113 protein-coding genes, 1 tRNA gene and 7 pseudogenes (1 of these 121 only partly in view) are annotated in these 111,591 nt (G+C 69.4%); 58 read left to right on the top strand and 63 right to left on the bottom strand.

All coding sequences use genetic code 11. The features are described 5' to 3' along the window. Both DIZ27_RS05375 and DIZ27_RS05370 read right to left on the bottom strand, forming a co-directional pair. Positions 1–784, bottom strand: the start of a protein-coding gene (locus DIZ27_RS05375; RefSeq protein ID WP_109377122.1) for a DUF11 domain-containing protein. The gene continues 2,489 nt to the left of window position 1, outside the view; the window shows 784 of its 3,273 coding nt (coding positions 1–784); it begins with the start codon at positions 782–784; its stop codon lies off the left edge, out of view. Between the two features lie 146 nt (positions 785–930). Beyond that, a complete protein-coding gene (locus DIZ27_RS05370; RefSeq protein ID WP_258308267.1) occupies positions 931–1,605 on the bottom strand; it encodes a LuxR C-terminal-related transcriptional regulator in 675 nt (224 codons plus the stop codon). A 243-nt stretch (positions 1,606–1,848) separates the two neighbouring features. Here DIZ27_RS05370 and DIZ27_RS05365 point away from each other — a divergent pair, with 243 nt between their 5' ends. Beyond that, positions 1,849–3,195: a hydrolytic protein gene (locus tag DIZ27_RS05365; RefSeq protein WP_109377120.1), complete on the top strand. Its 1,347-nt coding sequence runs from the start codon at positions 1,849–1,851 to the stop codon at positions 3,193–3,195. Positions 3,196–3,653: 458 nt separating this feature from the next. Here DIZ27_RS05365 and DIZ27_RS05360 read toward each other — a convergent pair. Next, positions 3,654–4,472, bottom strand: a pseudogene (locus DIZ27_RS05360) (tyrosine-type recombinase/integrase); the annotation flags it as partial. A 72-nt stretch (positions 4,473–4,544) separates the two neighbouring features. Between DIZ27_RS05360 and DIZ27_RS05355 the strand changes: the two are divergent. Further along, positions 4,545–5,777 carry a threonine/serine exporter family protein gene (locus DIZ27_RS05355; protein ID WP_109377119.1) on the top strand — a complete coding sequence of 411 codons (1,233 nt, stop codon included), beginning with the start codon at positions 4,545–4,547 and terminating at the stop codon, positions 5,775–5,777. A gap of 844 nt (positions 5,778–6,621) precedes the next feature. Here the strand turns inward: DIZ27_RS05355 and DIZ27_RS05350 are convergent. The 4 genes from DIZ27_RS05350 to DIZ27_RS05335 all read right to left on the bottom strand — a co-directional run bounded on the left by DIZ27_RS05350 (position 6,622) and on the right by DIZ27_RS05335 (position 8,974). Beyond that, a complete protein-coding gene (locus tag DIZ27_RS05350; RefSeq protein ID WP_109377330.1) occupies positions 6,622–6,972 on the bottom strand; it encodes a helix-turn-helix transcriptional regulator in 351 nt (116 codons plus the stop codon). Between the two features lie 9 nt (positions 6,973–6,981). Beyond that, a complete protein-coding gene (locus DIZ27_RS05345) occupies positions 6,982–7,368 on the bottom strand; it encodes a type II toxin-antitoxin system RelE/ParE family toxin (protein ID WP_109377118.1) in 387 nt (128 codons plus the stop codon). Between the two features lie 972 nt (positions 7,369–8,340). Beyond that, positions 8,341–8,469: a hypothetical protein gene (locus DIZ27_RS46860; RefSeq protein WP_258308248.1), complete on the bottom strand. Its 129-nt coding sequence runs from the start codon at positions 8,467–8,469 to the stop codon at positions 8,341–8,343. Between the two features lie 211 nt (positions 8,470–8,680). Further along, positions 8,681–8,974, bottom strand: a complete 294-nt coding sequence (locus DIZ27_RS05335; protein WP_109377328.1) for an AbrB/MazE/SpoVT family DNA-binding domain-containing protein — start codon at positions 8,972–8,974, stop codon at positions 8,681–8,683. Positions 8,975–9,516: 542 nt separating this feature from the next. Between DIZ27_RS05335 and DIZ27_RS05325 the strand changes: the two genes are divergently transcribed. Further along, positions 9,517–10,173 (top strand): DUF6461 domain-containing protein, encoded by a 657-nt coding sequence (locus tag DIZ27_RS05325; protein WP_109377116.1) that lies wholly within the window; start codon positions 9,517–9,519, stop codon positions 10,171–10,173. Between the two features lie 430 nt (positions 10,174–10,603). Here DIZ27_RS05325 and DIZ27_RS05315 read toward each other — a convergent pair whose 3' ends face one another. After that, on the bottom strand, positions 10,604–11,212 hold the full coding sequence (locus DIZ27_RS05315) for a peroxiredoxin-like family protein (RefSeq protein ID WP_109377115.1): 609 nt from the start codon (positions 11,210–11,212) through the stop codon (positions 10,604–10,606). A gap of 70 nt (positions 11,213–11,282) precedes the next feature. On the opposite strand from DIZ27_RS05315, the gene DIZ27_RS05310 reads away from it, so the two are divergent. Together DIZ27_RS05310 and DIZ27_RS46855 are read left to right on the top strand one after the other, a co-directional pair. Beyond that, on the top strand, positions 11,283–11,897 hold the full coding sequence (locus DIZ27_RS05310) for a TetR/AcrR family transcriptional regulator (protein ID WP_109377114.1): 615 nt from the start codon (positions 11,283–11,285) through the stop codon (positions 11,895–11,897). 506 nt (positions 11,898–12,403) lie between these two features. After that, positions 12,404–12,520 (top strand): annotated as a pseudogene (locus DIZ27_RS46855) (IS3 family transposase); the annotation flags it as partial. Between the two features lie 70 nt (positions 12,521–12,590). On the opposite strand, the gene DIZ27_RS45590 reads toward DIZ27_RS46855, so the two are convergent. From DIZ27_RS45590 to DIZ27_RS46850, 4 genes and pseudogenes are all read right to left on the bottom strand, one after another. Then, a complete protein-coding gene (locus DIZ27_RS45590) occupies positions 12,591–12,749 on the bottom strand; it encodes a hypothetical protein (protein ID WP_181383408.1) in 159 nt (52 codons plus the stop codon). A 43-nt stretch (positions 12,750–12,792) separates the two neighbouring features. Beyond that, positions 12,793–13,899, bottom strand: coding sequence for a glycosyltransferase family 2 protein (locus DIZ27_RS05305; protein ID WP_219933591.1), 1,107 nt, complete (start codon positions 13,897–13,899; stop codon positions 12,793–12,795). Between the two features lie 250 nt (positions 13,900–14,149). Then, a complete protein-coding gene (locus DIZ27_RS05300; protein WP_181383396.1) occupies positions 14,150–14,458 on the bottom strand; it encodes a transposase in 309 nt (102 codons plus the stop codon). A gap of 308 nt (positions 14,459–14,766) precedes the next feature. Beyond that, positions 14,767–14,909: pseudogene (locus DIZ27_RS46850) on the bottom strand (trehalase-like domain-containing protein); the annotation flags it as partial. Between the two features lie 334 nt (positions 14,910–15,243). On the opposite strand from DIZ27_RS46850, the gene DIZ27_RS05290 reads away from it, so the two are divergent. The 4 genes from DIZ27_RS05290 (at position 15,244) to DIZ27_RS05275 (ending at position 19,108) form a co-directional block, all read left to right on the top strand. Further along, positions 15,244–15,660 (top strand): hypothetical protein, encoded by a 417-nt coding sequence (locus tag DIZ27_RS05290; RefSeq protein ID WP_109377111.1) that lies wholly within the window; start codon positions 15,244–15,246, stop codon positions 15,658–15,660. Between the two features lie 5 nt (positions 15,661–15,665). Beyond that, positions 15,666–16,625: a polyphosphate kinase 2 family protein gene (locus tag DIZ27_RS05285; RefSeq protein ID WP_109377327.1), complete on the top strand. Its 960-nt coding sequence runs from the start codon at positions 15,666–15,668 to the stop codon at positions 16,623–16,625. Between the two features lie 188 nt (positions 16,626–16,813). Next, positions 16,814–17,275, top strand: a complete 462-nt coding sequence (locus DIZ27_RS05280) for a cation-translocating P-type ATPase C-terminal domain-containing protein (protein WP_309074843.1) — start codon at positions 16,814–16,816, stop codon at positions 17,273–17,275. Positions 17,276–17,308: 33 nt separating this feature from the next. Beyond that, positions 17,309–19,108: a SulP family inorganic anion transporter gene (locus DIZ27_RS05275; RefSeq protein WP_109377110.1), complete on the top strand. Its 1,800-nt coding sequence runs from the start codon at positions 17,309–17,311 to the stop codon at positions 19,106–19,108. Positions 19,109–19,600: 492 nt separating this feature from the next. Here the strand turns inward: DIZ27_RS05275 and DIZ27_RS05270 are convergent, their stop codons facing one another. The 3 genes from DIZ27_RS05270 to DIZ27_RS46845 all read right to left on the bottom strand — a co-directional run bounded on the left by DIZ27_RS05270 (position 19,601) and on the right by DIZ27_RS46845 (position 22,739). Next, positions 19,601–20,110 carry an inclusion body family protein gene (locus DIZ27_RS05270; protein WP_109377109.1) on the bottom strand — a complete coding sequence of 170 codons (510 nt, stop codon included), beginning with the start codon at positions 20,108–20,110 and terminating at the stop codon, positions 19,601–19,603. An 80-nt stretch (positions 20,111–20,190) separates the two neighbouring features. Beyond that, positions 20,191–22,071 (bottom strand): thiamine pyrophosphate-binding protein, encoded by a 1,881-nt coding sequence (locus DIZ27_RS05265; protein ID WP_109377108.1) that lies wholly within the window; start codon positions 22,069–22,071, stop codon positions 20,191–20,193. Then, entirely contained in the window at positions 22,068–22,739 is a 672-nt protein-coding gene (locus tag DIZ27_RS46845) for an FAD-dependent oxidoreductase (protein ID WP_258308247.1), read from the bottom strand. The genes DIZ27_RS05265 and DIZ27_RS46845 overlap by 4 nt, the downstream gene beginning before the upstream one ends. Positions 22,740–23,094: 355 nt before the next feature. Here DIZ27_RS46845 and DIZ27_RS05255 point away from each other — a divergent pair, with 355 nt between their 5' ends. The 3 genes from DIZ27_RS05255 (at position 23,095) to DIZ27_RS05245 (ending at position 25,610) form a co-directional block, all read left to right on the top strand. Further along, positions 23,095–24,096: an NAD(P)-dependent oxidoreductase gene (locus tag DIZ27_RS05255; RefSeq protein WP_109377107.1), complete on the top strand. Its 1,002-nt coding sequence runs from the start codon at positions 23,095–23,097 to the stop codon at positions 24,094–24,096. Between the two features lie 165 nt (positions 24,097–24,261). Continuing rightward, complete coding sequence (locus DIZ27_RS05250) at positions 24,262–24,957, top strand: glycosyltransferase family 2 protein (protein WP_109377106.1); 696 nt, start codon at positions 24,262–24,264, stop codon at positions 24,955–24,957. Continuing rightward, complete coding sequence (locus tag DIZ27_RS05245; protein WP_109377105.1) at positions 24,954–25,610, top strand: DUF2064 domain-containing protein; 657 nt, start codon at positions 24,954–24,956, stop codon at positions 25,608–25,610. Before DIZ27_RS05250 ends, DIZ27_RS05245 begins: the two co-directional genes overlap by 4 nt. Before the next feature lie 126 nt (positions 25,611–25,736). Here DIZ27_RS05245 and DIZ27_RS05240 read toward each other — a convergent pair whose 3' ends face one another. Then, positions 25,737–26,243: a hypothetical protein gene (locus DIZ27_RS05240; RefSeq protein WP_375231929.1), complete on the bottom strand. Its 507-nt coding sequence runs from the start codon at positions 26,241–26,243 to the stop codon at positions 25,737–25,739. After that, positions 26,210–27,445 (bottom strand): molybdopterin-dependent oxidoreductase, encoded by a 1,236-nt coding sequence (locus DIZ27_RS05235; protein WP_109377103.1) that lies wholly within the window; start codon positions 27,443–27,445, stop codon positions 26,210–26,212. The genes DIZ27_RS05240 and DIZ27_RS05235 overlap by 34 nt, the downstream gene beginning before the upstream one ends. 161 nt (positions 27,446–27,606) lie before the next feature. On the opposite strand from DIZ27_RS05235, the gene DIZ27_RS05230 reads away from it, so the two are divergent. Next, the gene (locus DIZ27_RS05230) at positions 27,607–29,025 is read left to right on the top strand and encodes a hypothetical protein (RefSeq protein ID WP_109377326.1); all 1,419 of its coding nucleotides are present in this window, start codon (positions 27,607–27,609) and stop codon (positions 29,023–29,025) included. Positions 29,026–29,419: 394 nt separating this feature from the next. Here DIZ27_RS05230 and DIZ27_RS05225 read toward each other — a convergent pair whose 3' ends face one another. Continuing rightward, positions 29,420–29,971 (bottom strand): hypothetical protein, encoded by a 552-nt coding sequence (locus tag DIZ27_RS05225; RefSeq protein ID WP_109377102.1) that lies wholly within the window; start codon positions 29,969–29,971, stop codon positions 29,420–29,422. A 175-nt stretch (positions 29,972–30,146) separates the two neighbouring features. Between DIZ27_RS05225 and DIZ27_RS05220 the strand changes: the two genes are divergently transcribed. The 3 genes from DIZ27_RS05220 (at position 30,147) to DIZ27_RS48690 (ending at position 33,127) form a co-directional block, all read left to right on the top strand. Then, positions 30,147–31,388 carry a Twin-arginine translocation pathway signal gene (locus DIZ27_RS05220; RefSeq protein ID WP_109377101.1) on the top strand — a complete coding sequence of 414 codons (1,242 nt, stop codon included), beginning with the start codon at positions 30,147–30,149 and terminating at the stop codon, positions 31,386–31,388. Between the two features lie 2 nt (positions 31,389–31,390). Beyond that, entirely contained in the window at positions 31,391–31,711 is a 321-nt protein-coding gene (locus DIZ27_RS05215; protein ID WP_109377100.1) for a 4a-hydroxytetrahydrobiopterin dehydratase, read from the top strand. Positions 31,712–32,758: 1,047 nt separating this feature from the next. Beyond that, positions 32,759–33,127, top strand: a complete 369-nt coding sequence (locus DIZ27_RS48690) for a peptidase inhibitor family I36 protein (protein WP_109377099.1) — start codon at positions 32,759–32,761, stop codon at positions 33,125–33,127. A 466-nt stretch (positions 33,128–33,593) separates the two neighbouring features. On the opposite strand, the gene DIZ27_RS05205 is transcribed toward DIZ27_RS48690, so the two are convergent. The 3 genes from DIZ27_RS05205 to DIZ27_RS05195 form a co-directional block, all read right to left on the bottom strand. Then, complete coding sequence (locus DIZ27_RS05205; protein WP_109377098.1) at positions 33,594–33,884, bottom strand: hypothetical protein; 291 nt, start codon at positions 33,882–33,884, stop codon at positions 33,594–33,596. Positions 33,885–35,539: 1,655 nt separating this feature from the next. Continuing rightward, positions 35,540–36,442, bottom strand: a complete 903-nt coding sequence (locus DIZ27_RS45070) for a hypothetical protein (protein ID WP_146228908.1) — start codon at positions 36,440–36,442, stop codon at positions 35,540–35,542. A gap of 81 nt (positions 36,443–36,523) precedes the next feature. After that, a complete protein-coding gene (locus DIZ27_RS05195; protein ID WP_109377096.1) occupies positions 36,524–37,294 on the bottom strand; it encodes a transposase in 771 nt (256 codons plus the stop codon). A gap of 877 nt (positions 37,295–38,171) precedes the next feature. On the opposite strand from DIZ27_RS05195, the gene DIZ27_RS05190 reads away from it, so the two are divergent. Next, a complete protein-coding gene (locus tag DIZ27_RS05190) occupies positions 38,172–38,636 on the top strand; it encodes a hypothetical protein (RefSeq protein ID WP_258308246.1) in 465 nt (154 codons plus the stop codon). Positions 38,637–39,034: 398 nt separating this feature from the next. Here the strand turns inward: DIZ27_RS05190 and DIZ27_RS05185 are convergent, their stop codons facing one another. After that, entirely contained in the window at positions 39,035–39,364 is a 330-nt protein-coding gene (locus tag DIZ27_RS05185) for a hypothetical protein (RefSeq protein WP_109377094.1), read from the bottom strand. Between the two features lie 271 nt (positions 39,365–39,635). Between DIZ27_RS05185 and DIZ27_RS05180 the strand changes: the two genes are divergently transcribed. After that, positions 39,636–40,037: a DUF6221 family protein gene (locus tag DIZ27_RS05180; RefSeq protein ID WP_109377093.1), complete on the top strand. Its 402-nt coding sequence runs from the start codon at positions 39,636–39,638 to the stop codon at positions 40,035–40,037. Between the two features lie 205 nt (positions 40,038–40,242). Then, entirely contained in the window at positions 40,243–40,575 is a 333-nt protein-coding gene (locus DIZ27_RS05175; RefSeq protein ID WP_109377092.1) for a hypothetical protein, read from the top strand. A gap of 97 nt (positions 40,576–40,672) precedes the next feature. Here DIZ27_RS05175 and DIZ27_RS05170 read toward each other — a convergent pair whose 3' ends face one another. Next, positions 40,673–40,987: a hypothetical protein gene (locus tag DIZ27_RS05170; RefSeq protein WP_109377091.1), complete on the bottom strand. Its 315-nt coding sequence runs from the start codon at positions 40,985–40,987 to the stop codon at positions 40,673–40,675. A 248-nt stretch (positions 40,988–41,235) separates the two neighbouring features. Beyond that, positions 41,236–41,727 (bottom strand): SRPBCC family protein, encoded by a 492-nt coding sequence (locus DIZ27_RS05165; RefSeq protein WP_258308245.1) that lies wholly within the window; start codon positions 41,725–41,727, stop codon positions 41,236–41,238. 195 nt (positions 41,728–41,922) lie between these two features. Here DIZ27_RS05165 and DIZ27_RS45585 point away from each other — a divergent pair. After that, a tRNA-Gly gene (locus tag DIZ27_RS45585) sits at positions 41,923–42,001 on the top strand. Between the two features lie 93 nt (positions 42,002–42,094). Here the strand turns inward: DIZ27_RS45585 and DIZ27_RS05160 are convergent. Beyond that, positions 42,095–43,216: a hypothetical protein gene (locus DIZ27_RS05160; protein WP_109377090.1), complete on the bottom strand. Its 1,122-nt coding sequence runs from the start codon at positions 43,214–43,216 to the stop codon at positions 42,095–42,097. A gap of 223 nt (positions 43,217–43,439) precedes the next feature. Between DIZ27_RS05160 and DIZ27_RS05155 the strand changes: the two genes are divergently transcribed. After that, positions 43,440–43,727 carry a DUF4190 domain-containing protein gene (locus DIZ27_RS05155; RefSeq protein ID WP_109377089.1) on the top strand — a complete coding sequence of 96 codons (288 nt, stop codon included), beginning with the start codon at positions 43,440–43,442 and terminating at the stop codon, positions 43,725–43,727. A gap of 149 nt (positions 43,728–43,876) precedes the next feature. Here DIZ27_RS05155 and ppk2 read toward each other — a convergent pair whose 3' ends face one another. From ppk2 to DIZ27_RS05140, 3 genes are all read right to left on the bottom strand, one after another. After that, positions 43,877–44,851, bottom strand: coding sequence for a polyphosphate kinase 2 (gene ppk2 / locus DIZ27_RS05150; protein WP_109377088.1), 975 nt, complete (start codon positions 44,849–44,851; stop codon positions 43,877–43,879). Positions 44,852–44,883: 32 nt separating this feature from the next. Then, complete coding sequence (locus DIZ27_RS05145) at positions 44,884–45,126, bottom strand: DUF6411 family protein (protein WP_109377087.1); 243 nt, start codon at positions 45,124–45,126, stop codon at positions 44,884–44,886. Between the two features lie 230 nt (positions 45,127–45,356). Continuing rightward, complete coding sequence (locus DIZ27_RS05140) at positions 45,357–46,784, bottom strand: transcriptional regulator (RefSeq protein WP_258308244.1); 1,428 nt, start codon at positions 46,782–46,784, stop codon at positions 45,357–45,359. Positions 46,785–47,109: 325 nt separating this feature from the next. Here DIZ27_RS05140 and DIZ27_RS05135 point away from each other — a divergent pair, with 325 nt between their 5' ends. Next, positions 47,110–47,655 (top strand): DUF4232 domain-containing protein, encoded by a 546-nt coding sequence (locus DIZ27_RS05135; protein WP_181383395.1) that lies wholly within the window; start codon positions 47,110–47,112, stop codon positions 47,653–47,655. A gap of 226 nt (positions 47,656–47,881) precedes the next feature. Here the strand turns inward: DIZ27_RS05135 and DIZ27_RS05130 are convergent, their stop codons facing one another. After that, the gene (locus DIZ27_RS05130) at positions 47,882–49,231 is read right to left on the bottom strand and encodes a phosphatase PAP2 family protein (protein WP_258308243.1); all 1,350 of its coding nucleotides are present in this window, start codon (positions 49,229–49,231) and stop codon (positions 47,882–47,884) included. A gap of 974 nt (positions 49,232–50,205) precedes the next feature. On the opposite strand from DIZ27_RS05130, the gene DIZ27_RS05125 reads away from it, so the two are divergent. From DIZ27_RS05125 to DIZ27_RS05100, 6 genes are all read left to right on the top strand, one after another. Continuing rightward, positions 50,206–51,762, top strand: a complete 1,557-nt coding sequence (locus DIZ27_RS05125; RefSeq protein ID WP_258308242.1) for an ATP-binding protein — start codon at positions 50,206–50,208, stop codon at positions 51,760–51,762. 2 nt (positions 51,763–51,764) lie between these two features. Further along, on the top strand, positions 51,765–52,172 hold the full coding sequence (locus tag DIZ27_RS05120; RefSeq protein ID WP_109377083.1) for a roadblock/LC7 domain-containing protein: 408 nt from the start codon (positions 51,765–51,767) through the stop codon (positions 52,170–52,172). Next, positions 52,169–52,534: a DUF742 domain-containing protein gene (locus DIZ27_RS05115; RefSeq protein WP_109377082.1), complete on the top strand. Its 366-nt coding sequence runs from the start codon at positions 52,169–52,171 to the stop codon at positions 52,532–52,534. The genes DIZ27_RS05120 and DIZ27_RS05115 overlap by 4 nt, the downstream gene beginning before the upstream one ends. Beyond that, positions 52,512–53,120, top strand: a complete 609-nt coding sequence (locus DIZ27_RS05110) for an ATP/GTP-binding protein (RefSeq protein ID WP_109377081.1) — start codon at positions 52,512–52,514, stop codon at positions 53,118–53,120. The genes DIZ27_RS05115 and DIZ27_RS05110 overlap by 23 nt, the downstream gene beginning before the upstream one ends. Before the next feature lie 2 nt (positions 53,121–53,122). Continuing rightward, a complete protein-coding gene (locus DIZ27_RS05105) occupies positions 53,123–54,388 on the top strand; it encodes a cytochrome P450 (protein WP_109377080.1) in 1,266 nt (421 codons plus the stop codon). Positions 54,389–54,503: 115 nt separating this feature from the next. Next, entirely contained in the window at positions 54,504–55,757 is a 1,254-nt protein-coding gene (locus DIZ27_RS05100) for a cytochrome P450 (RefSeq protein ID WP_109377079.1), read from the top strand. Between the two features lie 77 nt (positions 55,758–55,834). Here the strand turns inward: DIZ27_RS05100 and DIZ27_RS05095 are convergent, their stop codons facing one another. From DIZ27_RS05095 to DIZ27_RS05055, 8 genes and pseudogenes are all read right to left on the bottom strand, one after another. Beyond that, entirely contained in the window at positions 55,835–56,554 is a 720-nt protein-coding gene (locus DIZ27_RS05095; protein WP_109377078.1) for a peptidoglycan-binding protein, read from the bottom strand. 591 nt (positions 56,555–57,145) lie between these two features. Next, positions 57,146–57,277: pseudogene (locus DIZ27_RS46840) on the bottom strand (ATP-binding protein); the annotation flags it as partial. Positions 57,278–57,621: 344 nt separating this feature from the next. Continuing rightward, entirely contained in the window at positions 57,622–58,014 is a 393-nt protein-coding gene (locus DIZ27_RS05085; protein ID WP_109377077.1) for a hypothetical protein, read from the bottom strand. Further along, positions 58,011–58,994 carry a hypothetical protein gene (locus tag DIZ27_RS05080; RefSeq protein WP_181383394.1) on the bottom strand — a complete coding sequence of 328 codons (984 nt, stop codon included), beginning with the start codon at positions 58,992–58,994 and terminating at the stop codon, positions 58,011–58,013. Before DIZ27_RS05080 ends, DIZ27_RS05085 begins: the two co-directional genes overlap by 4 nt. Positions 58,995–59,718: 724 nt before the next feature. Next, on the bottom strand, positions 59,719–61,020 hold the full coding sequence (locus tag DIZ27_RS05070; protein WP_109377075.1) for a diaminopimelate decarboxylase: 1,302 nt from the start codon (positions 61,018–61,020) through the stop codon (positions 59,719–59,721). A 235-nt stretch (positions 61,021–61,255) separates the two neighbouring features. Beyond that, on the bottom strand, positions 61,256–62,899 hold the full coding sequence (locus tag DIZ27_RS05065; protein ID WP_146228907.1) for a CdaR family transcriptional regulator: 1,644 nt from the start codon (positions 62,897–62,899) through the stop codon (positions 61,256–61,258). A 110-nt stretch (positions 62,900–63,009) separates the two neighbouring features. Further along, entirely contained in the window at positions 63,010–64,113 is a 1,104-nt protein-coding gene (locus DIZ27_RS05060) for a sensor histidine kinase (RefSeq protein WP_109377073.1), read from the bottom strand. Further along, positions 64,110–64,775: a response regulator transcription factor gene (locus tag DIZ27_RS05055; RefSeq protein WP_109377072.1), complete on the bottom strand. Its 666-nt coding sequence runs from the start codon at positions 64,773–64,775 to the stop codon at positions 64,110–64,112. Before DIZ27_RS05055 ends, DIZ27_RS05060 begins: the two co-directional genes overlap by 4 nt. Before the next feature lie 252 nt (positions 64,776–65,027). Here DIZ27_RS05055 and DIZ27_RS05050 point away from each other — a divergent pair, with 252 nt between their 5' ends. The 4 genes from DIZ27_RS05050 (at position 65,028) to DIZ27_RS05035 (ending at position 67,028) form a co-directional block, all read left to right on the top strand. Beyond that, complete coding sequence (locus DIZ27_RS05050; RefSeq protein WP_109377071.1) at positions 65,028–65,747, top strand: histidine phosphatase family protein; 720 nt, start codon at positions 65,028–65,030, stop codon at positions 65,745–65,747. Positions 65,748–65,991: 244 nt separating this feature from the next. Continuing rightward, complete coding sequence (locus tag DIZ27_RS05045; protein WP_109377070.1) at positions 65,992–66,210, top strand: DUF6766 family protein; 219 nt, start codon at positions 65,992–65,994, stop codon at positions 66,208–66,210. A gap of 83 nt (positions 66,211–66,293) precedes the next feature. After that, positions 66,294–66,716 carry a CBS domain-containing protein gene (locus DIZ27_RS05040; RefSeq protein ID WP_109377069.1) on the top strand — a complete coding sequence of 141 codons (423 nt, stop codon included), beginning with the start codon at positions 66,294–66,296 and terminating at the stop codon, positions 66,714–66,716. 84 nt (positions 66,717–66,800) lie between these two features. Beyond that, positions 66,801–67,028, top strand: a complete 228-nt coding sequence (locus tag DIZ27_RS05035) for a DUF6480 family protein (protein ID WP_109377068.1) — start codon at positions 66,801–66,803, stop codon at positions 67,026–67,028. Between the two features lie 328 nt (positions 67,029–67,356). Here DIZ27_RS05035 and DIZ27_RS05030 read toward each other — a convergent pair whose 3' ends face one another. Together DIZ27_RS05030 and DIZ27_RS48685 are read right to left on the bottom strand one after the other, a co-directional pair. Continuing rightward, entirely contained in the window at positions 67,357–67,833 is a 477-nt protein-coding gene (locus DIZ27_RS05030) for an SRPBCC family protein (protein WP_109377067.1), read from the bottom strand. 198 nt (positions 67,834–68,031) lie between these two features. Further along, positions 68,032–68,229: a hypothetical protein gene (locus DIZ27_RS48685; RefSeq protein ID WP_181383393.1), complete on the bottom strand. Its 198-nt coding sequence runs from the start codon at positions 68,227–68,229 to the stop codon at positions 68,032–68,034. 68 nt (positions 68,230–68,297) lie between these two features. Between DIZ27_RS48685 and DIZ27_RS05020 the strand changes: the two genes are divergently transcribed. The 6 genes from DIZ27_RS05020 to DIZ27_RS04995 all read left to right on the top strand — a co-directional run bounded on the left by DIZ27_RS05020 (position 68,298) and on the right by DIZ27_RS04995 (position 71,675). After that, positions 68,298–68,849 (top strand): RNA polymerase sigma factor, encoded by a 552-nt coding sequence (locus DIZ27_RS05020; RefSeq protein ID WP_258308241.1) that lies wholly within the window; start codon positions 68,298–68,300, stop codon positions 68,847–68,849. Continuing rightward, complete coding sequence (locus tag DIZ27_RS05015; RefSeq protein ID WP_109377065.1) at positions 68,846–69,556, top strand: hypothetical protein; 711 nt, start codon at positions 68,846–68,848, stop codon at positions 69,554–69,556. Before DIZ27_RS05020 ends, DIZ27_RS05015 begins: the two co-directional genes overlap by 4 nt. A 250-nt stretch (positions 69,557–69,806) precedes the next feature. Then, positions 69,807–70,127: a GYD domain-containing protein gene (locus DIZ27_RS05010; protein ID WP_109377064.1), complete on the top strand. Its 321-nt coding sequence runs from the start codon at positions 69,807–69,809 to the stop codon at positions 70,125–70,127. 104 nt (positions 70,128–70,231) lie between these two features. Continuing rightward, positions 70,232–70,534 (top strand): DUF4291 family protein, encoded by a 303-nt coding sequence (locus tag DIZ27_RS48680; RefSeq protein ID WP_109377063.1) that lies wholly within the window; start codon positions 70,232–70,234, stop codon positions 70,532–70,534. Between the two features lie 89 nt (positions 70,535–70,623). After that, positions 70,624–70,908 carry a hypothetical protein gene (locus DIZ27_RS05000; RefSeq protein ID WP_109377062.1) on the top strand — a complete coding sequence of 95 codons (285 nt, stop codon included), beginning with the start codon at positions 70,624–70,626 and terminating at the stop codon, positions 70,906–70,908. Positions 70,909–71,342: 434 nt separating this feature from the next. Next, the gene (locus DIZ27_RS04995; protein ID WP_258308240.1) at positions 71,343–71,675 is read left to right on the top strand and encodes a hypothetical protein; all 333 of its coding nucleotides are present in this window, start codon (positions 71,343–71,345) and stop codon (positions 71,673–71,675) included. A gap of 78 nt (positions 71,676–71,753) precedes the next feature. Here the strand turns inward: DIZ27_RS04995 and DIZ27_RS04990 are convergent. Continuing rightward, positions 71,754–71,885, bottom strand: a pseudogene (locus DIZ27_RS04990) (IS5/IS1182 family transposase); the annotation flags it as partial. A 469-nt stretch (positions 71,886–72,354) separates the two neighbouring features. Here DIZ27_RS04990 and DIZ27_RS04980 point away from each other — a divergent pair. From DIZ27_RS04980 to DIZ27_RS04940, 10 genes are all read left to right on the top strand, one after another. Continuing rightward, the gene (locus DIZ27_RS04980) at positions 72,355–72,759 is read left to right on the top strand and encodes a hypothetical protein (RefSeq protein WP_109377061.1); all 405 of its coding nucleotides are present in this window, start codon (positions 72,355–72,357) and stop codon (positions 72,757–72,759) included. 190 nt (positions 72,760–72,949) lie between these two features. Then, positions 72,950–73,783 (top strand): hypothetical protein, encoded by an 834-nt coding sequence (locus tag DIZ27_RS04975; protein ID WP_146228906.1) that lies wholly within the window; start codon positions 72,950–72,952, stop codon positions 73,781–73,783. A 59-nt stretch (positions 73,784–73,842) separates the two neighbouring features. Next, positions 73,843–75,231 carry an IS1380 family transposase gene (locus DIZ27_RS04970; protein ID WP_109377059.1) on the top strand — a complete coding sequence of 463 codons (1,389 nt, stop codon included), beginning with the start codon at positions 73,843–73,845 and terminating at the stop codon, positions 75,229–75,231. A 166-nt stretch (positions 75,232–75,397) separates the two neighbouring features. Beyond that, positions 75,398–75,655, top strand: a complete 258-nt coding sequence (locus DIZ27_RS46820; protein ID WP_258308239.1) for a hypothetical protein — start codon at positions 75,398–75,400, stop codon at positions 75,653–75,655. Next, positions 75,652–76,410: a recombinase family protein gene (locus tag DIZ27_RS04965; protein WP_258308238.1), complete on the top strand. Its 759-nt coding sequence runs from the start codon at positions 75,652–75,654 to the stop codon at positions 76,408–76,410. The genes DIZ27_RS46820 and DIZ27_RS04965 overlap by 4 nt, the downstream gene beginning before the upstream one ends. After that, on the top strand, positions 76,403–76,729 hold the full coding sequence (locus DIZ27_RS04960; protein ID WP_109377322.1) for a hypothetical protein: 327 nt from the start codon (positions 76,403–76,405) through the stop codon (positions 76,727–76,729). Before DIZ27_RS04965 ends, DIZ27_RS04960 begins: the two co-directional genes overlap by 8 nt. A gap of 97 nt (positions 76,730–76,826) precedes the next feature. After that, the gene (gene mihF, locus DIZ27_RS04955) at positions 76,827–77,141 is read left to right on the top strand and encodes an integration host factor, actinobacterial type (RefSeq protein WP_109377058.1); all 315 of its coding nucleotides are present in this window, start codon (positions 76,827–76,829) and stop codon (positions 77,139–77,141) included. 340 nt (positions 77,142–77,481) lie between these two features. Then, positions 77,482–78,606, top strand: a complete 1,125-nt coding sequence (locus DIZ27_RS04950; RefSeq protein ID WP_219933589.1) for a site-specific integrase — start codon at positions 77,482–77,484, stop codon at positions 78,604–78,606. After that, positions 78,603–78,938, top strand: coding sequence for a helix-turn-helix transcriptional regulator (locus DIZ27_RS04945; RefSeq protein WP_109377056.1), 336 nt, complete (start codon positions 78,603–78,605; stop codon positions 78,936–78,938). The genes DIZ27_RS04950 and DIZ27_RS04945 overlap by 4 nt, the downstream gene beginning before the upstream one ends. Next, on the top strand, positions 78,935–80,476 hold the full coding sequence (locus DIZ27_RS04940; protein WP_109377055.1) for a hypothetical protein: 1,542 nt from the start codon (positions 78,935–78,937) through the stop codon (positions 80,474–80,476). The genes DIZ27_RS04945 and DIZ27_RS04940 overlap by 4 nt, the downstream gene beginning before the upstream one ends. Positions 80,477–80,495: 19 nt before the next feature. Here DIZ27_RS04940 and DIZ27_RS04935 read toward each other — a convergent pair whose 3' ends face one another. Then, positions 80,496–80,828: a hypothetical protein gene (locus tag DIZ27_RS04935; RefSeq protein ID WP_181383392.1), complete on the bottom strand. Its 333-nt coding sequence runs from the start codon at positions 80,826–80,828 to the stop codon at positions 80,496–80,498. Between the two features lie 310 nt (positions 80,829–81,138). On the opposite strand from DIZ27_RS04935, the gene galE reads away from it, so the two are divergent. Next, positions 81,139–82,134 carry a UDP-glucose 4-epimerase GalE gene (galE, locus tag DIZ27_RS04930; protein ID WP_109377053.1) on the top strand — a complete coding sequence of 332 codons (996 nt, stop codon included), beginning with the start codon at positions 81,139–81,141 and terminating at the stop codon, positions 82,132–82,134. Here galE and DIZ27_RS45570 read toward each other — a convergent pair. The 10 genes from DIZ27_RS45570 to DIZ27_RS04885 all read right to left on the bottom strand — a co-directional run bounded on the left by DIZ27_RS45570 (position 82,131) and on the right by DIZ27_RS04885 (position 92,686). Beyond that, complete coding sequence (locus DIZ27_RS45570) at positions 82,131–82,295, bottom strand: hypothetical protein (RefSeq protein WP_181383391.1); 165 nt, start codon at positions 82,293–82,295, stop codon at positions 82,131–82,133. The genes galE and DIZ27_RS45570 overlap by 4 nt on opposite strands. Beyond that, the gene (locus DIZ27_RS04925; protein WP_109377052.1) at positions 82,292–84,583 is read right to left on the bottom strand and encodes a (Fe-S)-binding protein; all 2,292 of its coding nucleotides are present in this window, start codon (positions 84,581–84,583) and stop codon (positions 82,292–82,294) included. The genes DIZ27_RS45570 and DIZ27_RS04925 overlap by 4 nt, the downstream gene beginning before the upstream one ends. Positions 84,584–84,611: 28 nt before the next feature. Beyond that, the gene (locus DIZ27_RS04920) at positions 84,612–85,574 is read right to left on the bottom strand and encodes an electron transfer flavoprotein subunit alpha/FixB family protein (RefSeq protein WP_109377051.1); all 963 of its coding nucleotides are present in this window, start codon (positions 85,572–85,574) and stop codon (positions 84,612–84,614) included. Between the two features lie 57 nt (positions 85,575–85,631). Beyond that, positions 85,632–86,426 carry an electron transfer flavoprotein subunit beta/FixA family protein gene (locus DIZ27_RS04915; RefSeq protein ID WP_109377050.1) on the bottom strand — a complete coding sequence of 265 codons (795 nt, stop codon included), beginning with the start codon at positions 86,424–86,426 and terminating at the stop codon, positions 85,632–85,634. 329 nt (positions 86,427–86,755) lie between these two features. Then, entirely contained in the window at positions 86,756–87,262 is a 507-nt protein-coding gene (locus DIZ27_RS04910) for a nuclear transport factor 2 family protein (protein ID WP_109377049.1), read from the bottom strand. Next, entirely contained in the window at positions 87,259–88,725 is a 1,467-nt protein-coding gene (locus DIZ27_RS04905) for an FAD-dependent oxidoreductase (protein ID WP_109377048.1), read from the bottom strand. The genes DIZ27_RS04910 and DIZ27_RS04905 overlap by 4 nt, the downstream gene beginning before the upstream one ends. After that, the gene (locus DIZ27_RS04900) at positions 88,718–89,551 is read right to left on the bottom strand and encodes an SDR family NAD(P)-dependent oxidoreductase (protein WP_109377047.1); all 834 of its coding nucleotides are present in this window, start codon (positions 89,549–89,551) and stop codon (positions 88,718–88,720) included. The genes DIZ27_RS04905 and DIZ27_RS04900 overlap by 8 nt, the downstream gene beginning before the upstream one ends. 265 nt (positions 89,552–89,816) lie before the next feature. Then, entirely contained in the window at positions 89,817–90,632 is an 816-nt protein-coding gene (locus DIZ27_RS04895) for an SDR family NAD(P)-dependent oxidoreductase (RefSeq protein ID WP_109377046.1), read from the bottom strand. After that, positions 90,629–91,972 carry an MFS transporter gene (locus DIZ27_RS04890; protein ID WP_109377045.1) on the bottom strand — a complete coding sequence of 448 codons (1,344 nt, stop codon included), beginning with the start codon at positions 91,970–91,972 and terminating at the stop codon, positions 90,629–90,631. Before DIZ27_RS04890 ends, DIZ27_RS04895 begins: the two co-directional genes overlap by 4 nt. Positions 91,973–92,230: 258 nt before the next feature. Continuing rightward, the gene (locus tag DIZ27_RS04885; protein ID WP_109377321.1) at positions 92,231–92,686 is read right to left on the bottom strand and encodes a nuclear transport factor 2 family protein; all 456 of its coding nucleotides are present in this window, start codon (positions 92,684–92,686) and stop codon (positions 92,231–92,233) included. Between the two features lie 203 nt (positions 92,687–92,889). On the opposite strand from DIZ27_RS04885, the gene DIZ27_RS04880 reads away from it, so the two are divergent. After that, complete coding sequence (locus tag DIZ27_RS04880; RefSeq protein ID WP_109377320.1) at positions 92,890–93,552, top strand: IclR family transcriptional regulator; 663 nt, start codon at positions 92,890–92,892, stop codon at positions 93,550–93,552. Between the two features lie 972 nt (positions 93,553–94,524). On the opposite strand, the pseudogene DIZ27_RS46815 reads toward DIZ27_RS04880, so the two are convergent. From DIZ27_RS46815 to DIZ27_RS04865, 4 genes and pseudogenes are all read right to left on the bottom strand, one after another. Further along, positions 94,525–94,704 (bottom strand): annotated as a pseudogene (locus DIZ27_RS46815) (helix-turn-helix domain-containing protein); the annotation flags it as partial. Between the two features lie 90 nt (positions 94,705–94,794). Continuing rightward, the gene (locus tag DIZ27_RS46810; protein WP_258308237.1) at positions 94,795–95,379 is read right to left on the bottom strand and encodes an AAA family ATPase; all 585 of its coding nucleotides are present in this window, start codon (positions 95,377–95,379) and stop codon (positions 94,795–94,797) included. Beyond that, positions 95,343–96,074: a hypothetical protein gene (locus tag DIZ27_RS46805; RefSeq protein WP_258308236.1), complete on the bottom strand. Its 732-nt coding sequence runs from the start codon at positions 96,072–96,074 to the stop codon at positions 95,343–95,345. The genes DIZ27_RS46810 and DIZ27_RS46805 overlap by 37 nt, the downstream gene beginning before the upstream one ends. 168 nt (positions 96,075–96,242) lie before the next feature. Then, positions 96,243–96,440, bottom strand: a complete 198-nt coding sequence (locus tag DIZ27_RS04865) for a hypothetical protein (protein WP_109377044.1) — start codon at positions 96,438–96,440, stop codon at positions 96,243–96,245. 258 nt (positions 96,441–96,698) lie between these two features. On the opposite strand from DIZ27_RS04865, the gene DIZ27_RS04860 reads away from it, so the two are divergent. Further along, complete coding sequence (locus DIZ27_RS04860; RefSeq protein ID WP_109377319.1) at positions 96,699–97,925, top strand: IS110 family transposase; 1,227 nt, start codon at positions 96,699–96,701, stop codon at positions 97,923–97,925. On the opposite strand, the gene DIZ27_RS04855 is transcribed toward DIZ27_RS04860, so the two are convergent. From DIZ27_RS04855 to DIZ27_RS04830, 6 genes are all read right to left on the bottom strand, one after another. Continuing rightward, complete coding sequence (locus DIZ27_RS04855; protein ID WP_258308265.1) at positions 97,858–98,148, bottom strand: LysR family transcriptional regulator; 291 nt, start codon at positions 98,146–98,148, stop codon at positions 97,858–97,860. The two genes, DIZ27_RS04860 and DIZ27_RS04855, sit on opposite strands and share 68 nt — an antisense overlap. Positions 98,149–98,296: 148 nt before the next feature. Then, positions 98,297–98,938, bottom strand: a complete 642-nt coding sequence (locus tag DIZ27_RS04850) for a CoA transferase subunit B (RefSeq protein WP_109377042.1) — start codon at positions 98,936–98,938, stop codon at positions 98,297–98,299. Beyond that, a complete protein-coding gene (locus DIZ27_RS04845; protein WP_109377041.1) occupies positions 98,938–99,717 on the bottom strand; it encodes a CoA transferase subunit A in 780 nt (259 codons plus the stop codon). Before DIZ27_RS04845 ends, DIZ27_RS04850 begins: the two co-directional genes overlap by 1 nt. Positions 99,718–99,719: 2 nt before the next feature. Then, a complete protein-coding gene (gene fahA, locus DIZ27_RS04840; protein ID WP_219933588.1) occupies positions 99,720–100,925 on the bottom strand; it encodes a fumarylacetoacetase in 1,206 nt (401 codons plus the stop codon). Further along, entirely contained in the window at positions 100,925–101,791 is an 867-nt protein-coding gene (locus DIZ27_RS04835) for a hypothetical protein (protein WP_109377040.1), read from the bottom strand. Before DIZ27_RS04835 ends, fahA begins: the two co-directional genes overlap by 1 nt. Beyond that, complete coding sequence (locus DIZ27_RS04830) at positions 101,788–102,987, bottom strand: homogentisate 1,2-dioxygenase (protein WP_109377039.1); 1,200 nt, start codon at positions 102,985–102,987, stop codon at positions 101,788–101,790. Before DIZ27_RS04830 ends, DIZ27_RS04835 begins: the two co-directional genes overlap by 4 nt. Before the next feature lie 454 nt (positions 102,988–103,441). Between DIZ27_RS04830 and DIZ27_RS04825 the strand changes: the two genes are divergently transcribed. Beyond that, positions 103,442–104,113: an IclR family transcriptional regulator gene (locus tag DIZ27_RS04825; RefSeq protein WP_109377038.1), complete on the top strand. Its 672-nt coding sequence runs from the start codon at positions 103,442–103,444 to the stop codon at positions 104,111–104,113. A 297-nt stretch (positions 104,114–104,410) separates the two neighbouring features. Continuing rightward, positions 104,411–104,629: pseudogene (locus DIZ27_RS04820) on the top strand (transposase); the annotation flags it as partial. Positions 104,630–104,808: 179 nt separating this feature from the next. Here the strand turns inward: DIZ27_RS04820 and DIZ27_RS04815 are convergent. Beyond that, positions 104,809–105,360, bottom strand: coding sequence for a MarR family winged helix-turn-helix transcriptional regulator (locus DIZ27_RS04815; protein ID WP_109377037.1), 552 nt, complete (start codon positions 105,358–105,360; stop codon positions 104,809–104,811). Positions 105,361–105,742: 382 nt separating this feature from the next. On the opposite strand from DIZ27_RS04815, the gene DIZ27_RS04810 reads away from it, so the two are divergent. From DIZ27_RS04810 to DIZ27_RS45065, 5 genes are all read left to right on the top strand, one after another. Further along, entirely contained in the window at positions 105,743–107,491 is a 1,749-nt protein-coding gene (locus DIZ27_RS04810; RefSeq protein WP_109377036.1) for an FAD-dependent oxidoreductase, read from the top strand. Next, entirely contained in the window at positions 107,488–109,107 is a 1,620-nt protein-coding gene (locus DIZ27_RS04805) for an AMP-binding protein (protein WP_109377035.1), read from the top strand. The genes DIZ27_RS04810 and DIZ27_RS04805 overlap by 4 nt, the downstream gene beginning before the upstream one ends. Further along, on the top strand, positions 109,104–109,547 hold the full coding sequence (locus tag DIZ27_RS04800; RefSeq protein ID WP_181383390.1) for a Zn-ribbon domain-containing OB-fold protein: 444 nt from the start codon (positions 109,104–109,106) through the stop codon (positions 109,545–109,547). The genes DIZ27_RS04805 and DIZ27_RS04800 overlap by 4 nt, the downstream gene beginning before the upstream one ends. Before the next feature lie 296 nt (positions 109,548–109,843). Next, positions 109,844–110,554, top strand: coding sequence for an IS6 family transposase (locus tag DIZ27_RS04795; RefSeq protein ID WP_181383406.1), 711 nt, complete (start codon positions 109,844–109,846; stop codon positions 110,552–110,554). 66 nt (positions 110,555–110,620) lie between these two features. Then, the gene (locus tag DIZ27_RS45065; protein ID WP_146228905.1) at positions 110,621–111,010 is read left to right on the top strand and encodes a hypothetical protein; all 390 of its coding nucleotides are present in this window, start codon (positions 110,621–110,623) and stop codon (positions 111,008–111,010) included. Positions 111,011–111,148: 138 nt separating this feature from the next. Here the strand turns inward: DIZ27_RS45065 and DIZ27_RS45565 are convergent. Further along, the coding region (locus tag DIZ27_RS45565) for a hypothetical protein (RefSeq protein WP_219933587.1) at positions 111,149–111,591 on the bottom strand (443 nt) is incomplete at its 5' end.

Below are 111,591 nucleotides of genomic sequence, written 5' to 3'. Positions count from 1 at the left end.
GCAGCGGCCGGTCGGTGCTGCCGTCGGTCACCCGCAGCTGGGGATCGCCCCCCTCCCGGGTGGTGGTGTACGCGATCCGGTCCCGGTGCGCGGGGTCGTCGACCGGGTTCCACACCGGTTCGGTGGCCGTGCCGTTCGCGGGGTCGGTGGCCCGGGTGGCGGTGCCGCCGGCCAGGGGACGCACGTGGATCTGCGGTCCGGCCGACGGGTCGGCGTCGCCGGAGTAGGCCAGGCGCTGCCCGTCCGGCGAGACCGTCGGCCACTCCTCGTCCGAGGGGGTGTCGGTGAGCCGCGTCAGGCCGGTGCCGTCGGTGCGCACCAGCCACAGGTCCCGCTGGTCACGGCCGCCCGGACCGCCGGGTTCGGCCGAGTCGAACACCACGGCCCGGCCGTCCGGCGTCAGCCGGGGGTGCGCCGCGTCCCGGCCGCTGGTGAGACGGCGGACCGAACCGTCGGCGGACCGCAGGTAGACCTGCGGGTCCTGCTCGTCGCGGCGGCTCGCGAAGACCAGCGTGTCGCCGAGGGCGGACGGCTGGACGTCGAAGTGGACCGGTCCCTCACCGAACAGCGGTGTACTGGAGGTCTTGGTGGCGACCTGGCCGAGGCTGCGGTGCCGGGTACCGGCGTAGGTGATCCGGGTCTCCGCGGTGTCGGCCGCCCGCGGCCCGGGCTCGGCGCTGCTCTGCCCGGAGGTCGCCGTCACCCCGAGCAGCGGGATCAACAGCAGCAACGACGTGCCGAGTCCGCCCAGACGGCGCCGCCCGCCGGGGCCGGCGGTTCTCATCACAGTCCCCCTACGCAGTCTGGTGCGGCATCCGGATGTGCCCCCGCCACCCTGCGCCGGCGGCAAGCGGCGCGGCAGGGCGGCGGGGCCGTACCCGGGGGAAACGTGAAGTGCTCTTTCGGGCAGTGCCGGGGTACCGGCCGTCGTCAGATCAGCCCGTTGCGCAGCGCGTAGCCGACCGCGTGGGCCCGGTTGCGCAGTTGCAGTCGCGTGTTGATCTCGTGCAGCACGTTCTTGACGGTCCGTTCGGAGTACGCGGTCTTGCGGGCGATCTCCGCGGTGTCCAGGCCCTCCGACACCAGACGCAGCATGTCCGCCTCGCGCGTGGTCAGCGTGGACAGACCCCGCGGGTCGATCGCCGAGCGCTGGAGGCCGCCCACGTGCGTGAGCAGCTTGCCGAGCAGGTCGCCGGGGAGCACGCCCTCTCCGTTGGCTATCGCCAGGACCAGGTGGAGGAGCCGGTCCTGGTCGGCCTCGGTGCGGCGCAGCACCGCCACCACACCGCACTCGATGACGCGTTGCAGCGCGCCGGTCCCGAGGGTGCCGACCACGAGGCCCGTGCGCGTGGTGGTGTTGTGCCGTAATCGGTGCAGCAGGGCGGCCACGTCGTCGTCGACGCTGTCCACGACCACCAGGGACGCCTGGGCCCGCTCCGCGTCGGCCTCGCCGAGCAGGTCGACCTCGGGACGCGAGCGCAACTGCTGGACGACGCCGACGCGCAGGACCGGATCGGCGGCGTAGACGGCCACGGTCGCCCGGCCCGGGCGATCGGAACGGGAAGTCCCGGCAGTGGACCGGACGTGGGCGGGCGCACGTGACATGGTGGCGGACATGGTCCGGTTTCTTTCTTCTGGGACGGACATAGGGAGCTACCTGTCTCATCAGTCCGTGGGGTGGCACAGGGGCGGCACGGCCGCCCCTGTACGACTCGCGTGGAACGACGGAATGCCGTCGTTCCGCACCCTCACGAAGGAGTCGGTCATTGCTTCCCGGGCACTACGACTGCCCGGATGTTGCCCGCGTGCTCCTCGTTGAGCCCCCGGGCACGGTTCTACCGTCGTGGTGTGACGCCTTCTGCAGCCTCTTCCGGTCCCGGTGCGCACGCTCCCGACATCCCGGCGGTGACGGTGGCGCCGGGCGGCACCGCCACCACCAGCGTGACCGTCCGCAACGACAGCGACGTCGTCGAGGCGTACAGCCTGGAGGTCATCGGGGACTGCGCCTCCTGGGCGACCGCGGAACCCCCGCGGGTATCCCTCTATCCCGGCACCTCGGAAACGGTGACGATCCGTCTGGATCCGCCGCGCTCCCCGGAGGCCCGGGCCGGTGAGATCCCCCTCGGCGTGCGGGTCCTGCCCTCCGAGCACCCCGAGTCGGTACGGGTCCTCGAAACCACGGTGCGCGTCGAGGAGTTCCGGGAGCTGCACACCGAGCTGGCTCCGCGGCGCCGGCGCGGCTGGCTGCGCGGCCGCTACCGGCTGGCGGTGCGCAACCAGGGCAACTCCCCGAGGCAGGTGGGTTTCTCCCCCGGTCAGGCGGGCGAGGAGCTGAAGTTCGTCTTCAGCCCGGCGGATCCCAAGCTGGAGCCCGGCGAGTCGGCCGAGGTCGGACTCCGGGTCCGTACGGGCAAACCCGTGTGGTTCGGCGCTCCGGTGGTGTGGCCGTTCACCGTGGACACCGCCGAAGCCGACGACCAGGAGGCGGCACGACGAGACGCGACCGCCGTCCGGGCTCCGCTGGACGCGGAGTTCGTCCAGATCCCGGTCTTTCCCAAGTGGCTGCTCGCGGTGCTCGCGGCACTGCTGGCACTGCTGCTCGCCTGGTTCGCCCTCGTTCGACCGACGGTGCGCAGTGCCGCCAAGGAAGCGGCCACCGAGGCGGTTCAGCCGCGTCCCACGCCCGCCGAGGGGTCGGACGGGCAGGCTCCGGGCACCGGTTCCGGCGATGGTTCGGGTGCCCTGCCCGGCGGCCGGGAGAACGGTCCCTCGGCCGGGCCGGGCGGTGGCGGCACCGCGCCCGGGCCGGGCGGTGGCGGCACCGCGACCGGCACCGGCCGGCAGAGCTCGGAGACCATCGACCTGCAGACGCCCGCCGGACAGACCGAGACCGGTGTCTACCGGGTGCCCGCGAACAGTGTCTTCGGTGTCACGGACATCGTCGTCGCCAACTTCCAGGGGGACGAGGGAGTGCTGACGATCTCCTTCGGGGAGCGCAAGATCACCACCATCGCGTTGGAGACCTTCCGCAACCAGGACTACCACTGGGTGACCCCCATCGAGATCCCTGCGAACGACACCGTGACCATCAAAGTGACCTGCGACAAGCCGGGAACACCGGCCAGCGGCCGCCGAGCGTCGACGTGCCACGAGGTCCTGAACGTGAGCGGCACGCTCGGCAGTACCACGCGATAACTCATACCTCAAGCCTCAAGGCATTGTTGATCGAAATCAGCGCCACCTGTAAGAGTGCGATCTTTTTCGTCCAGAAATCGACACTTGGGACTGAAAATCAGTCTGTCCCAGACATGACAGGAGCGCACATCACCGGAAGGCGGATGCACGCGCGAAGGCAACCCGAGCCGGACACCTCACCCACCGAGCCGAGCGCCGAACCTGTCCGCGCAGGCGCTCTGCCCGCCTTTCTTCGAAGCCGTGCCCAGAGCGTGCCCGTCTGAGCGGACGACCACGGTCACCAGCGGTGCCCCAGGCCGGTGCAACGGCGTCGGCACAACGAATCGACGCAGGTCAGCCCCATGCAGCTGCACAAGCGCCGTCGCTTCCCAAGCTGAGAGCGCGAGTTCGATTCTCGTCACCCGCTCCACGAAGAAGGCCCAGGTCGGAGACCCGGGCCTTTTTGCTGTCTTCGGCGATCACTCGTCGCGTGCCAGATTCGTGCCAGAAGGCTTCTCGGCTCTCTTCTTGGCGGCCTCGGCCCGAGCCTTCCGGACGGTTGCGTCGAGGCCGGCGGCAACCCCCTCCTGTCGCTCCTCGTCGGAGTGCTGACAGATCAGCGCAGTCTTCTCGGAGGACTGCCCGGCGCGCACCATCGTCTCCTTGAGGGTGGCACCGGACCGTGTGGACAGCGTGTGCCCCGTGTGGCGGAGATCGTAGAACCGGAAGCCCTCGGGCATGCCGACGATCTCACGCGCCCGTCGCCACTTCCGCCCGAAGGTGCTGCGCCGGAACGGTGCTCCCTTCTCGCCAACGAAGATCAGCCCATCCGGTCCCGGCTCGGCGTAGCTCTCCAGGTGCCACCGGAGCTCCCGGCAGAGGAACGCGGGAAGAATCACAGTCCGAGTTCCGGCTTCGGACTTGGTGTCGCCCCGGACGCGCCGACCGTCCATGCGCTCCGGCTCGGCGAGGCGGACCCGGATGCGCAGGTCGTCGACGTCGACGTCCCGGCGCCGGAGGCCGGCCAACTCTTCCGGTCGCATCGGCCCGTAAGCGCCGAGGTACACCATCAGCCGCCACCGCATTCCTACGGCATTGGCAAGAGCGTCGACCTGGGCGACGGTGGTGATACGCCGCTCGGCAGCCTTCTCCTTACCGGCGCCCTTGATCCGGAACGGGTTGCGCTGGATCAGCTCGTCATCGACGGCGGTTTCCGCGGTGGCTTTCGGGAGCCGGTACGCCTCGGCTGTGATCGTCTTGGCGCCCGTGATCCGCAGCCGCTCGGGGGACGGGGACCGTGCTGTCCGAGATGCCGGGAGCCAGCCGTCCACCCAGGCTGGAACTCCTGGTCCCGGAGTGAGGAGGCGGGCGTGGAGCAGCGATCGGTTGTGGACCTCGACGCCCTCACGGCGTTCCTGGCCCGGCTGACCGGCCTGCTGCTGCGCTCGTCCGGCGAAGGTGCCCATCTCGTCGAGCGAGCCGTGGCCGACAGTGCCCGTGCCTTCGGCGGTGCCGCGTCCCTGCTGCTGGTGCCGGAGGCGGCGGTGCTCACGGTCACCGCGGCGGACGGCGGTACCCGCGCCGTCATCGTGCACGGCTTCCCGGAGGTCTTCCGCCTCGACCAGGTGGCCGCGCTCAAGCCGTTCCTCGCCGACGTGCGGGCAGGCCGGACCGGGATCGCGGAGGCCGACCACAGGCTGAGGGAGATCGAGGCGGCGGTGCCGTACCCGTGGTGGCTGAAGTTCCTCGGCATCGTGCTGTTCGCGCTGGGTTTCGCGCCGTTGATGCAGCCCACCTGGTACGAGATCGCCACCACGGCCGTGCTGGGCGCGCTCGCCGCGACTCTCGCGGTCACCGCCGACCGCCTGCCCCGGCTGCACCGGTTCCTTCCGCTGGCGGTGTCGACGGCGGTCTCCGTGGTCACGATCGAGCTGTTCGCCAACAACCCTGCGCACGGCGGCCCCGTCCTGCTGATGCTCCCGGCGCTGTTCTACTTCGTCCCCGGCGACTACCTGAGCGCGGCGACCGCCGAGCTGGTCGCCGGTCTGATCACCACCGGTGCGATACGGCTCGTCTACTCCGTCTTCCTGCTGGTCCAGCTGTACGTCGGTGTCCTGCTCGGCGTCCTCTTCGCCGGCGCCTCCCCCCACGCCCTCTTCGACGTCGCCGCCCACTCCGACCTGCCCCGGTGGACGCTGTTCCTGGCCTGGATCGTCTTCACAGCGGGCACTCTGTTCGCCTTCGCGATCCCCCTGCGCTTCTTCTGGCCGCTGCTCCTGCTCGTCTACGTCACCGTCGGTGTGCAGTCGGCGTTCACGAAGCTCGCCGGGGAGACGGGCGGCACCTTCGTCGCCGCGGTCGTCCTCGCCGCCACGGCCACGCTGATCGCGCGCGGGCCGCACCGCCCACCCCGGCTGATCCTGATCCTGCCCGGCTTCTTCGCGCTCACCGTCGGCTCGCTCGGCATGCGCGGCCTGACCACTCTGGCCGGCGGCTATGTAGAGGGCTTCCAGGACCTGCTGAAGCTGGTCACCATCGTCACCGCCCTCGCCCTCGGCCTGGTGGTCGGCGAAGCACTCACGCAGGGGCACGGCGACACGTAGACGAAGCGGCACCACGACCCACGCACCGGCGCGGCCTGCGCCGAGCAGGACGACGCGGCCCGCATGAGCCGGGCCCCGCCCACGGCGCGGACCGCCGACCGCTCCGTGGCGAGAACCACGCTGGAACAGATCTGACCAAGTGCGACGGCGTCCCCGGACTCGTATCCCTGGCACGTTCCAGCGCCTCGTCATCGATGTCGATCTGGGTCACAGACATGCGGCACCTCCCACACAATGTTGGTGATGTATGGAGAAGAACACGTCACCAACATCTACGAGTCCACGCCTGACCGTCGGTCTACAGTCGCAACGGACACTTCAGGTAAGCGCGGCAGACGATGCCGGCCGGTCGGCGAGAAGCGCCACGTACACGTATTACTCAGCCGCTGGTGGTGCCCGTGCCCATAGCGTGCCCGTAAGAGCGGACAACCACGGTCAGCAGCGGTGTGCCAGACCCATGAAACAGCGTCAGCGCAGCGAATCGACGCAGGTCAGCAGCCATCCGGCCATGCGAGCGCCGTCGCTTCCCAAGCTGAGAGCGCGAGTTCGATTCTCGTCACCCGCTCCACAACGAATCCCCAGGTCAGCGGCCTGGGGTTTGTGTTTTGTCGCTGGCTCTTCGGTGCGTTTGCACCATCGTGCACTCGAAGATGGGGCACGCGGAGGGCACGGATGCTTAGTTGAGACCAGCCAACCACTGCTCCTCACGCCAGTGCGTGCCGCTGACCTGCGGTTTCACGTCAAGCTATGCAAGATCAAACAGGGAGAGCCCTCAGCCTGATGTTCCCCGAAAACGCTGCCGAACGGTGCGTCGCATGCACTGCGCGCAAAGCCTTCGGGCCGGCTACGCCGCCGCGCTGCCCTGATCGCCACTTGCCGGCATCCGCAACATGTGATCACCGAAGTCGGCAACCAGGTCCAACCTGCCGCCAAGCGCCTCGACGTAACGTGCGATGACATCGAGAGTGGCGGCCTCACCGTGCTCGATCTGGGATACACGAGCGATGCTCACACCCATACGGGCAGCCACGTCCCTCTGGGTCAGCCTGTACTGATTGCGCGCCTCGGCGAGTTGATGACCACGGGCTTCCGCCAGCAGACGACGCGAACCATCTTCCACCTCAGCGGGATCCACACCGGCCGAGTACAGCTCCTGCTCCAGGGTCTCCCAGTCCTGTGGGGCCTTCTTGGGCATGCTCACTCCTCAGTCCTCCGTGTCACCGGTGTAGTCGCGGTAGAGCTGTTCAGCCAGAGGAATGTTGTCGCGGTACCAACGATCCCAGTTTCCCGCCTTATCGCCGCCGAGGAGTAGCAGGGCCGAACGAGTCGGATCAAAGGCGAAGATGATCCGGATCTCGGACCGGCCACCCGATCCCGGCCTCAGCTCCTTGAGGTGATGCAGGTCCGATCCCTTCAGCCGGTCTACAAGAGGACGGCCCAGAGTGGGACCAGCGTCACGCAGTGCGGCAACGGCCTGGGCAACCTGAGAGGCAGAACCGAGATCCCCCTTGATCAGCTGCCGGAACCACTCCGCGTACTCATCGGTGACCTTGATCGCCCAGCTCAAGACGACTCCCCTCGACACCGGCATGAGCAGCTTAAGGTTTTCCTTAAACGACGGCAAGTCAACTGTTCCGGCACTGGCCCCGCTGGCAGGACTCCCTCATGAACCACCACTCCTGGTGGGAGGCCCCGCATCTCTCACCACGCTCAGAAGCTCACGCCACGCACGAATAACGGCGCCCACGTCCAGCAGGAGTTCTCGCACCTGGCGGAGCAGCACGCGCATCACGAACAGTCCTACGGCGGCGCCCCATCCCACGGTGATCCACCCCATCGGGCTGCCTCCTCGCCCCGGGCAGCAGGGTCCTCGCCATGAGGGCTGAGGTCTTTACCTGGAGAGGTAAATCTCTCGATCTTGAGTCGCGGTATCTCGCCGCGCCCACCGCCGTGGGCACCACGCTGCCCGTCATGGAGATCAAAGTCTGCAGGGTAGAACCGGCATTTTGTGATCTTGCGAACCAGGGCAGGGGACCGACATCCATGTACAGTCGCGACGCCCCCTCAGTCGACCTACGCGTCGACGAGCCCGAGCACGGAGGAGGCGACATAGGCACGGCACTCGTCCACCTCACAGCGTCGTGCCCATAGCGTGCCCCTCAGAGCGGAGAACCACGGTCAACAGCGGTGCCACCAAGCACTCACACCTGCAGTGGTACAACAAATCTGTGCAGGTCAGCAGCCATGCGGTTACCCAAGCGCCGTCGCTTCCCAAGCTGAGAGCGCGAGTTCGATTCTCGTCACCCGCTCCACACTGAAGGCCCAGGTCGAAGACCCGGGCCTTGCTTGCTGACCTCAAGTTTCCACGCCCGGCCGGCGAGTCATCCTTGAGTTCGCTTCCGTGGTCCACCGACTCGCGTACCGACATGATGGAGATACGCGATCACAGCCACACGGGTATCAACCCACGCAGCCACCGGGCCGGCCGAGTCGGACACGAACCTCAGTGGGATGACACGGGAGCGACCCACGCGTGCATCATCAGTGGGCCGCTCCCGGCTCCTCAGGCGGGCCCGGGATCGAAGATCTCGTGTCCACCGACCCGGCGCCAGATGACGTGCGGCTCACCTTCACGGAGTTCGTCTCCGTACTGCCAGGTGGCACGCCCGTCGGGGGCCCAGGTCATTTCCATGACCGGGCGCTCTCCGTCAGGGAGCCTGACTCCCTGAACCGGCTTGATCCGGAGGCCGGGCCGAAACTGCCCCGTCGCAACATCCGGTACGAACTTGTTCCGGACGATGTCCGCGAACCTCTCTCGCTCCCGCGGAAGGAGCTTCTTGAAGTCGCGGTCGAAGCGGGCAGTCGTCGTGAAAGTCGGCAATGGGCCTCCCAGGGGGTCGAGGTCAGCTCTCCTTGTTGAGGTGCGCGAACATGCCGTCCACGTCCTCGTGGCGGGTCGTGCGCCCAGCCGCGATGTCCTCGCTGGCCTCGCGCTCACCGGCCTGCCACCGCTCCGTCCAGAACCATGCCTGGTCGGTGCGGATCTTCCTCAGTCCGTGAACCTCGACGACGCCGGCATCGTTGATCTCGAACTCAATCTCGTCACCTGGGGAGACCCCCAGCGCCTCGCGCACGCCTGCGGGTAGCGTCAACTGCCCCTTGTCGCGCACGCTGGCCTGGAATGTAGCCGCAGCCATGGATGACCTCCCGCTCTCACCTTCCATGTCTCCTTCGCTACTCAGGCTACCCATGATTTAGCTAAATCACGACTCTCCGACTCTCCAACTTTCCCACAGTCCGCCATCGCCGATAGTAACCAGACAAACACGGCCTTCCCGTGGACTGGCTCCTGCTTCGAGGCTCGGCTCCGCCCCTGATGACGGTCCGCGCGCGCCGGCTGACGGTCCTGGGCGTGTTGTCCAGAGACATCGACAGGGAGATCGCCCAGCCAGGAGACACCAGCGCCAAGCTCCCCTGCCTGGTGCGCATCACCCCGGACCCTGAACTGACGAGCCACCACTTCGCGGACCGGCCGTGTGGACGCGTTCACAATCGGAAGAAGTAAGCGCCCACGAACAAACCCTCTACCTGCGGTTTCTCCGCCGGGAGGGGGCTTTTCGCTGCCTCAGGTCCACACGCCTGCCCGATCCGCGGGCCGGCGTGAGGGGCCGTGATCACTCGCGCCAAAGCAGCTCCCGGCCAAAGTCGCTACGCCGACCGCTCTGTAGGGTGCGGCACCATGACTCCTGACGCGCCTCGGAGCCCGAAGTCCAGCGGCGCTGCGAAGTGGGAGGGCCTTGTCGCCCGATACGCGTGGGCCGACGCCGACGAGCCTGATGCGTACACCTTCTCCGTGGTTGCGGGGAAGACGGAGGACGAGGTGATCCGGGCGTTCGGTGGCGATCCTGGAGCGTCACGGCTGATGACGTTCGCCGAGACCGTCGAAGAGCAGGCAGCTCACCTCTATGAGGACTACGAGCTGCTTCGTGTGCTCACCGCCGACCGACGCGTCATCGCCATCGAATGGGGTTACCACGGCAGCATCCCGGAGATCGCCGGACGAACGTCCGCTGACGGAGGCGAGTTCTTCAGCGTCCACCGGAGCGTCAATGCCAGGTACCAGGTCATGCACGCCCTCGACGGCCACGTGGACGGCATGTTCGACCCCTTCGAGCTGGAGGACGCGGCCTGGATGGATCCGGAGCCGGGCGTCCCCGCCTGGGCGGAAGGGGTCGTCTTCCACATGGAGTCCCTGTGCGCCGAGTCCTTCGCGCTCCTGGAGCGCACCATGGGCGTGGCCGTCGATCCCGAGTGGATGGGCATGGCGCTTCGTACCGTGCGGCTCACTTCACCCTCCGGGCTCTTCGGCCGATCGGAGGCGGCGTGGTTCCCATGAGCACGGCTGCGATGAGCTGAGTGTGCTCCGAGAAGCCGTGCCGCACTCGGCGCGTGCGGTGGCTGTCATCATCGTGGGGTGGCAGGCAGGCAGCTACCGGCGGGTTGGCCCCTGGAGGAGATCCGCAAGGTCTCGGGCGACGATGAGGCCACGCCTCTCGATACCGATCGCGTCGTGATGGGCCGGCCCGAGGCGAGCGGCTCCACCCCGAAATCGTCTTGGGGTTCCACGGACTCTGTCCGGTGAAAGCCGTCAACGACGATGACTGGTACATGGGCAGCCTGAACGATGACGGCAGCGTCACCTGCTGGAGTGCCTACGGCGACCTCCACGAGGCGCTTCGCGGCCTGTAGCCCGACGACACTTGTTATCGGCTGGACGGCAACGCCCGTTCGGCACCGAGCTCGACCGCTCCCGCGCCGACCGCCTCCTAGTGTTCGGCATCGGCCACCCGGTCGATCGTCTGTGCATCCCTGCGGGCCGCCAGTTCCAGCAGTTCGTCGACCGACCACTGGTCGTAGACGTGCTCGCCGTACTTGGCGGTGAGGACGCGGCCGTCAGGCGCGATGAGGAAGTCGGCAGGAAGGCCGAGTCGGCCGCCGTGCGGGCTGGTGGAGGGCAGGTGCTCCCGCCCGCGGACGACGTTCCCAACGCCGCTGAGGACCGCCCGGACGACCGGCCCCCAGGCTCGCGGGCTGAGCAGGGCCCGGGGCGACCGTTCCACGCCGAACTCCGCGTACAGCCGCCTGGCCGGGTCGGCGACGACGGCGAACGGGAGGTCGGCGGTGTGGGGCGCCAGTTCCTCGGCGGGTGAGTGGAAGACCACGACCTCGCGCACACCGGCGGCCTCTATCTCCCGGTGCCGCCGTACCACCGACCGCAGGTGCAGGTTGCAGACCGGGCATCCGGCGAAGCGCCGGAACTGGAGGTGGATCAGACGGTCGGGGTCGGGGACGGCGACCTGGTCGCCGGAGACGGCGGTGAGGCTGCGTTCGTCCACGGTGGAGCCGGGCTCGATCGGACTGCGGGACATGCGCATGAGCGTTCCCTCCGTAGGCGTATGCCGTACACCTACCAGCGTAGGCGTATGTCGTACGCTGTCAACCGTCATGCCACGCCCTCGCTCCCTCACCCCCGATCAGCTCGCCTCGGCCGCTCTCGCCGTCATCGACCGCGACGGGCTCGCCGGGCTGTCGATGCGCGCCGTCGCCCAGGAGCTGGGCATGAGCACCATGGGGCTCTACCGATACGTGCGCGACCGCGAGGAGCTCGAAAGGCTCGTCGTCGAACTCGTACTGAGCGCCGTGGACACCGAGCCGCCGGATCCCGGCGCGTCATGGCGCGAGCAGGTCGAGGTCTTGGTGCGGCGCCTGCGCGACACCGTGGGCGCCCATCCGGAGGTCGTCCCCCTCACCATCGCTCACCGGCACCACTCCCTTGGGGTGCTGCGCTGGGCGGAGACCGTGCTCGCGGTCCTCACCGAGGCAGGTGTCGAGGGCGAGCGGCGGGTCGTCGCTCTGCGCGGCCTGCTCAGTTATGCCATCGGAGCGATCCAGCTGGAACACCTCGGGGCCCTGTCCGGTCCGGGGACGACAGCCATCACCGAGCTGTCGCCCGCCGAGTTCCCGCACATGATCGAGACCGCCCGAGACGCCCGGAACGTCGGTGCCGACCAGGAGTTCCTGGGAGGACTCGCCCTACTGCTCGACGGTCTCGGCGTGTGAGACGGTCGATCCCGCACTCCCTCCGGAGCGATACCCGTCGACGACCGCGCCTGGCGGGTGCGGGCGCCCTCACCCAGCGCGGGCAGCACGCGGAGGCAGGCAAGTAAGCCGGGGCCGAGCACCGGCTGTTGGCAGGAAGCGCGAGCGTCGATCCCCTGGCAGGGGCGCACTTCACCAGAAGGGCCGTGCGCTCGCGAAGTCTCCCCGAGCCGGCCCTCCGAACCAGCCGGGCCAAGCGCAGAGCACGTTCGTACAGGCGCTCCGCCCGCCGTGCTTCGAGACCGTGCCCACAGCGTGCCCGTTGGAGCGGACAACCAGGGTCGACGGCGGTGCGGTCAGCCCCTTGCAACGGCGTCGGCATCACGAACCCACGCAGGTCAGCCCCGTGCAGGCGCCCAAGCACCGTCGCTTCCCGAGCTGAGGGCGCGAGTTCGATTCTCGTCACCCGCTCCACGAAGAAGGTCCAGGTCACCGACTTGGGCCTTAAGAAGCGGTCGCAGCACGGCAGGCGGTCCGGGCCGCCGGTGCACGGCGATCTCGTCCGGCGTGACGTCACCGCGAACGCGGTGAACGAGCTGTGGCTGGCGGACATCACCGAACATGCCACCGGAGAGGGCACGTTGCCGTGGCGGGCGGCCAGGGTGGCCGCTCCCAGGAGCAGGAGGGCCACCACGGTCGGCTTGCGGATCACGATCAGGAGCGGCTCCGGCCCCGGGGCACGATCCGCAGCACAGCGGTTCCCAGGGCCACCAGGGCGAAGGCCGCCAGGCTCAGCCACACGCTGGTCATCAGTCCGATACCGGTGGAGGCCAACGCCCCACCGCCCATGGTCGTTGCAGGGTTGTTGTACAAGGGTTCCTCCGAAATGATCTCTGACGGTTTCTGAAGCGACCTGCTACCAGGCGCGCTCACGGCGGAACACGGAGTCCAGGTACGCCTTGGTTTGGCAGGCCTGGAGCAGGAAGTCGAAGAGCAGCTCGTACATGGACGCGGCGAGCAGCATCCGCTTCCAGCCGCGCTCCCGTACGGTCACAACCCGCTCGATCACGAAGACGAGCGAGACCCAGAGCCAGAACTCGTGCACGTGGAACGAGTCCGAGGCCAGGGAGTAGGTGATGGTTGCCATGTACACGGCGGTCACGAGGAGGCCGGCCATGCTCAGGAGCTGACGGCCCCAGTAGCGCCACGTGATGCGCGTCAGGCCGTACTGGACGCAGTTCTCCACCGCTCCCCGCTTCCAGCGCAGTCGCTGGTCCCACAGGGCCTTCCAGGTCAGCATGACCTCGGTGGTGAGCGTGCAGTCCTCCGGCGAGAGCACCTGATGGCCCAGGTGCAGCACCGCGAAGGTCAGCTCGTTGTCCTCGGTGAGCACCGAGGTGTCGTAGATGCCCCCGAGCCCGTCCCCGGCCGGGAGACGGCCCTTCAGGCGGGCCTGGGAGATCTGCCGCAGCACCTGCACCCGGAACATGGCCGCCGTGCCGGTGAGCACCAGGCACTTGCCGCCCAGGCGCTTCACGTCCCGCGAGTAGCGGGCGTACTCGTTGCGCTGGAGGTGGCCCACGAAGCCCCCGCCGGGTCCTCCCCGGAAGGTGCCGCCCACTCCCCCGTAACCCTTCGCGAGGTGCTCCACCCCACAGGCCGCGAAGCCGGGATCCAGGGCGCTGTCCGCGTCCGTCACGAGGACCACGTCGTCGTCGTGCAGATCGGGCAGCAGGCCGGCCAGGGCCTGGTTCAGCCCTCCGGCCTTCTTGTGCCGGTTGCCCCGGGTCTCGAAGACCTCGGCCCCCAGGGAGTCCGCGATGGCCACGGTGGCGTCGGTGCAGTTGTCCGCGACCACGATGACCCGCTGCGGGGGCACGGTCTGCCCGTACAGCCCCTGGATGGAGTCCGCGATGGCGTCGGCCTCGTTGTGGGCCGGGATCAGGGCGATCACGTTGCGGATCTCGGCGGGCTCCAGGCCCGATCTTCGATGCTTCCCCATGGGTGCCTTCTGTGGAGTCATCCTGAGATGGAATCGGCGGGGGCCCGGAAAAGGACACGGTGGCCGGTTCATCCCTTTGGTCTCGTGCGGCTGCAGGACGGGCACGGAGGTGAGGTTGATGCCGTCGAGTTCGCTGCGGAGCCGGTCCTGGAGGCTGTTGCCGGCCGGCGCGACGACCGCAGTGGACCTTCCCTCCTATTGGGGGAGGGGATGTGCAGTTCCCGGGGTACGGGCTCGACCCCCAGACGCGGGTGCTCGTCGATGAGCACTCTCACCTGGGCCGGGTCGGGTCGATCCGTGCGGCGAAAAAAGCCGGTGCCGTCCGCAGGACCTCGTTCGCCCGGCGCAGTTCCCGCACTTCGCGCCGCAGCCGGGCCAGTTCCTCCTTCTCCTCGGTGGTGGGCAGGTCGCCCCACTCGCCGGCATCCGCCCCGGCCTGCCGGATCCAGCCGCGCAGGGCCTCGGGATGCGCCCCGAGTTCCTCGGCCATACGGCGGATCACGGGCTTCGGCTCGGCCGTGCGGTCCCTCCGCACCGCACGCTCGCGCAACTCCAGCGGGTATTTCCTCGGGGCAGGCATCGTCTGGGCTCCTTTCACGAGACCCATCTGACCCTCTGTCACGCAACTCCGCATCTCGGGGGAAACTCAGTCTGGACGGCGTCGTAACCGCGAACGACCTGCAGGCAGGCCGCCACCGTGAACGACACGCCCATGAGCAGCAGCCACTGGATGTTCTGGGTGACCAGTCCGAGGTCCGAGGTGCGGTGGTGGAACAGGCGCAGGGACAGCAGCGGCTCTTGGCCGGGCGCCTCCTTGGCGCGGGCCGAGCGGAAGAACCACCCGAGCACGAGGGCGCCGACGACCAGCAGGGCGACCGTGAGCCAGACGTTGTCCAGGAGCGAGGCGAAGACGCTGGGCGAGTCGAAGCGGGGCGTGCACCACCAGTCGATGGTTCCGCCGGACGACACCAGGGCGGCGGTTGAAGATCGCCGACCAAGCCGTGCTCCGCTGTGGGCGGGTACCGGTCCACGTGCTCTCCCTGCCCGGTCCGACGCACTGCGACAGCACAGGCAGGCACACGCCGGCGACCTGTCCGCGCCAAGCCTTCGACAGCGCCGCGACCGCCGCCCCACCCATCGCGGGTGAAACCGGAAGCGGACGCGGGGAACCGATGACGAGTTCCCTCGATCAGCCGCCCGGCCGCGGTGCCGGGGCCTCTTCCCCTCCACGGCTTCCCGTCCCCGGCCTCAGGGGGCGATCTTGTCCGGGCGCGCGGACAATGAGCGCGAGGGATCCTGGCGCGGCTGTGGCGGGATACGCGGTTCCGCGGTCCGGAGGTCGTGGGACATGGGACGAGTGCGGTCATGACGATCGAAGAGCAGACTCCTCACGTCGCATGCCTTCCCATCAAGGGCATGCGTCGCCGCCCCGAGCCGGTGGAGCGCGCTGATCCGGCAGCGTCGCCGCACCTCCCGTCACACGGCTCGCATGACGAACTCCTGTCCATCGGGAACACGGTGGCGCGGCTGAGCACCGCCCGTCCCTCGGTCGACGCGGTCACCGCCCGTCCCTCGGTCGACGCGGTCACCGTCGAGGCGACGGTCAGGGCCGCGTACGACTCGTTCCGGCAGGCCAGGGTCGGAGTCCGCGTCCCGATCCCGGTCGAACGCCGGTCCCGCAGGGTGCTCCGTGCCGCCGACCGCACCGCCTCGGGTCGGGCCATCGACGGCAGGGCGGCCTCCGAGACGCGCCGTGCTCACCCCGGACCAGCGAAGGACTGATCGTGATGTCGGACGAGAGAGTCGAACGCATCGCGGATTTCATCGGGCCACTCCGGGTGAAACCGGGGTCGAAGGTCCGCCTGGAGCGGGACTTCGATCCTCGCTACAAGGCCGGTCTGAAGAAGCGGGACGGGATCGAGCTGCTGCGGACCGGGGTGTCGCTGCTGGCCGAGTACCAGGAGCGGCTGGCCGCCCAGGGCACCTACGGCGTACTGCTCTGCCTCCAGGCACTCGACGCCGGAGGCAAGGACGGGACGATCCGCCATGTGATGAGCGGCGTCAATCCCCAGGGCGTACGGGTCAGCAGCTTCAAGGTGCCCTCCGCCGAGGAGCTCGACCACGACTACCTGTGGCGTTACGTCCAGCGGCTGCCCATGCGCGGCGAGATCGCCATCTTCAATCGCTCGCACTACGAGGAGGTTCTCGTCGTACGGGTCCACCCCGAGAACCTCGTCCGGCAGAAACTGCCGGACGACACGCGCGGACCGGACATATGGGAGCGGCGCTATCGGGAGATCAACCACTGGGAGCGCTACCTCACGGACAACGGGTTCAAGGTGGTGAAGGTCTTCCTGAACCTGTCCAAGGAGGAGCAGCGCACCCGTTTCCTGAAGCGGATCGACCGGCCGGAGAAGAACTGGAAGTTCTCCGCGGCCGATGTCCGGGAGCGGCGCCGGTGGGACGACTACCAGCACGCGTTCTCCGAGATGCTGTCGGCCACGAGTACGAAGTGGGCGCCGTGGTACGTCGTGCCGGCGGACCGGAAGTGGTTCGCACGGATCTGCGCGGCGGCGATCCTCGTGCACACCCTGATGGACATCGATCCTCAGTACCCCGATGTCGGGGAAGAGGCACGGAAGGAACTGCTCGTCACCAAACGGGAGTTGGAACGGGAAGCCCCCGCCGGGGCGTCGGCCGACCCGTACGCCGACCGGCATCCGTCGGCCAGGAAAAAGCGCGGCTAGGACCTGTCGGACCAGCGCGCGACCGGCCCGGACGCATCCGCGGCCGCGGATCGGGGCACGGATCGGGGCGCGGATCGGAGGAAGAACGATGACGGCGCGTTCGAGTTCCGTGGGGGAACAGCCTCGGGTTTCGGGGGACGGCTGGTACGCGCGCACTCCCGAGGAGGTCGTGGCGGCGTTCGGCGTCGATCCGGCGGTCGGTCTCTCCGCGGCACGGGCCGCGTCCGCGAGGGGAGTCGGTGCTCACCCGGCCCGTACTGCCCACGGTCGGAATCGGCGGGCTGGCGATCACCGTCGTCCTGCTCGGACTGATCAAGCTCGGTCAGACCCGCTCCGACAGCGTCGGGACCGGTCAGTCGATCGCGTTCACCGCCTTCGCCCTCTGTCTGATCGTGGCCGCCTTCGAGTGCCGCAGCGAAAGGGATTCGGTGCTGACGACGTCCACCTTCGACAGCAAGCAGATGAACTGGGTGGCGCTGACCCAGTTCGTGCTCGCGGTGCTGGTGACCCAGCTGGACGGCTTCCGCCGCATCCTCGGGACGACCCAGATCAACGCGCGGCAGTTCGGCTGGGCGCTGCTGGCCGCCCTCGCACTTCTGCTCCTGTGGGAACTGGGCAAACTCCTGGCCCGTAGGAGCCGCAGCGCCTGACGCGCGCGGCGGGGCAGACCGGAAGGACGATCCGTGACGACCCAGCGCAGGAACCGCAGGCTTCTCTCCCGGTTGCGGGCCGTTCCCGGGATCCGTGCGGTGTCGTCCTACCGACGCGAGTGGCTGGTCAAGGACCTGGTCGCGGGAGTCGTCCTGACCACGCTGCTGGTGCCGCAGGGCATGGCGTACGCCGAGTTGGCGGGCCTGCCGGCCATCACCGGCCTGTACACGACGATTCTCTGTCTGATCGGTTACGCGGTGTGCGGGCCGTCCCGGATCCTGGTGCTGGGGCCGGATTCCTCGTTGGGGCCGATGATCGCCGCGACCGTGCTGCCCCTGGTGGCGGCGGACGGGGACCCCGACCGGGCCGTCGCGCTGGCATCGATGCTCGCGATCATGGTGGCGGCCGTCATGATCCTCGCCTCGGTGGCGAAGCTCGGCTTCATCGCCGATCTGATCTCCAAACCCACGATGATCGGCTACATGAACGGCCTGGCCCTGACCATCCTGATCGGTCAGCTGCCCAAGCTGCTCGGCTTCAAGGTCGAGGCGGACAACCTGATCGGCGAGTGCGTCGGCTTCGTACAGAAACTCGCCGACGGGGCGACGGTGCCGGCCGCCGCCGCGGTCGGCTGCTCCGGGGTCGCGCTGATCCTGGTCCTGCAGCGCCTCCTGCCGAAGGTCCCCGCGGTGCTCGCGATGGTGGTCCTGGCGATCGCCGCGACCACCGTCTTCGACCTCGGCGGGCACGGCGTCAACCTGATCGGAGAGCTACCCGAGGGCTTCCCGCCGTTCACGATCCCCGATGTCCGACTCTCCGACCTCGCGCCGCTGTTCGGCGGTGCGCTGGGCATCGCCCTGGTGTCCCTGGCCGACACGATCTCCAACGCGTCGGCCTTCGCGGCCCGCACGGGGCAGGAGGTCCGCGGCAACCAGGAGATGGCCGGGGTCGGTGTCGCGAACCTGGCGGCCGGTCTCTTCCAGGGCTTCCCGGTCAGCACGAGCGGATCCCGTACGGCGGTGGCGGAGCGCGCGGGGGCCAGGAGTCAGCTCACCGGGGTCGTCGGGGCAGCGCTCATCGTCCTCATGCTCGTGCTGGCTCCGGGCCTGTTCCGCAACCTCCCCGAGCCGGCCCTTGCCGCCGTGGTCATCGCCGCGTCGCTCTCCCTGGCCGACATCCCGGGGGCGGTACGGCTGTGGCGGCAGCGCCGGGCGGAGTTCCTGCTGTGCCTCGCGGCCTTCGTCGGCGTGGCCCTGCTCGGCGTGCTGCCCGGGATCGCCATCGCCGTGGCCCTGTCCGCCCTCAACGTCTTCCGACGCGCCTGGTGGCCGTACAACACCGTGCTGGGGCGGGTACCGGGCCTGGAGGGCTACCACGATGTCCGCTCCTACCCGCAGGCCGGGCAGCTGCCGGGCCTGGTGATCTACCGGTTCGACGCCCCGCTCGTCTTCGCCAACGCCAAGGCTTTCCGAGACGAGATCAGGAGACTGGCCGACGCGGACCCGCGGCCGACCTGGATCGTGATCGCGGCGGAGCCCATGACCGACGTGGACACCACTGCCGCCGACGTCCTGGAGGAACTCGACGAGCACCTCAACGCCCAGGACGTACATCTGGTGTTCGCCGAGCTCAAGGACCCCGTGCGGCGCAAGATCGAACGGTACGGGCTCACTCGTACCATCGACCCGCGGCACTTCTTCCCCACCGTGGAGGCCGCCGTCGCCGCCTTCCGCCTGCGCACCGGGGCGGAGTGGACGCCCCTCACCACCACCGAGCCGCCCGCCGAGCTCCCACCCGACGCCGCTGCTCCTCCGCCCGCCGACGAGCAGTGATCGCCGTCCGGGTGGGAGGAATCCGGTTTCGAGAGGTTGCCGGTTGCCGGTCGCGCACGCAAGGTCAGCCGTACGGCTCCCGCCGACGTGTCATCCGGGAAAGCTCCCCCACGCGGCCTGTGGTGCCGCCGAACGACACGAGCCGAGGCCGTGCCCCATCCGCGCCCGTAAGACCCGTAAGACCCGTAAGACCCGTAAGAACGGACAAGCGCGGTCGACAGCGGTGCGACCAGGCCCGCGCAACGGCGTCGACGCCACGAATCCACGCAGGTCAGCAGCCCTACGGCCACGCAAGCGCCGTCGCTTCCCGAGCTGGGAGCGCGAGTTCGATCCTCGTCACCCGCTCCGTGATGAAACCCCCGGGTCAGTGGCCTGGAAGTTTCTCTCCTGTCTGCACCACTCCCCCGCTCGCGTGGGAGTGGTCGTCTCCGCACAGCGGCACCCTGACGGTGAGGGCGGTGGCCGGGCCGGCCGCCGCCCTCACCCGAGGCGTCAGGGGTTTTCGATGGTGATGAAGGGGTCCCACTGGAAGTACCCCTTCAACTGCCGGTGGCGGTCCAGGATCTGGAAGGAGAAGTGGTACACGACCTTGCCGGCCCTTTTGACGGTCGTCCGCCAGTAATGGTCCTGGTAATTCTGCGTCACGAATTCCGGCCTGCCCTCGGCCCCCTCCTGCGGCATCGGGTAGATGCCGTCGATCACCTCGATCTCCGGCGTCCTGATGAGCACGTGGCTGCTGTCGCTGCTCACGTACTTGTACAGCAGTGCCTTGTAGTCGCTGCTGAGCGACAGCGTCGTCTCGCGCCACCTGATGCTGTCCCCGGGTTCGGCCCGGAGGTTCAACTCGGCTCCCGACGTGCCGATGATGTGGTCCTGACGCGTCGTCATGTAGATGAGGCGGTGGTCGACGTACGTCGGCGCGTCGGGGTTCCTCGACGCGTTGGGGTTCTGCTCGACGATCGTGGCCGCGTCGAACGCGATCAGTACGTTGAGATCAGCCATTTCCTGCTCCTTCGAACACGAGGATTCCCTGGGACACGCCGTCTTGACGCGCCCTTTTTCCCTCCCGCATCTCCGGCCCGTCAGGCCGTCGAGGTGGGCTTCGGCACCTTGTACGCCATCGCTCGCGGGTAGTCGTGCCGGCGCAGACGGACGCGGACCAGCAGCGGTCCGGCGTTGACCGGGTCGGCCGGGTCGGCGAGACGGGCCAGCAGGGCGTCCAGCTCGGAGGTGTCCGCGACGACGACCCCGTTCGCCGGGGTGTCCTTGCCGGCGAAGACGGCCGCGAGGCGGTCGTAGTGCCACGGATGGAGGACGTTGTAGAAGTCCGGGCCGTCGGAGCCGGTGGAGTCGGTGGAACCGGTGGGGCCGTCCGAGCCGGTGGGGCCCGGCTCGGCGTAGTAGGACGGGTGGACCAGCATCTGCTCGATGCCGTAGAAGTGCCCGTTGTCCATGACGAACACCACCGACCGCAGCCCGAGCCGGGTGTGGGTGGAGATCTCCTGACAGGTCTCCTGGAAGGCGCCGTCGCCGACGAACACCATCGGGCGGGCGGGCGTGCGCTCGGGGGCGAGCGCGGCGCCGGTGGCCGCGCCGACCGACCAGCCGATGGACAGCCAGCTGACCTGCGACAGGAACCCGCCCGCGGGCAGGGACAGGTTCATCGAGCCGATGAGGGAGAAGGCGGCGTCGGAGACGACCGTCCAGTCCTCCCGGGTCTCGTGGCCCAGGAAGTGGTTGATCCGGTCGAACACGCCGTCGTAGCTGAGCCGTTCGACGTGCCGGAACGAGCCCGGGACGCGGAGCGAGGCTCGGTGGTGCTCCAGGCCGGCGGGGCGGTGGCCGGGTGCGCCGTGGTGGGCGTGGGCCTCGGCGTAGTAGTCGGCGGCCAGCCCCCCGGAGCCGTAGTCCTTCACCAGCGCGTCCTGAAGGGCGGGCAGCAGCTGTTCGAGCCGGACGTCGGGGAAGTAGGAGGTGCCGACGCTGACGCCGCCGTTCGCGGCCATCACCCAGTCGCCGCCGACGCACTGCTCACCGCCGAGGTTCTTCGAGGTGGACCAGGCTCCGAGCCCGATCCGGCAGGTGGCCCAGTCCTTGAAGACCCAGTGCACGTCCGGGTGGCTGGCGTGGCCGTTGTAGACGCCGTGGAACTGCGGGTGGTCCTCGTCGACGACGGCCTTGGCGCCGACGGTGGTGCAGAACGGCACTCCGGTGGCCTCCACCAGATCGGTGAGCCGCCCACCGAGGAAGAACCGGTCGATCTCCTCGCCGGCCCACACGATCGGGCGGGACCTGCCGTCCGGGCCGGGATGCTCCTCGATCAGGGTGAGGATCGCGTTCACGGCACCGTCCAGCATGGTCTGGTGGTGTGCGCCGAACGGCCGTTCACGGCGGAGGATCGGCCCTTCGGGCCTGGCGCAGGGCTCGTCCCACAGGTCCTCCATGACCTCCAGGTAGACCGGCCTGCGCTCGGAGAGGCACGCGGTGAGCGCGGCGTCGATCTGGCCGGGGGCGCGGCCCGGGTGGGAGATGACCTGGGCATCCACGGTGACCTGCCGGTAGACGTCCAGGTTGCTCTCCGGGCGGGGGCTCATGTGCGAGGTGAGCATGCCGAGGGCGCGGTAGTTCTGCCACTGCTCGTAGGGCGGGGAGGCGTTGACGGCGACGAGGGGGACCCGTTCGACGTAGGCGCCGCCGCAGGCGTTGAGCAGGTTGAACGCGCCGACGCCGTAGGTGACCGCGGCCGCGCCGATGCCGTGGAGGCGGGCGTAGGCGTCGGCGGCCTGGCCCGCGCCGCCCTCGGTGGGGGTGCCGACCCATTCGATGCCGCCCTCGGCCCGCAGGGCGGTCAGGAACGGACCGAGGTGGTTGCCGGGGACTCCGAACAGGTGGGTGATGCCCAGCTCGGCCAGGCGCAGGGCGAGGTAACGGGCGACCGTGCACCCGGGGGCGATCGCGGTCACGGGCGGTCCTCCTCGCTCGGGCCCGGCGTGGTCACCGGCGGGGCCTGGTGGACGGCGACGGCGGCGCGGACGGCGCTCTCCGGGGCGCCCTCGATCCAGGCGTGCTTGAGGGAGGTCTGCTCGCCGGCGAAGCGCACGGGGCCTTCGGGCCGGGAGACGTCCCAGTGGAAGTCGGTCGTCCGGTGCGCGGTGTAGACGGCGGCGTCGTCGGACCAGCAGTACGAGGCGAGCACCACGTCTCCGGTGCTGCCCTCGCCCCGGTGTGAGGGGTGGTACGTGAACCGGCGGGGGTTGTCGGTGGCGGAGCCCCCGCCGAAGCAGTGGGTGGCGGGGCGGACCGCGGGACCGCGCAACGGCATGGTGCTGTTGGGCCGCCGCATCTCCTCGGTGACGCCGCCGTCCTTGACCGCGGCACCGAGCAGGCCGGCGTCCGCCCCGGTGAGCGTGAGGGTGGGTTCGGTGTCCGCCTCGGTGCTCAGTCGGTGGAAGAGGATCTTCTTGCGCGGGTGGTGGGTGGGGCCGAGGTGGCCCGTGTCGATCAGGGTGTGGAGACAGCCGAGCTTGAGGTCCTCGTCGTCCGGCCCGACGAGGAGGAGTTCGCGGGCAAGCCCGGGACAGGTCTGCCGGCGCGCACGGGTGGCCGAGTTTTCCCGTGAAATGTCGGTCATGGCTTGCGATCGTAGAGATAGAGAAACGGTTTTCCGGTTCCCCCGGCAGACAAAGTCCAAAAAACGCCGATCGCATCGCTCGACGAGAATTCGACTTTCTCGGGTTCCCCTTGACGGACGACAGGTTCACCAGGGACGGATGAGGAAAGAGAAACGAAGCCGAATCGATAATCCACTCACGGAATGCGGAAATCCTGGTGCCTCACCGGTGGTGATCTCGTCGGCCGACCGGGCCGGAAAGGACGCCAGGACGGCGATTTTCCGCCCGGTCGACGCACCCACGTACGGCTTGCGGAGTCGTGGCATACGGGCGCGGTCCCGTGGTGCGGCGCCGGTGCGGACCTAACGTGACCGCATGCGCGTACTGGTCACCGGCGGTGCCGGGTTCATCGGGTCCCGTGTCGTCGCCGCGCTCCGGGAGCGCGGACACGAGCCGCTCGTGTTCGACGTGCGGGAGGATCCCGGCGCCGACGTGCGGGACCCGGCTGCCGTCGGCCGCGCCCTGTCCGGTGTGGACGCCGTGTGCCACCAGGCCGCGATGGTCGGGCTCGGCGACGGGGTCGCCGACGCGGCGGAGTACGTCTCGCGCAACGACCTGGGCACCGCCGTGCTGCTCGCCGCCATGGCGGAGGCCGACGTCGGGCGCCTCGTGCTGGCCGGGTCGATGGTCGTCTACGGGGAGGGGCGGTACGAGTGCCCGCGGCACGGGGTCGTACGGCCCGGGCCGCGTGCCGTCGCCGACCTCGACGCGGGCCGGTTCGATCCCGCCTGCCCGGTGTGCGGGCACGGCCTCTCCCCCGGCCCGGTCGGCGAGGACGCCCCGGCCGACCCCCGGAACGTGTACGCGGCGACCAAGCTCGCCCAGGAGCACCTGGCCGCCGCCTGGGCCCGCTGCACCGGCGGGTCGGCGGTGTCGCTGCGCTACCACAACGTGTACGGCCCCGGAATGCCCCGCGACACCCCGTACGCCGGTGTCGCCTCCTTCTTCCGCTCGGCGCTCGCCCGGGGTGAGGCACCGCGTGTGTTCGAGGACGGGCGGCAGCTGAGGGACTTCGTGCACGTCCGGGACGTGTCGGCGGCCAACGCGGTGGCACTGGAGGCAGAGGCCGCCCGGGGCGTGCTCACGGCGTACAACACCGGCAGCGGTGAACCGCACACCGTCGGCGAGATGGCACGGGCGCTGGCCGCCGCCTACGGCGGGCCCGAGCCGGTCGTCACCGGCGAGTACCGGCTCGGGGACGTACGGCACATCACCGCGGACTCGTCGCGGCTGCGGGCCGGGCTGGGGTGGAGGCCGGAGGTCGGTTTCGAGGAAGGCATGACGGAGTTCGCGCGGGCCGGAACGCGGGGGGCGTAGGACCGCGGCACCACCTCGAAGCGGCGACCGCCGGGAACGTCGCGTACGGCGGCCCGGCCCTGGTGCGCCTGCACGATCCCCCGAACGCCACCCTGGCTCCGAAGGCCCGCGTTTCACAAGGAGCGGAAGTCCGGTATGCCCGGTTCGCACCCGTAGGGTACGACCGTGACGACGGCTCCTTCGGACGTCGACGTGGTGCTGCCCTGCCTGAACGAGGCCGAGGCCCTTCCCTGGGTGCTCGAACGGATCCCGCCGGGCTGGCGCGCGCTCGTCGTCGACAACGGTTCCACCGACGGCTCGGCCGAGGTCGCCCGCGCGTGCGGCGCGACCGTCGTGCACGAGCCGCTCCGGGGCTTCGGCGCCGCCTGCCACTCCGGGCTGACCGCCGCCACCGCCGACGTGGTGTGCTTCTGCGACGGCGACGCCTCCCTCGACCCGTCGCTCCTCGTCCCCTTCGTCCGCGAGGTCCGGGACGGCGAGGCCGACCTGGTGCTCGGCCGCCGGCGTCCGCGGGGCCGGGGCGCGTGGCCCGCGCACGCCCGCGCCGGCAACCTCGCACTCGCGCGGATGCTGCGCCGCCGCACCGGGCTGCGCCTGCACGACCTCGGTCCCTTGCGCGCCGCCCGCCGCGAGCCCCTGCTCGCCCTCGGCCTCACCGACCGGCGCAGCGGCTATCCGCTCCAGATGGTCGTCCGCGCGGCCGACGCCGGCTGGCGGATCGCCGAGCACGACGTGCCGTACCTGCCGCGCACCGGTGCCTCGAAGGTGACGGGCACCTGGCGCGGCACCTGGCAGGCCGTACGGGACATGAGCCGCGTGTTGAACGAACCTCCCGTGCACGGAGGAGGAACCGTCCGTTGACCACGATCCTCGTCATCGCCAAGGAGCCGCGGCCGGGCCGGGTCAAGACCCGGCTCACCCCGCCGTTCACGCCTGGTCAGGCGGCGGAGCTGGCCGAGGCGGCCCTCGCGGACACCCTGCACGCCGTGGCGGCCGCACCTGCCTCCCGGCGCGTGCTCGTCCTCGACGGCACCCCCGGCCCCTGGCTGCCGCCCGGCTTCGACGTCGTACCGCAGTGTGCGGGCGGGCTGGACGAGCGGCTGGCGGACGCCTTCGCGTGCTGCGACGGCCCTGCCCTGCTCATCGGCATGGACACCCCGCAAGTGACGCCGAAGCTGCTCACCGTGGACTTCGCCGACTGCGACGCCCACTTCGGCCCGGCCGAGGACGGCGGCTTCTGGGCCCTCGGCCTGGCACGCCCCGACCCCGCCCTGCTGCGGGGCGTGCCCATGTCGACCCCGGTGACGGGAACGGCCCAACGGAACCGGCTCCTCACCGCCGGTCTGCGGGTGCGCGACCTGCCGCCCCTGCGCGACGTCGACACCGCCGCCGACGCCCACGCCGTCGCCGCCCTGGCCCCGCACGGCCGCTTCGCGGCACGGCTGGCCCGGTGCACGGCGGTCGCGGGGCCGGATGCGCGGCCGGTCACGGGGGCCGACCCACCGAACGACTGACCGGACTCCCCACCGAACGACCGGACTCCCCCTCGGCCCCGGCCCGTCGCGGGGCCGACTCCGCCCCGGCCACACCCCGATGAGCCCCCCGCCCACCACCGCCCTCGCCCTGGCGACTGCCGGCCCCTACGCCGCCGTCCTGCGCAGCCGCAGCAGCCGCAGCGTCAGCAGCAGCGCCGCGCCGCCGAAGAGGACGGCGGTGATCAGCAGCCAGCGAGCGAGGAACACGTCCGTCGACAGCCCGGTGCCGATTCGGTAGCGCTGCTCCACCCTCCCGCTGATCAACGGGAACCACACGAGGAGGAGCAGCCCGGAGAGGGCCGCCGGTACGCGCACGTACGGCACCCACTCCCGGCGCCGGACCGCACCGAGCCCCCGTACGACCGCCCGGTCCGCGACCGTGTACAGGGGCAGCAGCACGAGGTCGTGCAGCAGCGCCGCCCCCACGAACCACAGCGCCACGCCGAACCAGTCGTCCGCGAGCAGCCGCACCCCCGCGTAGGCGGCGAGCGCGAACGAGCAGGCGAGCAGCAGGAGTTGCAGGGGGCTGCCGACCGGAAAGCGCAAAAGCCGCGGAAGCCGAGGAAGCCGCAAACGCATCACAGGTCTCCGAACGTCATCCGGGCCACCCATTTGGTGTTGAGCACACCGGGCGCGGCGGGCACGATGATCCGCGCCGGGTGGCCGTGGTCGGGGGACAGCTCCTCGCCGTTGACGTACAGGGCGAGCAGGGAACGCGGGTCGGCGACCTGGTTGGCGCGCAGGGCGGCTTCCCGGAAGGCGCCGCTGCGCTGGAGGGACTCGACGAACACGTCCGGCGGGTCGTCGTACCCGACGAGCGCGGCGAGGTCGCGCAGCCGCACCCCGCGCCACCACTGGTCCGACGTCGACCAGCCCTCCACGCAGGCGATGGGCAACGCCGCGCTGTACTGGGGGAGCCGGAGCAGTTCGTCCCGGCGGAGGCGGACGGTGCCCGTACGTCCCGTGACGACGAGCCGCCACACGTCCCGGCCCGTCTCCGCCGCGTCGATCCCGGCGTACGCGGCGGTCTTGTTGATCTGGAAGCCGTTCGGGCCACTGCCGGGATCGGCGCCGCCGTGCGGTGCGAGGAGGGCGGTGCGCCGCAGCGGACCGTCGAAGTTCTGCCCCACCGTGGTGGCGAACAGCAGCAGCGAGCCTCCCCCGACGAACCACAGGGCGCCCCGCCGGGAGAAGGTCGGCTCGGCGGGGCGCGGGGACACCAGGTCGTCCTTCTCCTCCCGCAGGTGCCGCAGATTGCGCAGCGCCGTGGGCATCTTCAGCAACACGTGGACGACGAACGCGGCGAAGAACACCCACGCCCCGTAGAAGTGCAGCCGGTAGAAGGAGCCGGGGAAGACGTAGTCGAGCTGGATGTTGAGCACACCGGTCACGAACTGGAACAGCGCGCCGCCCACCAGGAGCAGCAGCGAGATCCGCTCCAGGGCGTGCGCGAGCGAGCGGGCCGGCGGCAGCGCGAACAGCCTCGGCACCACGGACCACAGCTTGGCGAGCAGGACGGGGATCAGGGTGATGCCGAGGGTGACGTGGACGCCCTGGTTGAGCCGGTACAGCCAGTGCGGGTCCGTCGGCCAGGCGAAGAGGTAGAAGCCGAGGATCCCCTTGTCCGGCGTCTTGTCGTTCACGGGCGACAGATCGGGGTTGTAAGCGGCGTACGAGACCAGGCCCGTCACGAACAGCACGGTGATGCCGGCGAGCAGGACGAGGCCCAGCACCGAGGTGAACCAGGGACCGCGCAGGGGGCTGCGCCAGAAACCGGGCGAGGAGGGAAGCCGTGGGGCGTCGGGGTCGCGCATGTCCCGACGGTAGGCCGCGACCACCCCGCGAAAGGGTGAGCGGCCCCTGACGAAACGCTGACACCTGGCCCGAACGGCGGTCCGGGACCGGCCGGGCGGCCTAGCGTTCCGGTGTGATCCGCCCCCTGCCCTCCACCGAGCCCGGCACCGAGCACTCCGGCGTGCCCCGTGGCCCGGGCCGTGACCTGTGCGCGGCCGGGGCCGCCGTGCTGCTCGTGACGACGGCCGTGCTGGTCGGCCGCCACATCCAGGGGACCAGCCGTACGCTGTTCGCCGACTGGCCGCCCCTGCTGGCGTCCTGGAACCCCCACCTCGGCCCCGGCACTCCGGCGGCCGTCCTGGTGGCGATCGCCACCGTGGCGTACGGCCCCGTCCTCGCGGCCCGTCTCCCCTGGCGGGCCCTGCTGCCCCTGACGTGGGGCACGGCCACGGCGTGGACCTGCTCCCTCGCCCTGGTCGACGGCTGGCAGCGGGGCATCGCCGGCCGGCTCACCACCCCCCACGAGTACCTCCAGGTCATCGACCGCTTCCACGACATCCCGGCGGCACTGCGGGGCTTCACCCGGCACATCCTGCTCGGCTCCCCCGACCACTGGCCCGCCCACATCGCCGGCCACCCGCCCGCGGCCACGCTCACCTTCGTCCTGCTCGACCGGATCGGGCTGCGGGGCGGGGGCTGGGCCGGGATGTGGTGCATCACCGTCGGGGCGACGGCCTGCGTGGCCGTGCTGGTCGCGGTCCGCGCCCTGGCCGGCGAGAGACTCGCGCGAGGGGCGGCGCCCTTCGTCGTCCTGGCCCCGGCCGCCGTGTGGATGGGCACCTCGGCCGACGCGTACTTCGCGGCGGTGGCCGCGTGGGCGGTGGCGCTGCTCGCCCTGGCGGTCACCGGGCGGTCCCCGTGGTGGGCGGGGGCGTCCGGGCTGCTGTTCGGCCTGGCCTGCTACCTGTCGTACGGCCTCACGCTCGTCGCGCTGATCGCGGCGGCGGTCATGGTGCTCGGCCGGCACGGGATCCGGGGGCGCCCCGCCCTGCTGGTGCCCCTGCTCGCCGGACTGGCGGTGGTCCCGACGGCGTTCACGCTCGCCGGGTTCGACTGGTGGGAGGCGTACCGCCTGCTGGTCACGCGCTACCACCAGGGCGTGGGCGGCATCCGCCCCTACGGCTACTGGGTGTGGGCCAACCTCGCCTGCACGGTGCTCGTCACGGGCCTGGCGACAGCGGCGGGCCTGCGGCGGACCGGTGCGGTGCTCCTCCGGCGCCGTCGCGGTGGCACCGGCCAGGCGGCCGAGGCCCGCCTCGCCCTCCTCGTGTCCGCCGCCCTCATCGCCCTGCTGATCGCCGACCTGTCCGGCATGAGCAAGGCGGAGACGGAACGCATCTGGCTGCCCTTCACCCTGTGGCTGCTCCCGGCGTGCGCGTTCCTCACCCTCCCCCGAGCTTCCGGCTCCTCCCCCAAGTTCTCGACTTTGCTCGAACAGGGGGGACCCCCACGAGCAGGAGGGCCCCCCGTCCGCGCTTGGCTCACCGCCCAGGCGCTGCTCGCCCTGCTCCTCAACCACCTGCTGCTCACCCGGTGGTGACCGCACCCGAGGATGCGGAAGCCTGAGGCCGTGACGATCGCCGTGACGGCCGGGGGCGACTGTCGACGTGCCGCCGGTACAGCTCTCCACCAGCAAGAGGGGAATGCCGAGCGGCACAGTTCGAGGCCGTGCCCCGTCCGTGCCCGTAAGGGCGGACAACCACGGTCAACAGCGGTGCGACCAGACCCATGAAACAGCGTCAGCGCAGCGAATCGACACAGGTCAGCGCCCATCTGGCCGCGCAAGCACCGTCGCTTCCCAAGCTGAGAGCGCGAGTTCGATTCTCGTCACCCGCTCCACGAAGAAGGCCCAGGTCAAAGACCCGGGCCTTTCTGCTGTCCGCTGATGATCGGGCGGGGCGTGTCAGAAGCGTGCCTCGCACTCCCCTCGCCACTCAGATCATCTCTGTGTCTTCGGTCATGCGATGCGCCCCGGCCGCGATCAGTCGTGCCACGCTCAGCGGCGGGCAGAGTGCGGTCGGCGACGGCATCGGGACAGACCAGTAGGAGGCGGCCCCGCGCTCCGGGAAGTCGACGAGGTCAGGACGCGGCACTCCGAGGTAGGTGCCCCGACCGAGGCAGTCCACGTCCTGCGTGTGCCAGTCGTCCACCGCCGCGCGCCACGTCCTGGGCATCCCGGCGGGAACGAGGGCGTAGTACCGGGGGCCGTGCGGGTCGCAGATGACCGGACCGCCCCGCAGTGCCTCGTCGAGGAAGGTGTCGACCTCTCCGGGATCGGCGGTCTCGGCCACCGCGTTCACGAGGCGTCCCGGAATCCGTACCGCCGAGAACAACGCGCCGAGGGGAAGCAGCGTGAGGCCCTGCTCCTGCCACTCCGCACGGGCCCGGCCGGGGGAAGGATGCGCGGACAGCAGCCAGTGCTCGGTGGCCAGTCGGCGGTCGGCAGCGCAGCACTCGATCACGCCGAGCCCCGTCTCGACCGGCATCAGATCATCTTGCGAGCTCACCCTGGGCGCTTGCGCCGCTTCTCCTGCACGTTCTGTAGTCACACCGCGATGATGAGTGAGCAGACAGGCAGGGACCCAGGCCGTGCCGTGGCCATGCGCGGCCACAGCGCGGCCATGGCCGGAGGTGAGCGTAATGACACCACAGACTGGGCGCATGGGTCGCAACGACGCACTGCGGGCGGCGAGGCTGCGGGTGGGCTGGCGCACCGTCGAGCAAGCCGCCACCCGAATCACTGAACATGGTCAACGGCTGCTGGACGACCGCCACTTCACGGTCTCGGCGCGTACGTGGCGGCGGTGGGAAGGTGAACGCCCCGGGTGGCCGCCCGAAGAGACCGCCATCGTCATCCACGATGCGCTCGGCCGCTGGCCGGAAGATCTGGGCTTCACCACACCGCCCGGGTGGATCCGGCCGGAACATCAGGAGGAGCAGGTGAAACGCCGCACGTTCGTCTCCGTCACCGCTGCCGCGCTCGTCCCCGGCCCGGTCGCCTCGCAGTACGTCGACCCGGCCCTGATCGACTACTTTCAGCAGCAACTCGAAGGGCACTACCGGGCCGACATGTTCCTCGGCCCCCACGACCTCATCGGCACCGTCTCCGCTCAATACCAGCTCATCGACAAGCTGGTCCGCTCGGCGAAGGGCGAGACCCGACGCGGCCTGCTTCGGGTCGGTGCCGCCTACGCGGCCCTGGTCGGGTGGCTGTACCAGGACGCCGGTGACATGCACGGCGCTGCCTTCTGGCGCGGCGTCACCCATGAGATCGCCGTACGCTCCCGGGAGCCACACCTCGTCGGCTACGCCCTGGTCAACCAGGCTCAGGTCCGAACCGATCTCGGAGACGGACACGCGGTGGCCGACCTGTGCGAAGCCGTACTCGAGGACTCGCACCTCCTGGTACCAAAGGTACGCATCATGGCCATGCAGCAGCAGGCCCACGGTGCCAGCCTCACCGGCGACCGCAACACCGTCGACCGGCTCATCGACCAGGCGGACGGCCTGCTCTCGCGCGTGGACGACGACCTTCCTTGGGGGAACGCCTGCCGCCGTACGCCGGGCTACCTGGAGGTGCAACGCGCAACCTGCTACGGGCGGCTGGGGCTCGGTCAGGAGGCAGTGGCACTCTGGGACCAGATCCTCACCCTGATCCCTGAGACGGCTCGGCGGGACCGAGGTGTGTACCTCGCGCGCCATGCCACGGCCGCGGCCCACGCCGGCGCTCCCGACCAGGCGTTGGAGATCGCGCAGGCCGCCATCGGCATCGCCGCGGAGACCGGATCCGCTCGGATGCGCAGAGAGCTGCTTACTCTCCAGCAGGCCATGCAGCCATGGCAGGATGCCCCCGTCGGCCGGGACCTTCGGGACGCCCTGGCGCCCGTGACCGAGGAGAGCTGAGCATGGCAGAGGCACCAGTGCCGCTGAGCGAGGACAAGATCGAGGCGGCCCTGCGGGACGCCCCCGGTTGGCGACGCGACGGCAACGAGATCACACGCACCTTCGGCATCCGCTACCACGGCGGCGTCGCAATGATCGTGCACGTCGCAGACATCGAACGCCTCATCGGCCACCACGCTGACATCGACCTGCGATGGGACCGGGTCAGATTCGGCATCACGACGCACGATGCCGGCCACAGGCTGACGGCCGCCGACTTCGACCTGGCCCACCGCATCGACGCCATCGCACAAGCACACGGCGCGGAACCACTCGACGCATGACAGCGAACGCCGCACAAGCCCCGCACCACAGACTGAGTTACAACTTTCTCTACGGGTTCAAGCCCCGGCTGCGCTCCGCTCCGCCGGGCGCGCTTCCCGGCTCCGCTCCGGGCGCCGCTCCTGCCTTCGGCCCGCTCCGCCCGCGCTGCGCCGACGCGCGCCCACATGTGGATAGGGCCGAGTGCCATGAGTCGATCACCGCACAGAGCGGCCCACGGTCAAAGACGATGCCTCCGGCGGGGGATCGGCCGGCACCGGGATGGAGGGGGCGCCGTCGCCGAGTGCGGGCCCGAAGTAGCGTGCGCGGGGTGCTCCCATCCCGTCCACCGTCGACCCAGGCAGAGCCGAGCAGACGCGGCCCAGGGCGTCCAGGTCGTTCGTACAGTGGCGCGCTCCACCTTGACGCCCTGGACCACGCCCGCTCCACGGTGTGTGGGTCGACGGCGGACGGGATGGGAACTGGGAGGGCGGTGGCGGCGGATCGCTTCCCCTCTCCATTGCCAGTGGGGCGCAGCATTCTGCTTGGTTTGACCCATAAGGACCAGTCACCACAACATGTGCAAGCCCACTTGCCCCCGCATTTAGCAGTCAAGGCGGCCCTCGCCGGTCGCACGCCTTCAGCGCCGCGCAGCGGGATGCTCGATAATCCGTGGCTGGGGCGGCCGGAGCTCCGAGGTTTTGGGCAGCCCACATAGGATTCTCCTACGTCAAGCCGCTGATACCGAGCTCTCAACATCGATGGCCGCTGCGTCCCGGATTCGCCCGTCAATTTAGGGTTCGGATCGTTCCTCCCTATACGGGTACCTGCGGCGTCGCTGCGCGATGGGCTACGCCCACCCTGGACTGCTCGTCCCGATTCAAGCGAGGGCTGACTGCCGGGTAAATCCGGAAAGGTGGCGCTCCGTAGTAGATCAGGGGGCTGGACTTCATCGGAGCTGATGAGTAGCTTCAGGACACGACATCAACTGACCTTCTGAGCACGCGCGTTACGAATAGCCACTCAAGTAGTCGCGCGGCACAGTGGATCGATCTGGAAAGAGGCGTTCCATGAATAGATGGCGGAAAGTCATATTGAGTGCATCGGCGCTCGCCTTGGCTGTCGGGGGCACGATGGCAACCTCTACGGCCGCGCACGCCGCCAGCACCGACGGCAGTTGCCCATCTGCAAATCTCTGCCTCTGGGACAACGCCAAATTCACTGGTGGGAGACTCATCAGCGCAAGCACCAACGCCTGCGTCTGGATTAAGCCCAGCCACCAATTTAAACGATCGTACATCAGTCATTTGCCGGTCACCGCAGTACTCTGGCATGAAAACGAACCACTGCGGACGCTCCCCTCTGGCGGGTTCAGTAGCGATTTCTCTTCACATATTTACTTCAATTACATCTGCACGAACGGAAACAGGCCTTATTGATCCGCTTTGACGGAAATCGGTCACGTTGCTCCGACAACAGGTGCGCGGGGGCGCCCGAGGCAGATGCCGAACCGGTGCGAGTAAGTGGCGGCTCGCGGGGTGGCCGTACGAGCGTGGCGTGCGTAATCGGCATCCTGTGTTCGGCTGCACAGCAGAGAAATACAGCAACCCCAGCAACCCCAGCAACCAGCAGCGTCCAACGCTGGCCCTCGCTGCTCTCCCGGCAGCCGGTGTGACCTCTGATGACCGATCTCTTCAGAGCTACGGATCAGAAGGTAGCCGTGCCCCACGCGTGCCCGGTCGAGCGGGAAACCACGGGGAACAACGGGCAGCGACGGTGGCCGGACATGAGAACGGCCCCTGACCGAGTCTCCCTGGTCAGGGGCCGTTTTCACTGCTCGTCGAGCGGAGGCGGTGGGATTTGAACCCACGGTGGTGTCGCTGCTACGACGGTTTTCAAGATCGCTCAGTCGCCGACGAACCAGAGATATCGGTGTGTTCCGCTCTGAACGACCTGGCACAACTCGCGGGCCTGATCTACCCAGGCACCGCCATAGGCTTCGGGAAGTCGATCAAGTTCCGCGAGCAGCAACGGCACCTGTCGCTCATTGAAGACGGCATCCCCGTAAGGACTCAAGGCCCACAGCATCGGGAAGGTCACCGGGTCCAGCGCAGGAAAAAGGTCCGTCCACTCCAGTCCACCCTGGGCACGAGCCACGGTCTTCCCCAGGTCCCCGCGCACCACCATGTTGATCATCCGCCGACCATACCGACAGTTGCCCCCGGGCCGACAAGACCACATATCTACACTGCTCGCTCGTCAGCCCGGGCCGTCCGAGCTCTCGGCACCAGGCTGGCCACAGCAGAACACGGAGGCCGGGCCGTCCCTGGGCCGTGCGGGGGTACTCAACGACGACCAACGCTGACAACTAGCGACAGCCAAGTCGCAGGTCGCAGCGTTGATCGATTGCACGGCCGCAGGTCAGAGACCCGGCCCTTCACTTCTTCGGCTACTGATCGCACTCGATGGAGCTTGACTCGCCCATTGAGACTCCACCGGCCGTGAGGTCATCCGCGCCGCGCTGATCCAGATGGCGACCCACCAAGGGCGTAGTCGTGGGGCTCGGGAATGCGGGGGCGGCCTCCTCCCCCTCTTTCACCCTCATGCTCCGGGCTGACCCTGCCGTGCGCCCCTCTGCGCTGGTAGAGCTTCGATGTGCAGCATTGCGTGCATCACGCATGCTCTGTACGCCTCTTGTGTACCGCGAGACCCAGAGAGACGTTTGGTGTGCCAGCGGTCGACAAGTGAGAGGAAACGCCGTGGGCCGGTGTGAGTCATGCAGGAAAAACAAGGGCAAGTGTCGCAAGTGCGAGGGCACCGGCCGAGTCGATGGCTTCTTCGACACCAGGTGCAAGCTGTGTGGAGGCGATGGCGAATGTAGCTCTTGCGGGGGCAAGGGGTACATCGGTTTCTTCGACGACCCGCCGAAGAAGAAGTAAGGGTTGGCTCTGAACCGACGGGCCGACTGAGCCAGCCGCATCAGGTCAGGCTGAGATCTGTCAAGAGGGCGCCGAGCGCCTGACATCAACGGCTGACACCAACAGACGCGGACACAGACGGTCGGCGTTGAACCTCACCGGACGATCAGCCGAGGACTTCGGCGGGTTGACCGATGTCGCCAACACCCCATGATCGACCTGATAAGGATGAGGCTCGAACCTGTCCCAGGTGGGGCGTCGCCCTCAAACGATGGGCGGCGCCCCGCCGGCTTGACTCGGCTATTGAGACTCCAGCCCAAAACCGCTCCGCCGACCTAACAGGCCCTGCGACTGCAACCTAGGGATCTCTGTTCCGAAACTGCAAGGCAGGCGACCTTTCTGGCTGCAGAGCATCTCGATCCGAGACGCTGATCAGCATGTTGAAGAGCCAAACGAGCCTAATTGACCTAGCCGCGCCAAGGACTAGTAGAAATTCTGTGACCCATGCGGTATGACCGGCGGATTTCGACCTGTCGAGCAACAGCAGGAGGAGACATCCCGAAGAAGTGATTAACATTCCCGTAAGGATGCTGGACCAGTTCCTTCTGAGGCTACTACCGAAGCGCCTGCGCAGCTCCCGCATGTCTCGACCGTGTGAACTTGCGTATTGCGCTATCGCGGCAGTACCGAAACCACCCACGAGGGCGGAAACTGAGGCGGCAGTCGTATATAAATCCTTCCGTCGATCAGCTGTTAAGCCATCCATGATTCCGGGCCATGAAGCCCAATGAGTGATACCAAAATGGACCCCCACGAGCAGCGCAGCCAGGGCCCAGTCAACGCTGGGCACCTCGCTCCATGCGTCCTTAAGTCGACGCAACGCAGACCTGACATCCGACACGGCATCACCCCCCAACGTGGAGGTGGCTGACTCTACTGGCCGACACCGACAGCAGTCTTGAGGTCGCGCCGCTTGTCCTCTGCTACCTGCATGATCGCAGCCACACTTGCTTCGTAGCGGGGGCGCCCGTCGGCTGCGTTGACCTCCACCCGGCACTTGGCCGTGATGTGGTGCTTGATGAAGTCCAAGGGCTCATCGCTTGTTTCCCCTTCCTCGCTGGGAAGGGTGACCTGTGCCTGCGCGCGGTCCACTCCGGTGGGGCCCTCAAGGTATCCCAACTCAGACATGAGCGACTGAATGTCGCTTTGCAGCCTGCGTTGTCCTCGGAGTCTTGCGACTGGACCCGGCCCTCCCTTTTTGGGAATCTCGATCTTCAGTGTGATCCGGTGGTCCGGGTAACGGGTGTCCCCAAAGCGAACGAAACTTGCTAGACCCTCTCCTTCCGGTGGGGCGATTGCCGGGCTTGGGCGATAGCTGAACTCAAAGTTATGCACGGCCTGTGCCTTCTCTAGCTTCTCCCACACATTGTTCGCTATGACTGGCCACAGGGCGATCTCGTCATTTGCTATCTGGCATGAATTGAGCCAGCGCTGAATAGCCGCCGCTCGAGGAGAGCCGGGCTTCCCTTGGAGTACTCCAATGATATTGCCGTACTCCAGGAATGACACCGTCGTCGTGTCAATCGTTCCCTTGTTCCCTTCGAGACGGATATCTTCGATATGTCCGTGGTCCAGATCTACTGTCTGGAGTTCGCCAGTTCCGATTCTGCCGACCAGCAGGTGTAAACGTCCTTCTACTCTCACGGCCTGGCCGATGAAGCTGTCACTGCGGTGCGTTGTGATGCGATCGACTGCCGGGGTCCTTCCCAAGTTCTCAAGGAATATTTGCCAGTTCGTCTCTTGCATTCGCGCATTTAAAGAATCCTTGGCGCGCACGATCTCGAAGAAAGCAACGGTCCCTAAGCGCTGTCCCGTAAATGATCTACGGCATGCTGGTTGACCAGCGTCGTTTCCCGGTCACCCGGCGAGGGTGAGGTTGTGGAGGCGGGCGATGCCGAGCATGGCGTGGTAGACACCGTCGCCTTTCAGGCGGCAGTCGCGGAGGATCTTCCAGGTCTTCATCCGGGCGAAGGTGTGCTCGACGCGGGCGCGGACCTTGCGGTGGGAGCGGTTGTGGTCTTCTTTCCAGGCCGGGAGCTCGGCCTGACCGGGTGCGCGGCGGTGCGGGATGACCAGGCCGGTGCCCCGGTAGCCGCCGTCGGCGATCACCGTGGTGCGGCCGACGGCGTCCTTCGCGCCGGACAGGTCCCACGCCGTGCAGTCGTTGCGGTTGCCGGGCAGTGGCCGGCCGACCGCGACGACGAGGCGGGTGTCGGCGTCGATGACGACCTGGTGGTTGGTGGAGTACCGGTAGTTCTTGGACTGTTCGGCGACCTGGTGGTCGCGGGTAGGGACCAGGGTGCCGTCCACGATCAGGACGGTGTCCTTGCGGAACCGCTTGCGTTGCTGGAGGGCGAGCGCCGGGCCGAGGTGGTCGATGATGCGGTCGGCCGCGGACTTGGACACCCCGAACAGCGGGGCCAGTTGGCGCAGAGTCAGGTTGGTCCGCCAGTACGCGGCGACCAGCAGGACCCGGTCCTCCAGCGGCAGGCTCCACGGCCGGCCCCTGCGGACCGGGTCGGCGCCCTCGCGCCGCAGTGCGGTGATCAGTTTGCCGAACTGCCGTGGGCTCAGCCCGGTGAACGGGGCTATCCAGGAGGGCTCCGACGCTGTGATCACACCAGACACAGCAAGACCATCTCACCGTGACCAGCAGTTACGGGACAGCCCTTAGACGGGTAGCCATGGTCCCCCCACGCCCGTATGTGTTGACTACATAGAAGAGCAAGGGTCCACACGGTGATCGCGATGCGCAAGGGGGCGGTGGGGGTCGTGAAGTGGCACGACAGGGACATGCCCCACTCCAAGGGGGCTCGTGACCGGGCGGTGGTGATCCATCCCTGGGCCGTCCCTGGGCCGTCCGACGCCCCCCGAGGCCGACCAACAGCGACCACCAACGACAGGTGTCCCGACCGGCAGCCCCAGGTCACCCGGTTGGATCTGCGACACTGGTACCGCCATGCCTAAGCCCGGAGAACTGGAGTGACGACGCCGGGCCGGCTGACTACGGTGGTCCCGTGTTGGAAGACGATGGTGGTCGGGCCGCCTGGCTGGAGTCGAAGCGGCTACTCGTCAGCCCTGAGCGTCACATCAACACGTTGCGATGCCTCCTCGCCGAGGACGACGACGCGCTCCTGATGCATGACTACGACCTAATCAGTGATCCGCAGACAGTCGCCATCGTGAGAGCTCAGCAGCGCGCAGCGGGACAGCGCCGCCGTAGGCTACGGCGACTGGCAAGGCGTCGACGCTCCGCGAGTTGACATCAGCAGATGACATCAACGTCCCCAGACAGCAACGGACCGGAACAGTCGCAGGAGCACCGGGGACTGTCAGCGTCATGCGCACAGAGCATGCCGCACGGCCCGGTGATCGAACTCCTAAAGCGGGTGTCGCAAGGCGCCCTCGACAGAAGGTCGGGACCTCGTCGACACTGATCGGCATGGGGGACAGCGCGGTGTGGGTCGCGGCCTTTACCGGCGGTACAGCCATGTTTGCGAGCTGGGTGACCAACCTAGGGAACGTGCGGGCCGCCCGGGTCCAGGCTGAGGCCTCGGCACAGGCCCAGCACCGGGGACAGGTGCGCGAGCTGCGACGGGCCGCATACCTGGAGCTGATGGGACACACTCACATCGTCGGTGAGTTGTACCGGAGGGTCCTGGACGCGTTCCACCAGATCACCGACCCGGACCAGCAGCTGACGCGCTTCGAGGAATTACGTTCGGAGCTGCGCGAGGCCTACGACCCTCTCATGCACAGCGTCCGTGTCGTCGTCCTGGAAGGGCCGTCCGCCACCGCCGAAGCGGCCCAAGCCGTCCTGAACGCAGCGCGGGAGACCAGCCGGTGCTTGTGGCCCATCACCTGCGATGACGCGGACGCGCGTGCCCGCTTCGACGAGGTGCAGGGGACGTACCTGCGGTGCCTGGGACGGTTCGTCGACGCGGCACGCGCGGCGATGGAAGCGTCCTGATTGGATGCCAGTGCCCGGTGGCATGGCTGGCACTCACATCTGTCGGCGGCCCTGCCGCCTGGGCAGGGGTGATCCCGTCCATGGTCGAGCGCACCACAAGCGCACCAGATCGAGCGGGGAACAGCGGGGAACCACGGTGAAAGCAGCCGAGCCCGCCGGGACCGTTCGCCCAGGTCAGTGCCCAATCCGGCCCCGAATGCTCGCAGCTTCCCAAGCTGATGGCTCAGGAGGTGTGCTCCCGGACTGGCCGCCGCGGCCTCTCTGGTCGACGGCCGGCAGCGTGGCTGGGGCTGGCGGGGGTGCAGCGAGGCACACACGCGCCCGATCGGTCGACGCGCCCGCCGTCGGGGCTGACTGTCGTCGGCTGATGCCCAGGCCCCGGCTCTTCCCTGCTGCGTTCAGAACCCGGGTGTGAAGCCGGCGGACTCGTCGATGTGGAACGCAGAGCCCGAAGTCGTCGGAGTCCACCCCTCACGCAGGGCCAGCCGAATGGCCGCAGCAACACCAGAGGGCAACACAGGCTCGGCCTCACGACCGATCCAGTTACTCGTATGCGGCTGGTTGGTCGTCACCACGAGGACCGCGCCCGGGGCGTCCGCACGCTCGACCGCGAACGTACACGGTGACCAGGCCATCCCCTGGAAGTACGTCGGTCTGCCTCGCAGCCGCCAGCGGTAGGCCGTGCCGTCGACAACGATCCGTCGTGATCCCTTGCGGACCAGCGCCATGGCTCCCCCTTCAACAGCGAGGATGCTAGCGAGCCCGGCTCCACCGTCCGTCTCAGTTTCCGTCTCATTCAGCGCCGTTCACGGCCGTTCAGACGAGACCGAGGACGGCAGTCGCTGCCACGGCCGATCGCTCATGAACGCAGGTGAACGGTCCCGTTCGCAGCCCCCGAGGCCACCAACAGACTTGGAAAGCGTGTTGGTCCAGGGCCCGAAGGCAAGCGACGGTTGCAAAACGAGTGCCAGCGCCCGGTCGATCGTCGAGGATGCCCGCATGAACAACGACCTGGTGGTGTTCCTCAATGCGCGCTTGGACGAGGAGGCCGATCTGGCCCGGCGCTGCGACGGGGCCGGGTGTTGCGGAGAGTGGACTGCCTCTGGGGGCACAGTCGACTTCTGCCAGGTGGACCTCGCCGGCTTCCATCCCACAATCGCGCAGCACGTGGCCCTGCACGACCCCGCCCGCGTGCTGCGCGAAGTCGAGGCCAAGCGACGTGTGCTGAGCCGTCACGCACTCAGTCCTGCCGAAGGCAACTCCGAGCGTCCCTGGGATAACCGTGATGACTGCCGGTTTGACGGCGGCCTCTGGCCGTGCGACGACCTACTCGACCTCACACTCCCTTACCAGGACCACCCCGACTTCCCCGAGCGATACAAGTCGAACCGAGGGACGTAGCGACCGCACCACGAGGGCACCAGATAGAGCGGGGAACCACGGTGAAAGCAGCCGGGGCCGACCGGCCCACGGATCGGCCGTTAGCCCAAGTCAGTGTCTGAACCAGCCGCAAATGATCTCAGCTTCCCAAGCTGAAGGCTCTCCTGGCGCCTACGCCAGCACCTCTGTACGCTGCGCTCCTTCGACCCGCAGGAGGGCATGGGCTATGAACGACAGGCTGTTGACCACGCTCGCTACCACGATGGCCCAGCTGATCACCAGCATCGACATGACGAGTGACGAAGATGTGGATCCGGATCTCGCTTCAGGATGGTTCGAGGATCTTGCCTACGCGTTCGACCAGCTTCCACCCGTCGACCGCCTGAGGCTGGCAGCACTCTTCAGAGATGCGGCGCAGCACGAGCCACAGCCCGACCGGCGGGCCTCCATGATGGACCTGCCCGAGAACTTCGGCCTGGAGGACGACGAGGACAGCCAGCCCGCCAGGCGTGCCACAGCCGTGCCAGATGCAGGGGTCAGCAGCGGTCAACGAAAGTGACTGGCGGGTGCATGCACGCCCGCTGGCTCGGCTGGCGAAGCCGCAGGTCACCGGCTCGATGTCCCAGCCTCTCTCCTAAAGTGGTTGCCCGGCCCGCTCACCGAGTCCACACCCGCTGGAACTCTTCGGCCGAGATGGTCTCCAGCAGGTTCTCTTCAGGGTCAATCGCTTGGTCTGTCAGGAATCCGTGCTCGTCCTCCAGGTACTCCCAGCTGTACCGGTGGAGTTGGCCGGCCGAAGTCAGCTCGGCTTGCTTGACGGCGATCAACTCGCCGCGGTCGGGTACGGCCTCGAAGTACCACAAGCCGCCCTCCTCGTCAGTGCCGCGGAAGTGGTGCCGCAGGGTGGCGTTCTCATCGAGTGCTCGGAAGTACGCCACGCTCTCTGCTTTGATGCGCTCCAGGTCAACCACGGGGTCATCGTGCCAGCGAGCACGTGCGGGTTGCTCCGCTCTGACATCTACGCGTGACATCAACGACGCCGGACGCCAGCACTCCTGGGCGGTCCGACACGGCCAGTGCGACCGGGTGGTTCCCCGGCGGTGCCGAGGAGCGATCGAACTCCTAAAGCGGGTGTCGCAGGACCGAATCCTGCCAAGCCAGGCCTTCAGGATCGACCCTGCGTACGGCCTTCGCCACCGGGCTGCCCGCGCGAAGGCCGTCAGACGGGCCGGGCCAGACGGTCCGTCAGAACACAGGCCCGGGCCCGCTGGACCGCTCCCGCCTGGGAAGCGGCGAACCGCAGCAGGCCTGGGGGCGTCCGCAGGTGCAGGGTGTCGGTGACGACGCTGCCGGCCTCGTGGCGGTCGATGGCGAAGCGGTAGCTCATGCGGACCCGGCCGGGGCTGCGGACCTCCCCGAAGATCTCGGCGGAGTGCGGAAGGCCGTCCGGGACGGCGGCGAGCGTGACGTCGATGATGTTGTCGCGCCGCAGGACGCCCAGGAACCGGAAACGCTCCACGGCCGTGTAGTTCACGGTGCCGCCGTTGCGCCGCACGTCACGGACGGCAACGACGAGCGGCGACAGGCCGACGTAGTGCAACGGTTCGGCCAGGTGCGCGAAGACCTCCTCCGGCGGCGCGGCGATCTGAAACGTGTGCTTCAGCTCGGTGGACAGCACCTCGGCCCCCTCCTCGATACGGCGCGCCGGCACGGTGATCCTCCCATCGCCGGGGCGGAAAGTTCCCGTACCCCGGTGGTAGGGCGGTCTGCGGGTCGGTACAGCTCATCGGAGCCCAGCCCCGGAGCCGACGAGAGGCGTGCCAGACGCGTGCCAGATCGTGCGGGGAACCACGGGGAAGACCGGGGAGCCAACCGACCGCCCACCGGGCACCGACACTGCTCCGCCGCAGGTCAGCTTCGGAGCAAGCCGCAGATGCCCTTAGCTTCCCAAGCTGAGAGCGCGAGTTCGATTCTCGTCACCTGCTCCGGAGAGAAGCCTCAGGTCGGCGGTCTGGGGTCGGTTTGTCGCTCGTCGGGAGAGAGTGAGGACCGTTGGGATGTCGGCTCTTCGAGGCAGGTCAGCCGTCGAAGCCGGACCAGGTGACGGGGACGTCCACAAGGGGGGCCAGAGCCTGGCGGTGAGTGGCGCCGACAGTGACGTCGAAGGTGCCGTTCTCCCAGCCGTCACCGATCGCCGCGACCAGGCCGGGAGCGACGAAGAAGCGGGTGCGCGTCCCGGGCCGGAAAGGGTGCAGCGGTACCTCCCGGAGGGGGGCAGTGAGCTGTGCGACTTCGGCCGCGGCCATGGGGTGTGCCCAACCACGGTATGCGGAGCACAGGGCCGCTTCGAAGAGGCAGAACTGGAGAAGGAATCCACTCAGGGGCTCCGCCTCCGGGACGAGGGTCTCGCCGTCCTCGTCGTACCAGACCGTCGGGTCGGGTTCGGAGTCGTCCAGGGTCCAGCGGAGGAGCCAGCGGAAACCTCCCTGGTTCTCGTGACCGAGGATGATCATTTCCCCGGCGTCGTCGACGCGGAGAATGCCGGCGGGCCGGATGTGGTTCTGCCGGCCGAGCACTTGGGGGCGACCGACCGCCAGGCGGTAGAAGTGCCGGAGGGCGGTCGGCAGGGAGGGAACGGACGCTTCCGGCCGTAGGGTCTCCTCCGGGTTTTCGACGGGGTGCCAGGCGGTGACGAAAAGCTCAAGGGCCTTCGCCCGGTCGCCGTTCACATGGTCGAGCCACGCCAGGCCGGGCAGTTCCACGGGCGGCAGGGGCGGGCGGGCACGGTCGAGGAGGACACGGGGCAGACTGGTGAGGGGGCGGATTCGGGCATCGATGAACGCGCTGTCAAGCCTTCCGTACTGACCCGCATACCCCTTGCCGAGGTACAAGGTGTCCTGCGGAGTGCGCACGGCGAAGTGCAGGGGAGGGTGTTCCCCGCGCCACGGGTTCCACCGGAGCAACGCGACGACCGGCTCCGACGCGGGGCCGACGAGCCGTATCTCGTCGGCGTTCCAGACCCCGCTCCGGCCCGGCTGATCCCCTGCCTCCACGGTGAACACCGCCCCCTCCGGGCCGGACAGCACTTCCGTGCCGGAGAGGACATGGCGCTCGACCGCCGTGGCATCCGCACCCGTCAGAGCGAGCACATCGGCTTCGGTGAGCGGAGCTCCGAGGAAGGGGTGTGTTTGTTCGGGCATGGGCTGCATTCTGACGGCACCCACTCCGTGTAAGTGGGCCGACCACTGGTCACAACGCCGACCACGGACCCTGTCCAGGGGGACACGGGAGTTCGCAGGACGGGCTTCGCACCTGACGGGGCGTCGACATGGAAACGTCTTGACGGGGCATCCGGACAAACAAGCCAAAAGTAAGGAGAGTGCGGCCCGTTCGGTCCGTGCAACCGACAACCGGGAGTATCCAATGACGAGTTATGGCAGTTCCTCTGCCGCGTCCTCCGGATCGCGCACCAACGGCCTGGCGATCGCGAGCCTCTGCTGCGGCGTCGTCGGCCTGTTCTTCCTGAACATCGTTCTGGGCCCCTTGGCCATCGTCTTCGGTGCCGTCGCCCGCCGCCAGGCGGCAGTCAGGAACGGCGCCGGAATGGCGAAGGCCGGCATCATCCTCGGCGTCGTCGACGTGGTCCTCTGGCTCGTGCTCCTGGCCGTCGCCACCAGCAACGGCGGATTCAGCTGGTACGTGGGCGGCTAGGTGTACTGACCCGCGGCGTTGTCGACGCGGCTGACGGGTGGGTGGCCGCCGAGGCCGGCGTGCCGGTCCGCGGAATGCGGGGAACCGGGCGATCCACCCCATCAGGCCGCCGCCTCCCCGCATCTCGGGGAATCTCACAGCCCGTGGCGTCAGTCGGCCTCGGGGTGCTTGCCGGGCCCCTCGGCGTCGGGGGACAACGGAGTGGGTGACAGGGCGGTGTCCTCCTCACCGGGCTCCAGAAGGGTGTCGGCGGCGCCGACGATGAGGCGGTCGGGTGTGCCGACCGCCTCGTCGTCCTTGCTGGCGTAGTCGATGCGCGACAGCAGACTGCGCATGGTCTCCAGCCGGGCGCGCCGCTTGTCGTTGCTCTTGACGACGGTCCAGGGGGCGTGGGCGGTGTCCGTGGCGCGGAACATGTCGACCTTCGCCTCGGTGTAGTCGTCCCAGAGGTCCAGCGACGCCAGGTCGGTGGGCGAGAGCTTCCACTGGCGCACCGGGTCGACCTGCCGGATCGCGAAGCGCGTGCGCTGCTCGGAGCGGGACACGGAGAACCAGAACTTCACCAGCAGGATGCCGTCGTCGACCAGCATCCGCTCGAAGGCCGGGCACTGGTCGAGGAACAGCTCGTACTCGTCCTTGGAGCAATATCCCATTACGCGTTCCACGCCGGCCCGGTTGTACCAGGAGCGGTCGAAGAAGACGATCTCCCCGGCCGTCGGCAGGTGCGCGACGTACCGCTGGAAGTACCACTGGCCCGTCTCGCGCTCGGTGGGTTTGTCCAGGGCGACCACGCGTGCGCCACGCGGGTTGAGCCGCTCGGTGAGCCGTTGGATCGTGCCGCCCTTGCCCGCCGCGTCACGCCCCTCGCACACGACGACCAGGCGTGCGCCGGTGTCCTTGACCCACCGCTGGAGCTTGAGCAGTTCGATCTGCAGGATGCGCTTGGTCCGCTCGTACTCCTTGCGGCTCACCTTGCGGTCGTACGGATGGTTCTCCCGCCATGTCCGGAGGGGACGCCCGTCCGCGTCCAGCACGATCGGCTGCTCTCGCCGACTGGCATCCACAGTCAGCCCGTCCAGCAGCCTGTCCCCGTCTTCGGCGTCTTCGGCGTCTTCGGCGTTCATCACCTGGCTCCCCGCTCGGTTCGCACAGCCGGTCAGAAGGGCATACGGCCACGGGAGCGGCGGCCTGCCGAACTGCTGCGGCTCACCGCACGCGAACTGGTGTGGAAGGGCTTGCTGAAGAGCCGGCCCAGGATGCCGGGCGCCTTGCCGCCGACCCGCGCCCCGGCACCGAGCGTGCGTTGCGTGCCGCGTTCGGGACGGCGGGAGAGACGGGGAACGAGGAAGGCCAGGACGGCCAGGACCACACACACGGCGATGACGGCGACGACTACCATGCTCGGCTCCCTTCGCTGGTGGACGGACATACAGATGCCCCGTCCCGCCCCGCCCATGTGAGCAGCGAGGGCCCCCGACCGGGGAACCGCTGCGCGCTCCCCGTCTGCGCCGCCCGGGTCAGCTCTCGGTCCCGGCGGGTTCCTCGCCGGGACGGTCGACGACCGCGTCCACGACCGTGTCCGGCAGGTGCGGGAGATCCTCACTCGGCTCGGGGCCGGGGTCCTGGGGATCAGTTCTCCGCCACGCTGAACCATTCGGTGCCGCCGACCAGGTGCTCGTAGACGGGACGGCCCTGGCTGCCGCTGGTGCGGAACGGTTTTCCGTGGTCGTCGATCCGTGTGGTTCCCTGACGGCCGCCGCTTGACCACTGCAGCTCCACGTACCAGTTCACATCGTGGGTCCGGGCACGGGCGGTGATGTACAGCACCTCGGGATCGGACCGGCTGACCTTGTAGGGGAAACCGCGCTGGCCGGCCTTCGGCACGACGACGGGGTGACCGGCGTCGAGGTCCGTGTCGAACGACCTCGTCTCCACGCCACCGCCGCAGCCCGACGACCCCAGGTACGCGTTCCAGGCCGGGGGCGCGCCCGAGCTGACCACGCGGACGTGCAGGGACTCGATGACGACGGTTTCGTCCCCGGTGCCCTGGACGGTCAGCGCCACCCGCTGCCGGTCGGCGGCGACGGCGCCGTGCGCCTTCACCCAGCCCGGCACGTCCTGCCCCATCACCGGCGGCGAGACTTCGTCGGCGGGCCGGTCGATCAGGTACTTCCCCTCGCACTGCGGGTCGTCCCAGGCATAGGTGCGGGTGCTCACCGTGAGCGGGACCTCGTCGCTGTCCTGGGCACGGCCCGTGTCGGTGCTGCGTGCCGACGGTTCGGTGTCGGGCGTTCCGGGGACCGGGGCCGGGGCCGGGGAGCGGCCGGGGTGCGCGGAGGGGGACGTGGGCCCCGACGGGCGCGGCATGGTGGCGGAGGAGGCCGGTTCCTCGGAGGAGGTCACGGTGTCGGCCGGCCGGCCGTTCTCCGCCGGCTCCGTCCCCCCGTCCTTCAGGCCGATCGTGAGCGCGGTGGACACGGCGGCGACGACGGCGGTGCCCGCCGCGATCAGGGCCCACCGCCTGCGGGCGGTCCGGAGGGGCGCCGGAGTGCGGCGAGTCGGGGCAGCCGCCTTTGGCGACGGTTCGGTGACGGACTCGGAAGGGCCCCCGGGATCGCTCATGGAAGTGGGCGCGGTTGCGGGTGGGGGTACGGGCGCGGGCGGGGTGCCCGGCACGGCCTCCGGCCGGGGTCGGTCCCCCGTGCGTGCCTGCGTGGAGCGGGGCTCCGGGCCCGGGCCGGACGCGGGCGCTCCGGACCGGTCCGCGGAGCCCGGTTCCGTGTCCGCCGTGGCCCGCCGGGCGCGTTCCCGTGCCGCGTCCGCCAGGACCCAGCGCCGGTGTAACTCGACCCGTTCCTCGGGAGTCGCCCGGCACACCTGGGCGAAGCGGGAGACGGCCGCGTTGTCGGCCGGCACGCTTTCCCCCTTGCAGTACCGGTGCAGCGTCGAGGTACTCATGTGCGCCCGCTTCGCCAGGGCCTCGTAACTCAGTCCGGATCGCTGTTTCAACTCGCGCAGCAGCGCCGCGAAATCAGCGATCTCCTCAGCCGCCCCCACCGGTCCCCCATTCCGTTCGACATCCCACGAAGGTCACGTTTCCCCAGGTCAGAGCCGGTCGCACATCCCAGCGTCCCAAAACTCCCGATGGAATGGCGAATGGGACGCCGTATGGCACAGCCTTGGGCCATCCAAGCACGGCGCTTCGCCGGACACAGTGATCCGCCCCGCTCAATTCCCCTTTCACGGGCCGCCCTTCCGGCGTGCCCACCCGCACTCCCGCCACGCGGCACGGCCAGGACAAAACCGGTCGGCCGGTCAGCCGACCGACACGGTTCACCACCAAAAAATCATCTTCCTGATGTTCAGAGAAAGCAGTCCACTCATGCGTATCGCCACTCGTTTCGCCTCTCGCACGACCGCCTCCATGGTCGTCGCCGCCACCCTCGCGCTCGTCGGCTTCCAGACCGCCGGGCAAGCGGCCTCCGCCGCCACGGCGAAGGCATCCTCGGCCGTCACCTGCACCACGGCGAACACCAAGCTGACCGTCACCGAGGCGCCCCGCCCGATCAACCACCTGCTGCTCAAGGCCACCAACACCGGCACCAAGCCCTGCTACGCCTACAGCGCCCCCTACCTGAGGGCCGGCACCGACGCCCAGGCCCCGCTGCCGTGGGCTCGGGAGACCACGCCGCAGTCCGTGGTGGTGCTCGAGCCCGGTCAGTCCGCTTACGCGGGCATCACGACGTTCTCCCCCGACGGCGAAGGGGGCAGCACCGCGAAGACCCTGGGCGTGTTCCTCGCCGACAAGAAGGGCAACGCGACCGACCAGGAGAAGACCTTGAAGCTGCCGAACGGCGGTGTCTTCTTCAACAGCGCCGCCACCGTCACCTACTGGCAGGACAACGCGGCGGACGCCCTCTCCTGGTAGCCGCCCTGACGTCCCACGACACAGCCGCCGTCCGGCCTCACCGCCGGGCGGCGCAGGTCGGCACGAGGAGGAGGCGCCCCCGGCCGGCCCTCACATCCTCGTGAACGGCAATCCGGCCTCGGCCGTCAGCGGCGCACCTCAGCCGGGTCCCGTGGACGAACCGACTGCCACCCGCGGCACCCCCGTCGACAAGGAGCGCACAGCCGGCGACCCGGTGCGACACGGTTCAGATCGGTTCCGGTTGCGGTTCCGGTCGTCGCGCCGGGGCGGCCCCCGGTTCCCACGCCTCGGTGGTCCGTACGTAGCCGTGGATCACGGAGGTCATCGCCAGCACGAGCAGGGGTCCGGACACCCACGGGTGCTCGGCCATCTGCGACGGCAGGAAGCGGTAGGACAGCAACAGCGCGGCGAAGACCGTCGCTCCGTGAGCGACCAGCCGGATCCCCGATCGGTCCCAGCCGCGGTCGAACGACCGCAGAGCCGCCTCGATCGTGAGCACGAACACCACGCCGGCGATGAGATCCACGCCGTAGTGGTAGCCGAAGCCCAGCGTCGCGGCGAGCGTGGCGATCAGCCAGAACGTTCCCGCGTACCGCAGGACGCGCGGGCCCTTCCGGGTGTGGATGAAGAGCGCGGCAGCCCACGCCGTGTGCAGGCTGGGCATGCAGTTCCGCGGGGTGATCCCGTCGAACGGCATGGGGTGCGGGGTGTTGATCGGCGGCGGCGTCCGCGGCCACAGGTCGGCCACCGCCCAGTGCTCGCTGGACGGAATGTCCGGCGCCCACAGGCTGACCGCCGCCCAGTACTCGGTGCCGGTGCCGTAGGCGAAGAGCGGTCCGACCACCGGGAAGACCATGTAGAAGGCCGGCCCGAGGAGGCCGATCACCAGAAAGGTGCGCACCAGGTGATGGCCCGGGAAGCGGCGCTCGACCGCCACGCCGCGCAGTTGGTACAGCGCGACGACGACCGCGGCCACCGCGAGCTGACCGTAGACGATGTCGAGGAGGTTGAAGCCGATGGGGCCGGTGGCGGTGACGATCCGGCCCACCAGCCATGACGGATCGCCCAGCGCGTGATCGGCTGTCGCCACGTACTGGTCGAGCACCGTCGGGCGGGTCTTCGAGGTGATGAGCAGCCAGGTGTCGCCGGTCTTGCGGCCGGCCACCAGCAGCAGGCCCAGCCCGACGCCCTTCAGCAGCAGGACGCGTTCCCGGCCGGTGCGGCGAGTGACCGCGATGACCGCGTGGCCCAGGATCACCCACAGCGCGCCGTTGCCGAAGGGGTGGCCGCCGCCCGTCCCGGCGTCCATCGTCCACCGGACCAGCCAGAAGGCGATGTCGATGCCGATCGCCGCACCCGCCGCGACGAACCGTTGCCGCCAGGTGAGGACCACCATCATCAACGCCATGGCGGCGTACAGCAGGCCGCCCGACTTGGGTGCGAACACCAGCTCTCGCACCTGGCCGGCGATCGGCCCCGGGAGGCCGTGGCGGCGCGCGGTGAACTCCAGCAGGACGAGGAGTCCGAGGGCCGCGGCACCCGCCACGGCCCAGAGTCTCGCCCGTGGTCGACGCATCGCAGAGAACGCGGTTCTCTGGTTTATTCGCGGAAAGTCCCGCGGTGGCATGTGTCTCACTTCTGGCTTCTCTGTCAGATGTTGGTCATGTCAGGGCTAGTTTCGCTTGTTTCCTTCTGGCCGGAACCGCTTTCCCTCCACGAAGAGCTGCCCGTCGAAGCAAGACGGAAAGACCACAGCCCGGGTTGCGACGGGTCCGTCGTCGTCGCGGGCGACGCCCGTGGAAACCCGCGGTGCAACAGCGGTGACGGTGATGTCAGGTGGGATCACCGGTGGTCGCAGGATCCGGGCATGCGGACGGCCCTCGACCGACTCCCGCGTCGAGGGCCGTTTTCACTCCTCCCGGAGCAGCGGCTGTGACATCGTCCCGGTCTCAGGGCAGCGCCTTGTACCCCTTCCAACCGGTTGCGATCTTCGTGCGCGATCCGAAGGACCCCTTGCCGTTGCCGCTGTTGCGCCACAGGTTGCCGGAGGTGTCACGGACAACCGCGGCCGACCACAGCGGCAACCGTCTCTGACGTTCAGTCAGCAAGCAGGACGGGGAGACATCGCACCGCCTGATGACCTGTCGGCCGGCCGCCCTTCACCGCACCCGTTCCCTTGCCTGCCCGCCCGACAGGGGTCCCGCATCCGGTGACCCGTGGGTCGGCGTACCCAAGTGGAAAGGAGGCAAAGAAAGTTCACGGAACGTCACTCTTCCGTTGCGGTGAATCGAAGATACGATCTTCAAACAACCTCTGGTGCAGAAGTGGTTCCTCCATGAAGACGATGACCGACCCGGGCCATGCCGACGGTGCGTCCGGGGCTTCACGCCCCCGTACCGCCGCTCCCCCGGTCCTCCCCCCGTCGCACAGCTCTTGACGTCCTACGCCTCGCGTCCACCGGACACCGACCCACCGCCGACTCAAAGGTTTTCCATGGCTCGTTCCCCCGCGTCCCCTCTCGAACCCCGAGGGAGCAGAGCCCTTTGGGCAGTGGCTCTCGTGCTCACGTTCCTCGCGTTCTCGGCGGCCGTGGTGCCCGTCGCCCGCATCGGCGTGGCTGCGGCCGTGGCCCATGCGGCCGTGTCCCTTCTGGCCCTCGGCTGCCTCGTCCGCCTGAGCGGGCAGCACCGGGCAAGCGCGGCGGAGGCGGCACGCCTGCACACCGAGATACGTGAGCGGGAGGCGGAGGCCGCGCGCCGCGATGCCCACTGGCACGCGTATGTGCGCAAGCAATCCGGTGCGGCCCTCCAGGAAGCGGAGTTCCTCGTGGCGAAGCGGCTTCCCGCCGCTCTTGCCAGGAACGAGGTCCCCTCGTCCCCGGAGAGCGAGGAGCCGCTGGTGGTGGAGCTCTCCCAGTGGTTCGACAAGCTGCTCTCGGATGTGTCCGAGGCGATCGACGACCGTGAGGAGTCGCAGCGCATCGCGCTGGTGGAGCTGGCGAGCCGGATTCAGACCTCGGCGCACCGGATCCAGGCCACGATCACGGGTGTGGCGGAGCGCCACCCCGGCGACTCGGGCCTGCTCGAGGCCACGATGCAGGTGGACCACGCGGCGACGCAGCAGGCCAGGCACGCCCAGAGTCTCAAGGTGCTGTGCGGGGAGTGGCCCGGCCAGCAGTGGCAGAAGCCGCTGGCGCTGGTCGACGTGGTGCGCGCCGCTTCGGGCCGGATCGTCTCGTTCAAGCGTGTCGAGGTGACCGGCGATCCCGATGTCGGCATCACCGCGTCGGTGGTCGAACCCCTGATCCACCTCGTCGCGGAACTGCTCGCCAACGCGACCGAGTACTCACCGCCGAGGACCAGCGTGTCGGTCACCGTGCGCACGGTGCAGCGCGGTGCGGTCATCGAGGTGGACGACGGCGGCCTGGGCCTGGACGAGCACCGGCTGACCGAGGCGCGCGAGATCGTCTCGGGCCGCCGCCTTCTGGGCGTCGGAGACGTCGGCGAGATCCCGCAGACCGGTTTCGCGGTGGTCGGCCGCTTCGCGCACCGTCACGGCTTCGGCGTCGACCTCGGTCCGTCACCGTACGGTGGCGTCCGTGCGGTGATCCTGGTGCCTCTCGAACTCCTGAAGGCCCTCGAACCCGTCGGGGCGCCCGGCGGGCGCGTGCTCCCCGCACAGCCCCCTGCTCCACCGGTGCCGACGCCTCCGGCCACCGCGCCCTCCCCCGAGTCCCCGCCGGCCGCCGCCGATCGCGCCGTTCCCGTACAGGCCCCGGAGTCCGCCGCCGAGCCCGCCCCGTCGGCCGAGCCGCCCCCGCCCGCCACGCGTGCTCCGGGCGCCCGTCACCGCCGGCTGCCCCAGCGCCGGTCGCGGCGTGACGGGTACGTCCCCGCGGTGGAGGAGGCACCGACCGCCGTCACTCCGCCGGGTTCGCCGGAGGACGCGGGCGACTGGATGGAGCAGTTCTTCGAGGGCGGCCGGACCGCGTCCCCCTCGACCGGATCCGCGCCCCCGCCGTCCGGAGCCGTGCCTCCGGACCCCACCTCGTACGACCCCCCGTACAGCACCTCCCCCGACCCCGATTCCCCGGAAGGACAGATGTGAGCATGAATTACGTGGAGAACCCCGAGCAGCGCGGCTGGATGATCTCCGAGGTCACCGCGGTGCCCGGCGTACGGCTGGCGATCGTCTTCAGTTCCGACGGTCTGCTGCTGGCCAACTCGGAGGGCGTGGACCGTGACCTGGCCGACCGGCTGTCGGCGAGCTGTTCGGGTCTTCAGTCGCTCGGCCGTGGTCTCGGACGGGAGTTCGGTGAGGACGGCGGCACCGTGCACCAGCAGATGGTGGAGTTCAACGGGGGTTTCCTGTTCATGCGCAGTGCCAGCGGCGCGCATCTCGCCGTGGTGACGGGACCGGTGGTCGACCCCAAGCTCGTCGCGCGGCAGATGCAGGCGCAGGTGATGAAGATCGGCGCGCAGAACCTCAGCAGCCCGCCGCGCCAGGGCTCCGCGTGAGCGGGTCGGGAGCGGGCTTCACGAACGGCGCATTACGCCCGTACGTGATCACCAAGGGACGCTCCCGGCCCTCCCGCAACACCATCGGCGTCGAAACGCTCCTGATCGCGGTCGACCCTCCCCGGGCCCTCCCCCTCTCCGCCACCAGGGAGGAGATCGCCCTCGTGCGGATGTGCGAGCGACTCCTGTCGCTGGTGGAGGCCGCCGCCCATCTCCAACTGCCCGTCAGTCTGGTGAAGGTGCTGGCGTCCGACCTCGTCGACAGCGGACACCTGTCCGCGCGCTCCGGTGTTCCACGGGCCGCACAGCCCGACAAGCAACTGCTACAGGAGGTACTGGATGGTCTCCGTCGACTCCGCTGACCGTTACTTGCCCGACACGGTGCAGCAGGCCGTCAAGATCCTCGTCGTGGGCGCGTTCGGCGTGGGCAAGACGACGTTCGTCGGGTCCGTCAGCGAGATCGAACCGCTGCGCACGGAGGAGGTCATGACGGAAGCGAGTGTGGGCGTCGACGAACTGGCCGGTCTGGAAGGCAAGACGACCACCACCGTCGCCATGGACTTCGGCCGTGTCACGCTCAGCTCCCGGCTGGTCATGTATCTGTTCGGAACCCCGGGGCAGCGGCGGTTCTGGGACCTGTGGGAGGGGCTGGCCGAGGGCGCGCTGGGGGTGCTCGTGCTGATCGACACCCGCAGACTGGAGGACAGCTTCGACGTCCTGGAGCAACTGGAGATCCGGGGACTGCCGTTCGCGGTGGCGGTCAATCAGTTCCCGGACAGTGAGCTGTACTCCGATGAGGAGCTGCGCGGCGCACTCGATCTGCTCCCGGAGACACCCATCGTGACCTGCGACGCCCGTCAGCAGACCTCATCGGTCGATGCCCTGATCACCCTGGTGCAACACGTGTCGGGCATGAGTGCGGCGGGGGCCGCGGGGGCCGCCTCGTGAGCATGCCGCCGCCGGGGTGCCCGGCGCACGCACACCACGGCACCGGCCCGGTTCCGCTCGCCGCCGTGGTCGGGTCCTCCGATCCGCGTGCGGTGTACCGCGACCTCCGCGAGAAGTGGGGCAGCGTCGCGAAGGTCGAGCTGGAGCCGGGTGTGCCCGCCTGGCTGGTGATGGGGTACCGGGAGATGCTGACCATCACCCGGCAGGAGCAGTTGTACTCCCGCGACGCCCGCAACTGGCGCGATCTCAACGAGGGGATCGTCCCGCCGCATTCGGGGCTCCTGCCGATGATGGGCTGGCGTGCCAACGTCATCGGGGCCGACGGCCCCGAGCACCGGCGCCTGCGCAAGCCCCTCGACGACGGCATCGCGCGGATGGACCAGCGCAGGGTACGTCGTGAGGTGGAGGCGCTGTGCACGGATCTGATCGCGGCGTTCTCCGAACGCGGCAGCGCCGATCTGGTCAACGAGTACGCCACGATCGTCCCGATGCTCTCCCTCGCCTCGCTGTTCGGCCTGGACAGTGTGGAGGGCCGCGAACTGCTCGACGCGCTCATCGCCCTGTTCGGCAGCGCGGACGACTCCCAGGCGGGTAACCGCACCTTCGAGCAGATCCTTCTCGACACGGTGCGCGAGCGTCGGCGGAATCCGGCCGACGACATGACGACGGTCTTCATCAACCACCCGAATCTGCGCAATGAGGCGGAGCGGCTGCAGTCGATCGTCGTGATGATCTCCGCGGGCAACGAGACGGTCACGGCGTGGATATCCCACACGCTCCGTCTCATGCTCACGGATCCGCGGTTCGCCGCCCGGCTGCACGGCGGACAGCTCGGCGTGGATGACGCCCTCGACGAGGCGCTGTGGCGCGATCCGCCCATGAACAACATGCCCGCCCGGTACGCGCTCCACGACACCGAGCTGGGAGGACGGCTCATCCGCCGCGGCGACTGCCTCATCCTCGGGCTCGCCGCCGCGAACGACGATCCGGAGGTCCGGCAGGACGGTCCGGACGACGGGTGGGGCAACCGCTCTCATCTGGCCTTCTCCGCGGGCCCGCACATGTGTCCCGCACAGGTGCCCGCACGGCTGATCACCCGTACCGCGGTGCAGACCGCTCTGCATCTGCTGCCGGACATGAGACTCGCCGTCTCCGCGGACGAGTTGGCCTGGCGCCCCTCTCCCTGGACCAGGGTGCCGGTGGCACTGCCCACGGCGTTCTCCGCGGCCCGCATATCGACCCGCGTGCCGACCGGCACGGGGCTGTGAATCCTCGAACCCCCACATCCGAGAAGACCCCCGCACGGCGACGGGTCCTCAACACCCTCAAGGCCCTCAAGGCCCTCAAGGCCCTCAAGGCCCTCAAAATAAGGAGCAGCCCAGCATGACGTCGCCCACGAACTCCTCCGCCGAGGGGCACGTACCCGTCATCACTCTGGATCCGCACGGAAAGGACCATCACGGCGAGGCCGCCAGGCTCCGCGAGCTGGGCCCCGTGGTCCGGGTCCGGCTGCCCGGAGAGGTGATGGCCTGGTCGGTGACCGACCACGCCCTGCTGAACGACATGGTCACCGACGCTCGTTTCAGCAAGGACTGGCGCAACTGGAACGCCATCATCCGGGGTGAGATAGCGGACGGCTGGCCGCTCATCGGCATGGTGAAGGTCACCAACATGGTGACCTCGGACGGCCAGGAGCACCGCCGCCTGCGCAAACTCGTCACCCAGACGTTCACCCCGCGCCGGGTGCAGGAGCTGCGTCCCCGTATCCAGCAGATCGTGGGGCAGTTGCTGGACGACCTGCCGTCGCACGCCGCGGCCGACGGCAGCGTCGACCTCCGCCGGCACTTCGCGCACCCCGTGCCCATGCAGGTCATCTGCGAACTGTTCGGGGTGCCGGCCGACGAGCGTCCTCGTCTGCAGGAGCTGATGGACAACATCTTCCGCTCCGATCTGCTGCCCGAGGAGGTCCAGGCGAGCCAGATCGAGCAGTACGAGCTGCTGGCGCGGGTGGTCGAGGGCCGTAGGCGTGAGCCGGGCGACGACCTCACCAGCGCGCTGATCGCGGCCCGTGCCGCCGACCCGGACGCGCTGAGCGAGGAGGAGCTGGTCGGCACGCTGCTGCTCATGCTCTCGGCAGGGCAGGAAACCACGCTGAGCCTGATCACCAACGCGGTCCGCGCGCTGCTGACCCATCCCGACCAGCGGGAGCTCGCCGTACGGGGGGACGCGGAAACCTGGGCGAACGTGGTGGAGGAGACGCTGCGCTGGGACGCTCCGATCGGCAACTTCCCGTTCCGCTATCCACTGGAGGATGTCGAGATCGCCGGAGTACGCATCCCGAAGGGCGAGGCGATCATGGCTCCGTTCAGCGCTGTCGGACGTGACACCGTCCAGCACGGCGAGGACGCCGACCGCTTCGACATCACCCGGGAGCAGCGCAGGCACCTGGCCTTCAGCAACGGTCCGCACTTCTGCCTCGGCGCACCACTGGCACGTCTGGAGGCGGCACTTGCCCTCCCCGCGGTGTTCGAGCGGTATCCGGATCTGTCGTTGGCCGTCGATCCGGACGACCTCGTGCCGGTGCCGTCCCTGTTCTCGAACAGTTCCTCGACGCTGCCGGTGCGGCTCGGGAGCTGAGCCACTGTGCGGCCCGGCGGACGGGGGGCTCCGCCGGGCCGTCCGTGGATCACGGGCGGCCACCGGCGCTCGGTCGGTCAGACCAGGGCGGCCCAGGTCCGGGGCCCGACCGAGCCGTCGACGGCGAGCTTCTCGCTGCTCTGGAAATCGGTGACGGCCTTCTCGGTCAACGGACCGAACTGGCCGTCGACCGTGAGCCTGTAACCGTGTGCCACCAGTTGGGTCTGCAGTGCCCGGACGGCGTCGCCCTGAGAACCGCTCTTGACGTCGACCACCAGGCGAGGCCAGCTCTCGGGCCCGATCTCGCCGTCCGCCACGAGCCCGTTGGCGTTCTGGAACGCCTTGGCCTGCGCAGCGGTCTTCGGACCGTAGGAGCCGTCCACGGCCGTGCTGTGGCCGCGGGCACGGAGCAGGTACTGCGCGGTGGTGACGTCCGTCCCCTGCGACCCGACCTTCAGCAGCGGCCAGTCCGCGGCCGGCGGTCCGGGGTCGGGCGGGGTCTCACCGGACAGGTTGACCGGACGGTACGGCTCGTACTCGCTGCCCGAGTCGAGCCCGTAGGTGCGCACCCGGTGATCCGTGCCGTGGCCGCCGCGCTGCTCGAAGGCCCAGTAGGCGGTGTGCGAGGAGTCGGTCCACTTCTCGAAGATGACCACATGCCGGGTCGTGTTGGAGCCGTCCGCGTCGATCAGCAGGTCGCCGGGCTTGAGGTCCCCGAGGGAGACCGGGGTGGTCAGGCTGCGGTTGCTCGCGAGTTCGACGGTGTTCGGACCGGACTTCCACAGGCCGAGCGTCATCGACACATAGCCGGAGCAGTCCTGCCGGTAGCCGCCGACCAGACCGAGTTCTGGCTGTAGGGCACCTGGGAGCCGTTGTCGGCGGTGAGCCAGGTGCCGGCCCGGCGAAGCATCTCGGCCGGGGTGACGGTGCCGGTCGCACTGCTCGGCGGGCGGGAGAGCGAGTGACGGTGCATCAGGCCTTGTCGAAGGCGGTCAGCTGCTCGTGCGGACGTTTTCCGCGACCGCCCGGCGGGTCGCGGCGGTCTCGACACGGGCGCTGCCCGGACGCTCGCCCACACCCCGGGGAGGACACACCGCCCGAAAACCGTGAGCACTTCGGCCACCACTGTCCTGACGCCGCTCGTTTGAGCACATAAGTGACACATGCCCGCCGACTGCTCACGGTTTTCCGCACGGCACCCGTCTCCGGCCCCGCAGCCCCGGGACCGCGGGGGATCCCCCACACCACATGGCGGGACACCATCCGGCACCTGGCGTCCAGGTCGTTCGCACAGTGGCGCGCTCCGTCTGACACCGTGGACCACGCCCGCTCACGGTGTGTGGGTCGACGGCGAACGGGACGGGAGCCGGGGTGACTGGTGGGTGGGAGCGGTAGGACTCGGCGCCGGTCTCGACGAGGGTGGCGTTGAAGGTGAGCCGGTCCACGATCACCGCGCAGAGCCGTGGGCCGGTGAAGGTCTTGCTCCAGCCGGTGAACGCCTCGTTGGAGACGATGGCGATGCGCACCGGGTCGAAAGCGAGGAGGATCCGGATCTCGCCGCTCCCGAACGAACCTGGTCTCAGCTCCTTCAAGTGATGGTTGTCGGCACCCTTGCTCCGGTCGACCAGCGGACGACCGGGCGTCGGGCCTGCGGCCGTCGGCGTGTGGAAAGGGCGGTAGGCCATGAGTCGAGCATGCGCACCGCACGGCCACGGTCAAGGACGATGCCTCCGGCAGGGGGTCAGCCGGCATCGGGACGGACGGGGCGCTGTTCCCGACCACGGGCCCATCGTGGCGTGCGTGCGGGGTCGGTGGGCTGTGGATCGATGCAGACCGCGGCAGGATGCCGAAGTCCTCGGACACATCACTCCGGCACCGTGTCCTCGCAGCTCTCCGAAACCTTCATCACGCCGAAGACCACCGGGTAATCGGTGATCTGCTGGTTCGGGCCCGGCTGGGAGTTGCAGATCTTCCACTCAGCCGGGTCGTCCACCGGACGGCCCTGTCCGCTCGCGTCCTCGAAGATCATGTCGAGTTCGGAGCTCATCTGCTCTTGCGCACGCCCGGCGTTGCCGCCGATGACATCGGGCACGCTGGCGGTGACCGGCTTGGGGTTTGCCGAGCGGTGCGTCTCGACGGCCCCCGAGCCGGTCGGGGTGGCCACCGGGACGTCCGGCACGGACGAGGCGCCGCAGGCGGTGACCGAGGCCAGGAACGCGGCGGCGAGGGCGGGTCTCAGAAGCTTGGTGACGGTCATTCTCTTCCCAGCTGTCGACAGTTCGGAACAGTGTTCACGGCGGGACAAACGGCCCCATCATGCCGGTGCTCACGTGCCCCCTGGCCCCTGACAGCGCCCCTCCGTAAGGGTGGCACAGTACAGCCACTGGTCCGGCCGGGCCGGTGATCAACGGTCGGCGTACTGATCGCGCCCGCCGCCCACGACCCGCTGTGGAAGAAGCCTGACTTCAGGTCCCCGATGACGGAGTCGAGTGGGTGCCCGCTGACGATCAACGGTCCGCTCCAGGGCGCGCTGAGTGCGAAGAGCAACGCCAGGCTCAGCCCGACCACACTCGCCACACCCGCGACGAGCAGTGACGTTCGCAGGCTGCTGCGGAAGACCAGTGCGCCGGAGTTCACGATCAGGGCCAGTCCGCTGACCACGAGCGTGACGACGTAGAGCGTGGGAACCTCGCGCGAGGCGGCCGCGATGCGGGCGCGACGACTGTTGGTGAGCTCGTCCAGGGAAACCACCAGCTCCGTGCCCGTCGTGCTTCCCACCGCGGGCCGGGCCGCCTCGGTGCGCACGGTCCGCTCCAGCCGTGCGATCGCGTGAGCGGTGGCCGGGTCGTCACCGGACGCCGCTGCCGGACTCTTCCACTCCTTGACACGCGTGGTCTGCAGGTAGTCCAGCAGCGCCGCATGGATCGGCTCCGACTGGACTCGCGGACTTGTCGCCGCCCATGCCAGGCGGGAGGCCGCGGCCGCCTCGTCGCTCACCAGCCCCTCTGCCGCGCGCAGGTAGCCGGCCTCGCTGGCCAGTGAGAGTGCCGCGAAGATCGCGAAGGCAGCGCCGAGTGTCGGCATCAGGGGTGTGACGATCTGCGGCACCCGGTCCCGTTCCTCGACCGGTACGAGCATCCGGACGCCGATCCGCGCCACGGCCGCGACCAGTAGGGCGAGCAAGAGCCCGCCCACCACCAGCACCGCCGGCGGCAGCGAGGTCAACCAGTCCACCACATCACCCACAGTGCGTTTGCACGAGCACCCCGCGGTGGCGACACATCGGCCCCGCGGCCTGGAGCTCCTCGCCGGTCACCTTCAAAGAACGCCCCATGGTCACAGGTCGGAGGCCTTCGACGCTCGCGACGCCCGGCACGGCATCTCGTTTCGTCGGCCGAACAGCCGAGTGCGGCCCCGTACGAGGCCGTACCGGCAACGACCGCCGCGCCCGTCTCACTTTCCGTCTCATCCGGCCTCGAGTCCGCCGCGGATGCCCGTAGCCTCCCGAGCCGGGAGCGCGAGTCCGGTTCTCGTCACCCGCTCCCCGAGAGACGAAGAGAGCCCCAGACCGTCGGCCCGGGGCTTCCTTGTCGTCAGCGGGTCCGCGCCCACACCGCCAGTAGACCCACCACGGCCGTGCCCGCCCCGTAGCACGCGCCCCGGAGGAACTGGTCGGCCGCGACGCGCCGGCGTCGTGAGATCCACCGCGCGACATCACACGTCACTCGGCCGCAGCGCACCCCCGTGGCGGACAGCCGTCGTCCGACGGCCCCCCGTCGGCCCGGGGGGCCCGCTTTCTCCGTGGGACACCCTGACCGGGCGCACCGTACTTTCATGGCGGTTGCACCGTCCTTTCCTGGCGTTGTGGTTCTCTCCGGGCAGCCGGGCGTGCTCGCTCGGGTCACGCCGGCTCGAGTGGCTGCGACCGGCGTTCCGGTGGGGTCACGCGGGAGAGCGAGTGTCACCGTCCGGCGAGGGCCGGGGCCGGGTGGACGGCCTGTGCGGGGCGGAGCTGCCGGAAGGTGACCCGGCCGTCGGCGTCGACGCGGGCTCCGTGCACGGCGGGTTCGGGCAGGCTGTTGTAGTGGAAGGGCGTGGAGAAGTAGTAGGCGCCGGTGTCCGGGACGACGACGAGGTCACCGACGTCGAGGAGGGGCAGCGCCCGGTCGCGTGCCAGCAGGTCGCCGGCGAAGCAGCACGGGCCGGCGATGTCCTGCGCCACGGGCCGCCCGTGCTTGGCCCGGCCGCGGGGATCGTGGGCCTCGATCCGCAGGGGCCATGCGTCGGGGGCGAACACCGTCCGGGTGGCCACCTGGGCGCCGGCGTGGGTGATCGCGATGGGACGTCCGCCGACGGTCTTGGTGTACTCGACGTACGCGGCGGTGAACCCGTTCTTGGCCAGCACGGAACGGCCGAACTCGGTGATGATCTCGTACTCGCCCGAGAAGAGGGCCGGTGCGTGCTCGCGCAGGTGGTCCACGTAGGTGTCGAAGCCGGGCGTCGTCTCGTCGCTGTCGAAATTGACCGGCAGTCCTCCCCCGATGTCGATGCCGGTGACCTGCCGGCGGCCGAGGTGGGCGTTGATCTCCTCGGCGAACTCCACCGCCTTCGCGACGCCCCGGGCGATCAGGTCCAGGGGACAGCCCTGCGAGCCGACGTGCGTGTGCACCCGGGTGAGCCAGGGACGGTCCCGGTACGTCCGGAGCAGTCGTCGCCGGTTGTCCTCGTCCTCCAGGGGGACACCGAACTTCGAGGTCGCGGTGGCCGTGCTCATGGCGGTGATCGAACCGGCGCCGACCTGGGGGTTGACGCGCACGCCGATGCGCGAGTCGGAACGGCGGGTCGCCAGGATCTCGTCCAGCCGCGAGAGTTCCTGGAAGCTGTCCGCGTTCACCGCGATCCCCAGGCTCAGTGCCCGGGCCAGTTCGGCCCGCGTCTTGGCGGGGGAGTCGAACACGATGTGTGCGGGTTCGAAGCCCGCCTCCAGCGCCTGGGCGAGTTCGCCTGCACTGGCGACCTCGCAGCCCATGCCGTTCAGACGCAGTTCCTCGAGTACGGGAACCAGGCAGTTCGCCTTGGCCGCGAACGCGTGCAGGACCCGGAGGGAGTCGGGGAACGCGCTCCGCAGGGACATGACGGTCTCGTTGACGCCGTCGAGGTCGACGAACCCGGCCAGTACGGCCGTCTCGGGTTCCAGGAGTCCCTGCTGTACGGCTGCCCGCAGAATCCGCTCGCGCCGGTCGGCCCTGTCGGAACCGCTCATCGTGCACCCTCCCTGAGCCGTGGTCTCCCCCACGGCTGCCGTGGGGCGGACCACCAGGCTTCCGTCGGAGCGGTGCGGGTGTCTTCGTCGGGAGTCCCGGTGTTCCGCCGCGCGGTTCTCACCACGGGGCGAAACCGCGGACGCGGCACGGCCGCCGTCGTGCTCGGGCACGGAGAAGCGGCCCTTCCTTCGTGGCGGTGTCCGAAGGCTCACTTCCTCGGCGGTGCCCGAAGGCTCACTCCTCCCGGCCGCCGCGCTCGAGAAGGCGCAGTTGCAGGTGGGCGAGGAGCCGGGCGTCCGGACTGCGGAGGTCGAGCCCGGACACCTCGGTGAGCCGGCTGATCCGGTGCCGCAGGCTGTTCGCGTGCACACCCAGCGCCCGGGCGGTGTCCGGCACGTGACCGAAGTGGTCGAGGTACGCCCGCAGGGTCTGCACCATGGTGCCGCCGCCGGGGCCGGCGTCGAACGCCACCAGGCGCGCCACCGGTGTCTCCGGTGCCGGGGCCGGCCCCGGCAGCGTGTCCAGCATCTGGTTCAGGGCGATCGTCTCGGCCACCTCGCTCGCGAAGGCGACGGTGCGGTGCTCTCCCGCCGAGAGCAGGGCTCTCAGTGCCAGGTCCGCCGACCGGCGGGACCCGGGCAGGTCCGCCAGGGCCTCGACCACCGTGCCCAGACCGATCCTCGCTTCCGGCCCGAACGCGTCGGCCACCTGCCGGACCAGTGACCTCCCCAGACGTGCGACCTGTTCGACGGCCCGCCGCACGTCCTCATGCAGTCCGCCCACCAGGACCAGGGCCCCCCGGCCCACCGGCACCACCACCGGCGTGAGGTCGTTCGCGCCGCAGTACACCGCCAGCAGGGCGCACAGCCTTCCGGTCTCCTCCCCCTTGCGGGAGGCTCCGGGGCATACCGCCAGGACGGCGCAGTGCCCGTGCGCCGGAAACCCGGTGCGTTCGGCCAGTACACCGGCGGATCCCCGTCCGTCGAGCAGCGCACGGGCCGCGTCCTCGACCAGCCGGGCGTGCGTGCGGTGCGACCGGTGGTGCAGCAGATGTGCGGCGGCCACCCGCGCCGCCGACCGCAGTGTGTCGGAGGCGTGTGGCGGGAGGTCGCCGCCCGCGGCCGCCACCCAGATCGACCCCAGGATCTCTCCGCCCGCCCGGACGGCCACCACCAGACGTTCGGGATTCTCCCCGTGCGCCGGCCGGTGGATGACGTCCCCCGAGCCCCACAACGCCCGGAAGAACCCGGCCTCCCGCATGGCGGCCACGCGCCACTCCGGCACCCGGCGGCCGAGGATCGTCAGTCGGCGCAACTCGTCCACGTCCTCCTTCGTGGACGAGTACGCCAGGACCCGGGACTCCACGTCCTCGATCGTCACCGCGCCGCCGACCAGGACCGCCACCGCGTCGGCCAGCCCGTTCAGGTCGCCCGGCGTCACGGCCGCCACAGCCGGATCGGCGGGGACTCCGGACAGGACCAGACCGGCCCGCAGCGCGCCGATCAACTCGGTCCAGCCGCACCACGCCGTCCGGAAGAGCACCGCCGTACCGGAGTCCTCGGCGGCCGTCCGCAGCGCGTCCGGGGGTCGCCCCGACCTGCCCGGCCCGAAGACCACCGCGGCCGCTCCCGAGCCGGCGGCATCGCGCACGATGTCGACGGCCGCGGCCGACTGCGGGTCGATGCCCACCGCCAGCAACATCTGCCCCCGCGGCAGCCCCGGCTCCAGCGGGTCCAGCACCGTGATCCCCTCGACCACGCCCCCCAGGCCACGTGGAGCCACGCACGGCTCCAGCGCACCGGCCCCCATGACCGACAGCAGTCTTTCCAGCGTCGGCCCCGCTGCGGCGTCCCCCTGCCCGGCCGTTCCGTTCAGCACCCTTCGGCCCCCCTCACGTCGGTGCGTCGTGTGACGGTGAGTGTAGGAGGAGTCACAGAAACGGCGCGAGGCGTGTGCACACGGGCCTGCTGAGCACCCGGCTCGCCTCGTCACCGGGTGCCGGTGGCCGGGAGGGTCAGGTTCAGTCGATAGCCGCCGTCCGTCGTGGGGCCGCAGGTGACGGTGCCGCCGAGAAGCTCGGCACGCTGGCGCAGGCCGACCAGGCCGTGGTTGGCGCCGGGGAGGGAGAGGGCGGACCGCGTCGGCGGTGAGTTGGTGACGGTGACGCGGACCGTCGCGTGCTCGTGGCGGATGCGTACGACCGCTGTCGCGCCGGGCGCGTGCTTCCGCACGTTGGTCAGCGCCTCCTGGACGGCGCGGTAGACGGCGCGCTGGACCGGCGGTGGCAGGCTGTCCGGCAGGTCCGTCCGCAGCTCGGTCTCGATACCGCTGTTGTCGACCAGCCGCCGGAGATCGGCGAGGGAGGGCTGCGGAACCAGTTCCACCGGATCGCCCCCGGCGGTGCGCAGGACGCTGACCATGTGCCGCAGCTCTTCCAGCGTCTGCACGCTCAGCTTCCGGATCGTGGCCGCGGCCTGCCGCACTTCGGCGTCGCGGCTGCCGACCTGGAGTGCCCCGGCCCGCACCGCGATGAGACTGACCTGGTGAGCGACGACGTCGTGCATTTCGCGGGCGAGCGTCGTGCGTTCCCTGGCCAGCACGGTCTGGGCGGTCAGCTGCCGCTCGTGGTCGCGTGCCCGGGAGATCTCCACGAGTCGCAACGACAGATCGCGCCGGGCCTGCACGAGCTGACCGAGGAAGACCGGCGCGGCCGCCGTCGCCGCCGTGTAGCCCAGGGCGATGAAGGTCGCCGGTGTCGAGAAGTCGAATCCCGGCGAGGGCAACGAGACCAGATCGCTGAGGGTGAACGTCACGGCGCAGACGACCAGCAGAGTGCGGCCACGGGTGAGCGAGGCGAGCGTGTACAGCGCGGCCAGGGCGGCGAAGACCGAGTCGGAGAGGATGACGGCGGGAAGGGTGAACAGGAACGTGAGCCTCGGCAGGCGCCGGCGCAGGAGGAGGGCGAACGCGGCGACCAGGGCGCAGGCCGTGCGCAGCGGCTCGGAGGCGTCGGCATGGGCCCAGACATCGAGCAATGCCGCCGCGACGAGGGCGGCGTCCAGCAGTGGGGCGGGCGGGCGGCGGGTGCTCATGGTTCCTCCTGGTCCCGCGGCGGTCTGAGGAAGCCGGCGCGTTCCGCGAGCAGGGCGGCCTGGACGCGGCTGCCCACCTCCAGCTTGGTGAGGACGGCGCTCACATGGTCCTTGACCGTGCCGGTGCTCAGGTGCATCCGGGCGGCGATGTCGGCGTTGGTCAGGCCCTCGGCGACGGCTGCGAGCACGGCACGCTCGCGGTCGGTGAGCCGGTCGAGGCTGCGGACGGCCTCCTGCTGCGGGCCGGCGCTCAGGTAGCCGTCCACGACGGTTCGGGTGACCTCCGACGACAGGACGGTGCCGCCCTCTGCCAGGGTCCGCACCAGGGAGGGCAGTTGCTCCGGGTCGGTGTCCTTGAGCAGGAAACCGGCGGCGCCCGAGCGAAGTGCCGCGGTGACGTACTCGTCCATGCCGAACGTCGTGAGCATGGCCACCACCGGTGGGTGCGGCAGTCCGCGGAGGCCGGCCAGGACGGTGAGGCCGTCCACGTCGGGCATGCGGATGTCCAGCAGTACGACGGCGGGGCGTCGTTCCTGTGCCGTTCGGACCGCCTGGCCGCCGGGGACCGCCGCCACGACCTCGATGTCGTCCGCCGCCTCGAGGATGTGCTGGAAACCGGTACGGATCAGCGCCTCGTCGTCGACCACCATCACCCGGATCATGCGTGCTCCACTCGCCATCGGGACCCACCGTCCGATGCGTACCCACCGCCGGGCGCGCTTCCCGGTGCGGAGACCGACAGCCGCCAGGTGGCGGGGCTGTTCCAGCCGGTCGGCGGGACGGCTCCGGACATGTGCCGGATGGGTTCATGAACGGCAGTGCCCGACTGTGGAGGCAGCAGTCGGTGCCTCGTCCCACCACCAGGACCACACGCTTGCTCCCAGGGACTTGATCACAGTAAGGAGAGCAGCCGGATGCCGATCACTCTGACGTTTCTCTGTTCGATCGCCGCGGACCACACGAGCAGACCGCTCTTCGACGACGTTGCGGTGCGCGGGCACGGCCCGGCCGGCGCAGACGTCATCGGAGCGGTCCTGCCCCGCCACTCGGCGGCCGTCCGGGCGCCTTCCCTCCGCTGCGCGCGGACCGCTCATGCTCTCGCCCTCACGACCGAGGTGGAGCCCGCGCTGCGCGACTTCGACTACGGCATGTGGCGCGGCCGTACCGCTGCCGAAGTCGCCGCCACCGATCCCTACGGGCTCTCCGCCTTGCTGACGGACCCGGATGCCGTACCCCACGGGGGCGAATCCGTGCGCCAGTTCTGCCGGCGAGTCGCGGACTGGCTCAACGGCCTGCCGCCGCACGCGGGGCACGTGGTGGCCGTCACCGAACCGGCCGTGGCCCGGGCCGCGCTGGTCCACGCCCTGTCGGAACCGGTGCGCGCGTTCTGGCACATCACGGTGCCGCCGGCCACGGTGTCCCTGTCCTCCCGGGACGGCCGTTGGCACGTGCGCCCCGGTACCGCGCCCCGGGTCGAGCCGGGCCGTCTTCCTGCTGCGGGCGTGGGGCTCCAGCGGGCGGGAAGCCGTGGTGCTGCCAGGTCGCGGCTGAACGCACCCGCCCTGTGCGGCCGCAACGGGCCGTCTCCGGGCAGTCCCTGCGACAAGGCGTCGGGCTCGCCGCACATCCGCTGAGCGCCGCTCTCGGCTCGGCGACTCCTGACGCACCCCGTAGCGCTCCCACAGCGTGCCTGTGCAGCAGTACTCGGCTCCCACCTGGCATATCCCGGGCAAGCTCCCTCTCGGGTCAGGGAGTACGCCAAGCCGACGCGCTGTCCTCGCCGGCCGACTGTGCGCGGGCGGCGGGTGACGATCCATGCGACGGCAACGGCGTCCAGGACGGCCGCCCCGACCGACTTGTACGGGGTGATCCGGTCGGGTGAGGTGCGCCGACGAACAGCGGCTACGGCAGCTGCAGGCCCCGCTGAGCCGGGCCGATCACCTCGGCGCGGCGGACTTCTGGAACCGCGCCCCGCAGAACCGGCGGTCCGCCCCGCCGGCCGTCGCCTCGATGGCGGTCTTCTCGATCCACCTGCGGCAACGGAGCTCCCCGGAGTCGAAGCCGGTGGGCGCGGCCCACCCCACATGCCCCTGGTGACAACGTGAGGACCGGTGGCCCACGGGTACTCGGGAGGCCCAGCGGCGGTGAACGCACCGCCCACTCCACGAAGGGATGGTCCCATGACTCAGCATGTCAGCGACGTCATGACGAGTGCCCCGGTGACCGTCGAGCCCCAGACCTCGGTGACGGCCGTGGCCCGGATGATGCGGGACGAGGACATCGGTGCCGTCCTGGTCACCGAGGGCGAGCGGCTGCGCGGCCTGGTCAGTGACCGCGACCTGGTGGTACGCGCCCTGGCCGCCGGCGGCGACCCCGACCGGACCACGGCGGCCGAGGCGTGCAGCGCCGACCTGGTCACCGTGGGCCCCGACGACGAACTGACCCTCGCGGTCCGGGTGATGCGCGAGCACGCGGTCCGCCGGGTGCCGGTCGTCGACGAAGGGCAGCACGTGGTGGGCATCGTCTCCCTCGGCGACCTGGCCATCGAACGCGACCCCGGATCGGCCCTCGGCGACATCAGCGCCGCCGAGCCCAACCAGTAGTGCGCCTCCATATGAGGGTGGTGCGATTTCCGCGGAACCGACCCATAGGCAGATGGCAGACGAGCGCCGAGAGGAGCGTGCGCCATGACGACTCCTGATCCCGATCCGAGGCGAACCCCGGGGATCGAACCGGGCGGCGGCGTGGCCCCCGGCGATACGCCACCCGCCGAAGGCGGCACTTACGGCATCTCGTACCCGGAGCCGCACGAACCGCGCAAAGGCTGGGGAACGATGGCGATCGTTCTGATCATGGTGGTGGTGGCGCTGGTGGCGATCGGACTGATCGCCATGGTGGTGGCCCTGGTCACGTGACGCTTCCCGCGATGCGCAGGGGCTCCGGAGCGCACCAAACGTCGCTCGGCGGTGACTTCCCGGCCGGTCGTCGGCGTGGCGACCTCGCCGGGAACGCCGGAGTCGACGGTGACCCCGTGCTCGGTCCGTGCCGGCGCCATGACCTGGGTGAGCAGCTCGAGCTCACCCTCACACAGCAAGAAGGAAGGGCGACAGGGGGCCGATCGACCCTGTCGGCCGAGCCGCTCGGCCGACAGGGTCGATGAATCAGGGAATCCGGCCGCTTCCGGAAGCCGAGTGAAGCCGAGCTGCTCGTTCGGCGCGACTTCCTGTCCCGCGTCCCGAGTCGTCAGACGGCCGAACCGGGCTCTTCGGGCCGGATGCGCCCTCGCCAGGCGCCCGTCTCCCCGCCGCGCTGTTCGATGTAGTCCTTGAAACGGTGCAGGTCTCCCTTGACCCGGCGGTCGATCACGCCCAGCACGTCCGCGCCCTTCTCGGCCATGCCGGTGGGTTCGACGTCCATCGTGAGCTCCACGCGGGTGTGGGTGTCGTCCAGCCGCTCGAACCTGACCGATCCCCGTTGCCGGGTCTCGCCGTCGACGACCCGCCAGGTGATCCGGTCGTCCGCCAACTGGTCGACGATCTCGGTGTCGAACTCGCGCCGCACCCCGCCAATACTGGTCTTCCAGTGGTTGTGCCGCTCGTCGAGCTGCCGCACCTCCTCGACGCCCTCCATGAACTTCGGGAATTCCTCGAACTGCGTCCACTGGTTGTAGGCGGTGTGGACGGGCACCTCGACGTCCACCGTCTCCTTCACCGTGCTCACTGACTCCTCCTTACTCGCTTACTCGCGGTCGTTGGGCACGACGCCGGGTACCCAGGTCCGGAGACATGAAGACCCGGATCAAGCCCGGTTCACGTTCGTCGGGCACGACGTACCGGCGCAGGCCGCCCGTGAGCGGGAGGCTCTCGCTGCGGCACGCGCCGCGGACGCGCACGACTTCGTCACCGCTCTGCCGGAGGGCTACGACACCGTCGTGGGCCGGCGCGGCAGGCTGCCGTCCGGAGGCCGGCGCCGGCGCCTGGCGATCGCCCGGGCCATGACCCGCGACGCGCCCGTGGGCACCCGGTGCCGCCTGCCGCGTGCGCTCGCCACCGCGATCGACGCGCTGCTGCCCTCCCGCCGCAGGGACGTGGAACCACCGGCGCCCGAGCCGACCATCGGACAATCCCTACGGAATGGTGCTACGTATGAGAAATATGCATCATTTTGGGCTTTCTCTGGAGCAGATGCCCGATGACGCGCTGCTGGCGGGGCTGACGACCGGCGACCCCGAGTTCGCGGTGGCGTTCGTCCGCCGGTTCCAGCACAAGGTCTTCGGGGTGGCCATGACGGTCACCGGCGACGCCCAGCTCGCGGAGGACGTGGCCCAGCAGACCTTCGAACAGGCCTGGCGCCACGCCCAGGTCTACGACTCGCGCCGCGGATCGGTCCGTACCTGGTTGGCGGCCATCGCCCACAACCTGGCGATCGACGCCGTGCGCTCCCGCAGGGCCGTCCCCGTGGACCCCACCCGGATGGCGCCGCTGCTGGAAGTGATCACCGACACCCCCGAGCGGCTGGCGGTGGCCGACGAGGAGTCGGCCGAGTTGCGGCGGGCCATCGCGGAGCTGCCGCCGGGCCAGGCCCGTGCCATCGTCATGGCCGGCATCTACGGCATGACCGCGCAGCAAGTGGCGGACCTGGAGCAGATCCCCCTCGGCACCGCCAAGACCCGGATCAGGACGGCGCTGGCCAAGCTGCGCGAGACCCTGACGCACAGGCAGGACACGACATCATGACCGGCGACGACACCTTCGCGTGCCGACGGCTGCGGGACAGCGCCGCCGAAGTGGCACTGGGAGTACTGCCCGCCCAGGAGCGCGCCGCTGCCCTGGCCCACCTGCAGCGTTGCCCCGCCTGCCGGGAGAACGTCCGGGAACTGGCGCGCACGGCCGACGAACTGCTCCACCTGATTCCCGGACTCGAGCCGCCGGAGGGGTTCGAAACCCGTGTGCTCCAGCGCATCGGACTGTCGCCCCGACGCCGTCGCCGGACACTGCGCCAACGGTTCGCCCTCGGCCTCGCAGCCGCTGTGGCAGCCGCGACGCTGGCCGTGGGCGGATGGGCGATCGGCGTCACCTCCGCGTCCCCACCGTCCGACACCGGCCCCGCCCGGCCCGACCGGCTGCTCAGCGCCGGCCTCACCTCCCACAGCCAGGACGTCGGACGCGTCTTCGCCTACACGGGTCGGCCGCACTGGCTGTACGTGTCGGTGGACGCCGACAACCTCCCCGCACGCGCCCGGGCGGCCCTTCACGGCACACTCACCTGCCAGATCGAACGGGCGGACGGTTCCACCACCACCATCGGCACCTTCTCCCTGGCCGCCGGCTACGCCCAGTGGGTCACCCCCTATCCCGCCGGCTCGTCGCCCGTGACCAAGGTGCACCTGCTCGCGGCCGACAGGTCGGTCGTGGCCGACGCCACCCTCCATCCGTCCGACTGAGCCGCACCGGCCAGGGCCCTGCCCCGGCCGGCCGCGTGACCCACCTCCGAGCGGGTTTCGGCGGAACCCCGGTCGGATCCCGGTGCTCCGATCGCGAAGAACGCGGGCGGGCCGTGTCCGCGCCTCCGTCGGCCCTACTCCACGGTGCAGCTTCCAACGGGTGAATCCGGCCGCCCGGTGGCCGACGGCCGACGTGACAGCGGGAAGGTCATTCCGCACACCGACAATCGATGAGCACGGAGCGTTCCCCATGCCGAAGTTCCTCATCCAGGCCACCTACACGTCCGAAGGCACGAAGGGCCTGCTCAAGGACGGCGCGAGCGGCCGCCGCGCCGCCGTCGACCAGGTCGTCACCGGCCTCGGCGGGAAGGTCGAGGCCATGTACTTCGCCTTCGGGGAGAACGACACCGTGATCATCGTCGACCTCCCCGACGCGGTCTCCATGGCCGCCGTCAGTCTCGCCGTCAAGGCCAGCGGAGCCCTCCAGACCCGGGCCACCCCGCTCCTCACCCTCGACGAGATCGACGAGGCCACCCGCCGAGAGGTCACCTTCCGCGCCCCCGGCAAGTAGCCGAAAGCCACGGGTGTTTCCGGTGGGACCCGATCTCTCCATCGGCGACCGAGTGCCCGGGTAATTCGACGGCGCGCGTCGCACGGGTTCCGCCCGCTGGCACCGTGGGAGAACTCAAGCACCGGATCCGCGCCCACTTCACCGACTCCACGGTCGTCGTCCACCAGGCGTACCCACCGGAGATCGGCCTGCCCGCAGCCCGGGATGGCCGCTTCCCGGCGGCCTGGAAGCGGGACCGGATGACGTGGGTCATCAAAACGCGTTCGCAGCCTCTTCCGTGCTGCGGGCAGCCGCCGGCCCAGGCTGCTCTGCTCCACGTCGAGGCTGTCCCGTGGCGCACCTGCGGAGGGCCGTGTGTCCGGGCCGACGGCCGCCGTTCGGATCACCCAAGGCTGTCCTTCAGGTGATGGCCGGACGCCTCATGGGCCAAGCAGCTGTCGCAGGGGTACGACGTCTCAGCAGAGGACGAACCCGGAATGCCGTGAGGAGCTTGGGAATGTACGCAGCGGTCCGGCGGTACGAAGGGGTGACCGATCCGGCCGAGGCGGTACGTCTCGTGAACGAGGGGTTCGTGCCGCTCCTGCGCCAGGTCTCCGGCTTCGTGGCCTACTACTGGATCGATGCCGGGAACGGGGTGGTGGTCTCGACCAGCGTCTTCCAGGACCGGGCCGGTGCCGAGGAATCGATCTCGAGGGCGGCGGACTTCGTGCGGGACAACCTCGCGTCAGTGCTTCCCAACCCTCCCCAGGTCATGGCCGGCGAAGTGGGGGCTTTCGCGTGACAGCGTTCGGACCAGCCACGTGAGAGCTCTCCGATGCTGTCCGGCCTGCCGTGCCCACAGAGTCGCCCTTCTCAGCGTTGATCCCGCGAGGGTTTTGGCCTCAGCCTCCACGAGGGTCGCCACCATCACGGAGAGCTAGGACCACCTTGTGGCAACGCGCGCTACCGAACGTGTAGCTCCGACCTGCTCGCCGACGGATTCGGGGCGCGGGAGTAGACCCGTATGCCCCAGTGCGCTCGCCGCGCGACTACTTCCGGGTGACGCTGTGACGGTGACGGATGCGCCCGCCTCCCGCCCGCGTCGTGAGGTGCGGTGACGACCGCGCCAGGACGAAGGGTCAACAGGTCATGGTGGACATGCCTCACGGAGCACGGCAGGAGACCAGAGGCGCCCGAAACGATGGCCAGCCAGCCGGACCGATGAGGTACTTCGGTGTGCTGCTCCTCCTCAGCGGAGTGCTGAGCATCCTTCAGGGCATCGCTGGCATTGCCAAGGATCATCTTTTTGGCGTGCCGCGGTACTACGAGTACCGGTTCGACCTCACTAGCTGGGGCTGGATCCACCTCGTCGTAGGCGTTGCGCTGGTAATTGTGGGCATGGGAGTGCTGCGGGCCATGAGCTGGGGCCGCGCGGCCGGGGTGACGACCGCCTCGATCAGTCTGGTGACCCAGTTCATGTTCATCCCTTACTACCCTCTGTGGTCGATCAGTGTGATGGCGCTCGATCTGATCATTTTGTGGGCTCTGGCACGGATCGCCATCGCCTGATTGGAACCGAAGCCGGCTCGCATGCTTCACGGAGTGTGACACTCCTCCGAACTGAGAGTTCACGGTGATCAAAGAGGGCTAGCACAATGCGCTGAGTTGTCGGTGGGTGATCAGGCAGCAGGCGAGTTCGAGGAAGGCTTCGTGGATGTCGGCTCGTCTCTTCCATCGGATGCGTAGCCGACGGAAGCCGTGGAGCCTCCTTCTACTGCGCGAAGTGCGGAGTCGAACTCACCCCGGACTTGGTGGAGCTGCCGCCGTGCCGGAAGTCTCGGACCGTGACAAGGATCGGGACAAGGAGACGGGTCTGGCCCCCTCCAGCGTGCCGCGAGGGCACCATGCCGTTGGTCCCGAGCCGTGGGACGCACCGTTCACCCCGCCAGCCGACGAACCTCGGCCGCACCATCCGCACCGACTGCTCATGCCACCCGAGCTGACCGACTGGATCCCGGCCGCCCGAGGAACAGCGTCGTCGTGCATCCTCAAGACGTACCCGCTCTGAGGCTGCTGCATCGGGGTGGCTCGCACTGGACTGCTGCGGTCCGCTCGGCACCGGGGGCCGCAACATGGCCTGTGGCTGCGGTGTCCTCGTCGCCACCCTCGCTGCCGACTGCATGGGCCCGTACGAACTCCACCTCGATCCCGTACGGGTGCGGGCGTTCGACACGAAGGAATCGAAGAGATGAACAGCCGTCCTGGGGCAGCGCATGCTGCCGAACTGGAACCGCTCAGGCGCCACCTCCGTGACCCCTCGTTCGAGTTCGATGTGGGGCCCGGGTGGTGGGCCCTTGTGCTGCGGTGCCATGAGGCGGTCGTCACGGCGTTTCCCGAGTACGAGCTTCTGGCGGTGAAGCAGAAGTGGGCGGTCCTGGCCTTCCAGGCGTTTCCTCGGCCGTGGAAGCAGGGTGGAAACTGGACGTCCGACGAGGCGGTCAGGCTCAACGCGCTGGTGGCCGAGTTCACGGCTGCCGGCGAGCACATCTGCGAGCGCTGCGGCAACCCTGGAACGCTGCGCGAGACCCGACCGATCGAGCTGGTTCTCTGTGGTGCGTGCGAGTCCTGCGTGGGACCGGACGGCCGTCTGTAGGCGCTTCTTGCTTCACGCCGCCACCAAAGGTTCGTGAGCGAGACTTGATGTGGGTCATCAAGCCGCGTTGACAGACTCCTGTCGGTCGCCTGCGTTCGAGGTCATGGACGCTCTTCGGAGGCGGGAGAACGCCTGAGCCCCACGGGTGGGGACACGTTCGATGTCAGTGGCCCTTTCTAGGCTGCCAGCCATGAGCAGATGGATGGGGAACACCCAGGTCCTGGCAGAACAGGCCGCTCAATACCAGGCCCTCGCGGAGCGCGGCGATCTGCCTGAGCTGTCTCGCGCCGTCATGCGGGCCGCCTGCAACAACGGCTCCATGACGGGTGTGGGGTTCGAGAACATGGAGCTCCTACGCGCACTGCCCGACAAGGACCGGCTGGAGCTCGCCGGCATATGGGCCCGTTGGTACGCCCACGTGGAAGACGACTGCTCGGCCGAAGAGTTCAGGCGGGATCCGGGGTACCTCCGCACCGAACTACTCATGGTCGCTTCCGGAGTCGTCCGTGGCCTCGACGGGGACCTGTTGGCTGCCGAACGCCAGGAACAGCTCTCCCGGTTGAAGGACCAATACCTCCTCTGGTCGACCCACCGGATCTGGGAACTGGCCGATGCGGAACTCGCAGCCGGACGTACTCCCGACACGGCCATCCTGGCCGCCTTCCGGCGCACAAATGCGGCGGCGAACCTGCCGGGCTTCCGTCGCACGCAGGCGGCCGCGAACGGCGCGGAGCCCGGAATGCGGAACCTACTGGCTCATTTTCCTGGTCCGGTGCTCAATCCCGGTGAACCGTGGGCCGACGCGGCTCTCAAGGAAGCAACTGCCGGAGGAGAGCCGTGGCAGCGGCTGCTGGAGCATGCGGCCCCCGCGACGGCCTACGCACCATCAGCGAAGTGGAGACGGACCGGATCGGCCCTGCTGGACGCCGTTGGCCCGGAAGAGGCGCGACGGGCAGTACTCAGCCTGGATCCACCGCGCGATAGCCGGTCTGTGGACGACGAAATGAGAAGAGGTGCCCGCTGACCTGGGATGATGGGAGTTCCTACGCCCTCATCAATCCCACGAAGCAAGGCACCTCGTAAGTGAAAGTCTCCCACAGCCCGGCGACGCTGTTCGCCGCGTTCGACGACCCGGACCTGATCGCGCATGCCGGGCTGGTCCCGACGATCCGACTGGCCGAGCGGTGCGGTCTGCCCCGGTTGGTGGCCGAGAAGGTGAGGCTCACCGGCGCGGCCAACGGTGCCGGTACGGCGGCCGACGCGAAGGCCCTGTCGATCGTGGGCGGCATGATCGCCGGGGCGGACAGCATCGAGGATCTGGACGTTCTTCGGCACGGCGGCCTGTCCCGCCTGTTCGGTGGGGTACGTGCGCCGTCCACACTGGGGTCGTTCCTGCGCGCCTTCACCTGGGGACACGTGCGCCAACTCGAGTCCGCGGTGCGGGCGTTCACCTGCACTCTGGCCGCGCACACCGGTCTGGTCCCGAAGCGGGACGAGGTGGTGTTCGTGGACATCGACTCCAAGGTCAAGCAGGTCTACGGGCCGGCCAAACAGGGCGCCTCGTTCGGCTATACCAAGCAGCGCGGCCTGCACTTCCAGATCGTCACCGTCAAGACATCCACCTGCGCTCCGGTCATCGTCGCCACCCGGCTGCGCAAGGGCTCGGCAGGCTCCGGCAAGGGAGCGGCGAGCCTCCTGCGCGAGGCCCTGGCCACGGTCCGGGCGATGGGCATCACCGCGAAGGTCATCGTGCGTGCGGACTCGGCGTACTTCTCCCACAAGGTGGTGGACGTGTGCCGGAAGGCGGACGCGCACTTCTCGCTGGCTGTGGCGGTGCACAAGACCATCCGCGAGGCGATCGCGGGCATCGCCGAGACCGCCTGGACACCGATCAAGTACGCCGCCGCCGTCTGGGACGCCGCCGAGGCACGCTGGATCTCCGACGCCGAGATCGCCGAGGTCCCCTTCACCGCGTTCACCAGCAAGAAGAAGGCGTTTCACGCCACCGCCCGGCTGATCGTGCGCCGGGTGAAGCGCCTGAACCCGAAGAGCGTGCCCGCGGGCCAGGCCGAACTGTTCGGCGTCTGGCGCCACCACGTSATCTTCACCGACAGCCCGTTCGTYCTSGYCCAGGCCGAAYCMATGCACCGYGAACACGCCSWSRTCGAGCAGGTCTTYGCCGAYYTGGAAGACTCCGCGCTCGCCCAYCTGCCGTCGGGGARGTTCACCGCGAACGCYGCYTGGCTCACCCTGGCCGCCMTCGCCTACAACCTCACCCGGGCCGCCGGCCACCTCGCCTCCGTCTTCCATGCCAGGGCACGGACCGGCACCATCCGCCGCCAYCTGATCAACGTCCCCGCCCGGATCGCCACCGGCGCCCGTCGCCTCACTCTCCACCTGCCCCGGCACTGGCGCTGGCAGGACGACTTCACCGATCTGTGGACGGCGACCGGACAGCGCATGGTCACCTGACCTGCGCGACCGCCCTGCCCGGCCACGACCCGAAAGACTTTGGAGACCCCGCACCGGACGGCCATCCGGCGATCACTGCTGCCCGCACCCCGAAAGATCACCCCGAACCCGCCCGAAACCGAAGATCAGAATTCACGCGGTGGATCGAGGCTGAGAGACTGCCGCCATGAATTTGACGCCCGATCAGGCAGCATTGGCGGTAGAACGTCACGACTGCCCGAACTGTGACGCGCCCGCCGGCAGTGCCTGTCGCACCCGGGGCGGCAAGACCGCCGCGAAGTACCACACCCCGCGCTTCGTCCTCGTGCCCGCGCTGCGCGAGGAACTCGAAGTGCCGGTGCCCGCCGACCGACGGCCGGGCCGCGCGTGGAAGCAGGGCCCGCGCTCGCGGTGGTCCCCGCGCCCCGCACCGAGCGGCCGGTGAGGATCGGATACGCCAGGACATCGACCGCCCGCCAGGAGCTGGCGAGCCAGCTCGAAGCCCTCCGCCGGGCGGAGTGCCACAAGATCTTCCAGGAGCAGATCAGCACCCGGATCAAGGTCCGGCCCGAACTGGAGAAGGCGCTCGCCCTGGCCCACCAATTCAAGGAGGCCGCGCCCGAGACGCCGGTCATCTTCACCGTCCACGAGCTCAAGCGCCTCGCGCGCAACGCCGCCGAGCTGATGACGCTGTCCGCCGAGCTCCAGGACGGCGGCATCCAGCTCGAACTCCTCACCGGTCCGCTCACCGGCATCTACGACCCCAACGGCATGGGCGCCATGTTCTTCGCCGTCCTCGCCGTCGCCGGGCAGATCGAGCGCAACTACATCCGGGAGAAGACCCTCGAAGGCCAGGTCGCCGCAGCGGCCAAGGGCAACCACGGCGGACGGCCGAAGGTCATCGATGACGACATGCTCACCTTCGCCCTCGCGCTGAAGGACAGGGGCGTCCCCGTCCCCGAGATCGCGAAGAAGCTCACCATCAAGGACGGCAAGAACGCGGGCAAGTCTCCGTCGGTCGCCTCCCTCTACCGGGCACTCGCCGAAGCCGAGAACGCGGTGGCGGACGACGACCTGCCGCTGCGGCCCAAGCCCGTCCGCATCCGCCGCCCCGAGGACCCGCTCACTCCCGAGGAGATCGACCTGCGTGAGCGCCTCCAGGCGCAGCCGCACCCGAACGCCGGAGGCCCTCGTGGATGACCTCGCGACCGTACGCGCGCAGGAGTACGAGAAGGTGTTCAGCGACCTCATCACCACCGCCGAACGGCTCGACATGCTCCGGCGCCTGGAGGGCGGCGGTGTCGACCCCCACGCGACCGCGGCCATGCACGCCCTCCGCTTCGCCGCCACCATCCTGTGGCCCACCATCCCGAGCGCCCCGCCGCCCGGCTTCCGGCACGACAGCGAGCGTCTCCTTCATCTGGCCGCCCACTGGCGCGAGGCGGCACTGGAACTCGGCGAGTTCGCCCCCGCGCGCCCCACCCTGCGGCTCGTCACCGACACGACACCACCCTCGTAGAGGGGTCGCGGATCCCGTAAACTTACTGGTCACCAGCCGCACGGCGGGGTGATGATGACCGCCACACGCCCGTACGAGAGGAAGAGGAGCGGCGCCCATGGCTCTGCCCGCACTGACCGCCGAGGCCCGCGCCGAGGCACTGAAGAAGGCCGCTGCCGTCCGCAAGGAACGCAGCGAGATCCTCGAAGCTCTCAAGACGAACAAGGCCACCTTGAAGGAGGTGCTGGAGCGCGAGGACCCGGTCGTCGGCAAGGTGTACGTCCGCCGCCTGCTGGAGTCGCTGCCCGGCATCGGCAAGGTCCGCGCCGGCCAGCTCCTGGCCGACCTCGACATCTCCGAACGCCGTCGCGTCCAGGGCCTCGGCGCCCGCCAGAAGGAACGCCTCCTCGAACTCTTCCCGCCGCGCGCCTGACCATCGTCGCCCGCGCGCTACAACGGCAGAGGACCCCGGTGCACCCTCACCGGGGTCCTCTGCCGTTCATGATCAATCTCAGCGCCAACGGCTGTACCGATGTTCCAACCACCGCCAATTGCATCGGATGCGAACTCGCGACAGTCGGCGAATCGGTCTGCGGGAAGACGGCAATCGTGGCGTTGAACTGCGGACTTGAGCGAGACCTTGAGTGGTGACGATACCCGCCACGACGGCTTCGTGGGGCCTCCTACAGGGAGCTGGCCTGGGGGTCCGTCGGCCGCTCGCATAGGATGCGGTTTTCTCGCATCTGATGCGAGTCACGGAGAGTGGTGAAGCGTTGAGGTTCAACGGTTCGATACCAGGGGCGGCCGGGCTGCACCTGGTCGACGGGGTCGCGTTGCTGCGGCCGGAGGAACAGGTCTTCGCGGCGATGCTGACCGGGTTCGCCAACCAGCAGCTCGCCCGGAATCTGGCCCGGACGACGGTCGAGGGCAGGGAGAACACGGTCAAGGCGTTCGCGGCCTACGTGAACACCTACCCCTGGCTCTGGACGCCGGCGATGGTCGACGAGTGGCTCGGCGACCTGCGCTCGCTGCGGGACCTGAAGCGCTCCACGATCCGCTCGTACTCCGAGGCCGTGCGGGCGTTCTGCCACTTCGTCACCGATCCCCTCTACGAGTGGACGGCGACCTGCGAGGAGCGGTTCGGCACCCACCCGGTCCAGGTGGTGCACGAGTGGAACACCGCGGTGCACGTCCAGGACAACGAGGCGGACGCGAAGAAGCGCGCGTTCACCAAGGCCGAGCTGCACGCCTTCTTCGCGCACTGCGACGACGAGGTCGCCCGCATCCGGGCCTTCGGCCGCAAGGGCTGGCTGCCCGCGTTCCGTGACGCGACGCTGTTCAAGACCGCCTACGCCTACGGGACACGGCGCAACGAGACGCGGATGCTCGACGCAGCCGACTTCGGCCGCAACCCGCACGGCGGTGAGTTCGGCCAGTACGGTCGCTGCCAGGTCCGGTTCGGCAAGGCCAAGAAGGGCTCGCCGCCAAAGCGTCGCGGGGTGCTGACCGTCTTTGACTGGACCCCGGACGTCCTGGACGAGTGGTTCACCGAGGTCCGCCCGCTGTTCGGCACCGACAACAACCCGGCGGCCTGGCCCTCCGAGCGGGGCCTGCGGATCGGATGCCAGCGCCTCAACTCCCGCTTCATCGCCTACCGCAAGGCCCTCGGCCTGGACGACGGACTCGACTTCCACTCCTTCCGCAGGTCCTACGTCACCCACCTGATCGAGGACGGCTGGGACCCGCGTTTCGTCCAGGAGCAGGTCGGCCACGAACACGCCAGCACCACCTCGCTCTACACCTGCGTCTCCTCCGACTTCCGCACCCGCACCCTGCGGCGGCATCTGGACTCCACGATCGCCGCCGCTCTCCAGACCCAGACCGGGAGGCAGGCATGAAACGCAAGGTCGGCTACACCTGGCGGCTGCGCGAGGTCATGGCCCAGCACCGGATCTTCACGGCCACCGAACTGGTGCCGCTGCTGCACGAACGCGGCATCGACCTGTCCGCCTCCCAGGTCCACCGCCTGGTCTCAGGCACCCCGGAACGCTTGTCGTTGCAGGTCATGGCCGCGCTCTGCGACATCCTCTCGTGCACCCCGGCCGACCTGGTGGCCACCACTGCGGAGAACGTCGGCGTCCGCAAGACCGCCACCGGCGACCTGCCCACCCCGCCCGCGAACGTCGCCAAGCTCCGCCCCCGCGCCGCCCGCATCCTGCCCGACGCATGACCCGCCCCTACGCCACCGACGAACAGTACGAGCGCTGGTTCATGGCCGAGTGCTGCCGCTGCGGCCGCCACAGGCACAAGGCCGGCACGTGGCCCGACGGATACGTCTGCCGGACGTGCTCGGACCGGGCCGTCCGGACGCGAGGCACCTGCCCCGGATGCGGCGAGGACCGGGCCCTTCCCGGACTCCGCCCCGGCGACAGGGCGGCGATCTGCACCACCTGCGCCGGCTTCGCGCAGACCTTCGACTGCTCACGCTGCGGCTTCGAGGGCAAGCTCCTGGGCGGTCGGCTCTGCGAACGCTGCACGCTCGCCGACCGCCTCACCGCGCTCCTCGACGACGGCACGGGCCGTCTCCGGCCCGCTTTGGTCCCGCTGTTCGACCTGCTGGTGACGATGGACAAGCCCGGAAGCGGACTGGCCTGGCTGGATATGCGCCGCGGCCAGCTGGGCAACGCCTCGCAGCTGCTTCGCCGGCTCGGCCTCGGCGAGATCCCGCTCACCCACGACGCGTTCCACAAACTCCAGCCCTGGCGGGCAGCCTCCCACCTGGAAGAACTTCTCATGGGCTGCGGAATCCTGCCTGCGGCCGACAAGCACCTCTGTTCCTTCCAGCGCTGGCTTCCCGGCCACCTGGCCGATATACCTGGCCCCGAGCACGCGAAGTCGATCAGGCTCTTCGCGACCTGGCACGTCCTTCCCAGGCTTCGTGCCCGCGCTGAGCGGAGCCACATCACCCCGAGCATCCGTCGCTTCGCCAGCGAACAGATCAAGTACGCGACCGGCTTCCTGCTCTGGCTCGGCGAGCGGAACACCACCCTCGCGTCATGCGGCCAGGTCGACGTCGACGCCTGGTTCGCCGAGAACCCCGAGCATGCCCGCACCCGCCTGAGAGGCTTCCTCAACTGGGCCGTGCAGGGCCGGCACTGCCCACGTTCCCTGGCCATCCCCGCGATGAAGATCTCCCGCCGGTCCGCACTGAGCGAGGACGAACGCCTTGCCGCCCTGGGGCGCCTGCTCACCGATGCGGAGATACCGATGCGACTCCGCGTCGCCGGCATCATCGTTCTCCTCTACGCACAGCCCCTGAGCCACGTCGTCCGGCTCGCCGTGGACGACGCCGTCCACGACGGGGACACCATGCTGCTCCGACTCGGCGAACCGCCTTCGCCCGTTCCCGCACCGGTCGCTGCCCTACTGCTGGAGCACCTCGCTACCCGCGCCAACATGAACACCGCCACCAACCCGGCCTCGCGCTGGCTCTTCCCCGGCCGCCGCACCGGCCAGCCGCTGGGCTCGAACCATTTGTCCGCGCTCCTGAACCAGGCCGGCATCCCGATCGCCGCGGCCCGCGGCGCCGCCATCCGGCAGCAACTCCTCGAACTGCCCGCACCTGTCGTCGCGGACGCTCTCGGCTACCACAACAAGACCACCAGCCGACTCCGCAACGAGACCGGCGGAACCTGGAGCCGATACGCCCCGGGCGATCACACCAGGTCACCAGCGGGCTGGGTCCCTCGGGGAACCAGCGACAGTTGAATACGAGAGCCCACCAGTATCAACCCCCGTCCCCGAGGCCCGGCTGCCGGTGGGGGGTCCACCACTCGGTGAGGCCCCACACCCCGAGTGCGAGCGCGGCCACGGCTGCGAGTGCGGCGGCCCAGGGCCGGTGCACCCATCGCGTGATCAGCGTCCAGGTCAAGAGCGGAACCAGAGCGCCGCCGAGCACGATAAGCGGAAGATCGATATAGAGCACGCTCAGATCACGGGCATGGCCCTCGAATCCGCCGTCGATACTGATCGCGGCCTGCGGCGCCCACACAAGCGGCGCGGTCGCCGCACCCAGGCCAGTGAGGAGGCATCCGGCGCCACCTCTGGTCGTTGGGTTCATGCCCGTGGTCCGCCCTGTGGTCTTTCTGCTCATGCCCGTGACAGACGTGCTGGCACGGTACATGGTTCCGGGGATCACACAAGGTCACCAACGGGCCCGCTGAAGCTGAACACTCGCGACAGTTGAATACGCGAGCTCACCAGTAAGTATCGGGCCTCAGGTCCGAGGTCAGCGTGTGCAGGGCCGGCCGCCGTACCTCCTGCGACGCGTCAGAACCCATCATGCGGCTTCCGTACCTCCGGGGCTGGTGCACCGCTAGCCTTCTGCCGGTCGCCTACTTGGGCGGGACTGAGGCCGGAAGGGAATCATCGTGTCTGTCCTTATCGCCGGGGGAGCCGGGTACATCGGAAGCACTGTTGCGTCGGCCTGTCTGGACGCGGGCGTCACTCCGGTGATCCTCGACAACCTCGTCCGGGGCCGCGCCGAGTTCACCGAGGGGCGGATTTTCTACGAGGGCGACATCTCGGACGGGGACCTGGTCGACCGGATCTTCTCGGAGCACCCGGATATCTCCGCCGTGGTGCACTGCGCGGCGCTGATCGTGGTGCCAGAGTCCGTGGCGGACCCGATCGGCTACTACGAGGCGAACGTCGCCAAGAGCCTGGCCTTCGTCAGCCACCTCCACCGCAACGGCTGCGACCGCCTCATCTTCAGCAGTTCGGGCTCCATCTACCAGGCCGAGGACGGCTCCCCTGTCACCGAGGACTCGCCGCTGGCGCCGCAGAGCCCCTACGCGCGGACCAAGGCGGTGTGCGAGGAGATGTTCGCCGACATCGCTGCGGCCGGGCAGCTGCGGGTGCTGTCCCTGCGCTACTTCAACCCGGTCGGATCCGATCCCCTGCTGCGGACCGGTCTCCAGCTCAAGAGGCCCAGTCACGCGCTGGGGAAGCTGATCCAGGCCCACCAGGAGGGCACACCGTTCCCGGTCACCGGCGTGAACTATCCGACTCGCGACGGGTCGGGCATCCGTGACTACGTGCACGTCTGGGATCTGGCCGCAGCCCACATCGCGGCGATCGAGCGTTTCGACTCCATCCTCAGCGAGTCGAAACGCTCGATCGCGATCAACCTGGGCACCGGCTCCGGTACCACCGTCCGGGAGCTGTGCGCGGCGTTCAACGCCGTCGTGAGCACGCCTCTGGCGACGGTCGACGCCGATCCGCGCCCCGGGGACGTCGCCGGCGGGTACACCACGAGCGACCGGGCCGCGACGCTGCTGGGGTGGGAGCCGAAGCTGTCCCTGGAGGAGGGCATCCGCTCCGCCCTGGACTGGCTCCCGGTGCGCGACAAGATGCTGAAGGACTAAAAGCCGCCCCGCACCGTCACCCCTGTGGCCTGATACGTGATCTCCGACTGCTGGCGCAGGTCGTCGGCGAACAGGTCAAGCAGTTCAGCGAACGCCTCCTCGTGCTCGTCTCGGGAGAGCGTCAGAGTGAATTTCTCCCTCACGGTGGCCAGGTCGGTCACTTGGTCGGTTGAGGCTCCGGCGTGTGATGGGTGCCTGCCGAACCGATCGGAGGCCGGTTGTCGACCGGGGTCTTGACGGAGTCCAGCAGCAGCTGGGCGACGTCCACGACCTGGACGGTCTCCTTGGCCTTTCCGTCGTTCTTCTTGCCGTTGACCGAGTCGGTCAGCATGACCAGGCAGAACGGGCAGGCGGTGGAGACGATGTCCGGGTCGAGGGCGAGGGCCTCGTCGACGCGCTCCTCGTTGACGCGCTTGCCGATCCGCTCCTCCATCCACATCCTCGCGCCGCCGGCGCCGCAGCAGAAGCCGCGCTCCTTGTGGCGGTGCATCTCCTCGTTGCGCAGGCCCGGGACCTTGCCGATGATCTCCCGCGGCGGCGTGTAGATCTTGTTGTGCCGGCCCAGGTAGCACGGGTCGTGGTAAGTGATGAGGCCCTCGACCGGGGTGACCGGGATCAGCTTGCCCTCGTCGACGAGGTGCTGGAGCAGTTGGGTGTGGTGGATGACCTCGTAGTCGCCGCCGAGCTGCGGGTACTCGTTGCCGAGGGTGTTGAGGCAGTGCGGGCAGGTGGCGACGATCTTCTTCGCCGACTTCGGCTTGCGCGACTCCTCGGTGACCTGGCCGTCGTCGTCCAGCTCCTCGCCGAACGCCGTGTTCAGCGCCATGACGTTCTCCATGCCGAGCTCCTGGAACAGGGGCTCGTTGCCCAGGCGGCGGGCGGAGTCGCCGGTGCACTTCTCGTCGCCGCCCATGATCGCGAACTTCACGCCCGCGATGTGCAGCAGCTCGGCGAAGGCCTTGGTGGTCTTCTTGGCGCGGTCCTCCAGGGCGCCAGCGCAGCCGACCCAGTACAGGTACTCGACCTCGGCCAGGTCCTCGAGGTCACGGCCGACGACCGGGACCTCGAAGTCGACCTCCTTGAGCCACTCCAGGCGCTGCTTCTTGGCCAGGCCCCAGGGGTTGCCCTTCTTCTCCAGGTTCTTGAGCATCGTGCCCGCCTCGGACGGGAACGCCGACTCGATCATGACCTGGTAGCGGCGCATGTCGACGATGTGGTCGACGTGCTCGATGTCGACCGGGCACTGCTCGACGCAGGCGCCGCAGGTGGTGCAGGACCACAGGACGTCCGGGTCGATGACGCCGTTCTCCTCGAGGGTGCCGATCAGCGGGCGCTCGGCCTCGGCCAGCGCCGCCGCGGGCACGCCGGTGAGCTGCTCGGCGGAGGCCTTCTCCTCGCCCTCCATCGTCTTGCCGCCGCCGGCCAGCAGGTAGGGGGCCTTGGCGTGCGCGTGGTCGCGCAGGGACATGATCAGCAGCTTCGGGGAGAGCGGCTTGCCGGTGTTCCAGGCCGGGCACTGCGACTGGCAGCGGCCGCACTCGGTGCAGGTGGAGAAGTCCAGCAGGCCCTTCCAGGAGAACTGCTCGACCTGGGAGACGCCGAAGACGTCGTCCTCGCCGGGGTCGGTGAAGTCGATCGGCCTGCCGCCGGACGTCATCGGCTGCAGCGCGCCCAGCGCGGTCGAGCCGTCCGCGTTGCGCTTGAACCAGATGTTGGGGAAGGCCAGGAAGCGGTGCCAGGCCACACCCATGTCGGTGTTGAGGGAGACCACGATCATCCACACGAAGGACGTGCCGATCTTGATCATCGCGAACAGGTAGACCAGGTTCTCCACCGCGGACACGCTCAGGCCCCGGAACGCCGCCACGAGCGGATACGACACCGGGTACGAGGCCTCGTACCCGTCAACGCCGTGCAGCGCGCCCTCCAGGCCGCGCAGCGTCAGAATCGCCAGACCGATGATTAGGATGACGGCCTCGACGAAGTATGCCTGGCCGAAGTTGGAACCGGCGAAGCGGGACTTACGGCCCATCAGCCTCGGGTGAGACACCTGACGGATCCCGATGAGGGTGAGGATGCCGAGCGTGGTCAGCACTCCCACGAGCTCGGTGAAGACCTCGTACGGCGCCCACTCACCGATGACGGGAAGCATCCAGTCGGCCTGGAAGAGCTGCCCGAAGGCGTTCACCAGGGTCAGAACGAGGGTGAAGAAGCCCACCGCCACGAACCAGTGCGCCGCGCCCACGATGCCCCAGCGGTTGAGGCGGGTGTGACCCAAAAACTCCCTGAACAGCGTCCACCTTCGCTGCCCGGGACGGTCGGTGCGGGTGCCGGTGGGCACATTCTGTCCGAGCCGCACGAACCGGTAGATCTGAGCCATGGCTCGGGCGAACAACGCCACGCCCACCACGGCCAGGACCAGCGACACGATGATCGCGGCGAGTTGCATGGGAAACGCCTTCTGTCTCGTGCGGAACTCAGCCCTTGCGGGTGTTGATCTCCTCGGTGAGCTGCGGGACGACCTCGAACAGGTCGCCGACCACGCCGTAGTCGACCAGGTCGAAGATCGGCGCCTCGGCGTCCTTGTTGACCGCCACGATGGTCTTGGAGGTCTGCATGCCGGCCCGGTGCTGGATCGCGCCGGAGATGCCGTTGGCGAGGTACAGCTGCGGCGAGACGGACTTGCCGGTCTGGCCGACCTGCTGGGTGTGCGGATACCAGCCGGCGTCGACGGCCGCCCGCGAGGCACCCACGGCCGCACCGAGGGAGTCGGCCAGCGCCTCGATCAGCGCGAAGTTCTCCGCGCCGTTCACCCCGCGGCCGCCGGAGACCACGATCGCGGCCTCGGTCAGCTCCGGACGCCCCGTCGACTCCCGGGCGGTGCGACCGGTGACCTTCGTGCCGGTGGCCTGCGCGGAGAAGGACACGGACAGCTGCTCGACCGCGCCCGCGGCCGGGGCGGCCTCCACGGCGGCGCTGTTGGGCTTGACCGTGATGACCGGGGTGCCCTTGGTGACCCGGGAGCGGGTGGTGAACGAGGCGGCGAACACCGACTGGACGGCCACCGGGCCCTCCTCCCCGGCCTCCAGGTCGACGGCGTCGGTGATGAGGCCCGAGCCGAGGCGCAGCGCCAGGCGGGCGGCGATCTCCTTGCCCTCGGTGGAGGAGGAGACCAGCACGGCGGCCGGGGACACCTGCTCGACCGCGGCCTGCAGGGCGTCCACCTTCGGCACCACCAGGTAGTCGGCGTACTCGGCGGCCTCGTGGGTCAGCACCTTGACCGCGCCGTGCTCGGCGAGCACGCCGGCGGTGTCGGCGGCGCCGCTGCCGAGGGCGACGGCGACCGGCTCGCCCAGGCGGCGGGCCAGGGTCAGCAGCTCCAGGGTGGGCTTGCGGACGGCGCCGTCCACGTGGTCGACAAGGACGAGGACTTCAGCCATGGGACTTCTTCTCTCCTGCGTGCGAGGGAATGCGGGACGGGTCGGCGAACGGCGCCTTTAGATGAACTTCTGGCTCGCGAGGAACTCGGCGAGCTGCCGGCCGCCCTCGCCCTCGTCCTTGACGATCGTGCCCGCACTGCGGGCCGGACGCTCGGTCGCGGCCTCCACGGTCGTCCAGGCGCCCTGAAGGCCGACCTCGCCTTCGTCGAGGTCCAGGTCCGACAGGTCCGACAGGTCCCAGGAGACCACCGGCTTCTTCTTGGCCGCCATGATGCCCTTGAACGACGGGTAGCGGGCCTCGCCCGACTGGTCGGTCACCGACACCACCGCCGGCAGGGAGGCCTGCAGCTGCTCGGAGGCGACGTCGCCGTCGCGGCGGCCGGTCACCGTGCCGTCCTCGACGTTCACCTCCGACAGGAGCGTGACCTGCGGGACGCCGAGGCGCTCGGCCAGCAGGGCCGGCACCACGCCCATGGAACCGTCGGTGGAGGCCATGCCGCAGACCACCAGGTCGAACCCGGCCTTCTCGATCGCCCGGGCCAGCACCAGCGAGGTGCCGATGGCGTCGGTGCCGTGCAGGTCCTCGTCCTCGACGTGGATCGCCTTGTCCGCGCCCATGGACAGCGCCTTGCGCAGCGCGTCCCTGGCGTCCTCCGGGCCCACCGTCAACACCGTCACCTCGGCGTCGTCGGCGTTCTCGGCGATCCGCAGCGCCTGCTCGACCGCGTACTCGTCCAGCTCGGAGAGCAGCCCGTCCACGTCGTCCCGGTCGACGGTCAGGTCCTCGGCGAAGTGCCGGTCGCCGGTGGCGTCGGGCACGTACTTCACAGTGACAACGATCCTCAAGCTCACGATCTGTCTCCTAGTCACTCATCGTTGTGTGGCGAACGGGTGGGCCTTTAACCTCCACATCGCTCAGGCGTGTGAGCGTGGCCAACCGGAGGGCATCTGAGTCGGTGCTGCCACTGGCCACCGCGAGATCGGCCAAGCGGCGCCGGTAGCCACCATTCACACGGTCCGAGGCCGTGCCATACCCCGGACAGGCCGCCTGCCGGTTTTCGGCAAGGGCAACGTCACCCCGCTCGAAACGAGAACCTTGCTCAGGCAGGACCTCACCCCCGCAGCGTAAACACCCGCTGGCCAGGACTCGGGGGGACTTCACCTGAGCCGCAGGCCACGACCTACCTGGGCGTGCGGTGTCCCCAGCTGTACACGGGGTCCGACCCATCGCGTCCCGATGCGACCCAAGCGGGGTCGAGGCCGTCGACCATGCGGACGACCCGCGACTCGTCGAACACGACGACCCGGTCGGCGATGCCCCAGGAGCCGTCGCGCCGCTCGAACCGGTCGACGTACCGGCATCGGATGATCGCCAAGTCCTGCTCCCCGCCGAGCTCGGCGGGCGTCTGCCGCAGGAAGCACAGGCAGTACGACTCGACGTCGGCACTGTGCTCCCCGGTGAACTCCACGAGCACGTTGGAGATGAAGTGCTGGGAGGAGTCGATGGTGCGGTGCCGGCTGCGGATATCCTCGACGAGCCCTGCGGCGTCGCCGGTATACCCGCCGTGGACGTCGACCGCATCGTCGAAGTAGCAGGCCGCAATGCCGTCGTAGTCCAGTCGGTCCACGGCCCGGGCGTACCGGAACAGGACATCCTGGATATCGAAACGGTCGTCGGCGCGGCTCATCGGGAGACCTCCTCGGTCCGGGGGGACAACGCAGCCGCACGCGCGGCCGCCTCGCGGCCGGCGACCCGGCCGAGTACCAGCGCGTGGGCGACGGAGTTGCCGCCGCCGACGTAGCGCTCGCCGAGAATTCCACCGGCGGCCTCGCCGGCCGCGTACAGCCCCGGCACGGCTCGGCCGTCGGTGCCCAGCACTCTGGTCGAGGCATCGACCTCAAGGCCGGTGTGGGTGCAGACCAGTTCGGCGGGGAGCATCCGCACCGCGAAGAAGGGTCCGGTGCCGATCGGCGCGAGGTGCGGGTCGGCGCCCTTGGCCGCAAGTGACTCATGGCGCAGAAAGTCCTCGTCGACGCCCTCGGCGAACAGTTCATTGAACCGGGTGACGCTTGCGACCAGGTGGTCTGCCGGCACGTGCATCAGGCCCGCGAGCTCCTCAAGGGTGTCGGCGCGCAGCACGACGCCCTTGGCGACCTCTTCCAGGATCCGGTCGGCGTCCCAGTCGGCGTAGCCGGTGGGCAGCGAAGTCCGGGCGTTGTCGTCGAACACCGACCAGACCCAGCCGCCGTGGTCCTTGAGGATGCCCGGGCTGACCGCGTACGGGGCGTCCTCGTCCATGCATCGTCGGCCGTCGAGGCCGACGTTGATGCGCGAGGCGGGCGGGAATCCGCTCTGCCAGTGGTGGTAGCGCTGGAATTCGGCGGTCACCAGGAGCAGGCCCCAGCCTTGGCCGAACAGCGCCAGATCGTGCCGCTCGGCGATGCCGATGTGATCTCCTCGCGAGCCCGGAGCGGCCACCACGAACAGCGCGTCGCCGGCGATCTCTGCGTCGGGAAGGAACCGGCGGACCAGATCCGCATCGGCCGCGAGGCCGCCGCTGGCGATGACGACGGCGGCCGCGGTGGCCTCCTCGCCTTCCAGGACGACGCCGCAGACGGCGCCGTCTCGGACCACCAGGTCCTCCACCCGGCTGCCGAGGGCCAGGTCCACGTCGAGCCGTGCGCGGGCCTTGTCGAGCACTTGCACCAATCCGTAGCCCTGGTCCTTGGGCACGTGGCCTCGCCAGACGTCCTCCACGCCGGCCCGGGTCAGCCCCGGCTCGTGGGCGCTGCGCGAGACCTGCGCGGGTATCTCGACCCCCAGTTCGAGCAGCCAGTCAACGACGCGACTGGACTCCTCGCAGAACATCCTGACCGGGCCCGGCCGGACCCGCCAGCCGTTGAGATCCATGTAGTGCTGGAACATGCGCAGCGGCGAGTCCTCGACTCCGAGGCTCTCCTGGACGCTGGTGGCCGAGGCGGTCAGCAGCCCGGCGGAGAGCTGGGTGGACCCGCCGATCTCGCCCTCGGCTTCCAGCAGCAGCACGCGTGCGCCGGCCTGGGCTGCCGAGACCGAAGCCGCCAGGCCGGCACCGCCGGCGCCGACCACGATGACGTCGTAGTCGTACTCCATGCTGTGGGACTCAGACATGCTGCGAACCGCCGTCCACCGGAATGCAGGCGCCGGTGATGTACCGGGCGCTGTCGGAGAGCAGGAAGTACAGGGCGCCGAACACCTCCATGGGCGCGCCGATCCGGCGCAGCGGGACCGTGGTGAGCGCCCGGTCCATCGCGGCCTGGTCCTCACGGACCCAGCGGGTCATCTCGGTGTCGATGTAGCCCGGGGCGATGGAGTTGACCCGGATGTTGTCGGGGCCGAGCTCGACGGCCATGCAGGTGGTGAGGTGCTTCACCGCGGCCTTCGAGGAGTTGTACGAGGCCCGGGTCGGCCGCGCGCGCACGGCCGCGACCGAGGCCATGTTGACGATGGCGCCGCCCCCGACGGTCCGGAAGTGGCGGGCGGCCGCCTGTCCGCCGTACACGACACCGTTGACGTTCACGCCGTAGGTGAGCGCGAGCTGCTGGGGCGTGATGTCGGTGAACTCGGCCTGCGGAAAGACACCGGCGTTGTTCACCCACAGGTCGAGCCGGCCGAACTCGCGCAGGGCGGTGGCGACCAGTTCGTCGCTGGCGGCCGGGTCGGTGACGTCGGCGCCGACGCCGACCACGCGGCCCGCGCCGCGGGTGCCGACGAGGTTGGCGTTGATCTTGTCGGCGACGGAGGCCATCTCCTCCTGATCGAGGTCGCCGCCGATGCCGTTGACGCCACGGCGCGCCAGCTCCTCAAGGAAGAGTGCGCCCATGCCGCGGCCGGCGCCGGTCACGACGACGGTGCGGCCGGCCAGTTCGGGGTTGATTGCGGGGAGGGCGTCGTAGTTGACACGGCCGGGGTTGCCGTCGGGCGCCTGGGTGGTCATGAGAGCTCCTTCAGGTGTGGTGTGGATGCCTCCGGCCCGGCACCGGCGCGCGTCAGGCGACGGCGTACCAGCCTCAGGCCGGGGGCCTCGGGTGTGCGGGGCAGACGGTCGTCGATCGTGGTGATCCGGTCGATCCGGGTTGCCCCGGGGGCGAGGTCGTGGGTGGTGAGGATGAGGAGGCGGTGCCTCGGCCTCGCCGGTGTCGATGGTGAGCGACCGGGCGGCGCGGAGGCGCCGGATTTCGAGCAGGTCTCGATGAGTGGGTTTACGGCTTTTCCTCCAGTCCCGCGAGGATGCGGTGGTAGAGCCCGCCGGACGTCAGCCCGCCGTCGACGACGACTTCTTCGCCGGTGATGTACGTGGCGTCGTCGGACAGCAGAAACGCGACCACGCGCGCGATCTCCTGTGGAGTCGCGAGCCTGCCCGCCGGTACCGACCGCACGCTCTCGTCGACGAAGGAGGTGTCGGGGGCCTGGTGGAGCAGTGGTGTGGCGGTGAGGCCCGGATGCAGCGAGTTGACGCGGATGCCGAGCGCGGCGAGTTCGAGCGCGCCGACTTTGGACAGCCCGCGTACGCCCCACTTGCTGGTGCCGTATGTGGCGGAGAAGTAGCCGACCATGCCGGCGATGGAGGAGACGTTCACGACCGCGGCGCCGCCGTCTCGCGCACCCCGCGTGAGTGCGGGGGTGAGCATCTTGAGGCCGTAGAAGACGCTGGACAGGTTGATGTCCATGATGCGTTGCCATTGCTCGACGGTGGTGTCGGCGATGCCGGCGCGCAGGCTGACGCCGGCATTGTTGACCAGGCCGTGGAGCGGCCCGGCGGCCTCCACCTCGCCCGCCAGTGCACCCCACGAGTCGGCGTCGGCGACGTCGAGGTGGACGGACTGCCCTGACCCGCCGGCCGCTGCGAGTTCGGGGATAAGTGCCTCGGCAGCGGTCATGTCGATGTCGGCGGCCCAGACGTGGGCCCCCTCGGAGGCGAGGGCCAGGCAGTCGGCTCGGCCCAGGCCGCCGGCGGCGCCGGTGACCACGACCGAACAGCCTTCGAACCGGCGTCGGCCGGTCGGTGTGCGGCTCACAGCTGCAGCTCCGTCCCGCGGGTCTCCTTGAGGAAGAAGGTGGCGCCGAAGGTCATGAGCGCGGTCACGATGAGGTAGCCCGCCGGCGCGAGGTTGTTGTCGGTGGTGTTGATCAGCAGCGTGGCGATGAAGGGTGCCGTGCCTCCGAGCGCCATGTTGGTGACGTTGTTGCTCATCGCGATGCCGCTGTAGCGGTAGCGCGCCCGGAAGATTTCGGCGTACGTCGCGAACGAGACACCGTTGACCAGCCCGATGAAGAAGGTCAGCGAGCACTGGGCGAGGACCGCGGCCACCGGGCCGCCGTCGCGCATCAGCATGAACGCCGGGAGCGCGATGACCGCCGTGATGCCGCTGCCCAGGAAGAACACGGGCCGGCGGCCGATGCGGTCGCCCGCGTATCCGGCGATGGGGAGGCTGATCACCGCGGCGACCATGGCGATGCACGTCGACGTGAACGCGAAGTCGGCCGAGCGGCCGCCTTCGGTCTGCAGGTAGCTGGCGGCGTACACGCCGGCTATGTAATAGCCACCGACGATCAGCGCCCCGAGGAAGATGATCAGCACGATCTGGCGCCACGCGTGCGCGAATACGTCGGCGATGGGGTACTTCGCCACCTCGACCGTCTCGCTCTCCTGGACGGCCTCGAACTGCTCGGTCTCCGGCAGCTGGCTGCGGATGTAGAGGCCGATCACGCCGATCGGCAAGCTGAGGAGGAAAGGTATGCGCCAGGCCCAGTCGTGCAGGGTGTCCTCGCTGACGCTGGAGGTCAGCACCAGCGCGACCAGCGAGGCGACCAGCGAGCCGAGGTAAGTACCGGTGTTGACGAACGAGGTGTGGAACGCCCGTCGATGTGCCGGGGCGTGTTCGGACACGAACGCGTTCGCGCCGCTGAGTTCGCCGCCGGCCGCGAAGCCCTGGAGGCAGCGGCACAACACCAGGAGGCATGTCGCCCAGAGGCCGAGCGTGGCGTACGAGGGGATCAGTCCGATCCCGGTGGTGGCGATGGCCATCAGGAGGATGGTCCAGGTGAGCGCCTTCTTGCGGCCGTACTTGTCGCCCATGTGACCGAAGAGGATGCCTCCGGGCGCCCGGAGGAAGAAGGCCACCGCGAAGGCGGCGAAGGTCGAGAGCAGTGCCGTGTTCGGGTTGCTCTCGACGAAGAAGTGCGTTGCGAGCAGGGTGGCCATGTAGCCGTAGATGCCGAAGTCGTAGTATTCGACAACGGTCCCGAGGATCGCCGCTCGGATGACCTTCAGTGTGGACGTGGGGTTCGCGCCGGCCGTGGGTGACGCCTTCACCGGTTGGTTCGTCGGCGTTGGGTCGGCTGCCAGGTCTGCCATGAATCGGTCCTTAGGAAGCGCGGAAGTTCGAACAGTGAATGTCATGGGCGACTGGTGAAAGTGTGGTAGCGGTCACCTGTCCCAGGCGGTGTCCGTCGGGGCGAGTACCGGATTCCCTCACGCCGGGAGATCCGCCCGGGCCCAGGCGTACCGCTGGTCGTCGATCGATCGACCGACCGCCGGCCCTAACGGGCGGAAGGTGTCGTCGTCGAAGTGCCTCGTGCAAGCGCCGTCGTGCGTGCGAGCACGGCCCCGGCGTCAGCCTCGGGCGTCGGCGGGAGTGTCGTCGCGGCGTACGACACGGGCGGCGACGCGCCAGCCGTCGCCGTCGTGGACGACCCGGTCGGTGAGGGTGGTGAACCGCTCGGTGTGCGGTGTCCCGCCCCTGGGTGTCGCGACGATCTGCAGGTATGCCTCCACCCGCAGTGTTCCGGCCCCGTCGTCGCCGGTCACGGCCACATTGCTGACCACGTGCCGGCGTACTACGTCCTCGGCGGCGCAGCCGGCGGCGAACTGCTCCGCGAACTTGGTCAGGGCAGCGGTGCCGGTCACCGGTGCCGGATAGGTGGGGGAGGTGAAGCTGCCGTCCGCGGTGAAGGTCGCGGCCCATTCCGCGGCGCGGCCACCGTCGATGAGGTGGCTCTGGAGGTGGTATAGCTGGTGTATTTCGGCCAGCCGGGCACTGGCGGCAAGCGCGGGCGCGCTGGGGTTCATGCGGGCGTCCCTTCGGCTCAGGTCCTGCTCCGGCGGCTGTCCGAGCGGCTGGAGGGGGAGCTTGCCGCACATCAAGTTATGTGCGATAATCGCACTCCCTGTGCGATTAATGGGAGCATAGGCAGCGTGGCTGAAACCCGTCAAGGGATGAATTCGTGATCTCACCATCACCGACCTGGTCGGCCCCCGAACTCGACGCAGGTATGTCCAAGACGCTTCATCACGGACTACTGGTCCTCAGAGTTCTCTCGGAGCATCCGCAGGGCCTGACCGTCAGCGAACTGGCGGACGCCGTCGGAGTGCACCGCACGGTTGCGCACCGTCTGGTGCGGACCCTGGAGGCGCACCAGTTGTGCCGCCGCGACCACCAGCGCCGGATTGTCCTCGGCACCGGCCTGGTCTCCCTGGCCGAACCCGTCCAGCAGGATCTGCGCGCACTGGCCCGCCCGATCCTGGACGAGCTGGCCGAGACCACTCGGGCCACCGCGCACCTGCTGGTCCGGGAGGGCGCCACCCGGATGCGGGCGCTCATGGTGGTGGAACCGCGCGGCGCCCTCGTCCACGTGTCTTTCCGGCCCGGTCAGACCCACTCCATCGAACGGGGCTCCGGCGGCATCGCTCTGCTGGCCCACGGCCCGTACCGTGAGGGGGAACGTTCCGAGGTCACCGAGGCCCGCGCCAAGGGGTACGCCGTCACCACGGGCGAGGTTATCCCCGCCGTGACCGGCATCTCCGCCGCCGTCCCACCGCGCGGCGGGACGGCGGCGGTCAGCATCGGCATCTCGGTCTTCGAGTACACCGACCTCGACGAACTCGGCACCACGGTTGTCCGTGCTGCGACGGCCCTGGGCGAACTGCTCGACTGAGCGGATGCCGCGGGTGGTCAGCGTGCGGGTGTCGGCGTCCTCCAGGGTGAACGTCCACAGATCCGTAGCCGGCACCTCCCGCAGCGGGGTGGGATCGTCCTGCCACACCTCAAGCGGAGTCCTGCCCCGCAAGGGCGTGGGGCGGTGCTCGGTGTTCCACCACAGCGTCCAGGCCAGCAGCCGGGCGGTGAAGTCCTCGAAGCCGAGCAGCACCTCGTCCCTCGGACGAGAGGAGCGTCTGCCGGGGCGCGGCCGGCGGGCATAGCCGGGCAGCGCGGCCAGGAACATGCCCTCCACCGCCCGGTTCAGCCCCTCCACCGTGCCCTTGAGATGAGGGGTGTAGGCGGGCAGGTCCTCCACCGTCACGTCCAGGAGATCGAACGCAGCGGTCACCGTCCTGGACAGGAAGTCCTCGCCTCGGTCCACCCGTACCTTCTCCGGCAGGCCGCCGAACGGTCCGTAAGGGTCCTCGCGCAGGACCGCGGAGCGCAGCGCCGCGAGCACCGACTCCCGCGACGGATCCCCCGGCGTGACGGCCACCCCGGTGATCGCGTTCGTCGCGCAGTCGGTGAACCACGTGATCCACGGTCTGCGCGCGGTGCCGTCGACATCGACCAGCACCGGCGCCTGGACGTGATCGGTCTCCCACACCTGGTTGCGCCAGCCCCGCGGCCTGGCCAGGAACACATCGTGCTTGCGCGCCGCCCGCTCCCCACCCGCAAGAAGCCCGGCCAGCTCCCCCGGCGTCAGATCCCGCTGGATCGCCCGGTGCAGCGTCGTCAGCGACGGTGCGTCCGCAGGCGGGGACTGCCGAGCGGCACGCAGGACCAGTTCGCGGTGAACCGCCCGAACGTTCCCCTTCCACAGTGCCAACAGTCCACGGACTTCGGGCGTGATCGTGAACCTCGCATCGGCCCGGGACCGTGCGCCAGGGTAGGCGGCCGCGGTCTCATCGCTCTGAGCAGCGGCCAGCCAGCGCCACACCGTGCGCTCCGACACCCCCAGCGCGTCCGCAGCCACCCGCACATGGCCCGCTGTCAGCTTCTTCCCTGCCCGCAGTGCAAGCAGCCGCCGCACGGCCGGACCGCGCAAGGCCGTCCTCGACGCCGCAGGCAGTCCGCCGCCTGCGCGGACCGCGTCACCGTCCTCCATGCCAGCTCCCCTCACGCGGGTGGTACGTCGTCTATTGCCAGGTGCCGGGAACGTGCGATCGCCATCCCGTCCCGTGCAGGAGCGCTCCGTTCACAGTGGCGGCGCGACCCGCTTAAACAGCCGCCCCAGCAAAGCCCGGTCAACGGCCGCGTCAGCGGTGGTGAGCAGAGCGTTCTGCAGGTGCGCAGTCAAAGCGGCCCACGCGCGGAACGTGCCGTGCGCGCACGACTGGTCGGTCCACGTCAGATCCGAGGCCGGGACGGTACGCCACAGCGGATGGAAGCCGGTCATCACGTCCGCTGCTTCCACTCCGGCCAGGCGTGGAACCTCCTGCCACGCGCCGATGCGCGATGCCAGCTGCGGCAGCCGGGCCAGCGACCGCTCGCTGCCCGCCCCGCACAGCACCAGCGTGATCCGCGTGCCAGGGTGGTCCCACAGGCTCTGCAGATACTCCAGGCACGGCACAGGCAGGCGCTGAGCCTCATCGACGACCAGCACCCGCGCCTCGCCCAGAGCCCCCGCGACCGCGGCGTCGGCCAGCGCAGATGTGTGCGGGAAGCGGCCCGGCAGCGCCAGAGCGTCGAACACCGCCCGCCGCATGCCGGCCACCGACGGGCGCACCGGCACCGGCACCCACGTCACCTTCCAGCCCGGAGGCACTTCGTGGAGCGCCATCCGCACGGCGACGGTCTTGCCCCGGCCCGGGTCGCCGCACACACCGCGCCCTGAACCGCCATCGCCTGCCCGACCGCCTCGGTCACCGCCTGCACCGACGACGTCCGCACCAACTGCGCGCCCGCCGGCAACGCCACACCTTCCAGCGCGCCGCTCTCCCCCGCCGACGCGCCCACGACCGCCGCCGGCGCAGGATGCGGCGGCCGGCGCGCAGACGTCTTCGCCGCGCCGCCCTCACGCGGCCCGGCCAGAGCGAGGTCAGCCGGCGCCTGTCTCGTCTGCTGCTCTTCCCGCTCCCGCCGCACCACCGCGCGGTCCGGCAAGACCCTGCCGACGTCCAAATCCCGGCGGACCACCCGGTACAACGACGCCAGCGAAGGCACCTCACCCCCGGCCTCCCTCAGCTGCCGGTGCAGCACCGCCACGTTCCCGCCCGCCTGCGCCAGCACCTCCCACGCCTGGTCGGACAACTCCAGCCGGGCCCGGCGCCTGCGCTCCACACGGCCCTCGGTCCGCGCCGCCTCCAGCCACCGCCACACCGTCCGCGCAGTCACCCCACCGACCTGGGCACCCGCACGCACATGCGCCGTGGTCAACGCCCCGGCAGCATCGAGCTCCAGCAGCCGCGCCACCAGCACCGGCCGGGACACCCTCAGCCCTGCCGTGACCTCACCCCACGCGCCCGGCTCGCCCACCGAAAAACCCTTCAGCCGCGGAAGCCAACACCCATCACGGTGCGGCCGTGAAGCCGCCGAAGGATCAGAAGTGCCGTTCCCGAGACAGAGGCACGGGGCGGGGTGTACCGCCGCATGACAGCCGTGCCCCTCGCATGCACCGCCCCACTGCAGTGACCCCGCCCATCCTCAGCACCCGACCAGCGGAAACGCCCCGGCCTGACATGCCGTCACTGACACCAACCCACTGACACCAACCCGGCACATCGCAGCCAACTGGTGGCGCAGCGTCAATATCTCGATGTCCTTGTCAACATCGCTCATCGGAAGCAGCCGCATGAAGGCGAACACACTCGACACGGCGAGGTAGGACAGTCGCAGCAGCACGATCCAGCAACCTAATGGGGCTTATCGGGTCGTGAGTGAGACTCGATGGGTGGCCGCCGGCAGGTGAGCACTATCAAGCCCGGAACCTGTGAGTTCTGGTGTCAGACCGTGCCCCTGCTGGTCGGCCGGGAGGCCGGACTGCTGATGGGATGGCGTGCCCGCCGAGCGGGACAGGCGTGAGCACTGGATCCATTAGGGCGCGAGCTGTGTCTTCCGCGGGCCACGCGCACGGTGTACGTCGAGAGGTTGGAGAAGCTGGTGCTGTTCGTCGGCGACGACTGGGCCGAAGACCATCACGATGTCGAGATCCAGGACGACTCGGGCCGCAGACTTGGGACCGCCCGGCTACCGGAGGGTGTCGAAGGCGTCGCGAAGCTGCACGCCTTGATCGCCCGGCACGGCGGCGAGGATCTGGAGCCGGGACAGATGGTGGTCGGGATCGAGACCGACCGCGGCCCGTGGGTCCAGGCCCTGCTCGCGGCCGGCTACCAGGTCTACGCCGTCAACCCCCGGCAGGCGGCCCGGTTCAAGGAGCGATACGGCACCTCCGGCGCGAAGAGCGACAAGGGCGACGCGCACGCGCTGGCCGACATGGTCCGCATCGACCGCGCCCAGCTGCGGCCGATCGCCGGGGACAGCGAGCAGGCCCAGGCCGTCAAGGTCGTCGCCCGCGCCCACCAGACCCTGATCTGGGAGCGCACCCGCACCTTCCAGCGGCTGCGCAGCACACTGCGCGAGTACTTCCCCGGCGCGCTCACCGCCTACGCGGGACTGGAGCTGACCAGCACGGACGCCCTGGAACTGCTGCTCAAGGCACCCACGCCGGGACAGGCGGCGAAGCTGACGAAGCAACAGATCACCGCTGTCCTCGCCCGGCACCGGCGCCGCCACCGGGACCAGCGGGCCGCCGCCATCCAGGCCACCCTGCGCGAGCCGCAGCTGGACGTCACGGCCACGGCCGCCGACGCCTACGCGGCCGCCGTGACCGCCCACGCCCGGTTGCTGATCGCCCTGAACGAGCAGATAGATGCTTTGGAAGGGCAGGTGAAGGCACATTTTCTGGCGCACCCGGACGCTGAGATCTACCTGTCGATGCCCGGCATCGGCGAGATCACCGGCGCCCGGGTGCTGGCCGAGTTCGGAGACGACCCCACCCGCTACGCGTCCGCGAAGGCCCGCAAGAACTACGCCGGCACCAGCCCGATCACCCGGGCCTCCGGCAAGAGCCACAGCGTCCAGGCCCGCTTCGTCCGCAACAACCGGCTTGCCGACGCTCTCCAACGACAGGCGTTCTGCGCGCTGCAGAACTCGCCCGGGGCCCGCCGCTACTACGACAAGCAGCGCGCCCGCGACTTGGACTACAACCCTGCCCTGCGGCAGCTGGGCAACCGACTCGTCGGCATCCTCCACGGATGCCTCAAGAGCCGCACCCTCTACAGCGAGGCCACAGCATGGGCCCACCACGCGAACCTCGCCACAGCTTGACACCCAACGTCATGGGATGTCTGACACGCCCATCCGGCGAACGTTGACCACTCACGAGAACACGCAGTTCAACGGCTATGGATGGGGATTTCGGCACCCGCAGGGTCCGCAGGGGCCGTTCCAGCTCACCCAGGGCGAGCGAGACTGCCGACTCGGAGACCATGAGGCGCTCGGCCGCCCGGCTGATGGCTCCGGTCTCCGCCACGGCGACGAACATGTGCAGTCGGCGCAGGGAGAAGGCGGGGCCCGCTCGGTCGTGGTCATCGCCTCACTGTAACCGCAGGTCGTAGGGGTGGTCGGGGGTGTGGCAGGGAGCACCGGCGGGCCGCCCCGGCCGCTGTGTCGCGGCGGGGCGGCCCGCGCGCGGGGCGTCAGACGGCGACAGGTGCCAGGACCGGGGCTGCCGTACGGTCGCGGAGTTCCTCCTCGGTGACACCAGGGGCGAGCTCCACGAGACGGAAGCCCTCCTCGGTGACGTCGAGGACACCCAGATCGGTGATCACACGGTCCACGCAGGCCCGGCCGGTGAGCGGCAGGGTGCAGGACTCAAGCAGCTTGGCGCCGCCGTCCTTGGCCGTGTGCTCCATGAGGACGATCACCCGGCGGGCGCCGTGGACCAGGTCCATGGCACCTCCCATGCCCTTGATCATCTTTCCGGGTACGGCCCAGTTGGCCAGGTCGCCGCGGGCGGAGACCTGCATGCCCCCGAGGACGGCGACGTCCAGGTGACGGCCGCGGATCATGCCGAAGCTGAGCGCCGAGTCGAAGTACGAGGCGCCCGGGAGGACGGTGACGGTCTCCTTGCCGGCGTTGATCAGGTCCGGGTCGACGGCGTCCGGCGTCGGGTACGGGCCGGTGCCGAGGATGCCGTTCTCCGAGTGCAGGACGACATGGACGCCGTCCGGGAGGTGGTCGGGGATCAGCGTGGGCAGGCCGATGCCGAGGTTGACGTAGGCGCCGTCGGGCAGTTCACGGGCGGCGCGGGCCGCCATCTCGGTACGGGTCCAGGCCATCAGGCCGCACTCCCTTCGATGCTGTCCGCCGCCTCGCGCACGGTGCGCTTCTCGACCGGCTTGGTGTCCCGGTTCCGTACGGCAACCACCCGCTGGACGTAGATGCCGGGCAGGTGGACCTGGGCCGGGTCGATCTCGCCGGGCTCGACGAGCTCCTCGACCTCGGCGACGGTGATCCGGCCGGCCATGGCGCAGAGCGGGTTGAAGTTGGCGGTGGTCTTGTCGAAGACCAGGTTGCCGTGGCGGTCGCCCTTCGAGGCGCGGACCAGGGCGTAGTCGGTGGTGACCGACTCCTCCAGGACGTAGGTCTGGCCGCCGAACGCGCGGGTCTCCTTGGCCGGGGACTCCACGGCGACCGACCCGTCGGCGGCGTACCGCCAGGGCACACCGCCCTCGGCGACGGCGGTGCCGACTCCGGCGGGGGTGTAGAAGGCGGGGATGCCCGCGCCGCCGGCCCGCAGCCGCTCGGCGAGGGTGCCCTGGGGGACGAGTTCCAGCTCCAGCTCGCCGGCCAGGTACTGGCGGGCGAACTCCTTGTTCTCGCCGACGTACGACCCGGTGACCCGGCTGATCCGGCCCGCGCGGAGCAGGATGCCGAGGCCATGGTCGTCGGTGCCGCAGTTGTTGGAGACCACCTCCAGGTTGTCGGCGCCCTGCTCGTACAGCGCGTCGATCAGCTCCTGCGGCACGCCGCAGACACCGAAGCCACCGACGGCGAGACTGGAGCCGGCGGGTATGTCGGCGACCGCCTCGGCCGCCGACGCCACCGTCTTGTTCATGCTCATGCCTGCACCGCCGGGACGATGCGGCCGGACACCGCGCCGAAACCGATCGTCACGCCGTCCGCGCCGGGCGCGGTGGCGGTGATGGTGACCTCGTCGCCGTCCTCCAGGAAGGTGCGCTTCGTGCCGTCGGGCAGCTCGATCGGCTCGGCGCCGCCCCAGCTCAGCTCCATGAAGGAGCCGCGCTGGTCGGCCTCCGGGCCGGAGACGGTGCCGGAGGCGTAGAAGTCGCCGGTGCGCAGACAGGCGCCGTTGACCGTCATGTGCGCCAGCATCTGGGCCGGCGTCCAGTACATGGTGGAGAACGGCGGCGTGGCGACCAGGTGACCGTTGAGGCGGACCTCGAGGGTGAGGTCCAGGCCCCAGTCCTCCTTCTCCACCAGATACGGGCGCAGCTCGTGCTCGCGGACCGGCGGGGCGACGCGGGCGGCCTCCAGGGCGTCGAGGGGGACGACCCAGGGGCTGACGGAGGTGGCGAAGGACTTGCCGAGGAACGGGCCGAGCGGCACGTACTCCCAGTTCTGGATGTCGCGCGCGGACCAGTCGTTGACCAGGGTGACGCCGAAGACGTGCTCGCGGAAGTCGTCCACGCAGACCGGCCGGCCCAGCTGGGAGGGGGTGCCGACGACGAAGCCGACCTCGGCCTCGATGTCCAGGCGGGCGGACGGCCCGAACCCGGGCAGGGCGCCCTCGGCGGACGGCCGCTGCTGGCCATTGGGGCGGACCACCGGAGTGCCGGAGGGCACCAGGGTGCCGGCGCGGCCGTGGTAGCCGATCGGCAGGTGCTTCCACTGCGGGGTCAGCGGGTCGCTGTTCGGCCGGAACATGCGGCCGATGTTGGAGGCGTGGTGCTCGGAGGCGTAGAAGTCGACGTAGTCGGCGGCCTCGAAGGGCATGCCGAGGTCGACGTCCGCTTGGGCGAACAGGTGCGGCTCGACGGCGGCGCGGTGCGCCTCGTCGGTCAGCAGTCGGGAGATCTCGGCGCGCACCTCCTGCCAGCGGGCGCGACCTTGCGCCATGAAGGCGTTGAGCGAGCCCTGCGCGAAGGCGCCGTCGCCGAGGGCGGCCGCGAGGTCGAGGACCTGCTCGCCGATGGCGACGCCGACCCGGGCGGCGCCGCCGGCCTTCGGGGTGAAGACACCGTAGGGGAGGTTCTGGATCGGGAACGGGGAGCCATCGGGTACAGGGACCCAGGTGGTGGTCATCAGTGGTCCTTCACAGCGGAGTCGAGCAGGAGCCGGGCCTCGCGGACGGGGGCGGCGGTGGAGCAGGAGCCGTAGGAGACCAGGACGCGGCGTGCGGCCGCGGCCTCCTCGCCGCTCAGCGCATGAGCGCGGCGGGCGAGTTCGGTGGCCTTCTCGGTCTCCAGGACGTCCTGTACGGAGAGTTGGCCGCCGCTGGCGGCGGTGGCCGTGGCGAGCAAGAGGTTCAGGTAGCCGTGGTGGGTGAAGCCGGTCTCGGGAGAGGTGTGGCGAACCGCCCGGTGGAGTCCGGCCGTCGCCTTGAACGGCACGCCCGCGGCGACGCATGCGGTGACGAACGCAGCCACCTGCTCCGAGCTCGGGAACAGGTCGGCGCGCACCCCGCCGCAGCGGAGCTTGGCGCCGAGCGGGCGGGTGCCGGCGTGTCGGGCGAGCGCGGTGAGCAGCGGCTCCGGACGCGCCTGCACCACGGGCTCCGCGTACAGCGGAACCTCGGTCGGCACGTCCTTCAGCTCTGCCAACGCCGCTTCAAGGGCGATTACTTCGTCGTCGCCGAAGGCAGCCAGCGGCAGCTCGAGCAGGGCCAGACGCAGCCGCGGGTCGGTGGCGACATCCGCGCACACCGCGGCCAGGCCCTCGCCGCCGCGGTCGGCGATCAGGCCGAGCTCGAACACCTCGCCGTCGCGCAGGAGTTCCCTGAGTTCGTCCACGCGGGAGGCGGGAACCAGGAAGCGGTGCGTGTGCATCGCCTCGCCGGCCTCCACGTCCGCACGGTGGCGCTCCACCGCTTGGTCCATGGGCAGCGCGGTCGGCGGGAACAGGCCCGCGTCGTCGACGAGCCCGGCCAGCAGTTCGCGGGGGGCGGTCATGCGCGGCGGCCTCCCGCCCAGCTCCAGGCGTAGGTGCCGTCGTCGCAGGACTGGCCGCCCTCGCCGAGTTCCAGCGGGCGGAACGTGTCGACCATGACGGCGAGTTCGTCGAAGAACTCCGCGCCGATGGACCGCTCGTAGGCGCCGGGCTGCGGTCCGTGGGCGTGGCCGCCGGGGTGCAGCGAGAGGGAGCCCTGGCCGATGCCGGAGCCCTTGCGGGCCTCGTAGTCGCCGCCGCAATAGAACATGACCTCGTCGGAATCGACGTTGGAATGGTAGTACGGCACCGGGATGGCCAGCGGGTGGTAGTCCACCTTGCGGGAGACGAAGTTGCAGATGACGAAACCCTCGCCCTCGAAGACCTGGTGGACCGGCGGCGGCTGGTGGATCCGGCCGGTGATCGGCTCGAAGTCCTCGATGTTGAAGGTGTACGGGTACAGGCAGCCGTCCCAGCCGATCACGTCGAACGGGTGGTTCGCCTGCAGGAAGCGGGTGCCGACGATCTCGCCGCCCGCCCCGCGGTGCTTGACCAGCACCTCGACATCCGTGCCCTGCTCCTGGAGCAGCTCGGTGGGGCCATGCAGGTCGCGCTCGCAGTACGGGGCGTGCTCGAGGAGCTGGCCGTAGCGGGAGAGGTAGCGCTTGGGCGGGGCGATGTGGCTGTTGGCCTCGATGCAGTAGGCGCGCAGCGGCTCGTCGCCCTGGGGGATCCATCGGTGGGTGGTGGCGCGTGGGATGACCACGTAGTCGCCGGTACGGGCGGTGAGTACGCCGAAGACGGTCTCGACGCGGGCGGAGCCGGACTCCACGTACACGCACTCGTCGCCGACACCGTTGCGGTACAGCGGCGAGGGCTTGCCGGCGACGACGTAGGAGATCCGGACGTCGCCGTTGCCGAGGACCAGGCGGCGGCCGGTGACCACATCGGTGTCCTGCCAGGCGTCTTCCTTGAACAGCTCGTGCAGCTTCAGATGGCGCGGCGTCATCGGGTGGTTGGGCACCGTGCGGGTGTCCGGCAGCTCCCAGACGTCGGAACCGGTGATCGCCGACGGGATGTACGTGTGGTAGAGCAGCGAGGAGTCGGAGGAGAAGCCCTCCTCTCCCATCAGCTCCTCGAAGTAGAGCGACCCGTCGGGGGCGCGGTGCTGAGTGTGGCGCTTGGGGGGGACGCTCCCCGCCATGCGGTAGTACGGCATGCCTGTCCATCTCCTGTCGGCAGTTCGTCCCTGTCGCTGGACGCCTGGGAGGGGCGGCCGTCGGCGGTGCCGGGGCAGGCGTCGAAGCAGGGAAGGGCTGCGGGCTGCGCCGGGCGGTGCACGCAGACTCTGCGGCCTGGTACGGCGTGCCCGGCGACTTCGTCTTGGAGGTACCGCCACCACTCCGCCTACGGATGTGCGCCTAGCGCACATTTATGTGCGGTGTGCGCGACATGCGTGCAACATAGTTCGAGTCCAGGACGCCGGTCAAGGGCTGCTGTGCCGCTGGTCGGCCGAGACGGGGGCCGGTGTCCACGCGGCCTGTGGCACCGGGGGAACTCCAGGGGCGTCCGGCAGGCCGGACAGCGGAGGTGATTAATCTTCGAGTGCCCGTACTCCGCGCCCGGAGCCGCGGTGCAGTACGACCCCGCAGCGAACACAGGAGGAAGCCCGCGTGACCATCTTGCAGAGTCTGGACCGTGGACTCCGTACCCTGAGCCTGATTTCCCTCGACCCGGAGGGACTCACGGTCGCCGAGATCGCCACGCAGCTCGGCATCGACCGGGCGACCGCGTACCGCATCGTCGAGACGCTTGAGCAGCATGCGCTGGTGACTCGGGGCGTGGGAAAGAAGATCAGGCTCGGGGCCGGCGCGGTCGTCTTCGCGAGCCGTTTCCAACCCCAGTTGATCCGCGCGGCCGGACCGGTTCTGCAGGAACTCGCCGACGCCGCCGGGGTGGCCGCGTTCCTTTCCGTGGCGCAGGGGGGCGACGAATGTGTTCCCGTGCTGTCCGCGGAGCCCACCCGGCAGACAATCCTCCAGGTCGGCTATCGCATCGGCGTCAGCCACTCACTGGCCAGGGGAGCCAACGGCATCGCCATCCTGGCGCTTCAGCCGGCGACGCCGGATGACTCCGAAGCCGTGAACCGGGCCCGGGACGCCGGGTACAGCGTCACTGCCGGGGAGCTCCAGCACGGGGCCATCGGGGTGGCTGCGGGCTTCGAGGTACCGCATCTGCTCGGTGCGTCCGTCGGCATGGTCGCCATGGAGCAAGTCGACATCGATCGTCTCGGTGAGCTGGTGCGTGAGGCGGCCGCGCGGCTCGCGCGGCTTAGCCGCGCCTAAAACCCCGCTTCCGCGACGACGTGAACGCGGTGCTCCGGCCCGGCGCCGCAGTCTTCAGTGAGCGCCGTCCGCACCGACGCTCATGGGGGGGCGGACGCCAGACGCGCCGCTGCTGCGACGACCCGGGCGCCCACTGCCTCGATGTCGGAGACATCGAAGGGAGACGCCCACCGCCATCGTCGGACGGCAGGGGCCTTTCAGCCGAGCAGTTCGCCCAGGTCCGTCGCAGCACGGACAACCGTGATGCCGAGTTCGTCGAGGCCGGTGTACTCGAAGACCGAGATGCCGATGCTGACCGCCGCCGACCTGCTCGCCTGGACCCAGGACCTGCTGCTGGACGGTGAGTTGGCCACCGCCGAGCCGAAGAAGCTCCGCTACCGGCTGCTGCACGCCGCCGCCCGCATCACTCGCGGCGGCCGCCGCCTCCGTCTGCGGATCGCCGCGACCTGGCCCTGGCGGCACGAACTCATCAACGCGTTCACCCGCCTCACAGCACTGCCGCGACCGGCCACCTGACCCGCTGCACGGTCCCTGCCCGCCCACGATCCGAGGAACCCTGGAGCACCCGGCCCGAGCGTCGGGTCCCAGCCATGCCCACCCGGCAACCAGCAACCCACACCACCGGTCCACCGCCATCAACGCAGCTCAGCTACCCGAAGCGAAACGGGGAGGCTAGCGCCGACTCCCAATTGTCCTCATCGTCGATCGACGGCATTGATGCTTGTGCGTCCGCTCATCAACTTGTCCATGAGCATAATAAAGAGCTTCCGCTCGATCGGTGTCAGCAAGGAGGCCCAGTCTCGCTCGCGGCGGTTGTGCGCTTCAAATGCCTCGGTGATGACCTGAGTCCCGGCGGGGGTGAGGCTGAGCATCGCTCCGCGGCCGTCTGCAGGGTCCACCTGTCTGTCGACCAGTCCGTCCCTGCGAAGGGTCGCCACGAGGCTGGTCACGGTGGGACGCGCCATCGAGGCGAGGGCGGCCACTCTGTGCGGACTCAGCGGGCCGGCAACCCAGAGAGTGAAGAGCAGCCGAAAACTTGAGTCGGACTGGCCAAGTGGCCTCAAAGTCTGGAACTCGAGGTCGTAGATGAGAGTGCGTGTCGCACGGTTCAGTGACATGACGAGGTGGCTGGCTTCCATGTCGACCTCGCTGATCGCGGTCGGAATGGAGGCCTGCGCCTTCTCGATCAGGCCCCAGTAGTCAACGATCCCGTCGTCGGGCGACGACGCCCTTGAGTTGAGCGGCACGACGTCACCCTAGCGTCCCTGTCGTAGCGGGTCGAGGGCGCCCATCGGCAGCTACCTGCGATCAGGACAACACCTGTAAATGATTCATGTTCGAAGTACATTCCGGGGGATGGTCGGCGTAGCCGGGGCCCGCGGTCCCTGTCGCGCGCTGGGCGCACAAGTGCTGGCGTCCTGGGGCTAAGAGCGCCGTTTGTGGTGTCTGAAGAACGGTCCGCATCTCTTGACACGGCTTCCGGATCTGATTCAGACTCGCACGACTTCGTGTGAGCCACGCCTCACCCTGAAGGTGAGAGCGGTCATCCCCCTGTACGGCCGCGCATGGCCTGTCCTGTGCCCGCCGACGCACGGGAGCGGTGCGAATCAGCGAGAGGAAACGCAGCGCATGTACTTCGAATGGCAGGAGTTCGACCTGTCGCCCGTCCCCAGGCCCGCCGAGGGGCGGGTGCACGATGTGGTGATCGTGGGTGGGGGTCCTGTTGGCCTCGCCACCGCAATCGCGCTGCAGCGCAGGGGCATCGACGCTGTGGTGCTCGAAGCGCGTAGGCAGGTGTCCGACGGCAGCCGGGCACTCACGCTGAATCGAGAGAGCCTGGCGTTCCTCGCGGACATCGGTGTCAGCGACGACTTCATGCGTCTGGCACAGCCGCGCGAACGCAGCCTTGTGTTCCATGGAAGTCAGGAGCTCTGGCGGACGGAGTACGCGACCGACCCGCACGAGCGCTGGCCTGAGCTGGCTCTGCTGCAGCAATGCTGGCTCGAGTATCTGCTCGTCGAGAAGCTTGGCGAGGCCGCGCCTGGTGCCGTGCGCTGGGGCCACGCGGTCGTAGGCATCACCGACAACGGCGACGGCGATGACGGCGACATCGTCATCGAGATCGACGCCGGCGGGGAGCGCTACGAAATCAGCTCGCGGTACGTGGTGGCGGCCGACGGGGCCCGTGGCATCACTCGCAAGTCCCTCGCGCTCGACTACCACGACGTGGTGCCGCGACGCAGCGCCGATGCGCGCTTCGTGATCTGCGACTTCACGATGGACCACGACCTCGCCCCGGGGCGGCGCCTGTTCATCGGCCCGGACTACGCGCCTGAGTCGGTCGCCATCCTGCACTCGCAGCCGTTCAACGTGTGGCGCTTGGATTACCAACTGCCCGACGGACAGACCGCCGAAGAGGCCACGACCGCCGAGGCCGCACAAGCGCGGGTTCGACAGCATCTGGCCATGATCGGCATCAACGCAGAGCCGGAACTTGTCTGGGTGACGTCCTATCGGGCCCTCGGCCGCACCCTCTCCCGATACCACGTGGGGAAGGTGCTCTTCGTGGGCGACGCGGCCCACCAGTCGCCGATTTTCGGTGGCCGCGGACTGAACATGGGCTTCGGGGACGTCAACTCCCTCGCGTGGCGAATCCCGCTGGCGCTGGCCGGGGGTCATCACCACCTCGACGACTACTCCGACGAACGTACCCATGTCGTGACCCGGACGCTCGAGGCGCTCACCCCGGTCTCGCTTTTCATGACGAGTGCCGACGAGTCGTCGAAGACACTCCGCCGCGAGGTGATGTCTCTCCTTCCCGAGGCGCCAGGTCTGCGGGAACTGATAGATGGTCATGCGGCGGCGCAGGTGTCGCGGTTCCCGATCGGCTCGACTGCCGCAGGTGTCGTGGGAGAACCCCTTCGTGAGTTGAGGGTGACCACCCGGACGGGAGACGAGCGACACCTCACCACGTTGCTGCAGGGCGGTCACTTCAGTCTGGAGCGCGTCGAGGGCATTGGTGAGCCGGACGGGTCGGTGGCAATTCTGCTTCGAGATGAAGAGGCGCGAAAGACTCCGCCTGCATGCGCCGAGTCCTGGGGCCGTGCCGCCACGCAGGTTCTATGGGCCGATGAGGACGCGGTCAGAGACCGGCTTGGCCTGGCGTGCAGCGGCGACGTCGTCTTCGGTCGCCCCGACCGCATCGTGTACTCCCAGGGCGCCCCGACGGACGCATCACACGCGACGCCGCACTCGGACCTCCAGCGCGTGTTCATCGAGCTGTCCGACCTGCTGGCCGCCTCCGGAGTCGGGGAGCCCGACACCGGCTCCGTGCGGGACAGCCTCCGAACCGCAGCCCTTCAGAAGGTCGCATCATGACCAAGCACGCCGGCACCGACTTCGACCTCCTTCGGATGGGGTTCGAGTTCGATCAGCTCACCCTGTTCGAAGCCCTTTCCGCTCGCGCCCGTGCGTACCCCGAGCGGGTTTTCCTGACCGACCTCGACACCACTGCCGAGTACACCTATGACCGCCTGGTTCACGAGGCGGATCTCTACTCCCGCTGGCTCGCCGAGATGGGGGTGAGGCGCGACACGCACGTGGCCGTGCAGCTGCCCAACGGCGTGGCGCACATCCTCATCTACATCGCCCTGAGCCGACTCGGCGCGGTCGCCGTCCCACTCAACGTCCAGGCGAAGAACGACCTGCTCAGGTACTACCTCACCAACTCGGACTCCCGCTTCCTCCTGCACGACGCCTCCGATGAGCACGCGGGTCTCGTGGCGCGCGGCTCGGACGTCGCGGCGATCGGGCTGGCGGGTCCGTGGAGCGGCCCCGACGAAGGCGGCGTGACCCACGAGGACATCTGCGCGGCGGGCCGGGCCGTGGGAGCCTTCGAGCCGCCGAGGACGGACCCGACGGCGCTGGGGTACGTGAACTACACATCCGGCACGACCGGCCCGTCGAAGGGCGTGATGATGACCCACGCTCGGGCGATGCTCTGGGGCTTCAGTCATGCCGCGTCGTTCGGGTACGGCTCCGAGGATCGCGTGTACGTCTGCCTGCCGCTCTTCCACGTCAACGCGTTCCAGGGCGCGCTGCACTGCGCCATCGGCGCCAATTCGCAGGTGTTTCTCCGGAGACGGTTCTCGGCTTCCAAGTTCTGGGGCGACATGCGGTCGAACGGGATCACCGCGACCAACCTGCTCGGGTCGATGGCCGCGATTCTGTGGAAGCAGCCCCCGCAGTCGGACGACGCCAACAATGACCTGCGGATGGTGATGACCGTACCCATTCCCTCATACGCGACGGATTTCGAAGAGCGGTTTGGCCTGCGCTTCACTTCTGGCTACAGCCTCACCGACTACGGTCCCAGCCACGCCTACACACTGGCGGATCCACCGTCGAAGCTCGGTTCCGCCGGCCGGCCGCGACCCGGCATGGAGGCCCGGATCGTCGATGCGAACGACCTCGACGTCGCTTGCGGGACAAGCGGAGAGCTGGTGATCCGGACCTCGGTCCCGTGGAACGAGTCGACCGGCTACTACGGGATGCCTGAACAAACGCTCGCGAGTCGACGCAACGGCTGGTTCCACACCGGCGACCTGTGCCGCATCGACGCCGACGGCTACATGTGGTTCGAGGACCGGCTCAAGGACGTCATCCGCAGGCGCGGGGAGAACATCTCGGCCTTCGAGCTCGAACGAGCGGTGTCCAAGCTCGACGGCGTGCGTGACGTCGCCGCGGTGGCAGTTCCCTCCGAGCTCGAAGAGGACGAGGTCGCCTTGTTCCTCGAACTCTCGGATGCGTCGCCGGAGGCCATGACCACCCTGCAGAAGCAGTGCGAGAGCGTTCTGCCGCGGTACATGCATCCCGAATTCTACGTCCCGGTGGAGACCTTGCCCCGCAACGCGAGCCACAAGATCGAGAAGTACAAGCTCAAGAGCCGGTACTCCGCTGCCGGCGCGATGACGCCGTTCCGGAGGCAGGCGTGACGAGCGCGAACTGGAATCACGGACGGCGGGTGCCGGGTCTCACCCCGGACACCGAGCCGTACTGGACGGGGGGTGCGGTCGGCGAGCTGCGCATCCAGCACTGCGCCGCGTGCAGCCGCTGGCAGCACCCGCCCAGCCCCGTCTGCCGGAGCTGCCGGTCGGCCTCTTCGCTGGCCACGCCAGCCGTCAGCGGTGACGGCCGGGTGGCGTCGTGGACTCTCAACGAGCAGGCCTGGTACCCGGAGCAGCCGGTCCCCTTCCGGGCCGGGTTCGTGGAGCTCGTGGAGCAACCGGGACTGTTCGTCTTCGGAGGGCTCACGGGCGCCGCCCACAGGGAGGACCCGACCGGCCTTGCCACGGTGACCCGGTTCCAACCTCGGGGAAGTGCCTGGCTGCCGGTGTTCGAGATCGTGGAGGAGGGCCAGGACCGTGAACGGTGAACGGAGCGTGGCCATAACAGGTATCGGCCTCTCGGAGGTCGGCGTTGTCAAGTTGTCCGTGACTGGTTGGCTGAAGGGGCGTCAGGGTGTGGTGGGGCCGGTGGCGATGCTGTGTTCAGACCACGGTGGACGCGCCGGTGATCTGGTTCCAGATGGTGAAGCGGTGCTGCATCTCGGTGCGGTAGCCGGATGCGGTCATCAGGTGGCGGCGGGGCCGGAAGGGCGCTGTCACGTTAGCTGACAGGATGGGAGGATCCTCGGGCTGATTACGGTGGAGGGGGTCGTCCGTGGAGGGCATGTCGCCGTCGTACAAGGGGCACCGGTATCCGGTCGAGGTGATCTCGCACTGCGTGTGGCTCTACTTCCGGTTCCCGCTCAGTTTCCGTGAGGTCGAGGAGCTGATGCTGGAGCGCGGCGTGATCGTCTCGTACGAGACGATCCGCCGCTGGTGCCTGAAGTTCGGTCAGCAGTACGCCAACGGACTGCGCCGCCGGCAGCCCCGGCCCGGCGACAAGTGGCATCTGGACGAGGTCTTCATCAAGATCAACGGTGAGCAGAAATACCTGTGGCGGGCTGTCGACCAGCACGGAGGTGTCCTGGACATCCTGGTCCAGAATCGGCGGGACAAGGCTGCGGCCAGGCGCTTCTTCCGCACGCTGCTGACGAAGACGGGCGGGGTGCCGCGGGTGATCGTCACGGACAAGCTCCGCTCCTACGGCGCGGCCCGTCGCGAGGTCATGCCCTCCGTCGAGCACCGTTCCCATAAGGGCCTGAACAACCGGGCCGAGAACAGTCATCAGCCCACGCGGCAACGCGAACGGGCGATGAAAGGCTTCCGCAGTGTGGGCGCCGCGCAGCGGTTCCTGGCCGCGTTCAGCGGCATCTCACCCCACTTCCGGCCCCGCCGCCACCTGATGACCGGCACCCAACACCGCGCCGAAATGACCGTCCGCTTCACCATCTGGGAGCAGATCACCGGCGTCACCGGCCGGCCTGCCGCGGCCTGAGCCCAGGGCCGGCACCCGGCCCCACCACATCTCGACACACCGCCAGACACCCGCACACCCAACAACGTGACAACGCCCGGCGTTGACCTGCTCGGCATCGGCCGTACCGAGTGCGTCGGGTGCCGTCATCGCGTCCCCTCCTCGGGCTCGTCGCCGAGCCGCCTCGTCACGTCGTCCCGCTCGTCACCGGGCGCCGTCCCGTTCTCCGGCTCGCTGCCGAGCGCCGATCCAACCCTCCTGCTCTCCATCGTGCCCGAGGACCTGGCGGTCACCGACGAACCGGGCCAGCTCCCCGACGACCACGCACGCCTGGTCGCCGCGCTCTTCGACCGGGCCCTGCTCGCCATCGCACTGGGCAACTTCAGCCTCGCCGACCGACTCGCTGCCGCGACCGCCGCGCTCGTCGGCCCGCCGGGGCCGGGGACCACAGCGGACGAGGCCAGGCAGACCCGCTGACGGCCTCAACGCTCCTGCAGGCACCGAGCCCATCTCGTGGCGTGGTCCCTTCATCCAGGGCCCGGCCGATGCTCTGCTCCATGTCAGGGAAACGGCCTGCCACTTGAGCACGTGAGTGCTGCGGCAGCCGGCTCACTCTCACGCGGCATGGAACAGCGCGCACTCGAGCAGGTCGCACGAGGCGTTGGACGGCCAGCCGTCCGTTGCCGCCACCTGCGCGGCGGCTGAGTGCAGGAAGGAGAGGTAGACCTCGTAGCGGTGGGGCGACCAGTCCCGGTCCCTCCATACCCAGGCAGCGACCGATCCGTCGGGGTCGTGACCCGTCTCCCGGCCAGCCACAGCGGCCAAGGACCGCAGACGCCGGGCCAGGAAGCGGTCAAGAATGAGCGGCTCGGGGCCGCTCGCAGGTGGCACCGTCTTGCCTGCGAAGTACAGGAACTTGGTGAAGAAGGACGGCCCGAACCCGGGAACCCGGCGGTTGAGCGCCGCGTAGGCCGCTTTCGCGCCGTGCTCACCCAGCGTGGCGACCGCGCAGGCCAGTGCCGCATCCAGGCCCTCAACGGCCAGAATCTTCTGCAAAG

The organism is Streptomyces sp. NWU339 (genome assembly GCF_003143855.1).
Taxonomy (GTDB): domain Bacteria; phylum Actinomycetota; class Actinomycetes; order Streptomycetales; family Streptomycetaceae; genus Streptomyces.
Note: the sequence above shows the minus strand (reverse complement) of the source record. Positions and strands in the feature narration are given on the sequence as shown.

What these genes read in the sequence shown, in the direction of transcription:
- DIZ27_RS04900 (WP_109377047.1), bottom strand. Translation starts at nt 89,551, where the DNA reads ATGACCACCCAGGCGCCCGACGGCAACCCCGGCCGTGTCAACTACGAC.
- DIZ27_RS05235 (WP_109377103.1), bottom strand. Translation starts at nt 27,445, where the DNA reads ATGCGCGACCCCGACGCCCCACGGCTTCCCTCCTCGCCCGGTTTCTGG.
- DIZ27_RS46820 (WP_258308239.1), top strand. Translation starts at nt 75,398, where the DNA reads ATGAATTTGACGCCCGATCAGGCAGCATTGGCGGTAGAACGTCACGAC.
- DIZ27_RS05085 (WP_109377077.1), bottom strand. Translation starts at nt 58,014, where the DNA reads ATGACCGTCACCAAGCTTCTGAGACCCGCCCTCGCCGCCGCGTTCCTG.
- DIZ27_RS04940 (WP_109377055.1), top strand. Translation starts at nt 78,935, where the DNA reads ATGACCCGCCCCTACGCCACCGACGAACAGTACGAGCGCTGGTTCATG.
- DIZ27_RS05255 (WP_109377107.1), top strand. Translation starts at nt 23,095, where the DNA reads ATGCGCGTACTGGTCACCGGCGGTGCCGGGTTCATCGGGTCCCGTGTC.
- DIZ27_RS04795 (WP_181383406.1), top strand. Translation starts at nt 109,844, where the DNA reads ATGTCGCCGTCGTACAAGGGGCACCGGTATCCGGTCGAGGTGATCTCG.
- DIZ27_RS05130 (WP_258308243.1), bottom strand. Translation starts at nt 49,231, where the DNA reads ATGCGTCGACCACGGGCGAGACTCTGGGCCGTGGCGGGTGCCGCGGCC.
- DIZ27_RS04925 (WP_109377052.1), bottom strand. Translation starts at nt 84,583, where the DNA reads ATGCAACTCGCCGCGATCATCGTGTCGCTGGTCCTGGCCGTGGTGGGC.
- DIZ27_RS05060 (WP_109377073.1), bottom strand. Translation starts at nt 64,113, where the DNA reads ATGAGCACCCGCCGCCCGCCCGCCCCACTGCTGGACGCCGCCCTCGTC.
- DIZ27_RS46810 (WP_258308237.1), bottom strand. Translation starts at nt 95,379, where the DNA reads ATGGCGCTCCACGAAGTGCCTCCGGGCTGGAAGGTGACGTGGGTGCCG.
- DIZ27_RS05215 (WP_109377100.1), top strand. Translation starts at nt 31,391, where the DNA reads ATGGCAGAGGCACCAGTGCCGCTGAGCGAGGACAAGATCGAGGCGGCC.
- DIZ27_RS05175 (WP_109377092.1), top strand. Translation starts at nt 40,243, where the DNA reads ATGAACGACAGGCTGTTGACCACGCTCGCTACCACGATGGCCCAGCTG.
- DIZ27_RS05015 (WP_109377065.1), top strand. Translation starts at nt 68,846, where the DNA reads ATGACCGGCGACGACACCTTCGCGTGCCGACGGCTGCGGGACAGCGCC.
- DIZ27_RS05315 (WP_109377115.1), bottom strand. Translation starts at nt 11,212, where the DNA reads ATGCGCATGTCCCGCAGTCCGATCGAGCCCGGCTCCACCGTGGACGAA.
- DIZ27_RS48685 (WP_181383393.1), bottom strand. Translation starts at nt 68,229, where the DNA reads ATGGTCGGCTCGGGCGCCGGTGGTTCCACGTCCCTGCGGCGGGAGGGC.
- DIZ27_RS04920 (WP_109377051.1), bottom strand. Translation starts at nt 85,574, where the DNA reads ATGGCTGAAGTCCTCGTCCTTGTCGACCACGTGGACGGCGCCGTCCGC.
- DIZ27_RS05220 (WP_109377101.1), top strand. Translation starts at nt 30,147, where the DNA reads ATGGGTCGCAACGACGCACTGCGGGCGGCGAGGCTGCGGGTGGGCTGG.
- DIZ27_RS04980 (WP_109377061.1), top strand. Translation starts at nt 72,355, where the DNA reads ATGAACAGCCGTCCTGGGGCAGCGCATGCTGCCGAACTGGAACCGCTC.
- fahA (WP_219933588.1), bottom strand. Translation starts at nt 100,925, where the DNA reads ATGACCACCACCTGGGTCCCTGTACCCGATGGCTCCCCGTTCCCGATC.
- DIZ27_RS05335 (WP_109377328.1), bottom strand. Translation starts at nt 8,974, where the DNA reads ATGGCTGCGGCTACATTCCAGGCCAGCGTGCGCGACAAGGGGCAGTTG.
- DIZ27_RS05110 (WP_109377081.1), top strand. Translation starts at nt 52,512, where the DNA reads ATGGTCTCCGTCGACTCCGCTGACCGTTACTTGCCCGACACGGTGCAG.
- DIZ27_RS04945 (WP_109377056.1), top strand. Translation starts at nt 78,603, where the DNA reads ATGAAACGCAAGGTCGGCTACACCTGGCGGCTGCGCGAGGTCATGGCC.
- DIZ27_RS05180 (WP_109377093.1), top strand. Translation starts at nt 39,636, where the DNA reads ATGAACAACGACCTGGTGGTGTTCCTCAATGCGCGCTTGGACGAGGAG.
- DIZ27_RS04830 (WP_109377039.1), bottom strand. Translation starts at nt 102,987, where the DNA reads ATGCCGTACTACCGCATGGCGGGGAGCGTCCCCCCCAAGCGCCACACT.
- DIZ27_RS04910 (WP_109377049.1), bottom strand. Translation starts at nt 87,262, where the DNA reads ATGAGCCGCGCCGACGACCGTTTCGATATCCAGGATGTCCTGTTCCGG.
- DIZ27_RS05310 (WP_109377114.1), top strand. Translation starts at nt 11,283, where the DNA reads ATGCCACGCCCTCGCTCCCTCACCCCCGATCAGCTCGCCTCGGCCGCT.
- DIZ27_RS05100 (WP_109377079.1), top strand. Translation starts at nt 54,504, where the DNA reads ATGACGTCGCCCACGAACTCCTCCGCCGAGGGGCACGTACCCGTCATC.
- DIZ27_RS05225 (WP_109377102.1), bottom strand. Translation starts at nt 29,971, where the DNA reads ATGCCGGTCGAGACGGGGCTCGGCGTGATCGAGTGCTGCGCTGCCGAC.
- DIZ27_RS05050 (WP_109377071.1), top strand. Translation starts at nt 65,028, where the DNA reads ATGCCGATCACTCTGACGTTTCTCTGTTCGATCGCCGCGGACCACACG.
- DIZ27_RS05010 (WP_109377064.1), top strand. Translation starts at nt 69,807, where the DNA reads ATGCCGAAGTTCCTCATCCAGGCCACCTACACGTCCGAAGGCACGAAG.
- DIZ27_RS05240 (WP_375231929.1), bottom strand. Translation starts at nt 26,243, where the DNA reads ATGGGTGGCCCGGATGACGTTCGGAGACCTGTGATGCGTTTGCGGCTT.
- DIZ27_RS05155 (WP_109377089.1), top strand. Translation starts at nt 43,440, where the DNA reads ATGACGAGTTATGGCAGTTCCTCTGCCGCGTCCTCCGGATCGCGCACC.
- DIZ27_RS05120 (WP_109377083.1), top strand. Translation starts at nt 51,765, where the DNA reads ATGAATTACGTGGAGAACCCCGAGCAGCGCGGCTGGATGATCTCCGAG.
- DIZ27_RS46860 (WP_258308248.1), bottom strand. Translation starts at nt 8,469, where the DNA reads ATGGAAATGACCTGGGCCCCCGACGGGCGTGCCACCTGGCAGTACGGA.
- DIZ27_RS05370 (WP_258308267.1), bottom strand. Translation starts at nt 1,605, where the DNA reads ATGTCACGTGCGCCCGCCCACGTCCGGTCCACTGCCGGGACTTCCCGT.
- DIZ27_RS04890 (WP_109377045.1), bottom strand. Translation starts at nt 91,972, where the DNA reads ATGGCAGACCTGGCAGCCGACCCAACGCCGACGAACCAACCGGTGAAG.
- DIZ27_RS05185 (WP_109377094.1), bottom strand. Translation starts at nt 39,364, where the DNA reads ATGGCGCTGGTCCGCAAGGGATCACGACGGATCGTTGTCGACGGCACG.
- DIZ27_RS04905 (WP_109377048.1), bottom strand. Translation starts at nt 88,725, where the DNA reads ATGTCTGAGTCCCACAGCATGGAGTACGACTACGACGTCATCGTGGTC.
- DIZ27_RS05070 (WP_109377075.1), bottom strand. Translation starts at nt 61,020, where the DNA reads ATGAGCGGTTCCGACAGGGCCGACCGGCGCGAGCGGATTCTGCGGGCA.
- DIZ27_RS04805 (WP_109377035.1), top strand. Translation starts at nt 107,488, where the DNA reads ATGACCAAGCACGCCGGCACCGACTTCGACCTCCTTCGGATGGGGTTC.
- DIZ27_RS05145 (WP_109377087.1), bottom strand. Translation starts at nt 45,126, where the DNA reads ATGGTAGTCGTCGCCGTCATCGCCGTGTGTGTGGTCCTGGCCGTCCTG.
- DIZ27_RS05350 (WP_109377330.1), bottom strand. Translation starts at nt 6,972, where the DNA reads ATGCCCAAGAAGGCCCCACAGGACTGGGAGACCCTGGAGCAGGAGCTG.
- DIZ27_RS05205 (WP_109377098.1), bottom strand. Translation starts at nt 33,884, where the DNA reads ATGATCAACATGGTGGTGCGCGGGGACCTGGGGAAGACCGTGGCTCGT.
- DIZ27_RS05325 (WP_109377116.1), top strand. Translation starts at nt 9,517, where the DNA reads ATGACTCCTGACGCGCCTCGGAGCCCGAAGTCCAGCGGCGCTGCGAAG.
- DIZ27_RS04835 (WP_109377040.1), bottom strand. Translation starts at nt 101,791, where the DNA reads ATGACCGCCCCCCGCGAACTGCTGGCCGGGCTCGTCGACGACGCGGGC.
- DIZ27_RS04810 (WP_109377036.1), top strand. Translation starts at nt 105,743, where the DNA reads ATGTACTTCGAATGGCAGGAGTTCGACCTGTCGCCCGTCCCCAGGCCC.
- DIZ27_RS05290 (WP_109377111.1), top strand. Translation starts at nt 15,244, where the DNA reads ATGACGATCGAAGAGCAGACTCCTCACGTCGCATGCCTTCCCATCAAG.
- DIZ27_RS05305 (WP_219933591.1), bottom strand. Translation starts at nt 13,899, where the DNA reads ATGACTCCACAGAAGGCACCCATGGGGAAGCATCGAAGATCGGGCCTG.
- DIZ27_RS05345 (WP_109377118.1), bottom strand. Translation starts at nt 7,368, where the DNA reads ATGCCGGTGTCGAGGGGAGTCGTCTTGAGCTGGGCGATCAAGGTCACC.
- DIZ27_RS05105 (WP_109377080.1), top strand. Translation starts at nt 53,123, where the DNA reads ATGCCGCCGCCGGGGTGCCCGGCGCACGCACACCACGGCACCGGCCCG.
- DIZ27_RS05270 (WP_109377109.1), bottom strand. Translation starts at nt 20,110, where the DNA reads ATGGCTGATCTCAACGTACTGATCGCGTTCGACGCGGCCACGATCGTC.
- mihF (WP_109377058.1), top strand. Translation starts at nt 76,827, where the DNA reads ATGGCTCTGCCCGCACTGACCGCCGAGGCCCGCGCCGAGGCACTGAAG.
- DIZ27_RS04850 (WP_109377042.1), bottom strand. Translation starts at nt 98,938, where the DNA reads ATGGCCTGGACCCGTACCGAGATGGCGGCCCGCGCCGCCCGTGAACTG.
- ppk2 (WP_109377088.1), bottom strand. Translation starts at nt 44,851, where the DNA reads ATGAACGCCGAAGACGCCGAAGACGCCGAAGACGGGGACAGGCTGCTG.
- DIZ27_RS05300 (WP_181383396.1), bottom strand. Translation starts at nt 14,458, where the DNA reads ATGCCTGCCCCGAGGAAATACCCGCTGGAGTTGCGCGAGCGTGCGGTG.
- DIZ27_RS05285 (WP_109377327.1), top strand. Translation starts at nt 15,666, where the DNA reads ATGTCGGACGAGAGAGTCGAACGCATCGCGGATTTCATCGGGCCACTC.
- DIZ27_RS04935 (WP_181383392.1), bottom strand. Translation starts at nt 80,828, where the DNA reads ATGAACCCAACGACCAGAGGTGGCGCCGGATGCCTCCTCACTGGCCTG.
- DIZ27_RS04885 (WP_109377321.1), bottom strand. Translation starts at nt 92,686, where the DNA reads ATGAACCCCAGCGCGCCCGCGCTTGCCGCCAGTGCCCGGCTGGCCGAA.
- DIZ27_RS05040 (WP_109377069.1), top strand. Translation starts at nt 66,294, where the DNA reads ATGACTCAGCATGTCAGCGACGTCATGACGAGTGCCCCGGTGACCGTC.
- DIZ27_RS05055 (WP_109377072.1), bottom strand. Translation starts at nt 64,775, where the DNA reads ATGATCCGGGTGATGGTGGTCGACGACGAGGCGCTGATCCGTACCGGT.
- DIZ27_RS05035 (WP_109377068.1), top strand. Translation starts at nt 66,801, where the DNA reads ATGACGACTCCTGATCCCGATCCGAGGCGAACCCCGGGGATCGAACCG.
- DIZ27_RS05020 (WP_258308241.1), top strand. Translation starts at nt 68,298, where the DNA reads ATGCCCGATGACGCGCTGCTGGCGGGGCTGACGACCGGCGACCCCGAG.
- DIZ27_RS04975 (WP_146228906.1), top strand. Translation starts at nt 72,950, where the DNA reads ATGAGCAGATGGATGGGGAACACCCAGGTCCTGGCAGAACAGGCCGCT.
- DIZ27_RS05000 (WP_109377062.1), top strand. Translation starts at nt 70,624, where the DNA reads ATGTACGCAGCGGTCCGGCGGTACGAAGGGGTGACCGATCCGGCCGAG.
- DIZ27_RS05095 (WP_109377078.1), bottom strand. Translation starts at nt 56,554, where the DNA reads ATGACGCTCGGCCTGTGGAAGTCCGGTCCGAACACCGTCGAACTCGCG.
- DIZ27_RS46845 (WP_258308247.1), bottom strand. Translation starts at nt 22,739, where the DNA reads ATGACCGACATTTCACGGGAAAACTCGGCCACCCGTGCGCGCCGGCAG.
- DIZ27_RS04845 (WP_109377041.1), bottom strand. Translation starts at nt 99,717, where the DNA reads ATGAACAAGACGGTGGCGTCGGCGGCCGAGGCGGTCGCCGACATACCC.
- DIZ27_RS05135 (WP_181383395.1), top strand. Translation starts at nt 47,110, where the DNA reads ATGCGTATCGCCACTCGTTTCGCCTCTCGCACGACCGCCTCCATGGTC.
- DIZ27_RS48690 (WP_109377099.1), top strand. Translation starts at nt 32,759, where the DNA reads ATGAATAGATGGCGGAAAGTCATATTGAGTGCATCGGCGCTCGCCTTG.
- DIZ27_RS05160 (WP_109377090.1), bottom strand. Translation starts at nt 43,216, where the DNA reads ATGCCCGAACAAACACACCCCTTCCTCGGAGCTCCGCTCACCGAAGCC.
- DIZ27_RS04880 (WP_109377320.1), top strand. Translation starts at nt 92,890, where the DNA reads ATGTCCAAGACGCTTCATCACGGACTACTGGTCCTCAGAGTTCTCTCG.